Below are 113,378 nucleotides of genomic sequence, written 5' to 3' on the forward strand. Positions count from 1 at the left end.
CAAGGGCGTCATTGGAGTCGGACGGGAGGGACTGCGATGGTGAAAGTGATTACGGCCATACGAAACAAGGAATTAGATCAGGCGTTTGCCGACTGGACCAAGGGGTTTACCGCTCCAGTCAGCCGCACTTTCCGTGGGACGATGAGACGAGTCATGCGGAAGATTCCCTTTCAAACGCATGTAGGGATTCATCACGGACGCATTTGCAATAATGGCCCGTCCAGCAGTGCCATAGGGAAGTTAGCTAACAGTTTCTCAACGCCTGCATTTTTATAAAAAAACGATGTCGATGAGGCTAGCTATTATCTAGGTCAATACATTCACCGAGAACTTCTTGACACATACAAAATAAAGAAAACACTTGACATGACGCAGAATTTATGGGTACTTGACTGTGTTTGTATAAACTGATAAGATATGAAAGTAAATACAACATATGGTATATGTGTAACTATATAATTACAATATAAGGAGGAAATGCGTCATGGATGAGAAAGAATGGCTGGGACAAAGTAACCAAATTGGTATTGATATTTGGCAGAATAAATATCGTAATGATAGTGAGAGTTTTGACCAGTGGGTAGAGCGTGTCAGTGCGAAAAATCAAGAAGTAGCAGCGTTGATAAAAAATCAAAAGTTTTTATTCGGTGGTCGTATTTTGGCTAATCGCGGATTGGAATATGCGGGCAAGAAAATAACTCTTTCCAATTGCTACGTTATGACTCCACCGGAAGATAATATTGAAAGTATATTCGATCGAGCAGGTAAATTAGCTAGGACTTATAGTTACGGTGGGGGATGCGGCATTGATATTTCGCAGTTAAGTCCCAAAGGGGCACGTATTAATAATGCGGCTAAGGAAACCAGCGGCTCTATTTCTTTTATGACACTGTATTCCCTTGTTACAGAATTGATTGGGCAGAATGGACGCCGCGGAGCGTTGATGATTTCCATTGATTGTCATCATCCTGATATTTTGGAATTTATTAAATTGAAAACCGACTTACATAAAGTTACAAAGGCTAATATTTCTATTCGTTTGAGCAATGAATTTATGGAGGCTGTCAAAGAGCGAAAACAATTCCGTCTTCACTATACGCGTGAAGAAACAGGACAGACTATTGAGAGTTTGGTAGATGCCGCCGACGTATTCCGCCTTATTGCTGAAACTAATTGGGATTATGCCGAACCGGGGGCATTATTTTGGGACCGCATATGTAGCTGGAACTTATTAGCGCATACGCAGGAGTTTTCTTATGCAGGTGTCAATCCTTGTGCGGAGGAACCGTTGCCCGCAGGAGGAAGTTGTCTTCTTGGTAGTATCAATTTAGCGAACTTTGTAAATGATCCATTTACGGAAGAGGCAGCTTTTGATTTTGAAGATTTTAAACATTGTGTTGCCGTTTCCGTACGAGCTTTAAATGATGTCTTAGATGAAGGACTGCCATTGCATCCATTGCAAGAACAACGAGATAGTGTTCAACAATGGCGCCAAATCGGTCTTGGCATTATGGGGTTAGGCGATATGCTTATTAAAATGGGTTTGACTTATGGCAGTGAAGAGGCAGTTTCTTTCTGTCATGACATAGGGTTCACCATGGCGGATACGGCAATTGCAGCTTCCGCGGTGTTGGCGGAAGAAAAAGGACCATTCCCCAAATGCAATACGGCTGAAATTATGGGTACACCCTATTTTCAGGCGAATACAACCGAGAAGACAGCAGAATTAGTACGTTGCAGCGGACTGCGTAATTCACAGTTGTTGACAATAGCACCTACGGGAACATTATCTACCATGCTGGGAATTTCTGGCGGAATTGAACCGATTTATGCCAATTATTATGAACGTAAGACAGAGTCACTGCATGCTGCTGATGTATATTATAAGATTTATACACCTATAGTTGCGCGTTATATGAAACAATATGGTATTTCAGATGATGCAGAACTGCCGGAATATTTTGTAACTGCCATGACGCTGCAATATCAGGAACGTGTTGCTATGCAAGCTGCATGGCAGACTCATATTGATGCGTCTATCAGTTCCACCGTCAATGTACCTAACAACTTTACTGTAGAAGATACAGAAAAACTCTATATGTTGGCCTATGAGAGCGGATGCAAGGGGCTTACTATTTTTCGGGATGGGTGTAAACGTGCCGGCATACTTAGTACGCATTCAGAAGAAAATGCAGTTCCGATTGCCGGAGCGGGGCTCGAACGTGGTGAGATTGTCTGCATCGATGATAATGTGATTGGCAAAAAACGTAAGTTGGTAACAGGGTGCGGCAATCTTCACTGTATGGCATTTTTTGATCCGGAGACAGGCGCATTGTTAGAAACCTATTTAAGCAAAGGATCTACGGGCGGATGCAATAATTTTATGATTGGACTATCGCGGATGATCTCTATTAGTGCCCGTGCCGGAATCGATATTTATACTATTGTAGACCAGCTTAATTCTACGGGGAATTGTCCGTCTTACTCCGTTCGGCGTGCCACGCGGGGCGATACGAGCCGCGGCTCTTGCTGTCCCATGGCGGTAGGTAATGCGCTCATCGATATGTATAATGAAGTGCAAAAGGAATTGAATCCCAGTGAAAAGACGGCTGCACAGGAAATAAAAAGATTACCTGTCAGGCCTAAAGCTGAAACAAAAAAAACGGCTGAAAGTATTTTTTGTCCACAATGTGGAGAACCGCTTGTTTTTGAAGGAGGGTGTAACACCTGTAAAAATTGCGGCTGGAGCAAATGTTATTGACAAATTAGAAAAAGATGCTTATAATATATCTAATTTCAAAAAAACGTGATGATGGAGAAGCAATTTATAAACCTTGTCAGAGAGTCGGCGGTTGGTGCGAGTCGATATGGTTATAAAAAGTTCCGCTCCGGAACGGCAAATGAAGAATTTGACAGGGTTCGCCTGATATAGCGACTAAAGATGGCCGTATGGCAATTTGGGTGGCAACGCGGGAATATAACTCTCGTCCCTATAGGGGGACGGGAGTTTTTTTTATTTTGATGCCCGCGGATGTACAAAAACTACGGCAATTTGGGTGGTACCGCGAGGATAGAGAAGCTCGTCCCAATGGACAAGACTTCTCTATTTTATTTCAGAAAAGAGTGTGAAGGGAATGAAGAGGGTATATAATTTTAATGCCGGTCCTTCGGCAATGCCTCTGGAGGTATTGAAACAGGTTCAACAAGAATTTCTTGATTTCGCGGGTACCGGTATGAGTATTGTGGAAATTAGTCATCGCAGTGCTGTGTATCAAGACATGCAGGATGATACGGTGGCGATGCTTCGCAGATTGTTGGAAGTCCCCGCGGGATATCACGTAGTGTTTATGCAAGGGGGAGGGAGCATGCAGTTTCTTATGCATGGGGCAAACTTTTTGAAACAGCGCGGAGGATATATTAATACGGGAGTTTGGTCAACAAAAGCTATGCAGGCAGCTGCTTTTGTTGGTGAAGTCTATGAAATAGCAACAAGCGGTGATAAAAATTTTTCTTATATTCCTCGATCCGATACGTTCGTTATACGACCTGATACAGATTATGTGTATATTACTTCGAATAATACCATACACGGTACAGAATGGAAGAAATTCCCAAAATTCAATATACCCGTTATATGTGACATGTCCAGCGATTTTCTGGCACGGCCCATTGATGTTTCCCGTTTTGATTTAATTTATGCCGGTGTACAAAAAAATCTAGGGCCGGCAGGGGTAGTAGCGGCTATTATAAAAGATTCTTTTCTTGAAACAGCGAGAACGGATATTCCCGTCATGCTGCAATACAAGACTTTTACAGAACATGATTCGACATATAATACGCCTCCTGTGTTTTGCATTTATTTCGTCAATAAAGTCCTTCACTGGCTGGAAAATCAAGGTGGGCTTGAAAAAATGCAAGAGAGAAATGCTCATAAAGCGCAAATCGTATATAAAACGATTGATGATAGTGCAGGATTCTACATAGGGCATGCCGCAATGGATTCCCGCAGCAACATGAATGTAACATTTAATCTCAGAACACCGGAATTAGAAAAAAAATTTTTAATTGAGGCAGATGCGGCAGGTTTTGTCGGCATAAAAGGACATCGCTCTATCGGTGGTTGTCGTGCTTCTCTCTATAATGCGGTTACAGAAGAGGCTTGTGCGGCGCTTTCTGAATTCATGCAAAACTTTCAGAAAAATAATTAATCATAATATATATTATTTCCTTTAGGAGGCTATGAAATGAAAATCTTGGTCAGTGATGATGTATCTGAAAAAGGGGTTGAGCTGCTGCGGCAGCATTATGATGTAGATGTGAAAATTAACTTGGATGAAGATGCACTTGTAGCATGTATTGGTGAATATGATGGTCTTGTAACCCGATCCATGACCCATGTAACGAAGCGTGTGATTGATGCGGCAGTAAAGTTAAAAGTCATAGGCCGGGCAGGAGTAGGCGTTGATAGTATTGACTTAAAGGCGGCGACAGAGCGCGGTATTATTGTTGTCAATGCACCTACGAGCAATACTATTGCTGCAACAGAACACACTGTTGCCATGATTATGGCGATAACCCGGCATGTTCCACAAGCTCATAATTCTCTTATGTCGGGAGAATGGGATCGCAGTTCTTTTACAGGCATCCAATTACAAAATAAGACAATGGGGATTATTGGCGTTGGGCGTATTGGGTCTCGCATTGCCAAACGGATGCAGGCTATGGAAATGAAAGTTATCGGATATGATCCGTATATTCCGGAAGAACGTTTTAAGCAACTCGGTATGGAATCAGTGGATTTAGATACCTTGCTGCAAAATTCGGATTATATTACGATGCATACTCCGCTTACTAAAGAAACACGTGGCATGATCAGTGCAGATGAAATAGCTAAGATGAAAGAAGGCGTCCGTGTTATCAATGTATCCCGCGGTAAAGTACTGGATATTTTTGCTTTGGCAGAAGCACTGAAGAGTGGTCATGTTGCGGGAGCAGCAGTTGATGTGTTTCCCGAAGAACCTCTTACTAAAGAAAAAAATCCGTTTTTAGGCATGACTAATGTTGTTATAACTCCTCATCTGGGAGCATCGACCATTGAAGCGCAAATTGGTGTTTCTGTTGATGTGGCAACTAGCGTTATTGCGGCGTTGAATGGGGAACCCGTTACCTCGGCAGTTAATATGGCACCTATTCCTGCTAATATTTACACAACGATTCATCCATATTTTGATCTTATGGAAAAGATGGGGATTATTGGTGTGTATTTGGCAGATGGACCGATGAAGGAAATCAGTGTAGAATATACAGGTGAGTTAGCAGAAACAGAAACAGGCATTTTAACAACGGCGGTTCTTAAAGGTGCGTTAAACCCTATTTTGCAGGACACGGTCAATTTCGTCAATGCACCGGAGGTTGCTAAATCCCGTCATATTGCTGTAAAAGAAGTAAAATCACAGGATAGTGATACTTTTCTTGATGCAGTTACGGTAAAGGTAGCAACTGATAAAGGACAGCACCGTATTGTGGGAATGTTGTTCAACAAGACAGAAGCTAAAATTGTAGAGATCGATGAATATCGTGTTGACTTTACCCCGGAAGGCTATTTGCTTTTAGCACCTCATGTGGATCAGCCCAATATGATTGGTCAAATATCCACCATTCTTGGACAAGCCGGAATCAATATTACAGGAATGCAGGTTGGTAAAACGACTACTACCGGCACAAATATTATGGCTATTGCTGTGCGGGACGACATTCCAAATGATGTTATGCTTAAACTTAAAGCTATTGATGGTATTTTAGACATGAATCTTATTAATTGCAATTTGCATAACGATTAGCAGGGGGAAACTACATGATACGCATTATACTTGTACGCCATGGTGAAACAAAATGGAACATTGAAGGTCGCTATCAGGGACAGGAAGATACAGAGCTTAGTGAACGAGGATTGCAGCAGGGGCGTATGCTGGCTGAGGGGTTACGCAATATACCCATTGATTTTTGTGTTGCTAGTCCGTTGCAGCGATCTTATATGACTTGCCGGTTTTGTGCTGATTTACATGATCTTAATGTGGAAACAGATGAACGGCTGAAAGAAATCAATCATGGTGATTGGGAAGGACGATTGGCAGATGATATTGCATCCCAATATCCCCGACAGTTTGCTCAGTGGCATACTCATCCGGAATTAGTTATGATGCCCGGACCGGGGGGGGGAAGTTTAGAAGATGTACGTATCCGTGTTCGTTCTGCCTTTGATGACTATGCGCGCCGCTTCGATGGGAAAACAGTACTTGTGGCTGCACATGATGCGGTTAATAAAGCGGCTATTTGTGATATAATGGGACTTGATATGAGCCATTTCTGGCAAATTAAACAGGATAATACGTGTATTAATGTTATGGAATGTTGCGAAGGTATATGGCGTATGGTATTGCTTAATTCTACTAATCATATGGGATATTTGTTTAGCGGAATTGAACAAAAAGGCTTATAATTGTATTCAAGAATGTTTTCTCATGATTATTTAGAAGAGAAAGGAAGTATTTTATTATGTTGGATGTAAAATTTATACGCGAACACGCTGCGGAAGTAAAGGAAAATATTATAAACCGACATGCTAAGGCAGATGTAGACCGTTTTTTGAGTTTAGATGAACAGCGTCGGAATTTACTGCAGAAAGTAGAAGCGTTAAAAAGTCAGCGCAATATAGTGACTGCTGAAATCAGTCAGTTGAAAAGAAATAAAGAGAATGCAGATGTTCAGATTGCAGAAATGAAAAAAGTAGGTACCGAAATAACGGAACTTGACCGTAGTGTTCGTGAAGCGGAAGAGGAAATGAAGGATATTCAGTTGATGATACCTAATATGTGTCATCAGTCAGTGCCATTGGGGAATGATGATAATGATAATCCGGAACAACGTAAATGGGGTGAAATTCCTGCGTTTGATTTTGAACCAAAAAATCATTGGGATATTGGGGCAGCACTGGGTATTCTTGATGTAGAACGAGCATCTAAAGTTACAGGATCTCGGTTTACCTATTATATGGGACAGGGCGCACGGTTGGAACGAGCAGTGTATAATTTTATGCTTGATATGCATACGGAAAAAGATGGATATACAGAGGTCATTCCACCGTATATAGTTAATCGTGATTCCATGACAGGAACGGGTCAATTGCCGAAATTTTATGAAGATATGTTCCGGTTGGAATCTATGGAGTATTTTCTTATTCCGACAGCAGAAGTGCCGCTTACTAATTACCATCGAGGAGAAATTCTTGATGGTAATAGACTGCCGTTGTACTATACTGCCCTTACCCCTTGCTTTCGTGCTGAAGCCGGATCGGCAGGCCGTGATACACGGGGGCTTATTCGTCAGCATCAGTTCCATAAGGTTGAAATGGTTAAATTTACAACTCCGGAAACCAGCTATGATGAATTAGAAAAGTTGACAAACAATGCAGAAGCTATTTTACAGGCACTGAAATTGCCATATCATGTTGTTACTTTATGCACGGGCGATATTGGTTTCTCAGCAGCTAAAACATATGATATTGAAGTATGGCTTCCTGGACAGAATAAGTATAGGGAAATTTCTTCGTGTTCCAACACAGAAGATTTTCAAGCTCGTCGTGCTAATATCCGTTTTCGCCGTACACCGGCATCTAAACCGGAATATGTACATACTTTAAACGGATCGGGTCTTGCTGTAGGACGGACTGTGGCTGCTATATTGGAAAATTATCAGCAGAAAGATGGAACGGTTATTGTTCCGGAGGCTTTGCGTCCATACATGCATTGTGATATTATTACAGTACAGAAGTAAAAAATCAGTTTTTACATAGTATAAATGGAATACGGGCGGCAGGATTTTTTGTTCCTAATGTAGAACTATTAGGCAGAGGAGTGAGCGTTATGGTTATACATACGGAGGTTTCTGCCGCTTTATATTGTCCTGCCTGTGGAGGTATTTCTGTTCTTCAATTGAATCAATTTATACCTGTGGGGGCGTCTTGGAAATCTGTGTACTGCGGTTGTGGACAGTACATCGGTTCTGTGCGGCATATTCAAGAAAACTTGTGGCTGCTCAAGCATTCCTGTTCTTTTTGTAATCAAAAACATTATACGCTTATAAACAGTCGATTTTTGAGAACTTTACATCAAGTGAACCGGATTTATTGTACGAATTATTATGCGGAATTGGGATATTGCGGTACTTCTGCCGTTGTAGCTGCATATATAGGCCGGCAACGCTGCAACTATTCTCGTCTATTATTTGAATGGGGTATTAAGGACGATCCGGGAATTATGCTGGCAGGGTATAATCGTATTACTGATATGCTTGCAGCGGGAAATATTACATGTTCCTGCAGCAAGCAGCATATTATTTTATATTTTGATTCGGGGGCGATTGTTCTTCAATGCAAAAATTGCGGCCGCAGCCGTCGTATTGTTTTGCACGGTGGTAACGATGTTTTTTCGTTGCAAAAAAGTAGGGCCATCGTACTTACGAAGTTTGGATTACCAGGTTAATAAAAAAGGAGGCACATCCATGAAATTTTTTATTGATACGGCAAATGTAGAAGAAATCAAGGCAGCTTATGAAATGGGAGTTATTTGCGGGGTTACGACGAATCCGTCTCTTGTTGCTAAAGAAGGCCGTGATTTTCATGAAGTGATTAAAGAAATAACGGCAATTGTCAATGGACCTGTCAGTGCAGAGGTATTAGCCGATGACGCACAGGGAATGATAAAGGAAGCAAAAGTGTTGGCGGCGCTTGATGAACATGTAGTTGTAAAAATTCCTATGACAGCAGAAGGACTTAAAGCTGTAGCGGCATTACATATGTTAGGGATTCAAACGAATGTGACTCTTGTTTTTTCAGCGAATCAGGCGTTGATGGCAGCGCGGGCAGGTGCCAGTTATGTGAGCCCCTTTGTGGGCCGGCTCGAAGATATAGGACAGGATGGAATTGCTCTTATTGCGGAAATTGCTGATATTTTTGCTGTACATGGCATTGCTACAGAAATTATTGCTGCCAGTATCCGCAGGCCGACGCATATCACGGAATGTGCAAAAGCAGGTGCAAATATTGCGACGGTTCCATATAAGATTATCATGCAGGCTTTGCACCACCCTCTGACAGATGCAGGCATCAAACGATTTAAAGAAGACTGGGCAGAGGCAAATCAATAGGGAGGTACAAAAATGGATAGAGTATTAACATTAGAATTTGTGCGAGTAACAGAAGCCGCAGCAGTAAAAAGCGGACGTCTCATGGGAATGGGAAATAAAATAGGGGCGGATCAGCTGGCGGTTGATGGTATGCATTCAATTTTATCCAGCGTACCTGTAGATGGAACGGTTGTTATCGGGGAAGGCGAATTGGATGAAGCCCCGATGCTTTACATAGGTGAAAAAGTCGGAGCCGGCGGAATTCCCGTAGATATTGCAGTTGATCCGCTGGAAGGTACGAATTTGGTTGCCAAGGGACAGGATGGCGCTATTGCTGTGATAGCAATAGCTGGTAAAGGAAGCCTTCTTCATGCCCCAGACATGTACATGGAAAAACTTTGCGTTGGACCGCGGGCTAAAGGGTGTATCGATTTAAATATGCCGGTAAAGGAAAATTTACGTCGCATTGCTGAAGGATTGCAACGTGGTATTGATGATTTAACCGTTGTTATTCTCGGCAGGGAACGTCATGCTGATATTATTCATGAATGTCGGGAAGCGGGCGCACGTATTAAGCTTATCAGTGATGGAGATGTATCTCCGGCTGTGGATGTTGGGATAGAAGGATCTGGTGCACATGTTCTTATGGGTATCGGCGGAGCTCCAGAAGGAGTTCTTGGTGCAGCAGCCTTGAAATGTTTAGGCGGTGATATGCAGGCACGTCTAATTCCGTATACGGAAGAAGAAAGAAAACGTTGTGAAGCTATGGGAATTACGGATGTTAACAAGATCCTTACTATTGATGATCTGGTAAAAGGTGATGATTGTATTTTTTCAGCGACGGCTGTTACCAATACACCTATGATGAAAGGGATTCAATACTTTGGCAGTGGTGCGCGAACTTCTTCTGTTGTTATGCGCTATAAGAGCGGAACGATTCGTTTTGTTGATACAATTCATCGTTTTGATAATAAAGCAAAATGGAGTGTTCATATTTAGTGAAGTTATGAATAAAACACCTTTTGTAAGGAATATGTTTATTGTAAACACATCCCTTATGAAAGGTGTTTTTTAAAAATAAAAATTGTAATATAGTTTACATTGAAAAAGCGAATGTATACGGAGAAGATAGATAGATAGTGTCTGAAAATATTTTTTCTCCTCTCATGATCAATAAATTGACAGTGAATATGTTTTATCAAAATTGATGGGTTAATCATATGTTTTATTATAATATAAAATAAGCCGAGAAAAATTTTTAACATTTGAAATGATGCCTTTTCGTTTATGCGCTTTTATGGTACAATGACTTGATAGTAAAAATTAATGAAAATGGTAGATTATGACTATATATGAATAGCAATCTATCATTGTCTATATAAGAGATCTTTTGAATCTATTTAGGAGGCACCAGAATTGGAGAAACTGGTTATTCATGGTGGAAATCCCTTACAGGGGACTGTGCGGGTCAGTGGGGCTAAAAATGCCGTACTGCCGATTATTGTAGCGTCTATGCTGGCGACAACCGAAAGTACATTGCAGGAAATTCCTCAATTGGATGATGTACATACAGTATGTGAGGTTATTTCCTCACTTGGTGTGAAAATTGACTCTTCCCAGGAGGGAACATTAGTCATTGACGCGGCGAATCTTGATTCGTTCTCAGCACCGTATGATTTGGTGCGCCGTATGCGTGCGTCTTTTTTGGTTATGGGACCTTTGCTGGCCCGTAAACGGAGAGGGAAAATATCTCTTCCGGGCGGATGTTCAATAGGCGCTCGACCTATTGATTTGCATCTTAAGGCGTTTGAAGCAATGGGAGCAAAAGTAAATTTGGAAAATGGTTATATTGAGGCCAGTGTTCCGGAAGGATTAAAAGGAGCACAGATTTATCTTGATTTCCCTAGTGTGGGAGCAACGGAAAATATTTTGATGGCGGCGTCCATGGCTGAAGGCCGTACGGTACTGGAGAATGCAGCTGAGGAACCAGAAATCGTTGATTTGGCAACCTATTTGAACAGTATGGGAGCAAATATCCGCGGTGCCGGAACGAATATTATCCGCATTGAAGGAGTAAAAGAACTTCATGGTGCAGTCCACTCGGTTATTCCTGATCGTATTGAAGCGGGAACCTTTATGGTTGGCGCTGCAATGACTGGGGGAAATGTGTATGTGGAGAATGCTTTATCTGAACATTTAAAACCTCTTGTATCCAAGTTGAAAGAAGTAGGCGCCATAGTGGAAGAAGATATTGATGGAATCCGGGTTATTGGCAAATCTCCGCTTCGTCCTACTGATATTAAAACGCTTCCGTACCCAGGTTTTCCGACTGATATGCAGGCTCAATTTATGGCTCTCACGACAATTTGCCAAGGTACGAGTGTGATTACGGAAACTGTATTTGAAAATCGATTTATGCATGTAGATGAATTTAAGCGTATGGGTGCAAAAATACGGATTGAAGGACGCAGCGCTATCGTTGAAGGGGTACGGGCTCTGGAAGGCTGTCAGGTCAATGCTACAGATTTGCGGGCAGGAGCGGCATTGGTTTTGGCTGGATTGGTCGCTTTGGGAGAAACTGAAGTGGGCTATTTACATCATATTGATCGCGGATATGATCATTTGGTATTGAAATTACAAAGGCTAGGTGCGGATATTGTTCGGGTCAACAAAGAATAAAAACAAAAGGAATAAAGAGCGTCAGTCTAAGCGGTCCCATTCTTTTTTTCTTTCCCGGTGGTTTGGTAATGACTTGGCTATTGATCTAGGAACAGCCAACGTGGTCGTTTATGTAAAGGGCCGGGGAATTGTTGTCAATGAACCAGCTGTGATGGCTGTTGATGCAACTGTCCATCGTGTTGTGGCTATTGGGAAAAAAGCACAGGAAATGTTAGGTCGGACACCACGGAATATTTGTGCGTTCCATCCGCTGCATAACGGTGTTATTGCTGATTATGATGCAACGGAGTATATGCTGCGATATTTTATCCGCAAAGCGGTTGGCAAATCATATGTTTTTAAACCTCGTGTTATTATTTGTGTTCCTTCGGGAGTTACAAATGTGGAACGGCGGGCAGTTGTTGAAGCGGTACTGCAAGCTGGAGTCAGAAAGGTTGTTGTTATGGAAGAACCTCTGGCGGCAGCTATTGGAGCAGGACTGGATATTGCTAAATCCAATGGTTCTATGGTTATTGACATTGGCGGTGGGACCACAGATGTGGCTGTACTCAGTTTGAGCGGTATTGTTATCAGTGAATCGTTGAAAATTGGCAGCAATACTTTTGATGAAGCAATCATGCGTTATTTGGAAAAACAAAAACACATTATTATTGGACAACGAACAGCGGAAGAACTTAAAATACTTATTGGGACTGCTTTGCCTGATGGTCGTGATTTGACCGCAGATGTGAGAGGACGCAGTACGGAAACTGGTCTCCCAATCATGGTAGATGTTGATTCCAAGGAAATTTGCATGGCTTTGCAGGAAACAATACATCCAATTTTGCGTGCGGCTGTTTCTATTTTAGAAAAAACACCACCAGAACTAGCGGCGGATATTGCTGATCACGGCATCGTTTTAACAGGAGGCGGCTTTCTTCTTGACGGATTGGATCGTCTTGTTTCGGAAGCAACAGGGATGGCAGCCTATCTTTGTGATGAGCCGTTATTGTGTGTAACTCTTGGAGCAGGTAAAGCTCTTAATGAGATGGAACATCTAAAAGATAGTTTTGATGATTTATGATAAGGAGTGAATTATCATGAAGATGAAAAAGAAACTAGCAGTCATACTGGGAATAATAAGCTCTTTAACTATTACAGCTGCTGCCTTAGCGGCAGATGTGCAGCATGTAGCAACATTGGGTGGAACTGTTGCATCGGTTATGCCTGTAGGAGCAGCGGTAAAGGAAGGGGATGTGCTTATGACAGTGATGGCTTTAGCAGGCCCGATGCCTGCCACACGTGCATCAGCAGGTGGTATAGTAAAAGCAGTTATGGTACATCCGGGAAGTAAAGTGCAGCCTGGTGAGGTCGTTGTCATTGTGGAATCGAAGTAAGAGGAGAATTATGGTGAAAAAAATTAACTGGCGGCGGTTGGCTGTAAGAGCTACAATGGTAGCTCTGTGTTGTGCTTTTTCTATTATTTCATATGCAGAAGAATTTATGTCCGTCAGTGAGGTTCAACCTGGAATGACGGGATATGCTAAGACAGTGACACATGGTACCGATATAGAGAGCTTCCCTGTAGAAATATTGGGAGTTATGAAAAATAGTGGTCCTTCCGGCGATTTGATTTTAGCTAAATTTTCGGGTCCGCTTATTGATCAAACAGGTGGCATTGCGCAGGGAATGAGCGGCAGTCCTGTATATATTAACGGTAAATTGTTGGGCGCAATCGCTTATGGCTGGTCATTCACCAATTCAAAAATTGGGATGATTACACCGATTGGTGATATGTTGAAACTGTGGAATGTGCCATCTAAAGAAGAAATACAGCCATTTAATGCCCGAGAAACTTCTTTGGTACCTATTTCGACACCTTTGATGGCGTCTGGATTTGATGCAGCCTCTATGGCATGGATGCAGGAAAAATTGCCGCAATATAAATTTGTTCCTGTTGATACAGCTACTGCGGCAACCGATAATGCGGCATTTCCTTTGGAACCAGGCAGCTCTGTAGCCGCTGCATTGGTCAACGGTGATTTAAAACTAGGAGCTATTGGTACGGTAACTTATATTGATAATGATCATATTGTTGCGTTTGGGCATCCATTTTTAAAAAAAGGCAGCATTAATTATTTTATGCACAATGCCTATATTTTTACGATTGTCAATAGTATGTCTAGTTCTTTTAAGCTGGGTTCTGTTGGAGCTGAAATTGGCAAAATAGAACAGGATCGCGGTGCGGGGATTGCAGGAGAGTACGGTAGACTTGCTCCGGGAATTCCTGTAATTATTCACGTTCATGATGATGATACGGGTGCGCAAAGTCTAAAACGGGTAAAAATTATTGAAGACAATGAGTTAACACCGGTATTGACGGCGACCAGTGTGTATAACGTTGTGAACAAGACGATTGACCGTTCTGGCGGAGGTACGGTGGAATTTGCCTATACTATCCGTTCTTCTAAAGGTCGCGACAAGGATATTACACGTCATAATATGTATTATTCCGAAGATAATGTGAATGAAAAAAGTATTGATGAATTATATAATGTACTGGATATTTTAAAGCATAATGAATTTATTGATTATCCGATTCTTGATGTGGATATGTCAGTTGATATTACGCAGGCGAAAAAATCAGCCCGTATTATTGCAGCGACAGCAGCACCTGTTGTAGCTAGTCCGGGAGATACGATTTATTTTAAGGTAACATTGCATCCGTACCGGGGGGCTGATGAAGTAAAAACCATGACATATACCGTACCGGAGGATCAGCCGTTTGGTACTATGATGCTTGAAGTACGAGGCGGAGGCATTGTACCGCTGCCGTATCTGATTGAAAAACAGCGATATAATTTGACAGATGAGATTATCGAGCGGCTGCGGCATTTTAAAGATTTTGGGCAGCTCAAGAAGGAAATCGAAACGAATGATGCGAATAATGACTTGGTTATTGAACCATTAGATCCCGGTGTAAGCATGATCAATGATGGTCATCAAACCATGAAAAAAGAAAAAATAAAAGGCAAGGAACCGGCAGAACCTTCAAAAGATATTATTAAGCCGGCAAAGAAGGGCGTTGTAGAAGAAACAGATGGTGATAAAAAATCTACGTTATCTACCCCTTATATTGTAACGGGTGATGGGCAGATTGGTATCAAAATAGTGTCCAAGGAAAAAAGAGATGCGTTGCTAGCTAAAAGCCATCAACTTAATGAAGGAAAAGCTATTATCGGAGAAGAACCCGATAATACAGACGATACAGCAGCTGTTGAAAATAGCGGCTTGCTGGGAAAACAGTCAAGTGCAAACAAAAAGGGCAGTCACGATAATAAAGATAACAGCAGTAAAGATGACAGGAGTGTCATCTTTAGCGGCTATTAAAAAATAACGATTATGATAATGCGTAATAGCTGTCATGATCGTTATTTTTAATACTGCTTTTTATAACGTAGCATCCTGATCGATAATTTAAAAAATCTGTAAAATATAACTTTGAACAGGCGTCAACTTGATATTTACTTATATCCATGGTATCATCTATTTTATGGAAACTCAAAAAGGTTTAAAAGTTTTCTAACGTATAGGAGATAGTCTATTTAAGGGTTTTACATCTACTTCCAATGATGGTATAGTAAAATTGATAAGACATGATGGAGGAGGGGTGCTTGTGCAGGAAATATTAGAGAAAATAGGCCGTTTTACTTTACATGTATTTGAACATGTAGGAGTTATTGCGATCCTTTTTATACAGACATTGCGACAGCTTCCCAAAATCAATAGAAAGCTTACCATTGTTCAAATGGCACATCTTGGAGTTGATTCATTACCGATTGTTAGTTTAACACTGCTGTTTGCAGGGATGGTCATGACGTTGCAAATTGTGGATATATTACTGCGTTATGGAGCGCAATCCACGTTAGGCGGAATTATGTCGGTTGGGATGGGACGGGAATTAGGACCCATCTTAACAGGTGTTGTTGTTGCCGGGCGTTGTGGAGCTGCGATGACAGCCGAAATAGGTACAATGAAAGTGACTGAACAAATTGATGCACTTCGCTGTATGGCAACCGATCCGGTAGCATATCTTGTTGTTCCGCGTTTTGCGGCTTGTATTATTATGGTACCTATTCTTGCATTATATGGATATATTATCGGTACTGGCGGCGGATATGTCGTATCTACTTTTTTAGCTGGACTTACGACGTATACCTATATCAATTCTATCGAAATTTTTACTGCAGTCAGTGATGTGGTATATGGTATGATTAAGGCTATGTTTTTCGGGGGCATTATTTCTCTGATAGCCTGTCATGAAGGAATGCACTGCAAAAGCGGGGCCGAAGGAGTTGGACAGGCTACGACCCGATCCGTTGTGACATCCATTATCTTTATTTTTATTTGTAATTATTTGTTATCTATTATTTTATACTAGGAGACGTATATGATCAGATTGCAAGATGTAACCGTGGTGTATGGCAGCCGGGTTATCCTGGACCATATCAACCTAGATGTCCGAAAGGGTGAAACCCTAGCCATTCTAGGGGCCAGCGGATCTGGTAAGAGTACAATATTAAAACTTATTATTGGGTTGCAGAAACCTACCAGCGGACATATTTTTATTGATGATGTAGATGTGACAAATTATACAGAAGAACAAATGATTGCTGTTAGACAGCGCATGGGGATGGTTTTTCAGTATTCTGCACTTTTTGATTCTATGTCTGTTGAAGAAAATGTAGCATTTGGCCTTAGGCAGCATACTAAATATAACGATGAGAAAATTCAAGCCATTGTTAAAGAAAAATTGCATTTAGTAGGATTAGATACTATTGAACAGATGATGCCGAACGATTTGTCCGGGGGGATGAAAAAAAGAGTCAGTCTGGCACGGGCTATTGTTTTAGACCCATCACTTATTCTTTATGATGAACCGACAGCAGGACTGGATCCACTCCGCTGCATGGATATTAATAAACTTATTGTTGGCATGCAGCAGCATTTGAAAGCAACTTCTATTGTGGTTACACATGATATGGATTCGGCGTTTTACGTTGCCGACCGATTGGCTCTTTTACAGGATGGAAAATTTTTAATTGTTGCTCCTAAGGAAGAATTTCGTAGGTGCGAAAATAGGGATGTACAGTTGTTTATCCATGGCGGGGTACTTCCGGAAGAAGGAGGACGAGCTAAATGAAATGGACTGCAGAAGCAAAAGTTGGATTAGTAACGGTCATTGGTATCATAGTATTCACCTATGTGATTCTTGACCTTGCTCATGCGGAAATTTTTGGCAAGCCTGGTTTTGAAATACATGCCGTGTTTGCCGATGCCAATGGCTTGAAGTCTGGAAACGCTGTCCGATATGTAGGTGTCCATGTCGGGAAGGTGGAAAGCATATCAACCACTAAATATGGGGTCGATGCTAAAATTAAATTAGATAAGGGAACCGAAATTCCAAAAGATTCCAAAGTTATCGTAGCAACCGATGGATTGTTGGGTGAAAAGATTATTCAGATTACTCCGGGAGAAGATTCCAATCATTTATTAACAAACGGAGACTATATATATGGAACAGCTGGTCAAAGTATGGATGACATGATGAAGAGTGCCAACACATTAATGACGAGTGTGAATGATATGATGAAGAATGTTAACGCCGTGATCGGTGATGATAAAACACAGGAGGCCATGCGCGGGACGATTCGCAATTCAGAACTATTGACAGGAAATATGAATGCAATCGTACAGGGAAATGCCGGAAATATACAGGCTATTACGGCGAACATGGCAGCCATTACGACATCTATGAATAATGTGGCCTCACAGCTACAGCAATCAGCGCAGACAATAGATGGGGATGGCGTGACTTCACAGAACATCAGGGCAACGGCTGTCAATGTGAAAGACATTACAGAACGAGTTGAAAAAATAGCGGCTTCTATGGAGAAAATCACTAATGATCCGGCGAGTCAGGCGGATTTAAAAACGACACTGCACAATACCGCGCAGATTTCTACAAAAGTAAATAACATTCTAGGAAATGGTAAAATTACGGTACAAGGTGAAGCCGGAATGTTGTATAATGATACTAAGGGTGAAAGTGGTGCCAATGTAAATTTTAAGGTGTACCGTGACAAGTCTTTTGCTCTTATTGGAGCGGAAAGTATTGGAAACGGTACGGCACTGAATTTACAGTATGGTTATCATGAAAATTTATTTGAACGGCGAATAGGAATCATTAATGGCAATTTAGGTGCCGGTATTGATTTTGGAGTCAATGGTCCGTTTCGTATATCGTTGGAAGGATATGATCCTAACGATTGGCGCTATCGCATTAAAGCGCAGTATAAAATTTTACCGAATATCTATCTTTTTGGTCAATTTACACGGCCAATGGGACGTAACGATGGCGGTAATTATTATGGTGTCAACTATACTTTTTAAAAAGCATAGTCATAATATTAAGATATAAATGATGGGGGTACCCAAGATGAACCAGAAATTGTATAAACAGTTATTTATTGCGATGATGATTACAGCAGCAGGGGCTGTTAGTGCCAGCGCGGCAGATACGACTGCTGGTGTAGAACCGGTTATTTTACCTACCGACAGTCAACTTGCTGCGGCAAAGAAACAGGCAGAGACTAAAACAGTCAAATCTCTTAGTGCGGTATCCGCCAGAGATGATGTATCTCCGGCACTGCGGGAATCAATAGCGCAAAAGATGTATGAAGAAAGACAGGCAGCTCTGGCAAAAGCTAAGAAAAACGGAGAAGAACCGGTTATAACAGTAGGTCGTGTTTCCCCGAATCAAACAGTAGAACTGACATTGCCAAAAACAATTGCTATGGCACTCAATTATAATCGTGATATCAAGATTGCACATTATGATTTAAAGCAGTCAGAATATTCTATTGATCAGGCGCGAGCCGGCTTAATGCCCAATGTCGATTACACGTGGTCGGGTGCTCGGGCAGAGACACATACAAAAGTGTTAGGTCTTACTCCGACCGGTATAATAACACGGAATATTGACTCTATCGGAAATAGTTTTACAAATACGCTTTCTGTTAGTATTCCCTTATATACGGGGGGGTTAGTGGAAGGTAATATTGCGGTAGCCAAGCTGAGTAAGGTTTCTTCTCAAGAAGATATTTTACGTGTGGAACAGGCGACGAAATTATCAGCGGTAGAAGGATATTTCGGGTTATTGGCGTATCAAGAATTAAAAGATGTTTATGATGAATCCGTAACAAATTTACAGGGACATGTTGATAATGTTACTGCTCAGTATAATGTAGGAACCGTAGCTAAATTAGATGTTTTGAGTTCTGATGTATCTTTGGCAAATGCCAAGACTAATGCTGTCACGGCGGCAAATAATGTTGCCAATGCGGAAGCCAATTTAAATAATATTTTAGGGTTACCACTGCAAACTAAACTTGTGGTTTCCGACCATCGCCTTCCTTTTGATGCATATAATATTTCTTTGGATGAAGCAATTGATTATGCCATGAAATATCGCCCGGAAGTTATTCAAGCTGATTTGGCGGTACGTGAAGCGAATGAGAATATTGGCATTGCTGAAGCAGGACATAAACCTACCGTATCTGTGGGAGCTTCCAATGATTGGTCCAATAGTGATTTTCCAGGCAGTGGGAACGGTGCGTGGACGATTAGCGGCGGTATTACATACAGCCTTTTTGATGGTGGGGCTACTAATGCAAAGATAAAAATCGCTAAGGAGAAGTATTTAGCGGCATTGGAAACTGAACAGAAGACACGAGAATCAGTACAATTACAGGTAAAAGAAGCGTATTTAGCTATTCGCAGTGCGGCACAGCGTGTCGAAGCTACAAAGACCTCTGTAAATCAAGCGGAAGAAAGCTTTAAAATTGCTCGGGTACGGTATCAGGCAGGTGTTGGCATTAACTTGGATGTTTTGGATGCACAATTAAATTTAAATCAAGCTAAAACTAATAATATACAGGCACTATATGATTATAATGTCGGAATCGCAACCTTGGAACAAGTTATGGGGGTAGATGTCCGATCCGGTGTAGTCCATCCGGCAGCGGATGTAGCTGGTAATTCGTAAATTAAGATATAATTGTAGAAAAATTGCATATATGGCGGTTTTCCTTGATTTTAGTAAGGAGCATGTCGTAAAATGGAGAGAGAATTGTATGAAAGCAGTTCTCTCTTTCTTATATCTGATGGAGGCCGGCGGATGAAACGGAAATGGATTGCCTTAGCTGTCATTGCATCTTTTTTGATGGTGCTTTTTTCCTTGTGGCGGGAAAAACCGGTTTTGATACAATACGTATCTACGACCATTACAACAACATTAAATGAACATATTAACGGGACTGTTTCTTTTTCTGCTATGGATGTGTCGTTAACTGGGAAAATATTTCTGTATGATCCGTTAATTAAGGATACGCAGGGAAAGACTGTTATTACAGGAGACAACGTGGAAATACAGGTTAACCCTTGGCAGATGGCAAAGTTGGCAGCATCCGGTGATAATGTGGTTTCTTCTATTCAGACTGTTACTGTCGTTGCTCCAGTGGTTCATATTTGGGAAAAAACGCCGGGAGAATGGAACCTCGCTTCTCTTATTAAAAAAGATACAAATGCGGGTGATCCGGGCTTTCGGGCGGTAGTTTATGCCAGAAAGGGTACTATTAAGGCATCCGCGATCGAGGGGGTGTCTCTCCAAGCAGATTCTTGTGAGGGAATGGTTGATTTTTCTTCGTATCCGGAACTGTATGGACAAATAACAATGCATATTGATGGAAAACCAATAGTTGCTTCAGGCTATTATACTTCCATGCGCAAGTATGATATAAAACTTCATGGGGATTCTGTAAAAGCTACTTATGTAATGCCTTTTATGTCTACTACGTCAGATGTCAAAGTTGAAGATGGTACGATTGAAAATATCAGCGCCCATATTGTGCAAAACCACCGGGGAATAATGATTTCCGGCAATGGAGATATTCAAAATGGTACTGCGAATGTGCATGGGTATAAATTAGACGCCTTGACCGGCAAGGTTGGGGTCAGTACTGATGAAATCAGCTTAAAAAATATCAGTGGAAATATTAATGGACAAGCAGTGCACCTTGATGGTATTGTTAAGACCAATGCAGAAACACCGGTTTTTCAGTTAGATGTACAAGCTCCGTCAGTAGATATAGCTGCGGTGATTCCCGATAGGAGTGTCCCTGTCAGCGGTTCTGTTGGTATACGCGCTCGCTTGTGGGGAACTCTGGATGCACCGAATGCATCTGGTACGATTGCGCTGGAATCTGGCGATATACAAGGTGTTGCAGTGCAAAATAGTCATGCAGATTTTTCTTATGAAAATGAGACTTTCTTTGTTAGACAGGCAGAGGCTCATATTGCGGGAGGGCTTGTTCAAGGCAGCGGATCGTATTCTTGGAAAAGCAGCAATTACAATGTGAACGTTCAATTGGAAAATGTACGTCTCGAGGATATTCCACAGATTCCTGTTTCAATAACGGGTACCGTTTCCGGTACGATTGAGGCGGCAGGGAATATTGCCCGCCACGCTATATCTGGACAAGGACAGGTAAGTGCTGCTGTCCTTTCTTATGATGGAGTGGAAGCACAACAGGCACAAATTGGCTTTTCCTATACGGATGGTCTGTTGCATATTTTGAATGCAAAAGCGGATGTGCAAGGGGGAACAATACAGGCAGATGGGACGTATGATTGGAATAAAGGCATAGCTGATATTCGCTTCAGTGCTGTCAATGTACCGCTTTCTTTATTCAGTGCGTATGTATCGATACCTTTGACGGGAAATATTTCTGCTATGGGACGTGTATATGGGGCAGAACCTAAATGGGATATGAATTTTCATGCTGTATCCGGTTCAATTAAAAATGTCCCATTTGATAATATGAACGGAGTTCTTAACGGGGAGGGGCAGCATATTGACATACCGCGTATACAATGGCAGTATAAGGATGGATATCAAAAGGCTATGGGTACGATCGACCTTGATACAAGAGAAATTGAACTTTCTCTTGATACCTATCATATGCGATTGGAAAGATTGCTATCTTTGGCGGAAGTGGATATGCCTCTTACAGGATGGGTGCAAAATCATGTGGAAGTGAAGGGAACTTTAGATGATCCGTCTGCTGTAGGCGAAGTTCAATTGACGGATGGATCTGCTTATGGATATTTGTATAAAAGCATAGCCGCTAATTATACCCTTTCTAAAGGAACAGTTACTCTTTCTAATGGTGATGTTGCTGCTTATGATTCACATGTTAGATTTTATGGTACAGCGGGTGATCGACTGGCTATTCATGTCGAATCTCCTGATCTTGACGTTTCTCGCATTATGCCGAGCATACAAACTCAAAAATCAGGTATTGTCAATATATCTGCATATATTGGAGGAACGTTTGATAATCCGACGGCAGCCGGTGTTGTCAGGTCGCAGCTTCTGGTCATCAACCATATTCCGGTAACAGAATTGAAAAGTGATTTTGGCTATTATGATGGTATTGTACGTCTGCAAGACCTGCAGTTTAAACAAAATGGTGGTTTTTATCAAGCCAATGCTAGTTATAAACCCTCGACAGACTGGATTAAAGCGAGAGCTTCCGTCATGTCAGGAGATATAGAAAGTTGGCTGAAACTGTTGAATCTGCCAATAAAAGATGTCAGTGGAAAAATAGATGGCAATATTTCTATTGATGGAACAGTACATGATCCGCAGGGTAAAATACAAGGCAAGATAACACAGGCTGTCATGGCGGGTTTTCCGGTGCAGCCTACAGATATTGATATACAACTTGATAAAGGTGTTGTTGAAGTAAATAAACTGACTGTTTTGGTTGATAACGGAATGTTGATAGCGCAAGGAACCTATGCTTTGCATGGTCCCGTGAATTTACAGGTAGGGAGCCGTAATTTTTCTTCAAAAATTTTGACAGATATTTTTGGGAGAAATAATATTGATATAGATACACGGATTGATTGTGCAGCGGATGTCAGCGGTACAAGTGATCATCCACAGGTTGATATGTCTGTACAGTTGAATGGGGGTACAATCAATGGAATTTCATTTACAAATGTATTTGGACTGATAAATGTCCGTGATGGCATTATTCATATCAATCAGGCTTTTATCTCCCGCGATCCTTATAAGGCGAGTGCGTATGGTACTATTCCCGTTGGAGCATTGATGGGGAATCAAAATTCTGATGAATCCATGGATGTAACTTTTAAGCTGGAAAATGCAGGCTTAGATATTCTGGCATTTATAACACCACTTGTAACACAAGGAAGCGGGGGACTTAATGGATCTGTAAAATTAACGGGAACGTTGGCTGAACCGCAATTAACAGGAAATTTGTCTGTCCATCATGGAACAATTCAATTTCGCGACCTCAAGAATCCAATGGAAAATATTGAGGCAGCTATTGTATTAGATGGGACAAAGGCAACCATTACAAGCAGTGGAACGATGGATAAAAAAGGGAAGAAAAACAAAGGATCCTATTTATTAAACGGGATGGTGTATTGGAAAGGATGGAAGATACATTCATATCAAGGCAGTTTAGAGTTAAATAAACTAGGTATAGATTGTGATTATTTTAAAGGTCCTTTGAGCGGACAGCTAGCAATCGAGGAAGGACATAATTTTCCACTTCTCAAAGGAAATATTGAAATAGCTGATGCTATGCTTAATATACCGCTTATAGCAATAAATACAGGAAACAGCCCTGATCTGGAAATGGATATGACCATATCTTTGGGAAAAAATGTAAGATTGTATAATCCTGTATTATATGATTTAATAGTAACGGGTGCCGCAACTTTTCATGGCACTGTTTCTCACCCTATACCATCAGGACAGTTTGAAGCATTGCGGGGGTCTGTGCGTTATCTGGATACGAAATTTAATGTTACTAAAGGGCAAGCTGATTTTTCACAGGCAGATTCTTTTATACCTTATATGATGGTAGAAGGGAATGGACGTGTGGGACAATATACCATTATGTTAACGTTGCGCGGTCCTGCTGATAATATGAATATGCTTCTTCGCTCACAGCCGCCACTGACGAGACAACAGATTGTGTCACTCATTACCTTACGTAATGGCGGACGCAACAGCAGTTCACTAAAAAGTGATGATGTGTCTGGACTGATAGGGACAGGTGTACGTATGACTTTGGATAGTTTGGGTGTTACGAGCACGCTGGAACGTGCGTTTTCGTTAGATATGCTTAATGTTACATCAGGATCTTTAAATATGAATGAAAGGCTTTCTAATGAAAATAAAAATTATTATAATATAGAGATGGGCAAATATTTGTTCAATGATTTTATGCTTACGGCGGCTTTTGGTTTAAATCATAGAGATAATCGTGCCGGTCTTCGGTATGATGTTAGCAATCATATGAGTATCAATGCGTGGAAAGCCAGTGATGATTCATATATCGGCGGTCAATATCGATACAGCTTTTACTAGGGGGAATGACGTTGCTTGATGCATATTTGAAGGAATTACAAAAAATCACATTATTAGAACCCGCAGAAGAGCGAGCTTTGTGGATTGCTTATAAAGAAAAAGGAGATTTAGAAAGCAGAGGCAGATTGATTGAACAGTATCAACCCCTGGTTTTTAAAGAAGTTATGCATTGGCATGTAAAAGAAGATTTTTTACAGGACGCATTGCAAGAAGGAACACTGGGGCTCATTGAAGCGGTAGAACATTATGAATATAGTCGTAATGTTGCGTTCCCTTTGTACGCCATTCACAGGATACGTGGTGAAATTATCGATTATTTGAATCGAGAAGGGAAAAGTAAATCTGTTTCTCTTGATGAACCAGATGAAAACGGTGTGGCTTTGCGAGATATGTTACCTGATGAGCGTATTGATATTGCGGATCAGGCAGGACGTAAATTTTTATTTGATTATGTGGCACAAATGCTGCAGCGTCTTCCGGAAAAGGAACAGATTGTGTTGGAGAGTGTTTATTTACATGATAAACAGCAGAAAATTATTGCTCAGGATATGGATTTGAGCTTGACCTATGTGTATCGTTTGCAGAAGCGGGGAATACGGCGTGTACGGGGGATGTTAAGCCGCTTTATTCATGAAAATAAATGAGAAAAGAAAAATAGGCGAAATATCAACAAAAAACGTGATAATTAAAGAAATAAATAGATGAATGTGCAAATTTGCTGAAATATTCTCGTTGGAAAAAGATAAACCTTTTAGGAGTTTATAAGTATGCTTAGAAGGGAGGTACTCTGCATGAGAATATCTGATAAAGATAGAGCTGATCATGTCAGATCAGCTAAAACATGGCTTGAAAAAGCAGAACAATCATTTGATCGGCAGGCCGGCATTAAAGGAGAGCTAAACCTTATGCTGGCAGAAGCAGAAATGAAAAATCTGCGCAAGAAACGTACTATTGGACAGAAATTTCTCAAAGTAGGGGCTATTCTAACAGCTTTTGTATTAGCCGCTGGATTTTGGTATATTTTTACACCGCGTAATCAATCGGAACCAATGACTCCGATAACAGCTACCAGTAATAAGGCTGAACGGATTAATTCACAATGGGTGTCAATGCCTAAGCTTAATTATAGTGAGGACACTTCGGCAGTAAAACATATGGAAGGTGCGGTAACGCATACAAGGATAAACACAACGAGTCAGGAGACGGGATCAGAAGAAAGCGATTCTCATATAAAGGAAACTATGCAAGAATCTCCACAGATAGTTGTGCAGCCTTCCGAATCGTCACATGGTACTACGGTCATGACAGATCGACAGGTACAAAAAGCTGTACAAGATGCGCAGCACAGCTTGCGCGGTAAATAAGAACAGATAACGGAGGATTTCCATGAACAACAACAGAAACAAAAAAATTCTTGTCATGATGATTACAAGTACTTTGATGACTTTCCCAGCATGGGTTAACGGGCAGGAGCCCGCTGCAACGGTAACAGCAGCTGCGGCAGATGAAACGGGATATGAACCTTCTTCGGGAGAAACTATACCAGATATTTCTTCTGAAAAAACACCAACGATAAAAAAAGCATCTGCAGTGACTGCTCCGGATACGACGAAACCAGTAGCAGAAGCACCCGCAGCAGATTCGGGATATACAGGTTATGAGTCTGCGGAAGAATTACATGCTGCCGCAGTAAGTGCTCCGACAACGGCACCGAAAACAACGACAGCGGTATCAGCCGCGAATGCAGATGATAATGCACCAGTGAATGCTAATGATCAAACCGGTTATGAACCGGATACGGGAACCGTGTCAAGCGGTGTGGAGGCAAAAACTGGGAACGTTGAAGGAACTGCAGCAGCACCTGCAGCAGAAACGGAAATGTCGGCTGATCAGAATAATGGCAGGAAAGTAGGATATCTATCCAGTACAAGTACGGCGGTTATAGATACGACGACATTTCCCAAGTATCCAATTGCTACGTTATCTCAGGCAGAACAGGCTGGATTACCGTATGGTGATGCAGTAAGCGATCAGGATATAGCACCCTATGTAGGAAAAACAGCAACGGCGGTTACTATTTCTCCCTTACCGGATCCGCAGTTGGGAACTGTACTGCAGCATAGTTTAGCTATGCGTGTTGGAGATGCGGTAAATCCCGATTATATCCGTCACGACGTAAATGTTATTGGTGCGACAGGTTTATTTTCGACAGTATCTCCGGCGTTTACTTCTGTTCCCGAGGGAGTTATGCTGGATTATCAGGTCAAAATTAATCCAGTTGTTGCTAAAATAGAAATTACTGGGAATGAGACATATCCTACGGATCAACTATTGAAATTGATTACGACAAAACCGGGAATGACATTAAATACCGTTATGGTTAGCAAAGATGTTTCAGCTATTAATGCTCAATTTGGCAATAACGGATATTTTTTAAGTCATGTGACTAGTGTTAATATGGATGATAAGGGAGTTCTCCATATTGATATTGCCGAAGGACGGCTACAGGATATCATCGTGAAGGGCAATACGAAAACTAAGACATATGTTATTATGCGGGAACTGAAAATAAAAAAAGGTCAGATTTTCAATAAAAATTTGGCGAGCCGCAGTATCGAACGTATTTACAATACAGGATATTTTGAAGATGTCAATGTGAGACTCCTGCCGGGAAGCAATAAAAATGATGTTATCATGGAAATTGATGTAGCAGAACAAAAGACGGGATCAATTACTATTGGCGGCGGATATTCCGATTCTGATGGTCTTGTCGGGATTTTGGGACTCAGCGAGACAAATCTCAAAGGAACTGGCGATAAAGTTAGTATTAATTGGGAATTTGGCGGTACGACGAATTCTATGAGAAATTATATTTTTTCCTATACCCGGCCTTGGATTAATGATCACGGCGATTCTATCGGATTCAGTATTTTTGATCGTGAATCTGATTATGATGATTATGATCAAAAGGGAAATTCTGTTGCAGAATATTATAAGCGGACCAAAGGTGGAAATATTACATATGGACGAGTTCGCAGTGAATATGTCAGTGACTATGTAACGTTGGAAACAAAAACAACCGATTATACTAATTATGTAAGTGGATATAATTACAATAATTATCCGGGATATTTACACAAGAACTTTGGACGTACGAACAGTTTAACTTGGTCGCATGTATTTGACAATCGTGATAATGTTTATGATCCTACACGTGGCAAACGGCTATCCTTTGCAGGTTCGATTGCGGGTCATGGATTAGGCGGTGATTTTGACTTTTATAAGTTTACAGCTGAAAGCCGTACCTATTATAAAGTAGGGCATGCACAAGTTATTGCGGTTCGTCTTATGGGCGGTGTTGGCTTTGGCGACATGCCGTACGATAATCTGTTCTCTTTGGGCGGTGCGGATACGCTGCGTGGATATGAAGATGATGAATTCCGCGGCAATCATTTTTATGAAGGAACCATTGAATACCGATTCCCGATGGCTAAAAAAGTTCAAGGTGTCCTCTTTACTGATGCCGGCAATGCCTGGGGGGGTACAGATCAAATGTTTTGGTATGAAGATAACAACAAACTTCATTATTCAGGCGGCGTAGGCGTTCGTATTACAACACCAATCGGTCCGATTCGGCTTGATTATGGGTATGGTGAAGAAGGCGGTAAATTCCACTTCAGCTTTGGAGGTAAATTCTAATGCAAGTTAGGGATAGGTGGGGAGGAGTATGATCCGCTCATATCTATTGGCAGGGTTGGTTTTTCTTATGGGTGCGGGTAATGCGTTAGCGGCACCGGTTACACATGTAACGGTTCAATTGACATCGGCGGAGGCACCGATTCCACTGTTAGTGCAAAAACGAATTGCAGCTAGCATACAGACGGTAGGTAATCATGTTTTTCTTGATAAAGATGATGCTGAAATAAATGCGTCTGCCGACTCTTATAAAAGAGTAGTTGATGATATCATTAACCGGGTGCTGATTGGATATACTGTTGATGATATAAATATTTCAGCGGGACCTGATACGATAATGGCAGTACGTGTCCGTCCTTGGGGAGATACAATTCATACGGTGAATGTCACTGTTGATTATGGCTCTTTGCCAAGTATGGGAGTACAGATGGCTGCAGGCGATCTCCATGATATTCAGCCTATGGTGGAAAATTTATTGATTGGGTTGCCTGTAGATTCACTGGATTGGGCTAATGGAGTAGTAAAATCGGTATTGGAAAATGAATTGATCGGTATGCTGCCTGAATTCTATCCGCATATTGTTATTACACCGGGAATACATACGGAGGTGCAAATTTATTTAATGCCGCAGCTTCCTGTTATTCGTAATGTCAATGTTATTCTTGATGCTGAAAATTTGCCAAAAGTGATTTTTCTGAATACGCGGAAAAATATAGAACAAAAATATGCGGGACTTGAAGGACTGCCAATTACCTTTGTGCGGCGTCATGAGCGTGACATTTTAACTGATTTGCAAAAAACGATTGCTAAGCAATGGGTTATTAAACAATATAAACTTCGTGTGATACCCACGGTTGCCATCGGTGAAAATCTGGAGATTCATTTAAAATCGGAAACAGATTTTTATGATATTCAGGCAGGCGCATATATCGATATGAACCGTAATGATAAATATCATAACAGGAATATATCAGATGAACATACCGTGATTATGGCTCATGTAGGACGGAAAGTGGGCCAGCATCATGAGTTTTTCACTGAAGTGGAATTTAAGCCTTCTTCTGTAAAGTGGGATTTTATCCCCGGGTATTTTTATCGATGGGGCAAAACAACCACGTTAGGGTATCAATTTGAAACGGAAGATACAAGCAACCATCTTTGGCTGAAACAGAATTTAGGCAGCCGGTGGGGAATCCGTTATGATCGCGATCTTACCAATCGGGATAATGAATTTGGTCTTTCTTATAAACTTCATGAATATGTCAGCCTTGAATATATTGTATCCGACCATGATAGGTGGCTTCGGGTAATAGGCTATTTATAAAAGAAAAGGGGAAATGTAATAATGATGTCAGAAATGGGTAAGAAAAAGAATGTTAAAATTTTTTCGGCGGCGGTAGCACTGATTTTTGTTTTGAGTATCGCAGCCATTGCTGTAATGCAGATGGGGAATCCTGTAAATGCGGCACCTTCCAGCAATATTGGAATAGTAGATATGAGCAAGGTATTTGCTCCGGATAATGCGGATTTGCAGAATGCGCAAAAAGAAATGCAGCAGGCATCTCAGGATATGCAGAAAAAGTTTGAAGAACAATCGGCTAGCATGAATGATGAACAAAAAGGACAGCTGTATCAAACTATGCAAGGTGAAATGGCTAAAAAACAGGAAGAAATTCAAAAAGGGCTGAAGGATAAAGTAGATAACGCGGTTAACAGTGTAGCAAGTACCAAAGGCCTCAGCCTTGTTGTAGATAAACGCGTAGTATTGTATGGTGGTACGGATATTACGGATCAAGTTGCGAAAAAATTGAGTGAATCGAAATAAGGATGATTTTATGAAGCGGATATATGTGGCAGTCGTCGGTGCAGTCCTTGTTGTGGGATTTCTTTTTGCGGGGTATATGGGTTTGCACAATCGGGGAGGCAGCATACAGGATGCTGAAACTGCCGGCCCTGTTTATGCATATGCAGATGTAGAGCATATTATGATGAGTCATCCTGAATATAGCAAATATCACCATCTGGAATTGCAATATAATGCGATGATTGCCCAGTATCAGTTTGAACAGTGGAATTATTCACAAAAAGCGGCAGCGCAGAATCAAGTTTTTCAGACTCTCGGCGGTAATGCGGTGTTGATGTCTGCGGCTCTTGATCAAGAGCTGCATGCCCGCGTTGCTTTAAAAGAAAATGAATTAAATATGGGATTGCAGAAAAAATATCAGGAATTGCTAAAAACAAAAAAAGAACTGCAACCCCAGAGATTCAAGGGAAATGAGTTGAAAATTATCAATTTGAAGTTAAAATTAGGGACACTTTCCCTTAGTGCGGAAGAACGAGCTGCAGCAAACGCGCAATTAACGTCACTGCTCAAAGGAAATGATGCAGAAACGGAAACATCGCTGACAGAAGCTGAAATAACTTCAGCTATGGCTCCTTATAAAGCGCAGGCACAGCAAGAAATGGCTGCATATACAGAACAAGTTAAACAAGAATTGAAAGGGCGGCAGCAGGAAAGTTATAACCTTTTTCAACAACATATGAATAGTATGGATAATAGACCGGAACCGGCAATATGGAATAAGGAATGGCAGGATAAACTTGCTGCAAAAGAAAAAGAAATAAATGAAGTAAAAGATAATATTATGGCAGATGTCAGAGAAAAAGCCGCTGCTGTTGCTCAGGAACAAGGAATTACTATGATTTTTAGTGATTATTTAGGAACAGGGTCGGCGCAAGATGTAACAGATGATATTATTGCCAAGCTGGCATAACAGGAGGCATTAAAGAATGAAAAAAATGTGGAAGCGCTTTGCGGCGCTGATGATGATTACCCTTATCGCAGGGATGCTTGCCGGCTGCGGCGGAGCAGATAAAGTAGGTGTGGTGGACATGACACGGGTAAGTAAGGAAGCACCACAGGCGCAGCAGTTACAGCAAAAGTTAAAAGATAAACAAGATGCCGTGGAAAAAGAATTAAATGAAGCAAAGAAAACTATGTCGGCAGAAGATTATCAAAAAAAGCAACAGCAATCACAGCAGGAACTGCAAATTTTCGGTTCCAGCATGCAGCAGCAATTTGTTCGTGATGTACAGGGCAAATTAGGTGAAATTGCTAAGGAAAAAAATATTGGGACTATTGTATATACAGAAGCGGTTCAAAAGGGCGGAATTGACGTGACTGATGATTTGATTAAAAAAATGCAGTAAAGGACGTGGAACTATTGAAGAAAACGGTACAGGAATTGGCTGAATTTTTAGGAGGCACTGTTATCGGAAACGGTGAGACCGTTGTTGAAGATATTCGAAGTTTGGCAGAAGCGGGAAAAAATGATATTACTTTTGCGGTGGACCCATATATAGAATATCTCCCACAAGTGCATGCGGGAGCAGTAATAGTAGAAAAGGAAGTTCCTTGCGGGGACAATACGCTGGTTATTGTAGAAAATCCAAGGCTGGCTTTCTCAAAACTTCTTGTTTTATTTCATCCTCGTCAATCTGTGACGGTGGGAATTCATTCTGCGGCTATTGTAGATGAAAGCGCAATTATTGGTGCTGAAACAACTATTATGGCGTATGCTGTTATTGGTAAAAATGTACGTGTGGGAAAGCATTGCATTATATATCCCTCAGTTTTCATTGGAGACAATGTTATTATTGGAGATGAGACGGTACTATATCCAGGTGCAGTTATTCATGAGAATTGTGTTCTTGGCAGCCGTAACGTTATACGGGCACATGCGGTTATTGGCGGCGAAGGATTTGGGTTTGCCACAAAAGATGGAAAACATACGCGAATACCTCAAATTGGTAATGTGGAAATTGGTGATGATGTAGAAATCGGAGCTTGTACCACTATTGATAATGCAACGCTGGGTAGTACGAAAGTAAAACGGGGAACCAAAATAGATAATTTAGTCCATTTGGGACATAATTGTGAAATTGGTGAAGATTGTTTTATTATTGCACAAGATGGACTTGCGGGAAGTACCATTGTTGGTGATCATGTTATTTTTGCCGGTCAAGTAGCTACAAAAGGGCATATTTCGATTTGCTCGGATACAGTTTTTGCTGGCAGGAGCGGCATTACCAGAGATATCACAAAGCCAGGAATTTATGGTGGATTTCCTGCCCGGCCGCACATGGAGTGGAGTCGGCAAGAAGCTTATATTAAACATTTGCCGCAAATGGCAAAACGCTTAAAGGCTTTAGAAAAAAAGCTGTCTGAATTGGAAAATAAATAAAGAGGCTATACCATGTATATCTTTATGAAGTGTTTAAGTTATTTTATTTGCCATGTGCCAGAAACTATTCGCCGCGGTATTGGTTCTTTTTTAGGGATATTTTTTTGGACGTTTGTACCTAAACGGCGTAAGTTATTAGCACAGCGTCAGATAATAGAATGTGGAATTACAGATGATCCACAGACAGCAATGGCTATTGCACGAGCCAGCAGTGTGCGATTTGGTCCTATGATAGTAGAAGTTTTATCGTATCCTATTTATACTAAGGAAAAACTTGATGAAAAAATTACTTTTCATGGGAAAGAATATCTGGATGCATTGAAAGAAAGCGGTGAAGGTAGTATCTTTATGGCATCTCATGCCGGGAATTGGGAACTTCTCGGTGCCGTGCTTGCTATGAATGGATATCCACTTATTTCTGTTGCACAAGAACAGAATAATCATAGTGCCGATAAATTTATCAATGAATATCGTTGTATGATGAAACAACACGTTACATATAAAACGGGTGTTCGGGACATGATACGATTTTTATCAGAAGGCTGTTATATAGGACTGCTGATGGATCAAGATCCATCGACATCGGGTATTATGGTTAAATTATTTGGACGGGATACCTTAACGGCGGATGGGCCGGCTAAATTGGCTGGTATTCATAATTATCCTATTCTTACTACGTTTATTCATGAAGATAGACCATATCATCATATTATCGAGGTTTTACCGCCGATTCGACCATATAATAGCGGGGAAAAACTATCTAAAGCAGAAAAAAAGAAAATTATGTATGAAACGACACAAAAGTTGAATGATCGGCTGGAGTCATATATACGGCGATATCCGGAGGATTGGTTTTGGCTTCATGACCGTTGGAAATGGACAAAGCGGTTGCAGGAAAAAGAACAGCTTAATTAACAAAATTTTGTTTGGAGAATGTAAAGAAGGCTCTCGGCAGATCAATCTGCCGAAAGCCTTCTTTACATATAAAAATTATAGCCAGCCGTATTTTTGACAGGCATGCAAGATTCCTCCCGTATCGCAGGTATCTGTAATATAGTTTGCTTTTTCTTTAAGTTCTGGACAAGCATTTCCCATGGCAATGGAGAACCATGCAGGAGTGAACATGTTGATATCGTTTAATCCATCACCGAATACGACGACATCATGCAGAGGAGCATTGATTTTTTTCATCATGCGGCGAATGCCTGCCGCTTTATCTGTTGGTTCAACGAGAAGGGAGTTTTCTGTATAAGGAATATGAGAAAGACCGTGCTTCTGTGGTTGAGGAACAGCGTGAGACGGGTTTATATAGAAAATTTTGTAAATTGTATGTAATTTCAGGGGATCTAATGGACAAACAATTGTTTTAAAATAACTTTTTTTTTCGTTATTGGCAAAAGCTGTAGAACGAGTATATCGTATGGTTTTATTTTCCAATGTAACAGCCCAGGAAATATGACAAGAATCAAGATCTTGGAGTAAGGAAATAGCTTGCTGCCGAGGAAGTCCGGACATCTCCAGCAGTTTGCCGTTATACGTCAAACTGCTGCCGCCGTCGGCGACGAAAGAGTTGATGTGCAGCGGCAATGAAAATTGCAAAGTGTCACATTGCAGCCGACCTGTGGCAATTGCTACAAAATGACCGGCTTGTTTTAATTGATTTAAACAAAATATCGTATCTTTTGGGATTAGTTTAGTTGTTCCCACAGCCAAAGTCCCGTCAATATCAAAAAAAAAATATTTTTTCATAAAAGTGGAATTCCTTTCTAGTATTTCATATAAATTATTATAACTAAAATTTAAAGGTTGTCAAAACAAGAAAAATAAAAAAAGAAATACAATTCTGTGTATTTGTCAAGGCTTGATTTTTTTTATGTATTTGATTATACTGTAGTCAAGAAGCAACCCTGCTGTGTGCGTAAAATGGTCTCGATGTTTTGAACCAACATCTTTTACATTGGGAGTCTGGGCTTCGTGAGCGTAAAACAACGCCTGGCACAGGACTGTTGGAACTCATGAGAGGACACCCACCTGCTTAGGCAGGCTCAAAACTCGGTTTATAAACGGCATGGTGGGGCTTCTTTTCTTGTATATAGTTGATTGAAATGCCGCTGAGTATTCTTGGCGGCATTCTATTTACCATGGGGAGCAAACAAATGAACGGAGACGATTTATTTTCTATGGCTAATGCGAAGGACAGTGGACATTTTGAACCACTGGCTGTACGTATGCGTCCTAAAACGTTAGATGAAATATATGGACAAAATGAAATAATTGGTAAAGATAGTTTTTTACGGGCAATGATTGAACGCGATACAATTCCATCGTTGTTATTATATGGACCATCTGGAGTGGGGAAAACAACATTAGCCCATGTTATTGCGATGGAAACACAAAGCCGATTTGTTAAAGTAAATGCCGTTACCGCAGGAACTGCAGACTTGCGTAAGTTGATCGGCGAGGCGAAGGACGCTGTTTGTATGTATCAAAAACGGACGATTCTCTTTATTGATGAAATACACCGTTTTAATAAAGCACAACAAGATGTACTGCTTCCTTATGTTGAAGATGGCACAATCATTTTGATTGGAGCCACTACTGAAAATCCGTATTTCGAGGTAAATCGGCCGCTGTTGTCGCGCTTACGGGTCATGCAGCTTAACGCTCTTACTAAAGAGGCGGTGGCATCTGTTTTGCGAAGAGCATTGCAGGATGAAATCAATGGCTTGGGAAAAATGGAAATCACGGCGACATCCGATATACTTATGACAATTGCCTCTTATGCAGATCGAGATGCCCGAATGGGACTTAACCTTTTGGAACAAATTTGTATGCTGGTGCCTCGACGTGGTACAATTACACAGGAGATTGTAGAAAAAGTAGTAGGGCATAGAATTTATACATACGACAAAAAAGGTGATGCTCATTATGATACTATTTCTGCGTTTATTAAGAGTATGCGAGGTTCAGATCCTGATGCAGCACTGCATTACTTGGCCAGAATGATTGAGGCGGGAGAACAGCCTTCGTTTATTGCCCGGCGTCTTGTAATATGCGCGGCCGAAGATGTAGGGCTTGCAGATCCACAAGCTTTGCTTGTTGCTAATGCTGCAGCCCAGGCAGTACAATTTGTGGGATGGCCGGAAGGAAGAATTATTCTTTCGGAAGCAGTTATTTATATCGCCTGTGCTCCTAAGAGTAATAGTGCATATGTTGCTGTTGACAGCGCTATCGCTGATGTTCGAAAAGGTGATTGCGGAGATATTCCTGACTATTTGCGCGATAGCCACTATCAGGGGGCCGCAGCTTTGGGACACGGTATTCATTATAAATATCCCCATAATTATCCTGAAGGGTGGATCGAACAGCAATATTTGCCGGATCCTTTAAAAAATAAAGTATATTATCATCCTTTAGATCATGGACAGGAAAAAAATATGACGGAACATTGGAAATATCGTCGTGGGAAGTAAGTTTTGGAAGGTGAAAAAATGGCACAGCGTAAAATATCCAGCCGTACACAAAAATTGACCGGCAAAAAGCGAGGGCGTCGGACGACAAAAAAAACACAAGGGCCATCACTCTTAAAATATGAAATTATGGGTCTTGTTTTTATTTTTATGGGTCTTTTTGCGGCTATAGGCATCATTGGTATAGATACGGGCAGCATCGGAACGGTTATAGATGACGTGCTTGCGTATATATTTGGCGTTGGGCGTATTTTGGCAGCATTGCTGCTGGTTGTGTTAGGATTAAAGTATATTATGCTTCGTAAGGCTATTCCGGTAACGGGAAATTGGGCGTTGGGAACACTCTTGTTTATTATGTTTCTGGGGATGATACATTTGTTTTTTGTTCCCGAAGGGGCTGAATTTATGCCGGCTGTTATGTCTATCAGCGGAGGTGCAATCGGTGGATTGGTAGCTGTTTTGCTGCGACAGTTTTTTGGACAGGCCGGGGGTTTTTTAGTTTTGGCAATAGGCATGATAGTGACAGTAATGGCTTGGAAAAAATGGTCTATTTCTAACAGTGTTACGACTGTTTCTGTTAAAGCAACAGAAGAAATCCAAGTTGCGTCTCAATCTATTCATAGCCAATGGCAGGAACACAAAACACAATGGCAGGAAAATAGAAAAAAGCATAAAATATTTGATTTGGAAAAGGTTGGTAATTGTGATGAAGTACCGAAAATGAATGCGGCATTGGCAGAAAATTCGGAATCCTCAGAAATACCTGTACATATAATAAATTCTGATCAAGAAGACAGCAACAAGGAAAAACAAGTGTTCTTGCAGGAAGCAATTCAGGAAATAGATGCAGAAGACAAAACAATAGCAATGGAACGTAACACAGTGGAAGAACCTGAAAAATCTGTATCGAAAAAGGTGGCAGAAGGTATCGCAGATATTGCTGAAAAAGACCTTGAAGACTTAAAGCCTGTAGAAGTTGAAAGACAGCCGACAGCTGTGGATTTGGCTCCAGAAGGAAAATTGCCTATACCCAAGGAAAAAATGGAAAAAGCATATATTTTGCCGTCTATATCTATCTTAAAACCAGGACGGCTTATATCTACCGCTGCTAATGATGAGGTTCGCACCAATGCCCGCATTTTACAAGAAACACTTTCTAGTTTTAATATTGATGCTAAAATTATCAATGCCAGTAAAGGCCCTGCTGTTACGAGATATGAACTGGAACCGGCAGCAGGTGTCAAAGTTAGTAAAATTGTACATTTATCTGACGATATTGCCTTAAAATTGGCGGCAACGGACATTCGCATTGAAGCTCCGATTCCTGGAAAAGCAGCCATTGGTATTGAAGTTCCGAATAAGCAGGTCGCCGGGGTTAATCTACGAGATGTACTGGACTCGGAAGAATTTAAGCGAGCAGCAGGGGGCGTGCCGGTTGGATTGGGAAAAGATATTGCCGGTAATTCGGTAATTGCTGATTTAACAAAGATGCCGCATTTACTAGTAGCAGGTTCTACGGGATCAGGAAAAAGCGTATGTATTAATACCTTGATTGCCAGTATTTTGTTTAAACAACGGCCCTGTGATGTAAAATTAATTTTAATTGATCCTAAAGTGGTCGAACTTTCTAATTATAACGGCATTCCTCATCTCATGACACCTGTTGTCACGGATGCTAAAAAGGCGGCTCGTGTATTGCGTTGGGCTGTGCGGGAAATGGACAATCGTTATCATCGGTTTGCAGAGACAAGCACTCGGGATATTGCACGGTATAATCATCTTCATCCGGAGGAAGCATTCCCATTTGTCGTTATTATTATTGATGAATTAGCTGATTTAATGATGGTTGCATCTACGGATGTAGAAGATTCTATTTGCCGACTGGCACAAAAGGCAAGAGCTTGTGGAATGCACCTTGTTCTGGCAACACAGCGGCCTTCTGTTGATGTTTTGACTGGTATTATTAAAGCCAATGTACCAAGCCGCATTTCATTTGCTGTATCGAGTCAGGTAGATTCCAGAACAATTCTCGACATGTCCGGGGCAGAAAAACTTTTGGGTAAGGGTGATATGCTGTTCTATCCTATGGGAGCTTCCAAACCTTTACGAGTACAGGGCGCATTTATTTCTGATTCGGAAATTGATCAAATGGTAAATTTCATAAAAAAACAAAGTGAACCAGAATATGATGCGGATGTGCAGCAAGCACAATCAGAAGAACAAACGGAACAACATACTTTTTTCGAAGATGAATTAATGGAACAGGCAATTAATATGGTTTTAGAAACAGGACAGGCTTCGGCGTCTATGCTGCAGCGACGCTTCCGGATTGGGTATACACGCGCGGCACGCTTGGTGGATACGATGGAAGCTATGCAGATAGTGGGACCCAGTAATGGAAGCAAGGCGCGGGATATTTTGATGCCTGCTGAAGAGGTACAACGGAAATTTTTTAGCGGACAGACATGAGATACCTTTTTAGTCTCAAATAGTATATAATAAATCTGTATATGTATAAGGAGGGATACATATTGGTATCTGTCGGGAAAATTTTGCAATCTGAAAGAGAAGCGCAAAGAAGGACATTAAAAGAAGTTTCCGATACACTTAATATCAGAGAGGTATATTTATCTGCAGTGGAAAACGAGGAATTTAATAGGATACCGGGAGAGGTATTCGTTAAAGGATTTATTCGTAATTATGCAAATTTTCTAGGATTAGATGGAGATGCGTTGGTAAAAGAATATAAATCCGGCGTTTTTTCTGCTGAATGTAAGCCTTCCACACGTGCAATAGATAAAAAACAAATAAAAAAACCGCGTGTAATAGTGCGGGAGAAGCAGAAACATAAGCTGCTGCAGAAACTTACAATTATTGCCGGAGTGATACTGTTTTTGCTGCTTTGTATATGGTTGATTTTTTAGAGGAAAATTATGGCAAATGAATTTTTGGTTACCAGTCGTTCTGATATGGAACGGCGTGGTTGGGATATTTTGGATTTTGTGTTTATTAACGGGGATGCCTATGTAGATCATCCCGGCTTTGCGGCAGCAGTTATTGGCCGTGTATTGGAGAGTCGGGGGTATCGCGTAGGCATTATTTCCCAACCGGATTGGCATAGTGCGGAACCTTTTAAGCAGCTTGGGAGACCACGTTTAGCGGCATTGATTACGGCAGGAAATCTTGATTCTATGCTGAATGAAAAAACGGCAGCTAAAAAATTTCGAAACCGCGATAATTATTCTCCTGGTGGAATTACCGGACATCGTCCAGAGCGAGCAACCATTGTATATGCAAATCGCTGGCGGGAAGCGTACAAAGATGTGCCAGTAATTATTGGCGGAATCGAAGCTAGTTTAAGAAGGTTTGCCCATTATGATTATTGGTCCAATAAAGTCCGGCATTCGATTTTACTGGATAGTAAAGCGGACATACTGATATACGGCATGGGAGAACACCAAATTGTTGATATTGCGGATGCATTGGCAGAAGGGAAAAATGTTGCTGAAATGTATAATATTCGTGGTATTTGTTATGTTGCTAATAAGTATCCGGTTACAGAAAAGACAATTCTTTGTCCTTCTTATGAGGAAGTAGCTGCTGATAAAAAATGTTTTGCTGCAGCTTTTAAAATCCAATATGAAGAACAGGATGCTTTTTATGGAAAAACGATAGTTCAACCTTCAGGCAGTCGGTTTCTTGTACAGACTCCGCCTGCACTTCCGCTTACGACGGAGGAAATGGATGCTGTTTATGAACTGCCGTTTACTCGCCGCTGGCATCCTGAGTATGACACACTTGGCGGGGTGCCGGCACTGCAGGAAGTACAGTTTAGCTTGACTAGCCAGCGTGGATGTTTTGGTCATTGCAATTTTTGTGCGATTACGAGCCATCAGGGGAAGATTATTCAACACCGGAGTCATTCTTCACTTGTCCGTGAAGCTGAAAAAATGACCACTCTGCCGGATTTCAAGGGATATATACATGATGTAGGCGGACCTACCGCTAATTTTCGTCATATGGCATGTGCTAAACAGCAAATAGCAGGAGCCTGTCGCAAAAAACAGTGCATTGGCAGCGATATTTGTTCTAATTTGGATACATCTCATGCTGATTATTTAAAACTATTGCGGGAAATACGGCAAATAAAGGGTGTAAAAAAAGTTTTTGTACGTTCGGGATTGCGATACGATTATGTATTAGCAGACCATAATAAAAAATTTGTAGAAGAATTATGTAAATATCATGTCAGCGGACAGCTTAAAGTAGCTCCCGAACATGTTGTTAAGCATGTCACGGATATAATGGGAAAAGCAGGAATTGAAACTTTTCTCGAATTTAAAAAATGGTTTGAGGCAGCGAATGTCAAGGTAGGGAAGAAGCAGTATCTTGTCCCTTATTTTATGTCTAGTCATCCAGGATGCACGTTAGAGGATGCCGTGGCGTTGGCAGAATTTTTACGGGATATGCATATGCAGCCGGAACAAGTTCAGGATTTTATTCCTACGCCGGGGAGTTTATCTACAGCAATGTATTATACAGGAATAAATCCCTTAACAGGTAAGACGATATATGTTGCCAGACAACAGCAGGAAAAACAGATGCAGCGTGCGTTAATGCAATATAAAAACCCGGACAATTATGATGTGGTATATAAAGCATTATGTCTAACGGGTAGGCAAGATTTGATTGGATATGGACCTAAATGCCTGATTCCACCGCGACGCAGCCGAGCTCGTTTTTCACGTGATCAGCGAGACGTTGATACTGGACGGTCACCGCGGAAATTTATGAAGAATAGAAATAGATAAGGTGAAAGTATGAGAAAATATTTACCAGTCATGGCTGTCGTGGTATTTGTCGTGGCATTGCTGGGACTAAGCAATTATATATGGATAGGACAGGAACAAGTGCGTGCTGAACGAATTCGAGAAGCTGAACGTCATCTTGTGGTGTACTCTGATATGCCAATTGATGTTAACAATGATTTGGCGAAAAAGTTTTATGAACAGACTCATTTGCGCGTACAAATTATAACTAAAAATGACGGAGATATACAGTCTTATCTAAAGTCAAATAGCAAAGATACGGCTGATCCTGATATTCTTATCGCTGTGCAGCCATTGCTGCAGACGGCTGCAAAGCAGGGACGATTGAAGCCATATGCTTCAGAGGCTACGGATCAAGTTGCTTATGCGCATAAGGATGCAGACGGATATTGGGTGGGATTATGGTATGATCCTATGGTTTTAGTTATTAGTAGAGAATATTACGCTCATCATGGATTGCAATTACAGAATTGGAATGATTTATTGGCTGATCCAGATGTGCGGATTGCTTTTCCAGATTTGGCAGCAACGGATATTGCCGGAGATTTTCTTTGTACTTTTGTGGAAATTTATGGGCAGGAAAATGCTATGCGCTACTTTAAAAATATACAGCGGCATGTTGCTGTATATTCTAAATCAATGACACCAGCAGTATGGCGTGTCGCTTCGGGAGAAGCCGATGTAGGTGTGGTGGATGCGGTAACAGCGCGGCAGCTTGTTAAAGATGCAGCCCCGATTTACATTTTATATCCACAAGATGGAACCTCCTGCTGGCTTGTTGGAGCAGGTGTTACTGTGACTTGTCAAGATGAAGAGTTATCAGGGAAGTTTATGGATTGGCTTTTATCAAAAGATACTATAGATATTCTGCGTAAAAGTCATTTATATTTGGACTATACAGCAAATCGTCAGGGAAATGAATTAGATGCCAAGGGACAGCAGCTTGTGCTGTTTCAAGCACAGAAAAATTATACAGAACAAGGCCGGAAAGAAATGCAGGATTGGTGGATTAAGATGGTCCGTTTTGGAAAGGAATCATAAATGGAAAAAGTGGGTTTTGTTAGTTTAGGTTGTTCAAAAAATCTTATCGATACAGAAGTAATGCTAGGTATTTTAAAAGATCGGCATATGGAAATCACGGAGGAACTTTCTGCTGCCGATATTATTATTGTCAATACGTGTACCTTTATTGAGAAAGCCAAAGAAGAATCTATCCAGACAATTCTTCAAGCTGCCCGTTATAAGGAAGAGGGAAATTGCAAGACGCTTATTGTTACGGGGTGTTTAAGCCAGCAATACAAGAAACAATTAATGGAAGAAATGCCGGAAATTGATGCGTTGCTGGGAACTGGATCCTGGGACCGGATTTGGGATGCCGTTGATATGGCCCGTCATGGAAAAAAAGGCTTGTTATATGGATGATGTTAGTCATCTGTATGATGATAAAACGAAACGATTGCGAACAACGCCATCCTATAGCGCATATGTGAAAATTGCTGAAGGATGTAATAATGGATGTACTTTTTGTATTATTCCACATGTACGTGGTACCTTATGCAGCCGCCCCATAGCTTCTGTGGTAGATGAAGTAAAGCAGCTTGTATCAGAGGGTGTCTTAGAAATTAACTTGATTGCTCAAGATACAACTAGTTATGGTGTGGATATAGCCGGTAAGCCATTATTGCCGGAATTGCTGCGTCAGCTGGTAAAAATTGATAATCTTCGCTGGATTCGTTTATTTTATCTCTATCCTCATTATTTTACGGACGAGTTAATGGAACTTATTATTAAAGAAGAAAAAATTTGTCCGTATGTTGATTTGCCATTGCAGCATATCTCCCCGACTGTTTTAAGAAGAATGAAGCGTCGTGATACAAAGGAAGATATTTTGACACTGATGCAGAAACTTTGTGAGCATGGGAGAAAACTAACTCTCCGTTCCACTTTCATTGTGGGGTTTCCTGGGGAAACGGAAGCGGAATTCCAAGAACTTTGTGATTTTGTGGAAAAATTTGAATTTGATGATGTAGGCGTTTTTACATATTCTCGCGAAGACGGTACACCAGCGGCATTGATGCAGGATCAAATTTCAGAAGAAACTAAAGAAGAGCGGTATCATAAACTCATGTCCCTTCAGGCGAAAGTATCGGAAAAACGAAATCAGGAAATGGAAAATACGATTCATACTATGTTGATAGAAAAGATAACAGAGCAAGATGACTGCCGCCAAGCAGTTGGCCGCATCGAGACACAAGCTCCTGATGTAGATGGGTTAACTTATTTGGAAAATCCAGGCGCGTTGCAGCCGGGAGATATGGTTAAAGTGCAAATTGCACAAGGATTTGCGTATGATTTGGTAGCGGATTTAGTAGAAGACTAAAGGTGTGATATTATGTTTGTTGAAATTGTTACAACTGGCTCAGAGTTGCTATTAGGTGAAATAATAAATGATAATTCTCGCTTTTTATCAGAAGAATTGAATAAATTGGGATATTTTGTTATTTATCATACTACAGTAGGTGATAATCCGCAGCGGATGGAAGAAGTATTACAAACGGCGATTTCTCGCGCTGATATAATCATCACAACAGGTGGATTGGGACCTACGCAAGGCGATATGACAAAGGAAATCGCAGCAAAGGTGTTGCACTTGCCTATGGAATATCATCCTGAATTAGAAGAACAGATTCGAAGATGGTTCTGTCATCGTCATAGATCTATGTCGCCGAATAATGAAAGACAAGCAATGGCAGCCAAGGGAGCCTATATTTTTACGAATGAAGCTGGTACAGCACCTGGAATGGCAATCCATCAAAATGGCAAGCTGATCGTTCATCTTCCGGGTCCACCGCGAGAAATGCGCTGGATGTATGAACATCGATTAAAACTCTATTTATTGGAAAACTTTGGTTCGCAAGGATGCATTAAGTCTCTGATTCTCAAAGTATATGATATGGGTGAAAGTGATATGGAACAGGCTGTTATGGATTTGGTGAAGGGGCAGTCTAATCCAACGCTGGCGTTATATGCTAAACCGGGATATGTAGAACTTCGTATTACAGCTAGAGCGGCTACAGAGGAAGCGGCGGCTGCTTTATTAAGACCGATGGAATATCAATTGCAGCAGCGACTGCATAGATCTGTTATAGCATATAATAAAGAAACGATGGCGGAAGTATTGGGCCGGACGTTGCTATCAGCAAGGCGGACGGTTAGTTGTGCAGAATCTTGTACGGGTGGACTTTTGGGTTCTTATATTACAGATGTTCCCGGGAGTTCAGCTTATTTTCTTGGCTCGGCAGTCACATATTGTGATACAGTAAAGCATCATATATTAGGTGTTTCTACCGATACGCTGGAACAATTCAGTGCTGTTAGTGAACAAACTGCCGGAGAAATGGCACGAGGAAGCCGAAGTTTGTACCATGCAGATATTGCTATTAGCACGACCGGAATTGCCGGACCAGAAGGCGGTACAGAAGAAAAACCTGTTGGGTTGGTGTATACAGGTATTGATGGACCTTGGGGAATGAAAGTATATAAGGACATTTATGTTGGCGATCGGCCGGAAGTTAAGCGGCGTGCTGCTATACGTGCGATGTATTATGCAGTAGTGTATTTATTAGAAAATAAAGAATAGGAGACGAATATGGAAGAGAAAAAAACAGCACTGGAAAATGCAATGCGAAAGATTGAAAAAGATTTTGGCAAAGGGGCTATTATGCGCCTTGGTGATGCAGCTGATAAAATGAATATGGAGGTCATTTCTTCCGGATCGCTGGCGGTTGACCTGGCAGTTGGCATTGGGGGATATCCAAGAGGGAGAGTCATTGAGATATATGGTCCGGAATCATCTGGGAAAACAACCTTGGCTCTTCATGCTATTGCGTCAGCACAGCGGAATGGAGGTATTGCTGCCTTTATTGATGCGGAACATGCGCTTGATCCTGTATATGCCCGGCATTTGGGTGTTGATACCGCGAATCTGCTTATTTCTCAGCCGGATAATGGAGAGCAGGCGCTGGAAATTACAGAAGAACTTGTTCGAAGCGGCGCTGTTGATATCATTGTAGTGGATTCTGTTGCCGCATTGGTTCCAAAAGCTGAAATAGAAGGAGAAATGGGTGATTCTCATGTAGGGTTGCAGGCAAGACTTATGAGTCAGGCCTTACGTAAACTTACTGGCATTATTTCAAAATCTAAGGCTATTGTTATTTTCATTAATCAATTACGTGAAAAAGTTGGAATTATGTTTGGTAATCCAGAAACGACAACAGGTGGCCGTGCATTGAAATTTTATGCCTCTATCCGCATTGAAATTCGAAAAGGGGAGGCAATTAAATCTGGAAATGATGTTATAGGAAACCGGGCCCGTATAAAAATTGTAAAAAATAAGGTAGCCCCGCCTTTTAAAAACTGTGAAGTTGATATTATGTATGGGAAAGGAATCTCTCGGGAAGGTACAATTCTAGATTTGGCAGCCTCTATGGATATTATTGAAAAAAGCGGTACATGGTATTCGTATAAAGGTGAACGTATGGGGCAAGGCAAGGAAAATGTAAAAAAATTCCTACAGGAACATAAGGATATTTCTGATGAAATTGAAAGTATTATTCGAGATACATTAGCAGCGGAACCGGAAAAGTTTGAAGAGGTTTTGGAAATTCCTCCGGAAATGGAATAAGCTATGGATTATAATGAGGCCTATGGACAAGCCCTGCGTTTTTTGAATGTGCGGTTTCTCAGTGAAGGAGAGCTACGTAAAAAATTAAAAAATAAAGATATCGATACGCCGATCATTGAAGAAGTTATCGTTCAGCTAAAAGAGGAACGGTTTATCGATGATATGCGTTTGGCTTATGATGTATATCATTATTTTGCCAAGAAAGAGCAGTATGGACATGTATATATCTGCCAGCGTTTAAAGCACCGAATGCTGCCGATTCCTGAAAATTTGGAAAAGATAGATGAATATGCCGTTGCAAAAAAAATTTTAACTAAAAAATTTTCTCAACTGCCGGAAGATCCACGTAAAATTGCACGTTTCCTGCAATATAGAGGATTTTCGCTAAATATTATTTCTGATATATTGGGAAATAGGTCTTAAATATAGTTTATCAATCATATTGTATGGTAAATTTCTTGACAGTATCTCCAAAAAAAATTACAATTAAAATAGCCGGTTTGCATACTGGCATTTATTTTGCATAGTGTAGGTTTTTGAAGATGAAGTGAATGAAATAATTACTCATATAAAAAAGCCGAACAGGTAAGTTCGGCTTTTTGTTGTGAAAAAGGAGGTGAAATAAAAAATATGATGACTATCATTGCGGCAGCAGTAGTTTGTGGTATTATTGGAATTGGCGCCGGTTATTTTTATCGAATGAAAATTGCTGAGGGGAAACTGGGACAGGCTGAGGTGGAAGCACAGCGCATCATTTCTTCGGCACAGCAGAATGCGGAATCAAAGAAAAAGGAACTTGTTTTGGAAGGTAAAGAAGAAGTTCATAAATTGCGTGTGGATGCTGAAAAGGAAAATAAGGAACGGCGGACAGAATTACAGCGTTTGGAACGACGCTTACTGCAGAAGGAAGAGCATCTCGATAAAAAGTCTGATTCTATAGAAAAAAAAGAAGAATCTTTGCAGCATAAGGAAGAAGAGATTACAAAGGTTCAAGATAAAATTTCTATGTTACATGAACAGCAAATGGCAGAATTGGAACGAATTTCTGGCCTTACATACGATGATGCGAAGGAATTATTACTGAATAATGTTAAAACTGAAGTTAAGCATGAAACAGCCATGATGATTAAAGATCTGGAACAGGAAGCAAAGGAAGAAGCGGACGGAAAAGCTCGGGAAATTATTTCTACAGCAATTCAGCGTTGTGCAGCGGATCATGTAGCTGAAACAACGGTTTCCGTTGTGGCCTTGCCGAATGATGAAATGAAAGGCCGGATTATTGGCCGGGAAGGTCGTAACATCAGAGCGATTGAAACATTAACAGGTGTAGATTTAATCATTGATGATACACCGGAAGCAGTTATTTTATCTTGTTTTGATCCAATTCGTCGGGAAGTTGCACGAATTGCGCTGGAAAAATTAATTGCTGATGGTCGTATTCATCCGGCAAGAATTGAAGAAATGGTTGAAAAAGCTCGTAAAGAAGTAAATCAAAAAATCCGTGAAGCCGGTGAACAGGCCACTTATGAAACAGGTGTTCATGGTCTGCATCCAGAATTAATGAAAATTTTGGGACGGCTGCGGTATCGTACCAGCTATGGACAGAATGTACTTCGTCATTCAATTGAAGTATCACAGTTGGCAGGGGTTATGGCAGCTGAATTAGGTGTAGATGAAAATCTTGCCAAACGGGCTGGATTAATTCATGATATTGGTAAAGCATTGGATCATGAAATGGAAGGCACGCATGTTTCTATTGGTGCAGAATTTGCCAAAAAATATGGTGAATCCAAGGTAATAGTGAATTGTATCGCGTCTCATCACGGTGATGAAGAACCACGCAGCATTGAAGCAGTTCTTGTTGCGGCGGCAGATGCTGTTTCGGCAGCACGTCCGGGTGCAAGAAGAGAAACATTGGAAAATTATTTAAAACGATTAACGAAACTGGAAGAGATTGCAGAATCTTTCGATGGTGTCGAAGATTGTTTTGCTATACAGGCAGGACGCGAAATTCGCGTTATGGTAAAGCCTGAAAAGATTGATGAAGCCGATTGTGTCATGCTCGTTAGAGATATTGTGAAACGAATCGAAGCGGAGCTTGAATATCCTGGCCAAATCAAAGTTGTTGTCATTCGTGAAACACGAATGATTGATTATGCAAAATAATGATGAATACATGCCCCTTGATTTTTTCAAGGGGTTTTTTATTTCTTTAAATTAAGTCTTGCCAAAAAGGTTATACCATGATACAATATTATTCGTTCGAGACACTAGTTTTGGAACAGAAAATACGGCCTCGTGGTGTAGCGGTTTAACATGTCGCCCTGTCACGGCGAAGATCGTCGGTTCAAATCCGATCGAGGTCGCCATACTTGCTTAGGTAGCTCAGTCGGTAGAGCAGGGGACTGAAAATCCCCGTGTCGGCGGTTCAATTCCGTCCCTAAGCACCAATTTGCGGAAGTAGCTCAGTGGTAGAGCACCACCTTGCCAAGGTGGGGGTCGCGAGTTCGAGCCTCGTTTTCCGCTCCATATGATGGCGGCATAGCCAAGCGGTAAGGCAGAGGTCTGCAAAACCTTTATCCCCAGTTCGATTCTGGGTGCCGCCTCCATATTTTTTTTCGTCATGCCGAGGTGGCGGAACTGGCAGACGCAACGGACTTAAAATCCGTCGGATAGAAATATCCGTACCGGTTCGATTCCGGTCCCCGGCACCATTTCCTAACAGTACATTGTGATGAAGCCTGCATTTTATTAAAAATGTTGGGCTTTATTACGGGTGACCAAGAGGTTTGGATTATATATCCAAACCTTTTTTGTAATTTTTTGTTTTTTATTTTATAATAAAAAAGACAACTATGGATGAGTATAAATATAAAGTATCAGATTTTGAAGGACCATTGGATCTGCTGCTGTATTTAATTGAAAAAAACAAAGTGGATATTTACAATATTCCTATTGTAAAAATAACAGATCAATTCAACGAATATGTGGAACAAATTGATATATTTGATGTTGATTATGCCAGTAAATTTTTTGTTATGGCAGCTACTTTGCTGCAAATCAAATCACGCCTTCTGCTGCCAAAACAGATACACCCAGTTGAGGAAGCGGAGGAAGATCCACAAGATGTCTTGGTAAGACAATTAGTGGAGTATAAACGGGTAAAGCAGATTTCTGCAGTGATGGCGTCGATGTGGGAAAAAAGAAGTTATATGCTTGATCGGCCGCATACACCGATGACGTATACTCCGCAATTTAAAGGCGACATTGATAAAAAGGCATTATTTGATGCATTTCGTATGGTATATCAAACGCTGCCTGAAAAAGAGAAAGCAGAAATCCACATTCAACAGGAAGAATACAGTGTGGATGAATGTATGTCACGAGTCGTTTCTATATTACGCCATGCATCGGGAGCGGTGGAAGTACTGTCCGTATTCCAAACATGTCATTCTCGGGTGGAGCTGGTTGTTACTTTTCTTGCTGTTTTAGAATTATTGAAATGTGGTCAATGTTGTACCATATCAGAAGGAGAGGATGGGAATACCATTGCCTTACGATTTATTTCAAAAAGAGAAACATGAACCGACTGCCGTTATGGAGGCCTTGTTGTTTTTAAGCGGACAACCTATGAGTATTGCTGATTTATGTGAACATACGGGATGGACAGAAACTGAAGTTACAAGTATTGCAGAGACGCTGCGGCAACTTTTATCTGATCAGAATCGAGGTATTATGCTTATTCGTGTATCTGGCGGATATCAGCTGGTAACTAAACCTGAGCTTCATGACATGATAAAATGGGTGCGTACCGGACATTCCCAGTTGTCTCCCATGGCACTGGAAGTGTTGGCTATTATTGCATTTAAACAACCTGTAACGAGAGCTGAAGTTGAGAAAATAAGAGGTGTGTCTTCAGAACGAATTATGTATTCTTTGATGCAGCAAGGCTTAATCGTTGACTTAGGGCGCAAAGATAGTCCGGGACGCCCGATTATTTATGGAACATCTCCTTATTTTTTGGAATGCCTGGGAATGAATTCTTTGGCTGAACTGGCTGGACAAGTTCCCGCTAAAGAGAAAATCACTGTAGTAGAGATGAATCAGAATCAAGAAAATAAAGAAGGAGAAATTCCTGTGGACGGAGAATTACATAAATAGGAGAAATATTAGCGGAGGGTATAAATGGAACGATTACAAAAAGCAATCAGCAATTGTGGAGTTGCTTCAAGACGAACAGCCGAAAAAATGATACTTGATGGGCGCGTGCGCGTAAATGGTGTACTTGTACGTCAATTAGGAACGAAGGTAGATCTTGCTAAGGACGTGGTTCTTGTCGATGGCAAACGCTTAGAAAGCGTTGTAAAGAAATATTTTTTGTTTAATAAACCGAAAGGAATTATTACAACTTCCAGTGACGATCAAAATAGACCGACTGTTCTTGATTATTTTAAAAATATAGAAGAACGAATTTATGCTGTTGGCCGGTTAGACCAGAATACAGAAGGTCTTTTGCTTATGACAAATGATGGAGAACTGGCTAATATATTAATGCATCCCAGCATGATGGTAGATAAAACTTATGAAGTAAAAATAAAAGGGCATGTGCCAGACACCGTATTGGAAAAATTGGCTGCAGGAGTTCCGCTGATAGATGGAATGACGTCACCCGCTATAATTTCTTATAATGGATTTGATAATAAAACCGGTATTACTTCACTGGATATTACGATACATGAAGGCCGTAATCGGCAGGTACGCCGCATGGTTGAATATTTTGGCTTTCAGATTCATAATCTGCGGCGCATACAGTATGCATTTTTAACGCTCAGCGGGGTTAAGCGGGGGGCTTATCGTTCGTTAACGAAGGATGAAGTCGCAGAGTTATATAAATATAAGTAATCAGGAGTGTCTATGAATAAAGTGTTAGTCGTAGGTGCTGGTGCAGCCGGTATCTTAGTGGCTTTGACAGCGGCAGAAAATGGTGCGGCTGTGAGCCTTTTTGAAAAAAATGATATTGTAGGCAAAAAGATGGGAATTACCGGAAAAGGACGATGTAATTTAACCAATATTTGTTCTATGTCTGATTTTATTGTGCATACCCCAGGGCATGGTAAGTTTTTATTTAGTGCTTACGAACGGTTTACAAATAAAGATTTATTGGATAAGCTTCACAAATGGGGATTGGAAACGAAGGAAGAGAGAGGCGGGCGTGTATTTCCGCAATCGGATAGTGCTGTTGAGGTGCGCAAGCTTTTTTATTATAGATTGCGTCATATGGGTGTGGAAATACACTTGAATGAATCGGTAGAATCTGTTCGGACATTAAATGAAAAAATGATTGTAACCACTAGCAAGGGAAGTTATGAAGGAACTGCCTGTGTTGTTACGACAGGTGGAATGTCCTATCCTGTAACAGGTTCAACGGGTGATGGATATAGATTTGCACAGTCTCTAGGACATACTATAATGGATCTTAAACCTGCATTAATTCCATTTACTGCCCAAGAAAACTGGGTTCACGAACTTTCCGGATTATCTTTGCGCAATGTGGAAATTTCTATCTGGAAGCAGGGGAAAAAAGAAGCGATTCAGTTCGGTGAAATGCTTTTTACACATTTTGGCGTATCCGGACCTGCAGTTTTGATGTTGAGCAGTGCTATTTTACGTAAAAAAAGATGTACATATCCGCTGCAAATGCAAATTAATCTAAAGCCGGCATTGACGAAGGACGTTCTTGATGGACGGATACAACGTGATTTTCAAAAATATATTCGCAAGCAAGTTGAAAACGGCATGAAAGATTTATTGCCGCAGCGATTAATTCCGGTGGTGCTTGATCAAGCCGGTGTTGATGGACATCTTCCGGTTAATCAGATATCAAAAGTGCAGCGTCAGAATATTGTAGATACGATGCAGGCACTGAAATTAACGCTTACAGGAACAAGACCTTTGGCAGAAGCTATCGTTACAGCCGGTGGAATCAGTATCAAGGAAATTAATCCTAAAACAATGGAGTCAAAGTTAGTTCCGCATCTTTATTTTGCCGGAGAAGTTATTGATATCGACGCGTATACGGGCGGATATAATCTTCAGGCAGCTTTTTCAACCGGATATGTAGCCGGCATAAGCGCTGCCGGAGGGGAGCAGTCAAGATGAAAGAAAAGTTAAAAAAGATATCAATTGCTATAGATGGTCCTGCAGGTGCTGGAAAAAGCAGTGTTGCTAAGTTAGTGGCAAATAGGTTAAACTATTTATATATTGATACGGGAGCTATGTATCGTGCTTTTACATGGGCGGTGATGCACCGGAATATTGATATTGCAGATGAGAAGGCAGTACAAGCTCTTGCAGAAACGCTAGAAATACGGTTGGAAGCAGACGTGGAGTTGTGCCGTGTATATGTTGACGGACAAGAAGTGACTAATGATATTCGTATGCCCGAAGTATCTGCTCAGGTTTCTTCTGTTGCTGCACTTGCAGTAGTACGGGAAAAACTGGTACAATTGCAGAAGGAGATGTCTATGGCAGGTGGTGTCATTCTGGATGGCCGCGATATAGGAACGGTCGTACTGCCAAAGGCAGATTTAAAGATATTTTTGACGGCTTCGGCAGACGCACGGGCAAAAAGGCGCTGGCTGGAATTAAAAAATCGTGGTACGGTAGAATCATTACAGCAAATAGCTGATAATATTCAGGCACGGGATAAAATGGATTCACATCGGGCCGTGTCTCCTTTACGTCAGGCGGAAGATGCTGTCTTAGTAGATAACAGCGAAATAAGTCTACAGGAAACAGCAGAAATGATTGTAAAAATGGCAGAGGAAAAAATGCGATGAGAAATTTCTGGTATAATGTTATCCGTTCTATTTTTAATATTTTTACATATGGATTACTGGGAATGAGAGTTTACGGAGAAGAAAATATTCCGAAACGCGGTCCATTTATTTTAGCCAGCAATCATGCCAGTAATTTTGATCCACCTCTCATTGGGACTGCCATGAAACATCATCTTATTCATTTTATGGCAAAAGAAGAGTTGTTTCATAATCCGGTTATGCGGTGGTTTCTTCGTTACATACAAACATTCCCTGTCCACCGTGGTCATATTGATCGGATGGCAATCAAGGAATCCTTCCATATTTTACAGATGGGTGGTGTTCTGGGAATTTTTCCGCAAGGAACGCGCGTCCGTCCGGGGAATCTCGGCAGGTTTCACGAAGGAATGGCGGCGATTGCTTTGAAATCAAGGACAGTGGTTTTGCCGACAGCTATTATTGGATCTTGGGATTTGCCAAAAAAAACGGGGCCGCTATTGGTAGTATTTGGAAAGCCTATTATTCCGGATACGGCAGGAACGGATAAACAGGCGATACAGGTTTTTAATGATAAAGTAAAACGTGCAATTGCCGATTTAATCGATCAATATGGAGGCAGCCGCTATGAAGGTAATTAAAGCTGAAGCTTGCGGGTTTTGCTATGGTGTGCGGCGAGCCGTGGAAATGGCTGAAAATGCCGAGGCAGGGACTCATACGCTGGGACCTATTATACATAATCCGCAGGTTGTCAACCGTTTGGCGGCACAAGGAGTTATTCCCATTGAAACATTGGATGAGGTAATGGATGGATCTATCGTACTCATTCGTTCCCATGGAGTAGGGCCGGATTCATATGAACAAGCAAAGCAAAAAAACATAGTAATTTTAGATGCGACTTGTCCACATGTTAAAAAAGCACAGCTGGATGCAAAACGAATTATTGATCAAGATGAAAAATTAGTTATTATTGGAGAAAAATTTCATCCTGAAGTAATTAGTATTTCACAATGGGGTGCAAATCGTGCTATTATTATAGAGACAGAAAAAGAAGCTGAAAAAGTTTCTTTTTCAGCAAATTTGGGAGTTGTTGCACAGACGACATTTTCTCAGGAATTATTCAAACGGATAGTCGCTATATTGGAAACGAAAACCAATCATTTGGATTTAAATATGACGATCTGTACAGCAACGCAGCAGCGGCAAAATGCGGCTATTGCTTTATCTAAGCAAGTCGATGCAATGATTGTTGTAGGAGGCAGAAACAGTGCTAACACGCGACGTCTTGCTCAGGTGTGTGAGGAACAGCAATGCCCGACGTATCACATTGAGACAGCAGAAGAACTCCAGCCGCTGAGGTTTAAGGGAATGAAAAAAATAGGCATTACAGCCGGTGCTTCAACGCCGGATTGGATAATACAGGAGGTTGTTAAGATTATGGAAAATTTGCAAGCAGATGGCACAGAAGTAATGAGTGAAGAATTGTTGGACCAGTATGATTATGAAGAAAATCCAAAGAAAGGCGACGTAGTGGAAGGCACGGTTATTTCTGTGAATGATGATGCTGCCTATGTTTCCATCGGTACGAAAGCAGAAGCGATTTTACCGAAACGAGAAATGGCTGTTCCTGAACCCGCTTCGGCGAAAGATTTTGTGAAAGTAGGAGACACATTAACTGTAGAAATTGCCAATAATATTAAAGAAGAAGGTTCTATAGTTGTTTCTGTAGTAAAAATGAAAAAGATTGAAGATTGGAATGAAGTTCGGGATGCATTTGAAAAAGGGGAACTTATCGAATGTACCGGTAAAGAAACTAATAAAGCAGGCCTTGTTGTTTCTATCAAATCTTTACGTGGATTTATTCCTCTTTCCCAAGGGGATATCAAGTTCGTGAAATCATTGGATTATCTTGTAGGGCAGACATTCTCTGTCAAAGTTATTGATATTGACGAACACAAGAATCGCTTGGTATTATCCCGCAAGGCTGTTCTTGAAGTGGAACGGGAACAGAAACGGACTGAAGCTTTTGAACATATTCAGGAAGGTGCTGTAATAGAAGGTACTGTTGTAAAGATTATGCCTTATGGTGCATTTATTGATCTTGGCGGAGTGGAAGGGCTGCTTCATATTTCGGATATATCCTGGAAACGGATTAGTTCTGTTGATGCAGTACTTAAGACCGGGGATACCTTACAGGTTTTAGTTCAGAAATTTGATGAAGAACGCAATCGCATTTCTTTATCATTAAAGGCGTTGCAGAAGAATCCTTGGATTGCGGCTATTGAAAAATTTGAAATCGGCGATGTTGTTAAAGCAGAAGTAAAAAAATTGCTTCCGTTCGGCGCAATTCTTGCTATTGATCCTGAATTGCAGGGACTGCTCCATGTTTCCGAAATTACGGACAAACGTGGTGCTGCTGTTAAGGATTTAGTCAATGTTGGCGATGTCATGGATGTTAAGATTATCGGTATAGATACAGATAAAAAGAAAATATCTTTGAGTGTCTTGGCTTTGGAAAAAGATAAAGAAGAAAAAGAAATCCAAAATTATTTGGAACAAAACAACCAAAGCGAAGAATCGGCAACAATCGGGGACGCTATTGACGAAAATAAATAATTTTCTAAGAGGATAACCGGTAGTTTCCGGTTATCCTTTTTTGTTATGAGAAAGTATGGTAAATGAGGAGTAATTATGTATAAACCGTTAGTGGCTGTTGTTGGCAGACCCAATGTGGGTAAATCGACATTATTTAATGCAATTGTAAAAAAGCGGATTTCAATTGTAGAAGATATTCCGGGAGTTACCCGCGACCGCATTTATTTTGACGCAGAATGGCTGGGGCATGAATTTACGATGATCGATACCGGCGGTATTGAATTTATTGACTCTGACAGCAACATTTTTACAAGTATGCGTTATCAGGCAGAATTGGCTATTCATGAAGCAGATGTCATTTTATATGTAGTGGATGGAAAAATGGGAATTCAACCACAAGATCAAGAAATTGCCAATATTTTGCGATCTTCTGGAAAACCAATAATTCTTGTAGTTAATAAAATTGATAGTATAGAACAAGAAGTAAATATTTATGAATTTTATAGTTTAGGTTTGGGAGACCCTATTGGGGTATCAGCTGTCAATTTAATGAATTTAGGAGATTTATTGGATCAAGTGCTGGAATATATTGGTAAAACTCCTGTTGAAGAGGATGCAGAGGATGCAATACATATTGCTCTTATAGGGCGGCCTAACGTAGGTAAATCTTCTTTAACCAATGCTCTGTTGGGACAAGAACGTGTTATTGTCAGTAATATTCCTGGTACAACCAGGGATTCTATTGATACACACTGGCAACATGAGGGAACTGAATTTGTTCTCATTGATACAGCGGGGATGCGCCGCAAAGGGAAAATTGATATACCTGTAGAGCGTTATAGCGTTATCCGTGCGCTGCGGGCTGTAGATCGCTGTGATGTGGCCGTATTAGTGCTTGATGCAACAGAAGGCGTGACAGAACAAGATAAAAAAATCGCGGGGTATGCGCATGAGGCGGGCAAGGGAAGCATTATAGTTGTCAATAAGTGGGATCTTATTGACAAGGATAGTAAAACTTCAGATAAATTCTCGGAGGACATTCGGCGAGAACTCGTGTTTATGCAGTATGCGCCAATTTTGTATGCTTCTGCTTTAACGAAACAGAGAATTCATCGCTTGGCTGATTTAGTGAAGTTTGTTTCGGAACAGCAGAATATGCGAGTATCAACCAGCGTCCTTAATGAACTTATCAGTGACGCACAGCTGATCAATCCGCCGCCGGCTAAAAATGGACATCCTCTGCGAATTTATTATATGACGCAGGCGTCTGTTAAACCGCCTACTTTTGTACTCTTTGTCAATGATCCACAGCTCATGCATTTTTCTTATCTGCGATTTTTGGAAAATAAACTGCGGGAAACCTTTGGCTTTGAGGGTACTCCTATTCATTTAATTTTGCGTGGCAAGAAAGATGGTGACCCGGAATGATAACAGGAATACTGTTATTGCTGTTGGCTTATGTTGCAGGATCATTTCCCAGCGGACTTATTATCGGAAAAACTTTCTATCATGTAGATTTGCGTGATTACGGCAGTCATAATATCGGAGCGACGAATGCCTATCGCGTATTGGGTAAAGCTGCAGGAGCAGCGGTCTTGCTGTTAGATACCAGCAAGGGTGTATTGGGCGTATATTTAGGACAATGGAGTGGTGTTTGTTTTCCTGAATATATGACATATACCATGATTGCCGGAGGTTTATTAGCAATTGCAGGTCATTCCTGCTCATTGTTTTTGAAATTCAAGGGAGGAAAAGGAGTAGCGACCGGATTGGGTGTTATTTTATATTTGGCACCGCAGGAAACGCTGATTGTGTTTCTTATATGGGCGGTTATTGTCATGATTACTCGATTCGTATCCTTGGGATCAATTGTTGCGGCTCTTTTTGTACCTATTACAATGTATCTATTTGGTGAACCGGCAGCAATTGTTGTTTTTGGAGTAATAGCAGCACTGTTTGTTATTATACGGCATAAAGATAATATTATTCGGTTGTTGCAGGGTAAAGAATTAAAGGTTAAACGGATTAATAAAAATTAATTGTTACATTAGTATTTGATATGTAATAAAAAACGTGTATAATTATTGTGTACGAGCAGGAGGCTTTGTGAGAATAATAGCCGGAAGTGCTAAGGGCCGAATTTTAAAATCACCTAAAGGCATGCTGACACGACCCACATTGGATCGTACAAGAGAAAGCTTATTTAATATATTAGAAAATGATGGCTTTAATGGGGCTCAAGTTCTGGATATTTTTGCCGGAACAGGAGCACTTGGATTAGAGGCACTTAGCAGAGGTGCAGTACATTGCGTGTTTATCGATCACCGTACACATCGGCTTATTGCAGAAAATGCGAAAATATGCGGCTTTTCTGATATGTATGAAGTATTGCCGCTGGAAATGAGCCGCGCTGTATCTCGTTTGCAAGGGCAAAAATTTCAGTATATTTTTTCTGATCCTCCGTATGACAAGAATTTAGTGAATACAACTATCTTCAACCTTGGAATTTACAATCTGCTGGCACCAGGCGGCTGTATTTTGATGGAACATAGCAGGCGGGAAGATATAATGTACAATCCACGATTTGAAGTAGTCAGAGAGAAAACCTATGGAAGCGACACGCGTATAAGTTTTATCCGTGCCACTCAGGAAGGGGTATAATTGTGCGAATTGGTATCTGTCCGGGCAGCTTTGATCCTGTTACGAATGGACATATTGATATATTTGAAAGAGGAAGTAAACTCGTAGACAAATTAATTGTTGCCGTGTTTGAAAATCCAACAAAAAAACCTTTGTTTACGATGGATGAACGAGAGGAGATGCTGCGGGAAACAACGCGGCATATATCCAACATTGAGGTAGTGAGCTTTGATGGCTTGTTAAACCAATATGCAAAGGAGCGTGGCGCTACTGTTATAATTCGCGGATTGCGGGCACTCAGTGATTTTGAATATGAATTTCAACGTGCATTACTTATGAAAAAAGTGGAACCGGATATTGAAACGGTATTTATTATGACAAATAATAAATATTCCTATGTAAGTTCGACGGGTATTCGAGAATTAGCTTGTTTTGGCGGTAAACTTGATGATTTAGTGCCGGCATACGTCGAAAATCGACTTCAAACAAAATTTGCAGACAAATATTAAGGCATAGGGGTGGATTATATGAATTCTGATAAGTTGTTGGAAGATTTGGAAAGCTTGGTTATGAATGCTTCGAAGATGCCGTTTACGAATAAAAAAATGGTAGAAGAAGAAGAAATTTTGCAGATAATCGATGATTTGAAGGCATCGATGCCAGCGGAATTGGAACAAGCGAAAAAAGTTTTGGCAGAAAAAGAAAAAATTGTTGCTGATGCGCAGCGTCACGCGGATAGCATGGTGGCTCAAGCAAAGGATTATATTGCAAAATTAACGGAGGAAAGCGAACTGGTTCGTCAAGCTCAAGAACATGCCAATCAAATTATTTTGAATGCAAATACATCTTCAGAAGAATTGAAAAGTAGTTCAGTCACATATGCCGGAGACGTGTTGAAATATGTAGAATCAACGTTGGAAAAGACTTTGACCAGTATTAAGTCAAATAGGGAAAGTCTGCTCCAGTCTAATAAGAAGAGTTCCAACAAGTAGTAAAGAACAACATATTCGCATGGAACATGAGTGCAATATCCAGGAGCGGGTATTGCACTTTTTTATACAGGTGGAGAATATGGGGAAGGGTACAAGATGAAGGAAATTTCTTCAAAAGATAACCAGTGGGTAAAATTAGCCTGCTCATTAAAAACTAAAAAAGGGCGTCAGGAACAGCGGCGGGTATTGGTAGAAGGAATTCGCATTATTTCAGATGCAGCGGTACATGGCATTCAGGATGTTACTTGCTTTATATCATCTAAAGGGCTGCAGCGTAAAGGGGCATCCCTATTGCAGGAAAAAGGAAAACAGTTGGGGTGGCGTTTTTTTTTCGTGACAGATGGCGTGTATGATAAATTGAAAGATACACAAAATTCGCAGGGGATAGCAGCGATACTTCCTTTTTTTGAATATGCGGCAGCCGATGTGGTGAAACTTTCCGATATGCGGCTGATTTTATATTTGCAAGCTATTCAAGATCCTGGTAATTTAGGCACTATCATCAGAACGGCGGCGGCGGGAAATGTGGCAGCTATTTTCCTTAGTCCGGATAGTGTTGATTTATATAATGATAAAACTATGCGCAGTGCTATGGGAGCTTTGTTTAAAATTCCCGTGGTACAGCATGTAGAGCTGTCAGCGGTTTTGCATTTTTGCAAAGTCAGCGGACGACGTTTGTTAGGAACCAGTCCGCATGGGAAGAAATCTTATGCGGATATGGAATATTCTCAGCCCATAGTACTGGCGTTTGGCAATGAAGGGAATGGGTTGACTGAGAATTTTTTGCAAGCGTGTGATGAACTGATTACCATTCCTATGTGTCATGATACGGAATCGCTGAATTTGTCAATGTCTGTAGGCATTGTGATATATAAAGCGTGGGAAATGCAGGAGTTCAGGGAGGATAGCGATGATTGATATTGAAAGTGTTTTAAAGCAGTACAAGGAGGGAACAGTATCCCTTAAGGAAGCAGAGGCATTTCTGCGTTCAACAACGACTGCTGATTTAGGATTTGCAACGATTGATTTAGACAGGGAAAATCGCTGTGGATTTCCTGAAGTAGTATATTGTGCAGGAAAAACCGTTGATCAATCCGTACAGATTTTACATCTTCTTATGAGCCAATATGATAATATCATTGGCACGCGGGCATCTAAGGAGATATATGATAAACTCGTGAAGGATTTTCCCGATGTACGTTATAATGAAGACGCTCATATGGTCTATCAGCATAAAGGAATCGAAATAGTTAATGGAGACCGGGTTATTGCCGTTATTACAGCGGGAACGAGTGATATTCCTATTGCGGAAGAAGCTGCTTTGACGGCGGAAATTATGGGGAATTCGGTACAGCGTATATATGATGTTGGAGTGGCGGGATTGCATCGATTGCTATTTCGCAGAGAAGAAATTTGCAAGGCGAATGTTTGTATTGTTGTAGCCGGTATGGAGGGCGCACTGGCCAGTGTAGTTGGAGGGTTAGTGAGTAAACCGGTTATTGCAGTGCCGACCAGTGTCGGCTATGGCGCTAATTTTCACGGATTGTCAGCGTTGCTGGCGATGCTTAATAGTTGTGCTTCCGGAATTGCTGTTGTTAATATTGATAATGGATTCGGTGCTGGGCGTATGGCACATAGTATTAATTCAATGAGGTAATAGGCAATGGAAGAATTATGGCAGATAGAAGCAAATATTGATGATATGAATCCACAGGATATGGAATATGTTTTTCATCGTTTGTTTGCACTGGGAGTTAATGATGTTTGGGCCATGCCCATGATGATGAAAAAGTGCCGGATGGCAATGATGCTTTGTGTCTTATGCCGTCAGTCGCTGATAGAGACTGTGCTGGATAGTATATTTAAGGAAACGTCAACCATTGGAGTCCGATATTTTCCTGTGCAGCGGGTTGCCTGCGAACGAAGTATACGCACCGTTTGTATAGATAATATAATTATTCACGTGAAGATTTCATCATATCAGGGTGAAATAGTCAATATTTCGGCAGAATATGATGATTGCCGGGAAGCTGCAGTACATACAGGAAAATCAATCGAAGAATGGCGCAGACGGGCTAGGGAAGAAGCATATAAACAATATGGATAATACATTGATAGAATATATAGCAGTATGTAAAATAAAATTGGCAGAAAAAAGTGTGCAGGTAAAGCGGGAGAAAAAAATTAATTACGGACAGCAAGTTGTCTTTTGCAGAGGAGATATGGAGACTGCTGTTAATTTTTATTGCGGGAAAAAAGGTGTGTCAGCTGTTGTACAGGGAAAAGAGTCTCCTTTAAAATTACAAATTGAAGAGACGATAACCGCTAAATCTATTTTTGCTGAAAAGGTCCATATTTCTAAGAATGAAGAGGAAATCGTGCCTGCCGGTACAGATAACTGGATGGGATGTGATGAATCCGGCAAAGGGGATGTATTTGGTCCTTTAGTATGTGCAGCCTGCATCGTGACGAAAGAAGAAGCTGCGGTGTTAAAAAAATCGGGAGTTTGTGACAGCAAGATGCTTACCGATAAAGTTATTGCGAACTTGGCCAAAGATATAGAAAAAATACTGCAGGGACGATGTATAACCAGAGTTGTTATGCCTGAAGAATATAATTCCTTGTATGATGATTATAAAAAAGAGCATAAAAATCTAAATAACTTATTGGGTGATTTACATGCTAAAAATATACGTGTACTATTGTCAAAATACAATTGTCCATGTATAATAGTCGATAAGTTTGGAAAAGATCAGTATGTTTTGTCTGGTCTGGAAGGACTGGAAAAAAGTCATCAGATAATTCAAATTACAAAGGGAGAACGGGATACTGCCGTTGCGGCAGCCTCTATTTTGGCCCGGAATGGCTTTGTAAGGGCGATGACCGAATTAAGCAGGCGCTTTTGCATGGAACTTCCCAAAGGTGCCTATCTGGGCATTTCAGAAACGATTCAAGCAATTATACAAAAGCAAGGCATTCATGATTTACAATATGTGGGTAAGTTAAATTTTAAAAATTTTGATTTTTTGCGGTGATGGATAGAATGAATAGACTTATTATTAATGCTGATGATTTTGGTATTCATACAGAAGTGAACCATGCGGTTATCAATGCTCACAAGAAGGGAATTTTGACAAGTACCTCCTTACTGGCTTCCGGACCGGCTTTTGAAGAAGCAGTAGAACTAGCAAAAGGGTGTCCTAAATTAGGAATCGGAATACATTTATGTCTCGTGGGTGGATTGCCTGTCGTTTCAGACATACAGGAGGTATCAACCTTGGTGGACAAAAATGGACTTTTGCCGGAAAGCTATGTGGAATTTATAAAAAAAACCTACGAAGGCAAAATCGATTATGGACAAGTATACCAGGAATTGGATGCACAAATAGCAAAAATTTTGTCAGCCAATCTTCCAATTACGCATGTAGACAGCCATCAGCATCTGCATGTATTACCCCCGGTTTGGAAAATTGTACAGTCTTTAATGAAAAAATATAGATTGCATCGGTTGCGCATACCTGGAGAAGCCTATACATTTAAATTGTTCAATGCATCTCCTATGCGGATTATGGGACGCAATGGCTTGACATGGCTGTCGCGTAAAGCCTTGCGGGATGTACATCGTTCGGCCTATACTACGACAGACTATTTTTGGGGAATGGTCGATGGTGGAAATATGAATGAAAACAACTTAGCGTATATTATAAAGCAGCTGCCCTTTGGAATTCATGAAATAATGATGCATCCTGGAGCTAATACAAGCACGCTGGCAAAAACATTTAGCTGGGGATATCATTGGGAGGATGAGTATCAGGCCCTGGTATCTGAAAAAATTTTCAATTTATTGAAGGACCGGCAGATTAAATTGATTAATTACGGAGATTTGTCTTAAGGATAGCCATTACGAAGGAGTGAGTGTATTGAATATATTAGTAACCGGCGGGGCCGGTTTTATTGGATCTCATTTAACGGACGAACTGATATTGACCGGACATCATGTTACTATTGTTGATAATTTGAGTACAGGCACCATGAAAAATGTGAATGATCAGGCGGAATTTCACAATATTGATATCCTTGACAAGGAAAAACTGGCAGCTGTATTTGACCAAGGACACTTTGATATTGTTTTTCATGAAGCAGCACAGACAATGGTTCCATATTCGATGGATCATCCTGTTGAAGATGCCGAATTGAATATTATGGGACTTTTAAATGTATTAGAAAATTGTCGTCGATATCATATCAAGAAAGTGATTTTTTCTTCTTCAGCAGCTGTGTATGGCGATAACCAAAAAGTGCCTATTAAGGAAAGTGAACCACTTAAACCGATGTCTTTTTACGGATTGACGAAAATCACAGCCGAACGATATTTACAACTGTATTATGAAAATTTTAACCTTCCTTACGTTGTATTACGATATTCAAATGTGTATGGGGAACGGCAAGGCAGTCATGGTGAAGGCGGGGTTGTTTTTGTTTTTTCCAAGGCACTGGCCCAGGGGAAAGATTTGACTATTTATGGTGATGGTGAACAATCGCGTGATTTTATTTATGTAAAGGATATTTCCCAGGCTAATATTGCGGCTATGTCCGAGAATGTACCTTGCGGCATTTATAATATCAGCACAAAGATTGAAACGACAATTAATGCATTAAAAGAAATTCTTGTATATTTCGCCGGAACCGCAGTTCAAACAACGTATGAAGATGCACGGACGGGAGATATTTTTCGTTCGGCTTTAGATAACAGCAACGCTATTGAAGTACTAAAATGGCATCCTAAAACTAAATTGATGCCGGGATTAATGGCAACCTATGCATATTTTCAAGAGGAGGAATCGCATTGAAGAAAGATACAAATCATAAATTTTATTTGGTGCAGGAAGATATTCTGCCGGAAGCCATTAAAAAAACTATAAAAGTTAAAGAGATTTTAAAGCATCATCAAACAAAAACTATTAATGAAGCTGTTAAGAAAATGGATTTGAGCCGTAGCGCGTATTATAAATATAAAGATTTTGTGTTTCCTTTTTATGATGTGACACAAGGGAAAATTGTTACGTTATCTATTATGATTTTTGATAAGCCCGGTTCATTATCTCAAGTTTTGAATGCGATCGCTTCTCATAATGGCAGTGTGCTAACCATTAATCAAGGGATTCCCCTGCAGGGAATAGCGAATGTGGCAATATCTGTGGAAACAAAAGATATGAAATGTACGATTGAAAATCTGATTAAGAAATTGGAAAAATTATCTGGAGTGAGCAAAGTAAACGTAATTGGACAAGCCTAGAGGGGAGAGATGATGATGAAAAATGTTTCAATTGCACTGTTGGGGTGCGGTACTGTTGGAAAAGGAGTCATTGACTTGTTGGCTATGAATAAGTCGTTAATCGAAGAACAGCTGGATACGGCAATTAGTATTAAAAAGGTACTTGTTCGTGACCTGAAAAAATATAAGCAAATGAAGTTGCCAAAAAACATTGCGATTACCACTGATTTTGAAGATATTATTAATGATGATGAAATTAAAATTGTTGTTGAAGTCATGGGCAGTGCAGATTTTGCGAAAAATTGCATTGAAAGTTGTTTTTTAAAAGGGAAAAGTGTTGTCAGTGCAAATAAAGATTTGATTGCTGATTATGGAATTCCTTTATTGAAATTATCACAAAAACATAACGTTGATTTTCAATTTGAGGCGAGTGTAGCGGGAGGCATTCCTATTGTCCGCCCTATGTATTCGTCTTTAAACAGCAATGCGATTGAAGAAATGACAGGAATTTTGAACGGGACGACGAATTTTATCCTAACCAATATGGCACAGCAGGGCATATCTTATGAAGCGGCATTGACGGAAGCGCAGAAGTTAGGATTTGCGGAAGCAGATCCGACAAGTGATGTAGGGGGATTTGATGCTGCCCGTAAAATTGCTATTTTGGCAACGTTAGGATTTCATTCGGAACTTACGTTTAAGGAAGTATCTGTAGAGGGAATTGAAAAAGTTACGCAGGCAGATATTCAACATGCCACAGAAATGGGGTATGTTATCAAACTGCTGGCAGTCGCTAAACAAACCAATAAAGGAATTTCCATGAGCGTGTATCCTGCATTTTTGCAGAAAAATCATCCATTGGCTAGTGTGGGGGGAGCTAATAATGCTATTTTTGTGCATGGAAATTGTGTTGGCGATGTTATGTTTTACGGCCAAGGAGCAGGTTCTCTTCCGACGGCGAGTGCGGTAGTGAGTGATGTTATGAATGTGATTACCCACTTTAATAACCAGATAACGGGAAAACGGCGGTATCTGTGGCGGGAAGATAAAAAGTTGTATAGTACATCCCGGATCATGTCTCCTTATTATCTGCGCATGATTGTAGATAATGCACCTGGTGTTTTATCCAGTATTTCGGGTATTTTTGCGGAAAGTAATATAAGCATCCGGTCGTTGATTCAAAAAGATGAAACGAAAGAAATTGCTGAAATTGTTATTTTGATAGATAGTTCACCCAACGGACTTGTAAAAAAGGCGTTGAAAAAAGTAGAATCGCTGGACTGTGTCCGTAAAGTGGCCAGTGCCATTCGCGTAGTAGAGGTATGATAGAGATGGTTGAACAATTTCATGTACAAATTCCAGCTACATCAGCGAATGTGGGATCAGGTTTTGATGCGTTGGGAATAGCACTTACATTATTTAATGATATATATTTTTCCGTTCAGCCGGAATACGACGGGATGAAAATTGTGGTGGAGGGACTGGGAAAAGAGTCTATTTCTACAGTATTTTCTGAGAATATGGTTTGTCAAGCGATGCAGATTGTTGCAGATACAGTGGGAAAACCTCTGCCTGGCGGTACATTGACATTAGTGAACCGCATTCCGCCGGCACGTGGATTGGGAAGCAGTTCAGCAGCCATTGTGGGGGGCATTGTATTGGCAGATGCCATGCTTGAAGCAAAATTGTCCAAGGCGGACATGCTGGTTATTGCGGCGAAGATGGAGGGACATCCGGATAATGTTGCACCTGCTTTGTATGGAGGGTTATGTGCTTCAGTTATGAATGAAGTGTATACAATTACTAATTCGTTACCTATTGGAGACGATTTATCCTTTGTTGTTGTTAGTCCGGAGGTGGAAGTATCTACTCATGATGCCCGGCAAGTTCTGCCTCATGTCGTTGATTACGGTCAGGCTGTGTTCAATGTCAGTCGTGTCAGTTTTTTGGTTACTTCTATATTGACTAAGCAATACGATCATTTGGCATTAGGGTTGGAGGATAAACTTCACGTACCGTATCGGATTCAGCTTATACCGCATGGTGAAGCCGTTTTGCAGGCAGCTATGGATGCTGGTGCAAAAGGTGCTACTATCAGTGGTTCTGGATCTACCTTGATCGCGTTTGTGACAGAGGATGGCAACCGAGTATTGGAAGCAATGGTACAGGCGTTTGAACGCAATGGATTAGTTTCAACGGGATATGTGTTGAACTGTTGCAATAAAGGGGCTGTAATTTTATAAATATATAATACAAAACACGCGATACTCTCGAAACTTCAGCAGATTCGAGAGCATTGCATGAAGGGAAGACTATGATACAGCAGATTGGTTCTCATATTTATTCTAATACATATCACCCCGGACCGGCGAAAGACGACAGTGTTATTTTGTCTTATTCTAATCGGGATATTCTTTTACGGGAACAAGGAGATGTTTTTTCGTATCCTTTATTTTCTCAATTACCCCCGGAAATGAAAAAGGAAAAACATCTTATCTGGCTTTTTACGATTGACGGCATTGAGTATTTTTTAACACGTGAGGCGATAACACTGCCTGGATATGCATATGTGCCCGTCAATTATTTACGAGTTGCCCATCCTCGTTATTTATCTTTTGCCGGAGTTACGGGATTATCTTTGCATAACTGGTATCAAAATCATATTTTCTGCGGCGGCTGCGGTAAACCGATGCAGTATAGCAAGGCAGAACGAATGGTATATTGTGATAACTGTCAGACCATGTCCTATCCGACGATTTGCCCTGCTGTTATTGTAGGCGTGCGCAACGGTGACAAACTTCTGGTTTCAAAATATGCTGGTCGTGATTATAAACGATTTGCTTTATTGGCGGGATTTGCTGAGATTGGTGAAACAATTGAAGAGACCGTACATCGTGAAGTTATGGAAGAAGTTGGCATTAAGGTTAAAAATCTGACGTTTTATAAAAGCCAGCCATGGTCTTTTACGGATACGCTTTTGTTTGGATTTTTCTGTGATGTTGCCGGCAGTGATGAACTTCATATTGATTATCAAGAGCTGTCTACTGCACAATGGCTGGATCGTAAAAATTTGCCTGATGATGAAGAAAAGTCTAGTCTTACTATGGAAATGATGACGTTATTTAAAGAAGGAAAAGCATAAATTAGTGAATTTGTGTTTTGAAAATGTATTTGACAATATAAGTGAAACTTGTTATGATAGGCTACAATGAAAGGCAATGAATGGAAGAATCTGTTTTTTTCTCCCGCTGCAGAGAGAGGCTCGATTGGTGCAAGAGCTTTGTAGGAGCAGAACAGAGGGTCACCCATGAGCCGGTGGAGGGAAAGATCTGCCCGGGACAACCGTTATCTGTATGATGAAGAGGCTATGATTTTTATTGTAGCAAATTAGGTGGTACCGCGGAAGATACGATGTTCTTTCGTCCTAACGGTTAGTTTAGGATGAGGGAACATTTTTTATTTAGTTGCGATGTGGCAGCCAATTAGTCGTTCTCTGACGGGTAAGTCAAAATAAATCGATAAAATTTTATACTAGCAAAAAAACAATGAATAGTTGATGTAGTATTGAGGAGGAGAAACGAATATGCAATGGAATAAAGAAGAACTGGGTTCTTATGCACCTAATGATATTGAAATGAAGTGGTATGCGTATTGGGAAAATAATGGTTTTTTTCACCAAGAGCCGGAGGCAGGTAAACCACCGTTTAGTATTGTAATGCCGCCGCCTAATGTGACAGGACAACTTCATATGGGACATGCATTAGATAATACGCTTCAAGATATACTTATCCGCTTTAAGCGTATGGAAGGATTTAATGTGATGTGGCTGCCTGGGACGGATCATGCTGGAATTGCAACCCAAGTCAAAGTAGAGCAGCAATTAGCTGAAGAAGGAAAAACACGGTATGATATTGGACGTGAAGAATTTTTAAAACGGGTTTGGCAATGGAAAGAGCAATATGGGAACCGCATTGAAAAACAAGTGCGCCGATTGGGATCTTCCTGTGACTGGAGCCGTAAACGGTTTACGATGGATGATACGTGTGCTAAGGCGGTTCGGGAGGTTTTTGTGTCTCTTTATGAAAAGGGATTGATTTATCAAGGACAGCGTATTACAAACTGGTGTCCGCATTGCCAAACAGCCTTAAGTGATATTGAAGTGGATCACTCGGATGTCCAGGGACATTTATGGTATGTAAAATATCCCATTGTTGGAGAGACAGAATATGTCATGATCGCGACGACTCGGCCTGAAACGATTATGGGGGATACAGCGGTTGCCGTAAATCCGAATGATCCGCGTTTTAAAAAATATATAGGGAAAAAAGTTATTGTTCCGCTGGTAAACCGTGAAGTAGATATTATTGCTGACGATTATGTTGATCTTGAATTTGGGACCGGTGCTGTTAAAATTACACCGGCACATGATCCGAATGATTTTGATATGGGACAGCGCCATCATTTGGAATCTATTATGATTATGAATTTAGACGGCACAATGAATGAACTGGCAGGAGATAAATACAATGGCATGACTCGTGAAGAATGCCGAAATGCAGTAGTAGCTGATTTACAATCTTTGGGTCTGCTGGATCATATCGAAGAGTTAACGCATGCAGTAGGACATTGTTCCAGATGCAAGACGATAATTGAACCGTTTTCCACTAAACAATGGTTTGTTAAAATGGGACCTCTTACAGAAGCGGCTCTTACAGCGGTAAAAGAAGGTAAGACCGAATTTGTACCAGACCGCTTTGCTAAGACCTATAATCACTGGCTGGAAGACGTTCATGATTGGTGTGTTTCCCGGCAGCTTTGGTGGGGGCATCAAATTCCGGCATGGTACTGTGATGATTGTGGCAAAACTTCGGTCAGTCGTACGGATATTACAGAATGTCCGCATTGCCATAGTACACATATTCATCAAGATCCAGATGTGTTGGATACTTGGTTCAGCTCAGCACTGTGGCCTTTCTCAACTATGGGATGGCCAAATCAGACGGCCGATTTAAAACAGTTTTTTCCGACAAGTGTACTGGTGACAGGATATGACATTATTTTCTTCTGGGTTGCACGTATGATGTTTATGACATGTGAATTTATGAAGGATATTCCGTTTAAGCATGTGTTTATACATGGTCTTGTCCGTGACAGTCAAGGTCGTAAGATGAGTAAATCTTTGGGAAATGGGATTGATCCATTAGGTGTTTGTGAAGAATATGGGGCCGATGCACTGCGATTTACTCTTGTTACGGGAAACACTCCGGGCAACGATATGCGTTTTTATATGGAAAAAGTAGAAGCAAACCGTAATTTTGCCAATAAAATTTGGAATGCGACAAAATTTGTTATTATGAATCTAAAAGATTATGATGTCGATTTTATTCCTGCAACGGCAGACTTGACATTGGCAGATCGCTGGATACTTACTTCTTTCAATGATACGGTTCGGCGCGTAACGACTAATTTAGATACGTTTGAATTAGGTGATGCGGCTGATGCTGTATATAATTTCATCTGGAATTCTTATTGTGATTGGTATATTGAATTAGCTAAACAGCGTTTGTATAAGTCGGATGATGAACAGAGCAAGCGTACCGTACAATATGTTTTGGTCTATGTTCTTGCACATACGCTGGAATTACTCCATCCATTCATGCCGTTTGTGACAGAACACTTATGGCAGCATATACCCCACGAAGGAGACAGCATCATTGTAGCTCCGTGGCCGCATATGCAGGAAAAATGGAATTTTGCTTCTGATGCAGCGACAATGAATACACTTATGGAGGCAATTAAAGGTATTCGCAATATGCGTGCCGAATCCAATGTCCCCATGGGTAAAAAAGCACCGATCATTATGATTCCTGCAGATAAAGCGATGGCGGCTACATTGAAAGAATATGAGGCGTATTTCCATACATTGGCGTTTGCCGATAAGGTTACTTTGCTTGATCCGATGGATGCTAAACCGGAAAATGCAGTTGTCTCTGTAGTTCCGGGTATTGAAGTGTATCTTCAGTTGAAAGACCTGATTGATGTTGAAAAAGAAACGGCACGTGTTCGCAAGGAACAAGATAAGATAGCAAAGGATATTGACCGGTTGGAAAAGAAATTATCTAATCAAGGCTTTTTATCAAAAGCTCCTGCGGCAGTTATTGAAAAGGAAAAGGCTAAACTGACGGACTATTCTGAAAAAGCGGCAGCGTTGGCTAAGCGCATGGAAGACTTAGATGCGTTGTAAGATCGAGGCATATCACTATGACATACAATGAAGCAGTATATTATTTAGAGCATGCCAGCGTGTTTGGGGTACAACTTGGGCTGGAACGTATCCGTAAATTGCTGGAACGACTGGGAAATCCTCAAAACACCTATAAAACCATCCATGTAACGGGAACCAATGGGAAAGGTTCCGTTACGGCAATGATTGCCAGTGTGTTAACAGAAGCAGGAATTCATACGGGGCGGTATACGTCTCCCCATTTGGAAGAATATACGGAACGTATACATCTTGATGACAATGATATCAGTAGAGAAGCCTTTGCCGAAGCGGTAGAAAAAGTATCGCACGTTGTGGAATGTATGGCGGCTGAAGGGTTAGAGCGGCCAACAGAATTTGAAATGATTACAGCTTCTGCTTTTTGGTATTTTGCTAAAGAAAAAGTAGAATATGCTGTTATTGAAGTAGGTCTTGGCGGTCTGCTCGACTCTACAAACGTGATTGTCCCGGTTGTTTCTGTCATTACCAATGTATCTATGGATCACATGAAATATTGCGGGAATACTATTGAGGAAATTGCGGTACAGAAAGCCGGAATAATTAAAGAGGGAGTACCTGTTGTAACAACTGCGCAGCAACCGGCATTATCGATTATTGCAAAAACAGCATATGAAAAACATAGTCGGGTATATGCTGCTGGTTATAGTTTTGACGTTGTTCAGGAGGTCAGCAAAGAAAAGAAATGGGGAGAACAAGTCGTTACGGTTCGGGAAAGATACGGATATTCCATTACTGCCGCTATTCCCCTAATGGGGCAGCATCAACGGATGAATAGTGCAGCTTCTATTATGACATTGCTTCTTATCGCGCGCCATGACAAACGCCTGACGTGTACTGCTTTACAGCGAGGCATAGCAAACGTTCGATGGCCTGGGCGTTTCCAAATTCTTAAAGCGGGTGAGATCGATATTGTTATTGATGGTGCACATAACCCGGCTGGTATTGATACTTTCTGCAAAACGTATGAAGAAGTTTTTGCAAATCGCAAACGAGTATTTTTGTTTTCCGTTTTAGCAGATAAAGATTATACGCAGATGGTACAAAAACTATTTCATCGGGATGATTATGTTATTTGTGCTCCGGCTCCCACTCCGCGCACTGCCGATCCAAGAGAAGTTGCTGCCATTCTTCCTTGCAGGGCAGATTGGTCAGAATCTATTGAAGATGGATTGACTAACGTGTTTTCTTCCGTAAAGGATAATCAAGTAGTGTGTATTATCGGATCACTATACATTCAAGGGGCCGTTCGCCGATATCTGCGTACTCGATACGGCCTTTGCCGGATATAAAAACACATGGACAATGTAATCATTTTTACGCTATAATAAAGTTAAAGGAGGATTGCTATGAATCCTAAGACTTTTATAGCGGGCAGTCCCAGCGAAGCATTACGGATGCGTATCGTATATGCTCTTTTTGGGACTGCCTTTTTTTTACCGCTTAACATTTTTGCACTGGAAGCTTGTTTCATTGCAGCTGTCTTTATGTCGGCGTATTATACGTGGAAATATGATGTGCATATTTGGCGGTATATGCCATTATTTTGGCCGGCGGCAGCCTTTTCGGTGACTGCGTTCCTATCGTTGGCAGGCTCACCTAAATCTTTATATGGTATTGCTTTTTATTTTTTTACAGTTGTGCAATATTTTTTATTATATAATATGGTTGTCTCTTTTATTCGAGGAGAAAAAGAACGCCGTATTTTATTATATTGCTTTTTGGCAGGAGCGGTATGTGTAGCTGTCTATGGATTATATCAATATACTACTATGCTGGGTCTTCATAATGCAGAGTGGGTGGATACGGATGCTTTTCCCTTGCTGCAGCGGCGTATGTATTCAACCTTATATAACCCCAATCTTTTATCGGCATACCTGCTTATGGTTATGGGAATTGCGGCTTCCTTGACAGTGTGGACGCGACACAATGTGCATCGTATTATATATGGTGCTTTGTTTGTTTTATTTACGCTTTGTCTTATTTTGACTTACTCCCGCGGCGGCTGGGTCAGTGTATTTGCTTTGGTCTTTTTCTTTGGCCTGGTATGGGACAAAAGAATTTGGCTGTTGTTTCTTATCGTTCCTTTGGTGTTGGCCTTTTATCATGGAGGAGTGGTCAATCGTCTTTTGTCGATTTTTTCTAATAGTGAAGATACCTCGGTTATTATGCGTCTTGATATGTGGGAAAGTACTTTTTACATGATTTGTGATCATCCTATTTTAGGTGTTGGCTGGGGAGCCTATAAATATGTCTATCCGTTGTATAACGAATTGATTCAAGAAGCAGGTATCACGATTTATCATGCACATAACATGTATTTTAATATTATGGCAGAAACGGGTGTTGTTGGATTTTTCTTTTATATGTGGTTCTTTTTTGGGACGGCTTGGTATGGATTGCGCGTCTTAAAAGAAAATTGTAATACCTTTGATTGCTGTATCGCCATGGGGACCGCATCCGTGATTGCAGCGCTTGCTGTCAGTGGAATCAGTGATTACGACTTGTTTAGTACTCAAATATCACTAACTTTATGGTTTTTATGCGGATTATTTTCCAATACTTATATAGAAATGCAAAAAAAATGAAAAAAAGTTTGATAAAGAATTCACAATGATATATAATAATATTAATTGTGAATGGTTGAACAATATAATATTTTTTTGACATTGTCTACAGGATAGATATGGAAAGGAGTTTTCCATGAAACAGAAGAAAGTGATATCTGATGCAGTTATAGAAAGACTACCCTTATATTATAGGGATTTACTATTACTGCAGGATGCTGGAATTGACATTATATCTTCAGAAAAATTAGGAGAACGCCTTGGTATTACGCCGGAACAAATTCGCAAAGATTTGACCTGTTTTGGAGCTTTTGGTAAAAAAGGTGTAGGATATTATGTTGGTGAATTATGTCAGCAGATTGTTGAAATTATTGGGTTACAGCAGCATTGGAAAGTGGGTATTGCAGGAATTGGGCATTTAGGATGGGCGTTAGCCAATTATAAAACATTTGGCCGTTTAGGATTCCGTACGACCGGCTTGTTTGATGTAGATCATCGTATTATTGGACAGAATGTAGGGGGAGTCATTGTTACACCTATTTCTGAGATGGATAAAGTAATTCGTAAAGAAGGCATTCAAATTGGAATTATTACTACGCCAGCTTCCGTCGCCCAGCAAGTTGCTGACCAAATGGTAAATGCAGGCATCAAAGGTATATTATCGTTTGCACCGCTGCGGCTTAACGTGCCAGATCATATTTTTGTATTTCGTGAAGACCTATCCATTGGATTGAGTCGTATTTCATACTATTTAACAAATAAACCGGAAGAACAGTAATACTGTTTTTTTATTAATAAAAATGAGGATAAGACATCTATATGTGGATGTCCTGCCCTCATTTATTTTTTTTCAGATGTAGATTTTCCCGGTAGGCTGCAGTTGCTTCCGCAGGGGTAATGAATCCTTGGTCAGACATCAGCGCCAGTACGGTTTTTTGTCGTTCTTTTGCCGCGTTGTAATTTTCTAATGGATTATAGTACGTGGGAGCTTGCAATAACCCGGCTAACATTGTTGCTTGACCTAAAGATAATTTGTCTGGTTTGATGCCAAAATATCGCAGGCAGGCTTCATTGATGCCATAAGAGTTGGAGCCAAAATAAGCGGTATTTAAATATAATTCCAAAATTTCGTCTTTTGTGTAGTTTTTTTCAAGGAGAATTGATAAAATCAATTCTTGAGATTTTCGGGTCAATGTTCGTGCGGGTGTTAGAAAATTATTTTTTACAACTTGCTGACTAATTGTACTGCCGCCTTCTACGGTTTCCCCAGAAGTAAAATTGACCAGCATAGCGCGGATAATGCCGATTGGATCGATGGGACCGTGTTCATAAAAACGGCGATCTTCCGTTGCAATGACTGCCTGCTGCAGTGATTTTGGTATTATTGCAAGAGAGGTGTATACAGGAATCTTTTTAATTTTATCATCTAAAGCGGCACGAAAATGCATATACGAGTACAGGTTTTCCTGCAGCGTACTTATGGGTTCCGGTACAGTGCTTTTTTGTATATGTGAAGAAACGGCAGGCATGTGTGTACTGACTTTCGGTGCGTCATATAACATATTCCAACCGGCACAGGCGAAGAAAGCAATTAAAAATATAAAAATATATTTCTTTTTCATAAAACCTCCTATCATGATTTATTGTATCATATTTCGTTATGTATGAAAACAAAGGCTTTCCAGCAGGAATATATAAGATAGAAATAAAAATTGTTTTATACAAAATACTTGCATAATATTTCATCAACGTGTATACTAAATTACAAATATAAAATTAATTATGAGTATGTTGAGGAGGAATTAGCAATGAATGATATTAAAAAGATAGTCTTAGCTTATTCTGGTGGGTTGGATACATCTGTCATTATTCCTTGGTTAAAGGAAAACTATAAAGGCTGTGAAGTAATTGCCGCTTGTGCTGACTTGGGACAGCCGGATGATTTTAAAGCTATTGAAGAAAAAGCATATAAATCCGGAGCATCTAAGGTATATGTTATGGATGTTAAAAAGGAATTTTTGGAAGATTATGTTTGGCCTGTTGTAAAAGCAGGCTGTGTATATGAAGGAAAATATCTTCTGGGAACATCTTTTGCACGTCCTCTTATTTCTAAAAAACTTGTTGAAATAGCTAAAAAAGAAAATGCCGATGCAATTGCACACGGCGCTACAGGAAAAGGGAACGACCAGGTCCGGTTTGAATTGACTGTAAAAGCACTGGCTCCCGAAATTAAATTGATTGCACCGTGGCGCATGTGGTCTATTAAATCGCGTGAAGATGCATTGGAATTTGCGGCAGCACACAATGTGCCTATTGCTCATAAAACCGAAGGAGAACCATATCCGTACAGCATGGATTGGAATATTTGGCATTTGAGTCATGAAGGTGCCGACTTGGAAAATCCTGCAAATGCACCCAAAGATATGGTATATATGGTGACAACTCCGCCAGAAAAAGCTCCGGATATGCCGGTTAAAATTGAACTTACTTTTGAACAAGGAATTCCGGTTGCGCTGAATGGACAAAAGATGGAAACTGTGGCACTGATGGAAACGTTGAATAAGATTGGTGCTGAAAATGGTATTGGAATTGTCGATCTCGTTGAAAATCGACTGGTTGGAATGAAGAGCCGTGGCATTTATGAAAATCCAGGCGGAGCAATTATTATGTATGCTCATAGAGAATTGGAATATCTTTGCCTTGATAGAGCTACGCTGCATTATAAAGAACTTGTTGCTAATAAATATGCTGAACTTGTATATGATGGCATGTGGTTTTCTCCTTTGCGTGAAGCATTGGCTGCCTTTGTTGATGAAACACAAAAAACAGTTACAGGGACAGTGAATTTGAAATTGTATAAAGGAAATATTATAAGTGCCGGTTCTCAATCGCCGTATTCTTTATATAGTGAAGAATTTGTAACGTTTGGTGAAGATGAAGTATATAATCAGAAAGATGCAGAAGGATTTATCAATCTATTTGGCTTACCGCTCAAAATGCGTGCCATGATGAAACAGCATGTGGAAAAAGCAGAAAAATAAGGAGCGAACACAATGAAATTATGGGGCGGTCGTTTTACAAAAGCTACTGATAGAAACGTAGAAGAATTTAATTCTTCGATTCAATTTGATTGCCGTATGTATGCAGAAGATATCTGTGGCAGTATTGCGCATGCAACAATGCTTGCAAAACAGGGTATTATATCTGATTTTGATAAAGAGCAGATTGTTGCAGGCCTGAAAAATATATATGAACAGATAGAAAAAGGCGAATTTGAGTTTTCTATTGAATTAGAAGATATCCATATGAATGTAGAAAAACGTTTAACAGATGCTATCGGTGAAGCCGGCGGAAGACTTCATACTGGACGCAGCCGTAATGATCAGGTGGCGTTGGATACGCATATGTACGTTCGTAAGGAAATTGCCTCGGTGGCGGTGCTTCTTGCAAATTTGCAAGAAGCGATTGTCAAAGCTGCAGAAAAATATAGCGATACCATTATGCCGGGATATACGCATATGCAGCGTGCACAACCAGTTCTTTTTAGTCACCATCTGATGGCCTATTTTTCTATGTTTTCCCGTGATTTCAAACACCTATCTTATGTTTGGGATATAACGGATATCATGCCACTGGGAGCAGGTGCTTTAGCAGGGACAACGTATCCTCTTGATCAGCCTTATGTAGCAGAATTGCTTAACTTCTCAACATTATATGATAACAGCATGGATGCTGTAAGCGATAGAGATTATATTATATCATTTCTTGAATTTGCAGCTAATTTGATGATGCACCTAAGTCGTTTATCAGAAGAATTTATTCTTTGGTCTTCTTCGGAATTCAAATTTATTGAATTGGATGATGCACATTGTACGGGTTCTTCTATTATGCCGCAGAAAAAAAATCCGGATATTTGTGAACTCGTTCGCGGAAAAACAGGGCGTGTTTATGGACATTTGATGGGAATTCTTACGATGATGAAAGGAATTCCCATGGCGTATGATAAAGACATGCAAGAGGATAAGGAAGGGTTGTTCGATGTTATTGATACGTTGAAATTTGCTCTTGCGATTTATACAGCGATGATTGGTGGTATGAAAGTGAATGATCGGCATATGCGGGAGGTTTTGGAAAACGATTTTTCCAATGCAACGGATATGGCGGATTATCTGGCTAAAAAAGGATTGCCCTTCAGAGAGGCCCACGCTGTCGTTGGTAAAGCGGTACAGTATTGCTTGCAGCAGGGAAAAGTACTGCAGCAATTGACATTGCAGGAATTGCAGGAGATGTCTGCTTTATTTTCTGAAGACATACATCACTATCTTGATATTGAAACTTGCGTGTCGCAGCGGCAGACGTATAATGGGACGGCTCCGGCTTCTGTTGCGAGACAGTGTACTGCAGGGTATAACGTGATCGATAATGAAAAGAAACATATTAGTCAGTGGAATGGGATTATTGCCTCTGTGTATGAACTGGTCAAATAATTAGCAGAAATGAAGTTAAATGACACTACTGTATTTTTGCAGTAGTGTCATTTGTGTTATTGTATATGCCGATACGGCGGCAATAGAAATTCATTTAGGCAGAGAACTGAGAATACCGTATATTTTAAATATGGGAAAGTAGTGAATTAATCATTTCGTTTTGCGGATAACAGATTTTTTATAAATAATGAGTATTCAGCGTAGTTAACAGGCAATTTGAACTTAGTGTAAAATAATTCTCGGTAAGATATTGCAAAAAAAAGAAAAGACCTAGATAATAGATATATTGCCTAGCCAGCAAAATATATCACAACCGAAGGTCTTCTCATGGAATATATTATAGCAGAAATTATCAAAACAATAAAGGAATCCGATACCGCAATTTGAAGTTATATTTGTCAATTACCGCATTAATAATGTATAATAAAATCATATAGATAAAAGTTAATTTATAAATATGAAGGAAAGGAGTGGCGTAATTAATGTTAAATGTGGCTCAAACTACATTAGCTGATTCGATTTCGTATAATGGAATCGGCTTGCATGCTGCAAATGAAGTCCACATGGTACTGCGCCCAGCGCCGGCTGATACGGGAATTATTTTTGTCCGTACAGATTTACCGGGGAATCCCTCGGTACCGGCACATCTATCCAATGTAACCAATACAATGAGGGCAACAACACTTGAAGACGGTGAAGCGAAGGTTTTTACTGTTGAACATTTGTTGTCTGCTTTGCAAGGATTGCAGATAGATAATTGTATCGTGGAAATGAATTCGGTGGAACCACCGGTTGCCGATGGCAGCAGTCTGACTTTTGTTCATTTAATAGAACAGGTTGGCACAGTATCATTAGATGCGCCTCGTTGCGTTCTTGCTGTTAAAAAACAGCATATTGTTCAAGATCAGGATAAGTTTATAGCTATCATTCCCTATGATGGTTTTCGTATTACCTTTACCTCTATTAATCCCCACCCTTTATTAGGGGTTCAATTTATGGACACCGAAATTGCGGATAAGCAGCAATATATACAAGATGTTGCCCCCGCTCGAACGATTGCTTTTACACAAGAGTTTGAAATGTTAAAAAAATTAGGGTTAGGCAAAGGCGGGACGATTGAAAATGTTGTTGTTTATGATGAGCATACCTGCTTGTCAAAATTGCGTTTTGATGACGAGCTAGTCCGTCATAAAGTGTTGGATATCGTGGGAGATATGGCGTTGATTGGAAAACCGATCAAGGGACATATTATTGCTGTTAAATCCAGCCATAAATTAAATAATCGCTTAGCTAATGAGATTTTTAAAGAAGTTGATTAGGGAGGAATTATTATGATTTTGAATGTAACCGATATTATGGAAATTTTGCCGCATCGCTATCCGATGCTGCTTGTGGATCGTATTATCGAATTAGAACCGATGAAATATGCCGTAGGTATTAAGAATGCAACGTTTAACGAACAGTTTTTCCAAGGTCATTTTCCGGGGCAGCCGGTTATGCCGGGAGTATTGCTGGCAGAAGCAATGGCACAAGTAGGCGGAGTAGCACTTCTCTATCCGGAAGAAAATCGTGGGCTCGTTCCATTCTTTACAGGAATCGATAAGCTGCGGTTTCGCCATCCTGTCCGTCCGGGAGATACCGTTGTTATGCGTGCGGATATTGAAAAAATTAAAGGACGTATGGGTAAAGTCAAAGCACAATCCCATGTAGGTGATATATTGTGTGCAGAAGGTGAATATCTGTTTGCACTCATGCCGCAGGAAGATAAAAAAAGAAAATAAGTTATAATGCAAGTAATTAGTATAAAAAAGAAGAAAAATAACGAAAAAATAAGATAGACTAATATAACACTGCTAAAACATTTGTTTTTAGCAGTTATATTCTGCCCTCATGAAAAAGAGTATATTATATATTGTTAAATTATTAAAAATTTTTAAGCTCCTTTCAGATTGGGAAATTTTGAAAGGATAGCGAGGAGTGACTTTAATGACCGAGGAAAAAGGAGACATGCAGAAAAGCATGATACATCCAACGGCTATTATAGATCCACATGCGAAAATTGGGCCAGGTGTTAAAATAGGGCCTTACGCCGTTATCGGCCCTAATGTGGAGATTGGAGAAGGAACGGAAGTTATGGCACATGTTGTCATTGACGGATGGACTACAATAGGAAAATATTGTCGGTTTTTCCCCAGTGCGTCTATTGGTTCCGAACCACAGGATTTGAAATTTAATGGCGAAAAAAGCTATGTAACGATTGGTGATTATTCTGTTTTTCGGGAATTTGTGACAGTAAGCAGGGCGACAGGTGAAGAAGATGTGACAAGTATTGGTTCCCATTGCTTGTTTCAAGCTTGTACGCATATTGCCCATAATTGTGATGTCGGCAATTATGTTATTATGAGTAATTGCGCGGGGCTTGCCGGACATGTGACGATTGAAGATCGTGTTGTAATCGGCGGAATTGCCGGAGTACATCAATTTGTCAAAGTAGGACGCAACAGCATGATCGGCGGGTTGGCAAAGGTCGTGCAGGATATTCCGCCTTTTGTTATTGCTGATGGACAGCCAGCACGTTGTGTAGGGTTGAATAGTGTTGGATTATCCAGAGCCGGAATACCAGAGAATATTCGCAGCGAACTGAAAAAAGCATTTCGTATTTTATACCGCTCTGGTTTGAATTTAGGACAAGCAATTGCTGAAATGGAACAGGAATTGGACAGCTCTGAAGAAGTAGAACATTTTCTTCGCTTTCTTCGCAATGCAGAACGAGGTATTTGTCGCGGCACAAAAGCGTAATGAATTATAGAAAGGGCAGGTGAGCAGTGTCTTGCCACCCTTTTTTTGTTTGTCGGAGTTTTTGTAGAAAAAGACTTTCCTTTTGCTGACAGAGTATATATTTTTTTGATATAATAGATGAGATACATTACTAGATTTCACAAGGGTGGTATATATGGAAAAAGTAGGATTGCTTGCGGGTGTTGGCAATTTGCCTGTAGAATTTGTGCGTGCTGCTAAACAGACAGGACATAAAGTGATTGTTATTGCTGTTGTGGATGAACCAGCACCGGAATTAGCATCGGAAGCAGACGTGTACTATACTATTAATGTGGCTAAATTGGATAAAGTAATCCGTACCATGAAGAAAGAAGGAGTTACTAAAATCACCATGATTGGCAAGGTAACTAAGGAAATCCTTTTTAAAGGTCTTAAATTTCCGGACTTGCGGGCAATTAAGCTGTTGGCACGATTGCGCAATCGTAAAGATGATACGATTATGCTGGCTATTGTAGAAGAACTGGCAAAGGATGGATTGGAGGTAGTTGATCAAACTATATACCTAAAACCCCTGATGCCTTCTGTAGGAGTGCTGACACAGCGGACACCTACAGAAAAAGAAAATGATGATATTCGTTTTGGCTTTGCAGCAGCAAAGGCTGTTGGTGGATTGGATATTGGTCAAACTGTCGTTGTAAAGAATAAAGCAGTCATGGCCGTTGAAGCGATTGAAGGGACAGATTCCTGTATTCGCAGGGGCGGTACGCTGGGAAGAGGAAATGCTGTTGTTGTCAAGGTGGCAAAACCAAATCAAGATGTTCGTTTTGATGTTCCGGCCATTGGTATGGATACCTTGCAGAATATGATTGAAAGCAATTGTACAGTACTGGCTATTGAAGCTGGACATACGCTTTTTGTGGAACAGCAGGCGGTGATATCTTTAGCAGATAAGAAGGGTATTTGTATTTGTGCTGTAGATGAAACGTATTGATAAGGAGTTTTTATGAAAATCATGTTTTCTGCCGGAGAAGCCTCTGGTGATATGCATGGCGCAAATTTAGCCAAAGCTATGAAAAAAATTGATCCTGAAGTGGAACTGATCGGTATGGGTGGTTCTCAGATGGATGCTGCCGGTGTGCGGATTATATATGATATAAAAAATCTGGGATTTATAGGGGTAGGGGAAATTCTAAAGAAAATTCCATTCTTTTTTCGACTCCGCGATTTTTTATTTCAAAAAATGCTGGAGGAAAAACCAGATTTATTAGTCTGTATTGATTATCCTGGTTTTAATATGCGTCTTATCAAGAAGGCAAAGGCAGCGGGTATTCCTGTCGTTTATTATATTTTGCCGACTATTTGGGCTTGGCATAAAAGCCGAGGAAAGGTAATAGCACAATATGCTGATTTGGCAGTATCTATGTTTCCTTTTGAAGAAACGTTGTATCGCAATATAGGAACAAACGTTATTTATGCCGGACATCCGCTGATGGATGTGGTTCATGCTGACATGACAAAAGAGGAGGCTTACCGGTATTTTGGTTTGGACCCCCAGAAACGAACGATTTTGTTTATGCCGGGAAGTCGGCTGCAGGAGGTCAAGGGATTGCTTCCTGATATGCTTAGTGCTGCAAAAATTATTAAGCAATATGCAGGAAATGTTCAATTTATCATACCGCGAGCTTCGACAATTGATCGCAGTTTGCTTGAACGCGCTGTACAAGCTGCAGATGTTTCTGCTGTTATTGCGGATGATCATATATATGATATGATGAATATCAGTACGGTAGCGGTGGCGGCATCGGGAACGGCAACCTTGGAGACCGCATTGATGGGGCTGCCGACGATATTGATTTATCGAGTGTCTTCCTTGACCTATACATTGTCGAAATTTCTAGTCCATATAAAGCACATTGGATTACCTAACATTATTTCCGGAAGGGAAATAATGCCGGAATTGTGGCAGGATGAAGTTACTCCGCTTCATATAGCGGAACAATTGTTAAAAGTGTTACAGGATAAAAAGCAGGAACAACAACTGCGCAGTGATATGTTATCCGTGCGCAGTTCTATGGGGAAACCCGGTGCGGTTGAGCGCATCGCTGGAACTATTATACAGTTTGCTAAGGAGAAAGGCAGTTTATGAGAGAATATAGTAGCTATGAAAGCTACAAAAGATTGTTGAACTTTATCAGACCATATGTATCACGGTTGATTATATCTGTAGTGTGCATGGCTTTTTCCGGTCTGAGCAATGTTGTTGTACCGTGGCTGATTAAAGATGTTATTGATAAAGTGTTAGCCAATAAAGATGTCTATACGTTGAACCTTATTGTTATCGGTATTTTGGTTCTTTTTGTTTTGCGGGGCATTTTCTTTTTTGGGCAAAGCTATCTCATGAGTTATGTGGGACAAAAAATTGTTATTGATATTCGAGAAAAACTGTATCGCCATTTGCAGCGCTTGTCTTTGTCGTATTATGACCGTAATAAGACGGGTATTATTATGAGTAACTTGACAAATGATGTTACGGCGCTGCAAACTGCAATTGCCGGAAACTTGGTTTCCTTTGTTCAAGAAGTCGTTATATTAGTTGGGTCATTGGCTTCTATGGTGTATTTGAATTGGCGGTTGACATTGCTGACCTTGATTATTGTGCCGTTAGTGCTTTTGACGATTCACTTTTTTGGAGCACGGCTGCGTGAAGCGGGTCATGAGGTACAGGGAAAGATCGCTGATATTACCGCCCTGCTTCAGGAAGCTATTTCTGGAATTCGAATTATTCGCTCTTTTAATCGTGAAGAATATGAAATAAAAAAATTTATTACACAAAACGACTACAATTTTCAGGCCGTTATGAAGACGACAAAACTTACAAGTATGCTGACTCCGTTTGTGGAATTTTTTGCAGCGGTGGCTGTGACCGGGATTATTTGGTATGGCGGCATAAGTGTTATTAACGGAGATATGACGGCAGGGGCTCTTATTGCCTTCTTGATTTATGCAATTAATCTGGCTAATCCAGTGCGTCGAATTAGTGATATTTATGGCAATGTTCAAAAATCTCTTGGTGCTGCAGATCGTGTATTTGAAACACTTGATACAAAACCTGACGTAGAAGAAAATATGAATGCCGTTGAATTGCCACAGGTGCAAGGCCGTGTTCAATTTGACAATGTGTATTTCTCTTATGACAGCGAGCATGCCGCATTGCAGAATTTTAATTTGATTATAGATCCCGGGCAGGTTGTAGCGCTTGTAGGCCCCAGTGGAGCCGGAAAATCTACAGTTGCTAATCTTTTGCCTCGCTTTTATGATGTGGAACGAGGAAGTTTGACTATTGACGGCATTGATATCCGGGATGTTACGTTTTCGTCGTTACGTCGGCAAATTGGACTTGTTCCGCAGGAAACCATGCTTTTTAATGCGTCTGTCATGGAAAATATTTTGTATGGCCGTTTAGATGCGACAGAAGAAGAAGTCATATTAGCAGCTAAAGCGGCAAATGCGGATGAGTTTATCCGGCAGCTGTCCGATGGATACAGCACGGTAGTCGGAGATCGGGGCAATTCTTTATCCGGCGGACAGCGGCAGCGTATTGCTATTGCTCGGGCTATTTTGAAAAATCCGCGTATTCTTATTCTTGATGAAGCAACCTCTGCTCTGGATACGGAAAGCGAGAAAATTGTACAGGCCGCTTTGGATCGTCTCATGAAGGGACGTACTGCCGTGGTTATTGCACATCGGCTTAGCACGGTCCGCAATGCGGACAAGATCGTTGTGATTGATAAAGGAAGAATCGCTGAAGTGGGAACGCATGAACAACTTCTTGCGAAAAAAGGACTATACGCAAATTTATATGCAGTGCAATTTAATGAAAAATTGAAAGGCTAAACTATGAGAATTAATCCTATTTATTGGCTATATAATATTTTGCTGGTTATGTATTGGGCGACGTTATTTCCCATACTGATATACCGCCTTATCAAAGAGGAAGGATTTTATCAGCGCATCAAGCAAAGTATCGGATATCTGCCGGATGATCTAAAAGAAAAAATATCTAACCGTCATGCTATCTGGCTTCATGCGGCTTCTGTAGGAGAAATTGTAGCTGCCAGCCCTATTATACGAGAAATGCGTAAAAAGTATCCGGATGAGGTACTTATTGTTTCCGTAGTAACTGCGACAGGATTCCGCATGGCACATCAAATTATTGAAGGTGCTGATGGGATTCTGTTCTTTCCTCTGGATTTACCGTATTTTACAAATCGTATTTTGAATATAGTAAAACCAAAAATTATTTTATTGGTAGAAACAGAAATATGGCCTAATTTTTTGCGGATCGCTGAAAGAAAACATATCCCGGTGATGATGATGAATGGTCGTATCAGTCAGCGCAGTGCCATTCGTTACCGGATGATCAGTTTTTTTACGAAACGGGTATTGTCTTCTATTCGCATATTTTGCATGCAGAGTCATATTGACGCAGGATACATTATCAGTATTGGGGCAGATCCTACAAAGGTTATCATTACGGGAAATACAAAATATGATCAGACGTATGGAATTGTAACGAAAGCAGAAAAAAAAGAATTTCTTCATGAATTAGGATTTGAAGAGGGAACGTATCCGATTATTATTGCCGGCAGTACGCATAAAGGAGAAAATGGGACGGTATATAATGCGTTCGGTGAGATTAAAAGACGCTTTCCTTATGCCCGGTTAATTATTGCACCTCGGTATATTTATCAAGCAGATTTAATTTGCGAAGAAGGAGCCAATCATCAAATTGGTATGGTTAAACGCAGCGATATGCAAGCTAAAAAACCGATACCTGTAAAGTATGACGGCGTTATTCTTGATACAATTGGTGAGTTGGGCCGCGTATACAGCGTAGGCGATTTGATATTTGTCGGTGGCAGCTTAGCCAAAATAGGAGGACATAATATTTTGGAACCGGCAGCACATGGCAAACCGATAATAGTAGGTCCTTATATGTTCAATTTTGAAGAAATATTTGAATTGCTTAGTAAACGCGGAGCTTGTGTCATGGTTAAAAGTGAAAAAGAGTTTATCGACACTTGTATGGATATATTGACCAATACATCTCGGGCAGAAGCGATGAAACGCAGCTGCATAGAAGTTGTAATGGAAAATCAAGGGGCTACGGAAAAAAATCTCACGGAATTACAAAAGCTATTGGATGAAATACAGATGCGGAGATGAAGAATTATGTCGTTTCGCAGTAAAACTGCGGCATATTTTTCCTTTTTGATGCAGAATGTTCCGCACACACGGATGGATCGTGCGGTTCTTGCCGTATTAGGAGGAATATCTAAATTATATGAAAAAGGTGTTGAAATTAAATACAGTGCTTTTGCGGCCGGAAAACGCCAACAGGAAAAACTGCCTGCCGTCGTTATTGGACTAGGTAATATTACTATTGGCGGAACCGGTAAGACACCGACAGCTTGTATGCTGGCCCGTATTATTCAAGAACAGGGATACCGGGTGGCGCTGCTGAATCGGGGGTATCGCTCGCAAGCGGAAGATCAGACGGCAATTATGTCTGATGGGACACAACTGCTGCTATCAGCAGCCGAAGGCGGCGATGAAGCGTGTCTTATGGCCCGCAGTTTGCCGGGAATTCCGGTTCTCGTCGGCAAGGAGCGTGCGGTATCTGGCCGCATAGCCATTGACCGGTATGGAGCAGAAGTTCTTATATTAGATGATGCTTTTCAGCATTGGCCGTTGATCCGCGACCTGGATATTGTTCTAATTGACGCGACGAATCCGTTTGGCAATGGATATCTGCTGCCGCGGGGAATTTTACGAGAACCGCTGGAACATTTGGATCGAGCAGGATTATTTATAATAACGAAGACGGATCAACGCGATTCCGACACTATCGAGCATATTTATCAAACACTGCGCCGTTATAATCATCAGGCACCTATTATTGAGGCAGTCCATCAGGCACGCTGGTGTGTTCCTTTCATGAGCTGGAGTTGTGCCAGACGAGAAGATTACAAGCATTATGCACATGGCGGGGGACGTAAAGGAATTGCTGTATCGGCATTAGGCAATCCAGCTTCCTTTGAACGTACAGTCAAAGAATTTGGGTATGAATTGGTTGATACACTCCGATTTGATGATCATCATCAATATACGGCTTCAGATATTGAACAGATGACTCTAAAAGCTAAGAGTCTGGGTGCTATTTTGATTACTACCGAAAAAGATGCAGTAAAAATATCGGAAGACTATTTGAACCAGTATCAATCCCCTTTATATGTGTTGGGAATAGAAATTGAAATTACAAAAGGACAGGATTTGTTATATACTATTTTACATAATGTATTGGGAGGATAAAAATGAAATTTGTATGTATTATTCCGTCGCGGTATGCTTCTACACGACTTCCTGGAAAACCATTGGCAGATATAGCTGGAAAACCTATGATTCAGCGTGTATATGAACAGGCGGTTCAGGCACAGAAATTGGCCGCTGTTGTTGTAGCTACGGATAATCCTAAAGTATATGATACGGTGGTTACATTTGGCGGCAAAGCAGTTATGACGCGGGAAGACCACATTAATGGTACAGATCGTTTAGCAGAAGCGGTGGAACAGTTTGGAGATGTTGATGTTGTTATTAATGTGCAGGGCGATGAACCTCTGATTAGTCCTACTGTGATCGATGCATTGTGCCATGTCTTTGAAGAAAATCCTAATCTGGATATGGCCACAGTAGCTACTCCCCTTTTGGAATCAGAATATAATGAACCCAGTGCGGTGAAAGTTGTTATGAACCGCAACGGGGAAGCTATGTATTTTTCACGTTCCTTGATACCGTATCCACGAAATCCCTTTCACGACGCGGTTAAGCCATATAAACATATTGGTATATATGCGTACCGGCGTGATTTTCTTTTACAATATGCTAAGATGGAATCTACGCCGATGGAAACCGTGGAATCTTTGGAACAATTGCGTGTTTTGGAAAATGGTTATACAATCAAGGTAATCGTGACAAATCATCAATTTATCGGGATCGATACGCCGGAGGACTTAGCACGTATTCGGAAATATTTTGCAAAGGAGAATACTAAATGAAAAGTGTAGTTATTGGAAATAAAAGTGTTGGCGGAGACGGAAAACTTTTTGTTATGGCCGGTCCGTGTGTAATAGAAAATCCAGACCGTTGTCTGCTTATCGGCAGAGAAATGAAAAGGATTTGTAATAAACTGGGACTTACGTATATTTTTAAAGCTTCTTTTGACAAGGCAAACCGTTCTTCTTATAATTCTTTTCGCGGCCCGGGATTAAAAGAAGGAATGCGTATTTTGGGAGACATAAAAAAAGAACTTCAAATTCCGGTGGTGAGTGATATCCATTCTATTGAACAAATAGAACCGGCAGCAGAAGTATTGGATGTACTGCAGATTCCCGCATTTTTATGCCGTCAAACTGATTTGATATATGCAGCAGCCCAGACTGGCAAAGCTGTAAACGTAAAAAAAGGTCAATTTATGGCACCGGGTGATATGAAAAATGTTGTAGGCAAAATAGAAGAGGCTGGCAATACTAATATTATTTTAACAGAGCGGGGTTTTTCTCTGGGGTATAATAATCTTGTCGTAGATATGCGGAGTTTTCCCATTATGCGCAGCTATGGGTACCCCGTTGTATTTGATGCCACGCATAGTGTACAATTGCCTGGCGGCAGTGGGACCAAATCCTCAGGACAGCGGCAGTTTATTGGAAACTTGGCCAGAGCAGCAACCGGAAGCGGGATAGATGGGGTATTTATGGAGGTTCATGACAATCCGAAGGAAGCGTTATGCGATGGACCGAATATGCTGTATTTGACACAAGTGGAAGCAGTGCTTCAGGATATGATCGCTATCAATGAAATCGTAAAAAAAAGTGTAGAAACAGATAAAGAATAACGCAGAGGTGAGCATGATGGATATATTGGAAGAGGCAAAAGAAGTATTGCAGGAAGAAGCGGCAGGCATTGAAAAACTTATTCCGAAACTGGATCAGAGTTTTGTAAATGCTGTCAATATAATTATGGAATCCAGCGGCCGAGTTGTTGTAACTGGTATGGGAAAATCCGGGCATATAGCGCGTAAAGTATCGGCGACATTATCCAGTACGGGAACCCCTTCGATTTGGCTTCATCCGGCAGAAGGCATTCATGGTGATTTGGGAATGGTAACCGCTGATGATATTATTCTCGCTTTTTCCAAGAGCGGCGAAACAACAGAGATTATCAATTTATTGCCGTCCTTGCGCCGTATCGGTGCAAAAATAATTTCCATTGTAGGTAATCATAATTCGACGTTGGCAAAAAACTCTGATGTTATTTTGGATGCTTCGGTGGAAAAGGAAGCTTGCCCCTTAGGATTGGCACCGACGACAAGTACGACAGTGTCCTTGGCTTTAGGCGATGCATTAGCTGTAGTATTGCTGTCGAGACATCATTTTACCCCTGATCAATTTGCCGTATTTCATCCAGGTGGAGCTCTGGGACGAAAACTTTTACTGACTGTAGAAAATGTGATGCATAAAGGCAATGATAATCCTGTTATTAGTGAAGATAGTACCGTGCAGGATGCCTTGTTCATGATGACAGAAAAGGGACTGGGAGCGGTTTCGGTTGTTGATGGAGAGGGTGTTCTTATTGGATTAGTTACGGATGGTGATGTACGCCGGGGGTTGGAAACGGGATCTAATTTTTTAAAATGGCCCGTTGAAGCGATGATGACAAAAAATCCGAGAGTTATTACTGATGATCAATTAGCAGCAGCGGCCTTGCATATTATGGAAAAGAACCAGCCGCGTCCCATTACGGTACTTCCGGTCGTGGATAAGGATAAAAAAGCAGTCGGCATGATTCATTTAACTGACTTGCTGCGCCGGGGAGTGGTGTAAAATGAAATATTTGACTCAAATAAAACTTTTAGCTTTAGATGTGGATGGAGTTTTGACTGATGGAATTATTTATTATGGACTGATGGGTGATTCCATGAAAGGATTTTCCGCGCATGATGGCATGGGAATTTCTTTAGCTCGCGCGGGGGGATTAAAAACAGCACTTATTACGGGAAGACGATCACCCATGGTAGAACAGCGGGCTAGAGATTTGCATATCGACTATGTAATACAAGATGCAGCGGATAAACTTGCAGAAATGCAGAAGCTTTGCAGTGCGCAGGGACTTACGTTAAAAGAGGTCGCGTACATGGGAGACGATTTGAACGACGTGGAACTTATTTCTCACGTTGGATTTGGCGCCGCACCTAATGATGCCTGTGAAGAAGCAAAAAGAAATGCAGCTTTCGTTTCGGCATATAATGGCGGACATGGCGCTTTAAGAGAACTTGTAGAATACATTCTCAAAGGACAAGATAAATGGGCACATATACTGCGGCAGTATAAATCAGGCCGGGTTGATATAAAACAATAGAGGAAAGGAGTACTGGCAGTGTCTAAAGAGTGGCAGTACGTTACTGCGCGAAAAATAAGCAGAATAGTTTGTCATCTTTCATATCCTACCATAGTATCTCTGGGAAGAAAGATGGGACCTGTTGTGAAAATAATTTTAAAAAAACAACGGGAACGAGGTGTATTTCATATTATCCGCGGTTTAGGATGTGGAGAAGCGGAAGCACGTCGTATTATAACGGAACTATTCCGGAATTTGGGACAATCGCTGTTGGAAATTCTGTATACTCCCAAATTGACAAAGGAAAATATTTCTCAGTATGTTTCTATTGACCATCCTGAACGAATAGAGCAAGCCTTGCAGGAAAATAAAGGGGTTATTGTATTGACTGGGCATGTTGGCAACTGGGAATGGATGGGGGCGGCATTAGCTTTATATGGATATCCGGCTACGACAATCGTAAAGCGCCAGCCGAACGACCAAGTTACGCGATTTCTAAATGAAAACCGGGAAATGATGGGATTAGAAGTTTTTGCCCGTGGCGGCAATGAAATGATTGGGGCAGCCAGAGCGTTAAAACGTAAAAAAATATTAGGGTTTCTGGCAGATCAAGATGGTGGATTTCGTGGTGTTCCTCAGGTGTTTTTGGGGAAGATGTCATCAACCCCGGTGGGACCGGCTATGTTTGCCCGGAAATTTCGTTCACCTATTATACCTGTTTTTGCTGTTCACGATGATAACCATCACAATCAGCTCATAGTGGGGGAAATTATTCATTATGAAGATACGGGAAATCCGGATGCAGATATAACCCGCTTAACGCGAGAATTAGCAGTATTGACAGAGAATTTCATTAAAGATCATCCAACCGAATGGTTATGGTTCCAACATCGCTGGAGCACAGCACCGGAGGAAATCATTGCGTTGCAGAAAAAAAACGGAGGAATATGGCAATGATGATGCACAAACTTAAACATAATAAAATAACGATAGGTGTTTGCATTATTATTGTTTTGTTTGCTGGAGTATTATATTGGATTTTAAGCAGTCAGGACCAGGAAGATAGTGAACAAAAAAAGAATGATAATTTAGTTGAATTCGAAGGCTCTACGCTGGAGGAAAAAAAGGATGGCAAGCTTATTTGGAGTTTAACTGCCGATAAAATTCAAGTTGATCCAGATACTAAAATAATATATGTAACACACCCACATATCATTATTGCAGATGTAGATGGAGAAGAAATGAAAATCGAAGCTCCTATGGGAATAGTTGACAGAAACAAGCAGACGTTGCAAGTAAAACCTCCTATTAAGGCAACGACGGATAATGGCAGTACGTTGCAGACTGAGGGCAGTGTGTATTATAATATGGATACACGGTTAATCAAGGGGGGGAAAGTGTATATGCAGAAAGCAGATGGTACCGCATTAAGCGGGGATGCTTTTGAAACAGATGCCTCCTTGAACAAAGTAACATTGACAGGGCACGCAAAGGTAACTAAGGGAGAATAGCAATATGAGCAGACGACCAATAACATGTAAAATCATAACAGTTTTACTGCTGGGAGCGATGATGATACCAGCTGCAGGGACTATGGCTGCCGATAATGAAAACCCAGCGGTTTCCGTTACAGCAGATAAGCTTTCGTATGATGGAAAAAACTATGTGGCAACGGCGACGGGAAATGTTGTAATTGTTCGAGACCAGGCTACCATGACCGGGGATCAGGCGGTTTACAACTTAAAGTCGGCAGAAGCAGATATGGAAGGACATGTTGCGGTGGAGCAGCCTAATATGCATATGACTTCTGATACATTGCATTCAGCCAATAAAAATTACGTTGTTGCTACGGGGAATGTGAATGGTGTGTATGAAGATAAAAAACTGCGCGGCGATAAAGTCGAATATCATTTGGATCAGGATTATGGTATTATAACAGGTAACGGTTATTTACAGGCACAAGGAGCGGAATTGTGGGCAGATACCATTCAGGGCTGGTTTAAACAAATTAAGGCAGTTGGAACCGGCAATGTTCATATTGAATCCCCCGCAGATAACTTGATTGCATATGGGAATCGAGCAATATATACACAAACACCGAATCAAAATGATGGTGTTATTCATATGCTTGGAAATGTGCGGGCAAATCAAAATGGAAATTCTTTGACAGGGGACAATATTGAAATCCGCTTGGCGGATAATTCCGTGCAGACGATGAGTCGTTCTACGGTAGTGCTTGTTCCGGGGAATGAATGAGAATAAGGGGGAATTATGTTCATTCAAACGAAGCAACTTGTAAAAACATATAAAGAACGTAATGTAGTAGATGGAGTTAGCCTTCATGTTGATAAAGGGGAAATTGTAGGACTGCTGGGGCCGAATGGGGCCGGAAAAACAACGACTTTTTACATGATAGTTGGAATAGAACGGCCTACTTCGGGAAATATTTATATAGATGGCAATGATATTACCCAGTTGCCTGTTCATCGCAGAGCCCATTATGGGATAGGATATTTACCTCAGGAAGCCTCTATTTTTCGTAAATTGACAGTAGAAGATAACCTGTTGGCTATGCTGGAAACAACAAAATTAAGTAAAAAAGAACAAAAAAACAAAGCAGAAGCTTTGATGGAAGAATTTACCATTACAAAATTACGTAATCGTTTGGGTATTCAATTATCAGGCGGCGAACGGCGGCGTGTGGAAATTGCCCGCTGTCTTGTCATGGATCCGGCATTTATTTTGTTAGATGAACCGTTTGCCGGAATCGACCCATTGGCAGTAAATGATATTCAGAGTATAATTCAGCACTTGAAAAATCGTGGTATGGGTGTTCTTATTACGGATCACAATGTTCGAGAAACCTTGAGTATTGTTGATAAAGCGTATATTTTGAATGAAGGGAAAATCCTTCTTGAAGGAGATCCGGATACTGTTGCTAACGATCCTGTAGCCAAAAAATTCTATTTGGGCGAAGAATTTACAATGTAATCGATATGGAGAAATGAATGCGAATATTAGATAAATATATTTTAAAAGAATTTATTGGCCCTTTTTTATTTGGTGTATGCGCGTTTACAAGTGTTTTTGTAGGCACGGGTACATTATATCGTATTGCGAATTTGATCAATGAATTTGGAGCCTCGGCTTGGACTGCATTTCGCGTGCTGGTATTAGCGATGCCTTCTATTATAGTCTTAACATTTCCGATGTCTGTATTGTTAGGGGCATTATTAGCATTTGGACGTCTCTCTGGTTCCAGTGAAATGATTGTCATGCGCTCAGGCGGACAGAATTTTCTGCGATTGGCTATGCCTGTTTTTATTGCGGCTTTTGTTATTTCTTTAGGTACGACAGCTTTTAATGAATTTGTTGTACCGCAAGCTAATAATGCTTATAACAGAATAATAAATGAAGAAGTAAAACATAGTGCGGCACCAAAAACACAAGACCACATTGTTATTAAAGATGTACACGGCGCAGATATTGCCAGCTTGATGTATGCTCGTCAGTTCGATGGGGATACAAAAGAACTTAAAAATATTACGTTGCAGGAATTTGAAAACGATGTTCTTACAAGAGTGGAAAATGCCGACTATGCTGTCTGGGATGGCTCTAAGTGGGTTATGAAAGATGGGATTATTTATGACTTATCGCTTAAAGGGGAAATCGAACGGACGATGCACTTTAAGAGTCAGGCAATGCCGATTAATCAGACACCAAAAAAAATTGGAGAATCCCAGCGTAAGCCTGAAGAAATGACAATTCGAGAATTACGGGAACAAATCCGTATATTGGATGAAAATTCGGTAGATACAAATAAAATGAAGGTAGAAATGTATAATCGATTTGCTCTGCCTCTGGCCAGTTTGGTGTGCGCTGTTATAGGAGCACCATTAGGCTTGCAAAAGCAGCGCGGTAGTTCTTCTATTGGCTTTGGAGTCAGCGTCATCGTTATTTTTATTTACTATTCGATCATGACATTGAGTAATGCCTTAGGCAACAGCGGAAAGCTTACCCCATTTTTAGGAGCGTTTCTGCCCAATATCCTTTGTGGTATTACCGGCATTATTTTGGTATATCGAGCATCCAAATAAATGGTTAGTGGTTAGTTTTCAGTGTTTTGGCTGAAATACTGATTGCTAACCATTTATAGTATATAAATAATAGAAATTAGTAAAAAAATATGAATAATGATGACAGATGCAGGCATAATGGTATATTATAATAGTTATATTAGATACATGACTATGTTGAAAGGAGGGGCGCATATGGAATATGGCTGGATAATGTTGCTTATACTGGCGATTATGGGTGGAATTATTGCATATATAGGCGATAAAATAGGCTCACGCGTAGGTAAACGAAAAATTGTTTTATTTGGTTTGCGCCCTAAATATACATCTATATTAGTTACTATTTTAACTGGCATCAGTATTGCGGCAGTTACCTTGGGAGTGATGTCCGTATTATCTGAAAATGTACGAATTGCGCTGTTTGGGATGCATCAGCTGCAACTGCAAAAAGCAGAATTGGAAGTACAGCGGGATAAATTGCTGAAACAAGCAGCCGATTTGGGCAATGAAATGCGTGATAAAAATGAATTGCTGGCTTCTAATGAAGAGTTGCTGCGAAAACAAGAAGCACAACTCGACGAATCAAATAAGAAACTGCGGATAACTATGTTGGATTTACAACAAGTACAAGCGGCAAGAAATGATATCAGTAATCAATTGGCTCTTGCCCAAGTGGCGTATGATCAAGCTATTTCTCAAAAACAGGGCGAAATTGATAATTTAGAGTCCGTGAAGAGTGATTTGAATCAAACAAATTCAGCTTTGAAAAAAGCGAATACGGCATTAGAAAACCGCAATCAAATGTTGAATGCGATTATGCAGAATGTTCGTGAAGGACAAGTGTTGTTCCGGGTGGGAGAAGTATTATCTACATCTATATTGGAATCGGGTCTGGATCAAGCGAAAACTCGTGAAGAGTTGAGTGATTTTATGAGTCAAACTAATACGTATATACGTCAGCATTTAGGTATAAAAGATGAAAATGCTATTGTTTTATATATTTCACAGGAGGAATTTGATGCTACTGTGAAGCAACTTTCCCAGGCATCACCGGGTAAGAAATTGATTCGCCTTACAGCGGCAGGAAATATTATCTTAGGTGAACCTGCCTTGGTTCATGTTGAAGTCTATGATAATAATCTGATATATCACAAAGGATATGTTGTATATTCTGAAACTATCAGACATAGTGAAATGGCCGGAAATATTGAACTTCAAGTTGTCCGTTTCCTTCATAATGTCAATATGCAGGCACAGGCAAATGGGGTACTTCCGGATCCCTTGACGGGAAAAGTCGGAGCATTGACAGGAATAGAAATGTTTGATACTATTTCAAAGATTAAGTCCTACGGAGATGCAGATATTGTGCTGGAAGCTGTGACGACGCATGATATTTACCCTGCTGGTCCATTGAGTATCAATATAGTAGCTAGTCCGGCATTGTAAATGAAGGAAGGTAAAAAATGATAGTTGCTATTGATCCGGGTTCTGATAAGACAGGTGTTGCCATTTTGCAGGAAAATGGCAAATTGGTTGAAAAAAAAATAGTTATGACAGGAGATTTTTCTGCCTGTTTAGAGGAGATATATGCTCATTTTCCTATTACCCATATTGTGATGGGTAATGGCACATATCATAAAGTATTGCAACCCGTTGTAGAAAATTGGATACGGCAGCAGCAAAATCCTATTTTGTTTGTTCTGGTGAATGAAGCCTATACGACGGTGGAAGGAAGAAAATTATATTGGCAATATACACCGCGGCATGGCTGGCGGCGTTTTGTGCCTTTGTCTTTTCAATATCCGCCGGAACCCGTAGATGATTTTGTAGCATGGATTATAGGAATGCGATATATTGAAACATTAGGAGGGAAATAATGATTAAACGGTTACCGCGGCTTGTAGGCCTTGTTTTTGGTTCATTAATATATACCATCGGATTAGATGTTTTTCTAGTGCCAAATCAAGTTATTGATGGAGGAGTTGTCGGTTTGTCGCTTATGGCAGCTCATGTTACCGGTATCAGTTTCAGTGTTTTTATTGTACTTTTGAATATACCGTTTTTTGTTATTGGATATAAGCACATAGGTGCCTATTTTACAGGCTTTTCTTTATTTTCTGTATTATGGCTGGCTGTGTGGAATCAAGTCATTCATTTTCATCCGCTGACCTATGATCCTTTTTTGTCAACTGTATTCGGCGGCATTATTATTGGCCTTGGGGTGGGACTTATTATCCGCTGGGGTGGGTCCTTGGACGGGACAGAAATATTGGCTATTATTGCAGACCGAAAGTCACCTTTTTCTGTAGGCGAGATTATTATGTTCTTTAATTTTTTCATTTTAGGTTGTTCGGGATTTGTTTTTTCTTGGGACAGTGCGATGTATTCTTTAGTGGCATATTTTATTGCTTATAAAATGATTGATATTGTAACGAATGGTCTTGACGAATCGAAAGGATTGCTCATTGTTACGGGAAAGCACGATGAAGTAGCTCATTGTATTACCCATGAATTAGGAAGAGCCGTTACGCTGCTTAACGGGGAAGGCGCATATAAACGAGAAAAAACAAAAATCTTATATGCGGTGGTTTCTCGTTTGGAAATCATGAAATTGCGCAATGCTGTCAGTGATGTTGATCCCGATGCTTTTATTTCTATTTTTGATATTCGGGAAGCTCACGGCGGATTGTTTAAACACAGAAAAACACATTGATGTTTCAGATGTTGACATTATTGGTAGATTTGCTATCATATATACTAAGTTTTATTTATATATAAATAAAATATGGTAGGGCACATTATTGAGATATGCTTTACTACAAATTTGGGATAATTCCCTTGCAGGAGGAAATAATAATGGCACAGTTGAATTTTAATATTGAAGATGTATGTGGTACCTTATCAGAAAATAAAGATGGCTGGCGTAAAGAACTAACCTTTATTAGTTGGAATAATCGTGCGCCTAAATTTGATCTTAGATCGTGGGATCCCGATTATCAGGCGATGACGAAAGGAATTACTATGACCAAAGAAGAGGTCATGAAATTGCGGGATGTTTTAAACGAAATGGATTTTGATAAATATTAAAGGCGTATTGCATATGCTTTCGGGAGTTTGAATAGGAAATATCTTCGAAAGCATATTTTTTTATGAAAGGATATTCTTGTCATCTTTTGATTATATTTTTTCCTATACTTGCCAAACATCTTAAAACATTATATAATTTGTTGTACGTACTATTAGTACTTGGTCATAATTCAAAGGATGATATAATATGGTTCGTATAGCAAGGGAAAAACGGCATACGCTGTTAAAAAAACGAATAGAAGAAAATCCTTTCATCAACGATGAAGAACTGGCTGAGGAATTTTCTGTCAGTATAGCTACGATACGTTTGGATCGGATGGCCTTGGGTATACCGGAATTACGTATACGCATCAAGCAGCGTGCACAGGCATCTTTGCCGCAGCACCATTTAGTGCAGGTTGTGGGAGAATTGGTGGATTGTATTGTGGGTAAAAGCGCACTTTCCATTTTAACTGCAACAGAAGATATGGTTGACTCGGCACATATTGTCCAATCTCAATTTTTATATGCGCAAGCCAATTCATTGACCAGAGCCGTACTTAATTTACCCGTGTGTATAACAACTGTTGGAAATATTAAATATAAACAACCTGTGACCGTAGGTGATAAATTGGTTGCAAAAGCGGAAGTCATAAGGCAGCGGGATCAGAAATATTATGTATGGGTAACGATTCGAAAAAAAGCGAAGGAAGTATTCCGAGCAAAATTCATCATGGAATCATTGGAATAATGGAGTGGTAATAATGAAAATAGCGGTAGATGCTATGGGCGGCGATTATGCACCGGAGGAGATCGTTCTGGGTGCTATTGATGCCGTTAAGACATATAAGTATGATGTAGTTCTTGTAGGCGATCAAGATAGAATCAGAGAAGTCATGGCCCAATACGGAGCGACGGAGAGCAATCGGCTGACCATTGTTCAAGCCAGTCAGGTTATCGAAATGGGAGAACATCCGGCACAAGCTATTCGCAAGAAAAAAGATGCATCCATTGTGGTGGCGACTAAACTGGTTAAGCAAGGCGAGTGTGATGCTGTAGTAGCCCCGGGCAGTACAGGGGCAGCTGTTACGGCGGCTCTTTTAGGTTTGGGACGCATTCCGGGAATAGAACGCCCCAGCATTGCGACACCGATTCCTTCCAAAGAGGGAATTACCGTGTTGCTTGATTCCGGAGCGAATGCGAATAGTAAACCGAAGCATTTGGTAGAAGGGGCTATTATGGGATACCACTACGCAAAATATATTTTAGGTATTTCTAATCCTACCGTAGGCCTTCTTAATATCGGGGAGGAAGATTCCAAAGGGAATGAAGTGGCACAAGCTACATATCCGTTGCTGGAGAAATTGAAAACAATTTCTTTCTATGGCAATGTGGAAGGCCGCGACATACCGGAAGGAACAGTTGATGTCGTTGTTTGCGATGGTTTTGTTGGGAATGTAATCTTGAAATTTGGCGAAGGAATGGCGCTATTTATTATTCGCTTAGTCAAGGATACGATAAAAGAAAGTGGGTTTATTGCTAAATTGGGTGCTTTGGCGGTACTACCGGTTTTAAAGGCACTGAAGAAAAGATTAGATTACACGGAATACGGCGGTGCACCGCTTTTAGGCGTCAACGGTAGTTTTATTATTTGTCATGGCAGCTCCAAGGCCAAAGCTATTAAGAATGCAATCCGCGTGGCTGGAGAATTAGTAGAACAGGATGTTGTCGGGCATATTCGCAGCAGCATGGAGGAAGAAAGGGTTGAAGAATATGGGAATGAAAGTTAGTCAAGCAGGCTTTCTGGGAACAGGACATTGTGTTCCGGATCAAGTATGGACTAATAAAGATTTAGAAAAAATGATGGATACATCTGATGAGTGGATACGTACTCGTACGGGCATTGCACAGCGATATGTCGCACCTAAGGGCGTTAATACCTCTGATTTGGCGACGGGAGCAGCTAAAAAAGCATTAGAAATGGCTCGTATCAGTGCTAAGGACTTAGATTTGATTATTGTTTGTACATTGACACCAGATAGATCTCTTCCGGCTACTGCTTGCAAAGTGCAGGCGAATTTAGGGGCGGTAAATGTACCGGCGTTTGATCTAAATGCGGCCTGCTCAGGATTTGTGTATGCGTCTATTATTGCTAAGCAATTTATTGAAACAGGATTATATAAGAATATTTTAGTTATTGGTGCAGAAGTTTTAACCCGTGTTATTAATTGGAATGATCGCGGTTCCTGTGTTTTGTTTGGAGACGGTGCCGGTGCAGCAGTTATTGGCCGGGTTGATGATGGGTATGGCATGTTTGGTACTGATATGGGAGCGCAGGGAGAAGGCGGAAAATATTTAACGATTCCTTCCAGCGGAGTAGAAATGCCGCGGACTGATGAAACCATTAAAAATGAATTGGCGTTTGCTCAAATGGATGGCAAGGAAGTATATAAATTTGCTGTTCATGCTATGCCGGGTGCTGCTGAAAAAGTAATGAAACTATCTGGTTGGACGAGTGATGAAGTGGCAATGTTGATTCCGCATCAAGCGAATCTCCGCATTATAGAATCAGCGTCAAAACGTCTTCATATTCCTATGAATAAAATTTTTGTCAATATTCAAAATTATGCAAATACGTCAGGCGCATCTATTCCGATTGCAATGGATGAAGCGAACCGGGCAGGACTTCTTCATCGCGGTGATAAAGTCGTTTTGGCTGGTTTTGGTGCTGGTCTTACCTGGGCGGGTTTGGCTATGAAGTGGTTTTGATAATGAGGTGATATAATGAAGAACGCATTTATTTTTCCGGGCCAGGGTTCGCAAAAAGTAGGTATGATAAAAGATCTTTATGAAGCATACCCTGTAGTAAAGCATCTTTTTGAAGAAGCAGATGATGCACTTGGCTTTTCACTTACGAAGTTATGTTTTGATGGTCCAGATGAAGATCTTATGATGACCTGCAACACCCAGCCGGCGATTTTGACAGCGAGTACGGCGTGTGCCCGCGTATTAAAACAAGAAGGATGGGAACCTGATATTGTAGCTGGGCATAGTTTGGGAGAATATTCGGCTCTTGTTGCATCAGGTGCGTTGCGTTTTGCTGATGCGGTTCGTACGGTACGCCAGCGTGGACAGTTCATGCAGGAAGCAGTTCCTCTGGGAGAGGGAAGCATGGCCGCTATATTAGGACTTGAAGATAGTAAGATTAAGGAAATTTGTCAAACTGTATCAAATAAAATTGGGCCGGTACAAGCTGTGAATTTTAATTGTCCGGGTCAAATCGTTATTGCGGGAGCAGCAAAGGCTGTTGAAACAGCAGCGGATGAATTGAAAGCGGCCGGTGCGAAACGTGCGATCCTGCTCCATGTCAGTGCGCCATTCCATAGTACGTTAATGGAACCTGCTGCTAAACGACTGGTAGCCGTTCTTGATACGATCCATATTGCCGATGCACAAATTCCTGTTGTTGCCAATGTGAACGGAGCCGTAGAAACGGCGGCAGATGAAATAAAAGAAGCATTGGTTAAGCAGGCGGCTAGTCCGGTATTGTGGATCGATTGTGTCAATACCATGATCCAATCTGGGGCTGATGTATTTGTGGAGGTGGGACCAGGCAAGGTTTTGAGCGGGTTTAACCGAAAAATTAATAAAGCAATTCAAAGCGAAAATGTAGAAGATATATCATCCTTAAAGAAAACACTTGAATTTTTTCAGGGGGTTCGGTAAAATGCTTTTAACAGGGAAAACAGCGATAGTGACAGGCGGTTCTCGTGGTATTGGACGGGCGGTTTCATTAGCGTTCGCTCATGAGGGAGCTAATGTGGTTGTCGTTTATGCTGGAAATACAGCAGCTGCAGCAGAAACACTGCAAATGATCGAAACTGAACCAGGCAAGGCTGTGAGTATACAATGTGATGTTTCCGATGGTGCTGCTGTGGATGCCATGGTAAAACAAGCAAAGGATATGTTTGGATCTATTGATATTCTAGTCAATAATGCGGGTATTACGCGTGATAATCTTATCATGCGTATGAAAGAAGAAGACTGGAAGCAAGTTTTAGATACCAATCTTACCGGAGTGTATCATTGTACAAAAGCTGTATCTAAAATTATGATGAAGCAAAGACAGGGGTCTATCGTAAATTTGACGTCCGTTGTTGGGATTACCGGCAATGCAGGACAGGCTAATTACGCGGCAGCTAAGGCTGGAGTAATCGGTTTTACAAAATCGATAGCCAAGGAACTGGCGTCGAGAAATATTCGGGCTAATGCAGTTGCTCCTGGATGTATAGATACTGATATGACTGCGGTTCTGAATGATTCTGTGAAAGAAGATATGATAAAAACAATTCCGCTGGGACGTGTAGCTGAGCCTGAAGAAGTGGCAAAAGCTGTATTGTTTCTGGCGTCAGATTGTGCCAGTTATATTACCGGTCAGGTGTTACAAGTTGATGGCGGCATGGTAATGTAAGTATATATGGATCATTGAAAGGGGGTGAATGGAAATGAGTGAAGAAGCTACTTTTGAAAAGGTTAAAGGCATCGTTGTCGAACAGCTGGGTGTTGACGAAAAAGAAGTCAAGATGGAAGCTGCTTACATTGATGATTTGGGCGCTGATTCCTTAGATATTGTTGAACTTATCATGGCTTTCGAAGAAGAATTCAATATCGAAATCCCTGATGATGTCGCAGAAAAGATCAAAACCGTTAAGGATACGGTTGATTATATCGAAAAGGAAAAGAAAGCCTAAGCATGCAATAATGGCCGAAAAGGGGAAGGTAACACTTCCCCTTTGATGGCATCTTGAATGGAGGAAAACATATTGAAGCTGCCAGAATTAAAGATAGGTAAGCTTGTGGCAAGGATACCAATTATACAAGGCGGAATGGCTATTCGTTTATCTACCGCTAGACTAGCCGCTGCTGTAGCTAATGAAGGCGGTATAGGTCTCATAGCGGCATCAGGTATGCCTTTTGATGAATTACGATATGAAATACGTCTGGCTAAAAAGCTAGCTCCCAATGGAATCATTGGAATAAATGCAATGGTAGCAGCTCGAGAGTTCAAAGGGCTTGTTACTACCTCAATTGAAGAAGGAATCGATCTAGTGGTAGCAGGAGCAGGCTTTTCCCGCGACATGTTTAGTTGGGGCAAAGAATCAGGTACGCCTATTGTTCCGATTGTGTCTTCTGCAAAACTAGCTAAAATATCTCAATCCCTGGGTGCTGCCGCTGTTGTAGTTGAAGGAGCGGAAGCAGGCGGGCATTTGGGAACAAACCGTTCGAGCCGGCTCATTGTACCGGAAGTGCGGGCGGCTGTTGATATTCCCGTCATTGGTGCGGGAGGAGTGCTTCATGGTGAAGATATCGCAGAAATGTTTAGACTAGGGGCTAACGGTGTTCAAATGGGAAGCCGTTTTGCTGCTAGTGTGGAATCTAATGGTTCAGAAGAATTGAAAAAAGTGTATCTTCGTGCTAATAATCCAGAGGATTTTGTTTTGATACACAGTCCTGTAGGACTTCCTGGACAGGCAATTCGTACTCCTTTTTCGGAACGTATCCTGTTAGGAACCGCGCAGAAGCCAATAAAATGTGACGGCTGCTTAAAAAAATGCAGCCATAAATATTGTATTATTCGGGCACTTACGCGGGCACAGCAGGGGGATATAGAAACAGGTCTTGTCTTTTCCGGCCGGCGTATGCAGGAAATACACGATATTTTATCGGTCAAAGAAATATTTGCATACCTTAAGCGAGAATTGGATGAAATTCCCGATTAAATTTTAATTAATGAGGTGAATACTTTGGAAAAACGTGCAGTAATTACAGGCTTGGGCGTTATTTCTCCAGTCGGTAATGGCAAAGATACATTTTGGAATGCTTTGATTACCGGACAGAACGGAATCGCGCCCATCACTCACTTTGATACAACGGAATATTCCGCGCGAATTGCCGGCGAGGTAAAGAACTTTGACCCGGCAGATTATGGTATTGACAGAAAAGAAGCCCGGCATATGGATATATCTACACAATATGCGGTTGCGGCGGCTAAATTGGCTCTGGATGATTCCGGTATTAATTTAGAACAAGAAAACCGGGACCGCATTGGCACTATGGTAGGCACGGGAATCGGTGGAATGGAAACTCTGCACAATCTTTATAAAGGATTGTTTGAAAAGGGCCCATCTCGTGTCAATCCTTTTGTGGTTCCTAAAATGATTGCTAACATGGCTGCTGGGCAGGTATCTATTGTTTTTGGACTTCATGGTCATTGTGCCAGTATAGCGACCGCTTGTGCTACTGGTACCAACTCTATTGGAGATGCGTACCGCATGATTCAGCGCGGTGAACTTGACGCAGTGGTAGCGGGTGGTACGGAAGCTACAGTTTCCCCAGGTGCTGTCGCTGGGTTTGCGGCAATGAAGGCTCTTAGTACACGAAATGATGATCCTGAACATGCATCTCGGCCATTTGATAAAGAACGTGATGGATTTGTAATGGGTGAAGGTGCCGGTATTGTTATTTTGGAAGAATTAGAACATGCTATTAAACGCGGTGCGCATATCTATTGCGAAATTGGTGGTTACGGCAGTAATGCGGACGCATATCATATTACGGCGCCTGCTCCCGAAGGTGTTTATCAGGCTAAATGTATGCAGTTAGCAGTTGATGATGCGGGTATCAAGCCGGAAGAAGTAAATTATGTCAACGCCCATGGCACGTCTACTCATTTGAATGATCTTAATGAATCCTTGGCGATAGCTAAAGTGTTTGGCGAACATGCCAAAGATATGTTTGTTAGTTCGACAAAATCCATGACCGGTCATTTGCTGGGAGCTGCCGGTGCCATTGAAGCAATTGCTTGTGCAATGACGATTGAACAGGGAAAGGTCCATCCTACCATTAATTGTGATGAACCGGAAGATGAGCTTAAGGTATTAGGATTGAATTACGTACAAGGAAATAAAGCAATAGATGCCAATATCGACGTAGCGATATCTAACTCTTTTGGTTTTGGCGGCCATAATGCAACGCTGTTATTTAAAAAATATTCGGAAAATTAATTGAGAAGACTGATGGCTGATGAAAAAAGATCGAAAAGAACAATTAAAAAAATTTACTCAAGTCATGGAAATATCTTTCCATGACTTGAATCTTCTAGATAAAGCGTTAACACATTCTTCCTATGCTAATGAAAATAAAAACAAACATGTTCAGCATAATGAACGTTTGGAATTTTTGGGTGATGCTATTTTAGACTTGGTAGTAGGAGAATATTTATTTAAAACATATCCGGAAATGCCAGAGGGAGAATTATCCAAAGCACGGGCCAGTGTAGTTAGTGAATCACCGTTGGCTGCTTGTTGTGCCGGGTTTCATATGGGTGATTATATACTTTTGGGAAACGGAGAACTTGCTTCCGGCGGCAGATTGCGCGCCAGCATTTTAGCGGATGCTTTCGAAGCTGTAGTCGGGGCTATTTATATTGATTCATCGTATGAAGCTGCTAGAAGTTTTATTTTATATCAACTGCGTGATTTTCTGGCACTTGTTGAAAGTGGTCACTATGGCAAAGATTATAAAACGGTGTTTCAGGAATTTATTCAGCGAGATGGCGAACAAAAAATTGATTATGAATTATGCCGGGAAGAAGGACCGGATCATGATAAAACTTTTTATATGGAAGTGATTGTCAATGGAAAAGTCCTTGGTGAAGGTTCCGGCAAAACAAAAAAAGATGCAGAGCAGCAGGCTGCTCATGAAGCACTGGAAAAGTTACATGCATTATAATAAGGGACTGATGCCATGGCATCAGTCTTTTTTTGGAGGCAATCATGAAGACATCAATTATTCCCATTTTTATTCCGCATATTGGCTGTTTGCATCGATGCGTATTTTGCAATCAATGGCGCATTACCGGACATCATGGTATTCCAAGCGCAGAGGATGTTACTTCTCTTATCCAAGACTACACTAAACATGTACAGGAAAAGCGTCATTGGGAAGTTGCCTTTTATGGAGGAAGTTTTACGGCTATACCTGAAGAGATGCAGGAAAGGTTGCTTAAACCAGCCCATCAGGCTCTCTTAAATGGGACTATTCATGGTATTCGATGTTCTACACGACCTGATTGCATTACTTCACCTATTTTGGATAGACTACGGTTTTATGGCATGTCTATTGTAGAGTTAGGTGTACAATCTATGGATGATACGGTACTTCAATTTTCAAAAAGAGGCCATACGGCTGAACAGGTTTTAGAAGCGACACAGTTGTTGAAGAAATGTGGGTTCACTGTTGGGCATCAGCTTATGCCGGGATTGCCCGGTGAAGACTGGCATAGCTTAAGAGAAACAACATTAAAAATTTGTGAATTGAAACCAGATATAGCACGTATTTATCCCGTGGCAGTCATCGAAAATACAGAACTTGCTGCCATGTATCGGCAAGGGGCATATATACCTCTGTCCATTCATGAGGGAGTATGCCGTGCCGCATATATGAAGCAGGCTTTTATAGAACATGGTATTTCTTGTATCCGTACGGGGCTGCAGGCGACCAAAGATCTTGATGACGATACACAAGTATTGGCAGGAGCCTATGCGCCTGCTATGGGGGAAATGGTGGATACAAAACGATATCAGATGCAGTTATTTAAACTATTGGATAAACTTTCCGGAGAATCTGTTGTAATATCATATCATAGAAGTGATACTTCGCGGGTTATCGGGTATCACAATGTAACTCGGAAGCGGGCGGCCTGTAAATATAAACAGCATATAAGATGGTGTGAAAAAAAGAATATACAGCCAGGAAATGTTATTGTTCAAACAATCTTACGTACCTATAGACTGGATATGAATGCGAATCAAGTGTATGAAGTGTAAAAATCAGTAAAAAACTCTTCGTATGGCGACTGTATGCTGCCAATAATACGAAGAGTTTTTTTATTTATACTTTATTCTGTTGCATCGTCATGAAAATCTACAAGGTGGTGTTTTTGAATCATTTTTTCCAATTCTCCCGATTCTTTAAGTTGTTTAATTACTTTGTTTATTTCGGTTAAAAGTTCATTGTTATCTTTACGGACAGCAATACCGTAATCTTGTGGTGCAAATTTTTCCGGCAGAAGCATTAAATCCGGCTTACCTTCCATGTGACTGTTTAAAATGGAGGAATCGGTACTGTAAGCGGCAGCTCGTCCGGATGTCATAGCGGATAGTGCTTCCGGATCTGTTGGAAATTCGGTATATTTAAGTTTGATACCGTATTTTTTGGCCCATTCTTCACAGCCTTGACGACTGGTAGTTCCCTGTTGTACCGCGATAGTTTTACCATCTAATTCTTTAGCAGAAGTAATACCGCTGTCTTTTTTAACTAAGAAACCAACGGGATCTCGATAGTAAATATCTGAAAAATCCCAGGATTTTTTGCGCTCTTCATTAACGGTGTAGGTAGCAATGACAAAATCGACTTGATCACTATCCAAAACCGGACCACGGGCTTTTGCCGTTACCGTTGTAAATTCTATTTTATTTTCATCACCTAGAATATCTTTGGCAATAGCTTTTGCGACATCTGCATCAATACCGGTAATCGTACCATCTGATTCTTTATAACCAAAGCCTTTAATGGTATCTCCTATACCGACTTTGACGACACCCCGCTCTTTGATACGCTGTACACCGGCAATTTGTTTTTTTCCAGCATCCTCCTTTTTTGATGCATCGCTGCTGTTCGCATCACCGCAACCTGCGGCCAATAATCCGAATAGTGTCAAGCCAATTGCTCCCATTGCGAAACCTTTGTTCCATGTTGACATAAGTAATCCCCCCTCTTATTTTTGCTATATAATCCCCTCTATATATAGCAGTATGTAAAGTAAGATATAAAAAGACGCTTATGTTTTTTGACATAAGCGTCTTTGCTTTACCGAATATATTGTTAATGAATATATGCTCGCATTTGTTTATATTTCCAACGGGCTAGTGAAGATAACGTATAGTTTAGTACAAAATAAATCAAAGCAACGCAGGCAAAAATTGTAAATAGCTGTCCTGTTGCACTGTATTTGCCAATAAGTATCATTCCTCGACCTGTAAGTTCTTCTGTACCGACAGCCCATACATAAGAAGAATCTTTGATAATGGTAGTAAATTCAGACATCATAGGTGGGATAATATTTCGGAAGGATTGAGGCAATACAATAAAACGTAATACTTGAAAACGTGTCATTCCTTGTGAATAGGCAGCCTCAAATTGACCGTTGGGAATTGCATTTAACCCACCTCGTACCACTTCGGACATTGTTGCGGCAGTAAATATAGACATGGCGGCAATACCGGACATAACAGGCGGCAGCGGTGTCATAAAACGTACCACAAGGACAAGAAGCAAAAAAGGAAGATTGCGCATGATGTCTATATAAATTCCTGCCAGTGTAGAGATAACAGGGAGTTTTAGGTAACGGCAAACGCCAAGAAAGGTACCGCCGATAACACTGAAAATAATGGAAAAAAAACCGATTTCTAAAGTTACTTTAAACCCTTGAAGTAAAAACATAATGTTTGCTGGTTGGAATACGTCTGATATCATAATTACCCCACCTCAGCTTTCTTTTCTAACTGCTGTACCCATTTAGTCAAAGGAAAGCAGAGCATCCAATAAATAAAACCGGTAACTAAATAAGCTGGACCGTAATACATGTTAGCGCCAGCCCACGAATCGGCGGTGTACATTAAGTCACCGCCGGCGATCATAGCAAGAACGGAGGTATTTTTTATGATTCCGATGCTTTGATTGCCCAAGGCGGGAAGAATTGTTCTTTTGGCTTGTGGCAATATAATATACCACATGATTTTCCAATATCCAAAGCCTTGAGACATACCGGATTCCATTTGTCCTTTTGGTACAGCGTTAATTCCGGAACGGAAAATTTCAGACATATATGCTCCAGAGTAGATACCGACACCGAGAATGCCGATTGCTATGACAGGCAGCATAATATGTAAATGCGGCAACGCATGGTACAGGAAAATAGCTTGTATGACCAAAGGTGTGTTTTGGAAAAATTCGACATATACTCGATCAACGCAGCGTACCCATTTTTTGGGGAATACTCCGGCAATCCCAAAAATGATACCTAATATGAGCGAGAGAAGCATCGCAAATACAGCAACCTCTAATGTCGTTATTAAGCCTTCGATGAACAATTCACGATCATCGAGTAAGGCTATCCATTTAAAACCGGCAAAAATTTCTGCCATTAGTTCTTAAGCTTCCATTTCGTTAAAAGTTGGTCCATTTCGCCGGATTTTTTCATTTCTTTGAGGACCTGATCAATGTAGTCGCAAAGTTCTTTATTATCTTTTTTGGTGGCTATGCCGTATTCTTGTGGAGCAAAACTATCGGGTAAGATGACAGTCTGATCATCGACATACCCGTGAAGATTAGATTGATCCATGGCATAAGCGGCAGCACGGCCGGACATAAGAGCTGCTTTGCATTCCGTGTATGTTGGAAATTCAGCAAATTTAACATCAATGCCATCTTTCTTCGCGGCTTCGCTGACTGCTTTGCGTGTAGTAGCACCCTGCGGTACCGCAATCGTTTTACCATCTAAATCTTTTAAAGACTGGATATTATCTGATTTTTTTACTAAGAGACCAACCGGATCAGTATAATAAGGTTCCGTAAAGTTGTATTGCTTTTTACGTTCTTCGTTAATTGTATAAGTTGCACAAATCATGTCCAGTTCGCCGCTGTCAAGAAGGGGCCCGCGGGTTTTTGCGGTAACTGGTGTAAATTCTATTTTATTTTCATCTCCGAATATCTTTTTAGAAACAGCTTTTGCTAAATCAATTTCGAATCCTTCAATTTTTCCTGTTTCCGGATTTTTGAATCCAAATAAGGGGACATCAATTTTGCAGCCGACTTTTAATACGCCGCGATCTTTTATTTTTTGGATAGCTTGACCGCTATCTGATTTTGCGGCACTTTCTTTTTTGTCTGTTTCCCCGCACCCGGCAGCTAATGCACCGAAGGCAATCAAGGCGGATATGACTAATAATGTAAGTTTCTTTTCTGATGATTTCATGAATGATTCCTCCTCTTAATAATCATAAGCAAATATTGAATATTAATGAATGATTTTACTCAAAAATTGTTTGGCTCTGTCATTTTCCGGATGAGTAAAGAAATGTTCGGGAGTACCTGTTTCCAGTACTTGACCATCAGCCATAAAAATGACCCGATCGGCAACTTGACGGGCAAATCCCATTTCATGGGTGACACAAACCATGGTAATGCCTGTATGAGCTAACTCTACCATAACATCGAGTACTTCTTGAATCATCTCTGGATCCAGCGCGGATGTGGGTTCATCAAAAAGCATGATTTTAGGATGCATGTTTAATGCCCGCGCTATGGCAACACGCTGCTGCTGCCCACCGGATAATTGACCGGGATAGGCAGTCGCTTTGTCGGCAAGACCGACACGATCTAAAAACTCCATGCCGGATTTTTCTGCAATATCTCTTTTTATGCCTTGAACCATAACTGGAGCAATAGAAAGGTTTTCTAATACAGTCATATGGGGATACAGGTTGAATTGCTGAAACACCATGGCAGCTTCCTGTCTTATCTTTTTTAATTTGGCATGCGGTTCCATCAAATCCTCCCCGTCGACAATTACCCTGCCGCTGTCAGGACGTCCCAGCATATTGATGCAGCGGATCATTGTACTTTTTCCAGAACCGCTGGGACCGAGAACGACGACTTTTTCACCGGTTTTAACATGAATATTGACATCTTTGAGAACATGATTTGTGCCAAAAAATTTATTAACTTCAGTCAAGGTAATCATAAAACCTTCCCCTTCCTATGGACAGATATAAAAATAGCGCTTTACATAATATCAACTCGCTAAGTCGATACGCTATAAAGCGTCATTGCTTCTGTCGTTCATCTTTATTAATGTTAACATTGATATTAAACCAAAAAGTTAAATATGTCAATATTTTTTCATAAACATTTTTATATAGCGTGATTATTGTCTTTATATATTTAAGAATAAAAATAATTGATCTCTATAAAATAGAGAGAGTATATTTTATGCCTGTCAACCTCGAAATAGAGAATTGTTATTTTCAATTTAGATTCATTTGATATATAATAGAACTACATAAATGAAGTTAGAAAGGAAGGATATCATGGGGTATAAGGATAAGAAATGTCTCATCGCTTATTTCTCGCATGCCGGTGAAAATTATGTCAGTGGAAAAATCGTGGAACTGCGGATCGGAAATACAGAAAAGGCGGCACAAATGATTAAATTCTACACGGGTGGAGATATGTTTCGCATTAATACGGTAGAACCATATCCGTATACATATGCAGATACGGTTGCCGTAGCTAAAGAAGAAAAAGAGACCGGAGTTCGTCCCTTGTTAAAGAATACATTGGACAATCTTGGAGAGTATACTATTGTGTTTTTAGGTTACCCCAATTGGTGCAGCACAATGCCGATGGCTGTGTGGACATTTTTGGAATCCTATGATTTTTCCGGAAAGACCCTTCTTCCTTTTTGTACACATGAAGGAAGCGGATTCGGGCATAGTTTACAGGATATTACATCCCTTTGTCCGACAGCCATCTTGGGGAAGGGACTGTCTATTTTCGGAACAACGATTGCCGATGCCGAAGATGATGTTAAACGCTGGCTCAATAACGGTTGATTTCTAATGTAAAGGAGAATATTATGGAGCTGACGATTTTAGTAGACAATAATACAATTAGTGGTTCTTGCTATGGAGGAGAATCGGGACTGTCCTGCTATTTGCAGTGTGACGGAAAAAAAATATTGCTGGATACAGGACGTACGGATATGTTTATGAAAAATGCCAGACGATTGGGAATTGATTTATTAGATGTGGATAGTCTTGTTATTTCACATGGACATTATGATCATACTTGGGGATTGCAGCCTTTAGTTCAGGAGTACATTGAAGCCAGTTATGAAAAGCGGCCTTGGAAAAAGGCGAAACTTATTACACATCCTGATTCATTTCTGCCTAAAGAGGCCGGTGGGAAAAATATTGGAATGATTTTGGGTGAATCCCAATTACAGCAAACTTTTGATATAAAAAAAACCAAGGAGCCTGTATGGCTGACGAAGCATCTTGTTTTTTTTAGGTGAAATAGAGAGAACGAATGATTTTGAAGCAAAAAAACCGTTAGGACACACCTTGCGGAATGGGAACTGGGAAGACGATTACTTGTTGGATGATTCCGGAGTCGTTTATATATCAGATAAGGGACTTGTCGTTATTACTGCTTGTGCTCATGCGGGGGTTTGCAATACTGTTGAATATGCTAAAAAAGTTTGTAAAGAAAACCGGATTCATGCTGTTATCGGTGGATTTCATCTGCTGCGGGACCAGCCTAATGTGTTTGATGCTACAGCAGCCTATCTCAAGGATTGCGCTCCGGAGTTTGTATATCCTTGTCATTGTGTCAGTTTGAATGGTAAATTATGGTTGGCCCACTCTTTGCCGGTCAAGGAAATCGGGGTAGGTCAAAAGTTGGTTTTTAAGTAAGAGAATATAAGCGAAATACAAAGGCGTATCATCAAACAGATGCGCCTTTTATTGTAAGGTATAGGTTATAGATACAAAAACGGAACAAGGATATGGAGACAATCAGAGGAGGGGGAAAATTTGTATGTTATGGCGAGGATTTAGGTTTGGTATGATGCTGCAGCTGGCGGTGGGACCTATTTGTCTGCTGACTTTCATGGCATCGGCATCTTTTGGCTGGGCTTCAGGAGAGGCGGTTGCTATAGCGGCAACGATTGTGGATGCATTATACATTATTGTATCTGCTAGCAGTGTTGTCGTTGTTATAAAGAAACCAGAAGTGCAGCGAAAAGTTAAAATTTTTGGCGCTGTAATTCTTGTTTTGTTTGGAGGGTATATGGTCTGGCAGACAACAGGGGGAAATATACCACACGTAGCTGTTGCTGGAACCGGGGCTGTTGATTTTTTTGTTGAAGGAATCATTTTAACCTTGTCTAATCCGTTGACAATTCTTTTTTGGGGGGGTGTATTTGCTGCACAAGCTGCAGAATACAACATGGATCAGCAGGCAATGAAATGGTTTGCAGGAGGCTGTTTGTTATCGACTATTGTATTTTTATCTCTTATTGCGGCAGCCGGTGTTTGTGTGGGACAATTTTTGCCATCTTTTGTTTTGCTTCTTTTAAATGGAGCAGTGGGGGTTGCACTGATTTATTTTGGCATGCGGCTTTGGCGATAGAGTATTTTGATATACTTCGTAAAGTTGAAAGGTGTACTGGGCAAGTAATCTTGAAAATTATTTGACAGGTTGTAGGGAGCTTGTTATACTTATATGCGACATAGGGGAGCTCGATTTGGCTGAGAGGAGGACACCTGTCTTCGACCCTGAAACCTGATGTGGATAATCCCACCGGAGGAAACAACAATGGTTTTAAAAGAGAGCATCTATGTGGATGTTCTCTTTTTTTATGTGGAAAGGAAGAACGATATATGAATGAAGACAAGACATCAGTTTTTGCAAATGGTCTTTTATGGTTTGGAGCCGGTATTTCTATTGCGGAAATATTGACAGGAATGCTGCTGGCTCCGCTAGGGATGGTGAAGGGTGCTGCGGCTATTATTATCGGGCATTGTATTGGCGGGATCGTTATGTATTATGCCGGTCTTATTGGCGGAAGAACGGGACGTAACGCCATGGAAACAGTAGAACTTTCTTTTGGAAACAAAGGGGCGTTATTATTTGCCGGATTAAATGTCATACAACTTATTGGCTGGACTGCGGTAATGATTGCCAGCGCTGCAGCGGCGGCTAATACGATTATTGATATTGGCACGGCAGGATGGACTATAGTTATTGGGCTGCTTATTGCAGGATGGGTTGTATTAGGATTGAAAAATTTGGGAAAAGTCAATATTGTGGTTATTGCTGCACTTTTGATTTTGACTTTTATTTTAAGCACGATTGTATTCCATGGAAATGGCACTCCCTTGCTGGGGGATTCACTGAGTTTTGGCAGCGCGGTAGAACTGGCGGCAGCCATGCCGTTATCTTGGCTGCCTCTTATTTCTGATTATACAAGAACCGCAGAAAGACCCCAAAAGGCAACGGCAATGAGCTGTGGAGCTTATTTTGTTGCCAGCTGCTGGATGTTTTTTATTGGAATGGGAGCCGCTTTGTTTACCGGACAAGATGATATTGCTGCAATTATGCTGCAGGCAGGTTTGGGGTTTGCCGGCATTGTTGTTGTGCTTCTTTCTACGGTTACAACTACGTTTCTGGATGTTTTTTCCGCTGGTGTCAGCAGTCGCAATATAATTGGCGGTGTATCAGAGAAAACGCTGGCTTTGCTAGCGTGTGTGTGCGGAGTTATTTTAGCAATCTTTGCACAAGCAGAACAATTCCAGGATTTTCTTTATTTTATTGGTTCGGTTTTTGCTCCGATGACAGCCATTTTATTAGCGGATTATTTTATTTTGAAGAAAGACAATTCCTCACAGTCTTGTAATTGGGAAAATGTCATCTTGTGGGGAATGGGGGTTGTTTTGTACCGTTTCTTTTTACATGTTGATACACCGCTGGGAAATACATTTCCTGTTGTGATTATTATGATGATGGTTAGTATATTTGTGCAAAAAATATTCCATTCATTTTCATGATAGTATAAAATTTTATGTGTAAACTCTAAGAGGCCCATAGGAAAAGGAACCTCATTCCTGTATAGTGTTAAGTGCTAACAAAGACACTAAAGAAATGAGGTTCCCTAATGTCAAATCTTAACACAAAACTCATGCAAGCGCTAGTAGAAAAACAATCTGTTGAAGATGTCTTTCGTCAAGAACTTGAAGATGCCATCAACCAGTTGCTTAAGGTTGAACTTTCTAGTTTTCTAGGATATGAGAAACATAGTTCCAACGGCTGGTCTTCTGGTAATAGCCGCAACGGTTTTTATTCTCGCGAACTTCGCACGGAATATGGTACTTTACA

The 113,378-nt window shown here is 40.7% G+C and carries 108 protein-coding genes, 5 tRNA genes, 1 other RNA gene, 2 pseudogenes and 1 other annotated feature; of the genes and pseudogenes, 109 read left to right on the plus strand and 7 right to left on the minus strand.

What is annotated here, in order from left to right; translation table 11 throughout:
• The 28 genes and pseudogenes from BLR11_RS04305 to BLR11_RS04435 form a co-directional block, all read left to right on the plus strand.
• Nucleotides 1-276, plus strand: a pseudogene (locus BLR11_RS04305) (UPF0236 family transposase-like protein); the annotation flags it as partial.
• A gap of 208 nt (nucleotides 277-484) precedes the next feature.
• Nucleotides 485-2,761 (plus strand): adenosylcobalamin-dependent ribonucleoside-diphosphate reductase, encoded by a 2,277-nt coding sequence (locus tag BLR11_RS04310; protein WP_091648532.1) that lies wholly within the window; start codon nucleotides 485-487, stop codon nucleotides 2,759-2,761.
• 188 nt (nucleotides 2,762-2,949) lie between these two features.
• Nucleotides 2,950-3,129: a hypothetical protein gene (locus tag BLR11_RS13940; RefSeq protein ID WP_143006399.1), complete on the plus strand. Its 180-nt coding sequence runs from the start codon at nucleotides 2,950-2,952 to the stop codon at nucleotides 3,127-3,129.
• A gap of 5 nt (nucleotides 3,130-3,134) precedes the next feature.
• Nucleotides 3,135-4,208: a 3-phosphoserine/phosphohydroxythreonine transaminase gene (serC, locus tag BLR11_RS04315; protein ID WP_091648535.1), complete on the plus strand. Its 1,074-nt coding sequence runs from the start codon at nucleotides 3,135-3,137 to the stop codon at nucleotides 4,206-4,208.
• A 36-nt stretch (nucleotides 4,209-4,244) separates the two neighbouring features.
• Nucleotides 4,245-5,840, plus strand: coding sequence for a phosphoglycerate dehydrogenase (gene serA / locus BLR11_RS04320; protein ID WP_091648537.1), 1,596 nt, complete (start codon nucleotides 4,245-4,247; stop codon nucleotides 5,838-5,840).
• Between the two features lie 14 nt (nucleotides 5,841-5,854).
• Nucleotides 5,855-6,499, plus strand: coding sequence for a histidine phosphatase family protein (locus tag BLR11_RS04325; protein WP_091648540.1), 645 nt, complete (start codon nucleotides 5,855-5,857; stop codon nucleotides 6,497-6,499).
• Nucleotides 6,500-6,555: 56 nt separating this feature from the next.
• Nucleotides 6,556-7,833, plus strand: a complete 1,278-nt coding sequence (serS, locus tag BLR11_RS04330; protein ID WP_091648542.1) for a serine--tRNA ligase — start codon at nucleotides 6,556-6,558, stop codon at nucleotides 7,831-7,833.
• Nucleotides 7,834-7,922: 89 nt separating this feature from the next.
• Nucleotides 7,923-8,540: a hypothetical protein gene (locus tag BLR11_RS04335; protein ID WP_091648545.1), complete on the plus strand. Its 618-nt coding sequence runs from the start codon at nucleotides 7,923-7,925 to the stop codon at nucleotides 8,538-8,540.
• Nucleotides 8,541-8,559: 19 nt separating this feature from the next.
• Nucleotides 8,560-9,204, plus strand: coding sequence for a fructose-6-phosphate aldolase (fsa, locus tag BLR11_RS04340; protein ID WP_091648548.1), 645 nt, complete (start codon nucleotides 8,560-8,562; stop codon nucleotides 9,202-9,204).
• A 12-nt stretch (nucleotides 9,205-9,216) separates the two neighbouring features.
• A complete protein-coding gene (glpX, locus tag BLR11_RS04345; protein WP_091648550.1) occupies nucleotides 9,217-10,182 on the plus strand; it encodes a class II fructose-bisphosphatase in 966 nt (321 codons plus the stop codon).
• A 417-nt stretch (nucleotides 10,183-10,599) separates the two neighbouring features.
• Nucleotides 10,600-11,862, plus strand: coding sequence for a UDP-N-acetylglucosamine 1-carboxyvinyltransferase (gene murA, locus BLR11_RS04350; RefSeq protein ID WP_091648553.1), 1,263 nt, complete (start codon nucleotides 10,600-10,602; stop codon nucleotides 11,860-11,862).
• Nucleotides 11,840-12,925, plus strand: a complete 1,086-nt coding sequence (gene mreB, locus BLR11_RS04355) for a rod shape-determining protein (protein ID WP_281240841.1) — start codon at nucleotides 11,840-11,842, stop codon at nucleotides 12,923-12,925. Before murA ends, mreB begins: the two co-directional genes overlap by 23 nt.
• Nucleotides 12,926-12,941: 16 nt before the next feature.
• Nucleotides 12,942-13,238 (plus strand): hypothetical protein, encoded by a 297-nt coding sequence (locus BLR11_RS04360; RefSeq protein WP_091648557.1) that lies wholly within the window; start codon nucleotides 12,942-12,944, stop codon nucleotides 13,236-13,238.
• A gap of 10 nt (nucleotides 13,239-13,248) precedes the next feature.
• Nucleotides 13,249-15,231, plus strand: a complete 1,983-nt coding sequence (locus BLR11_RS04365) for a SpoIVB peptidase S55 domain-containing protein (protein ID WP_245675080.1) — start codon at nucleotides 13,249-13,251, stop codon at nucleotides 15,229-15,231.
• 286 nt (nucleotides 15,232-15,517) lie between these two features.
• Nucleotides 15,518-16,282 (plus strand): MlaE family ABC transporter permease, encoded by a 765-nt coding sequence (locus BLR11_RS04370; RefSeq protein WP_091648560.1) that lies wholly within the window; start codon nucleotides 15,518-15,520, stop codon nucleotides 16,280-16,282.
• 9 nt (nucleotides 16,283-16,291) lie between these two features.
• Nucleotides 16,292-17,044 (plus strand): ABC transporter ATP-binding protein, encoded by a 753-nt coding sequence (locus BLR11_RS04375; protein ID WP_091648562.1) that lies wholly within the window; start codon nucleotides 16,292-16,294, stop codon nucleotides 17,042-17,044.
• On the plus strand, nucleotides 17,041-18,294 hold the full coding sequence (locus BLR11_RS04380; RefSeq protein WP_091648565.1) for an MlaD family protein: 1,254 nt from the start codon (nucleotides 17,041-17,043) through the stop codon (nucleotides 18,292-18,294). The genes BLR11_RS04375 and BLR11_RS04380 overlap by 4 nt, the downstream gene beginning before the upstream one ends.
• A gap of 46 nt (nucleotides 18,295-18,340) precedes the next feature.
• A complete protein-coding gene (locus tag BLR11_RS04385; RefSeq protein WP_091648568.1) occupies nucleotides 18,341-19,948 on the plus strand; it encodes a TolC family protein in 1,608 nt (535 codons plus the stop codon).
• Between the two features lie 72 nt (nucleotides 19,949-20,020).
• Nucleotides 20,021-24,370 carry a translocation/assembly module TamB domain-containing protein gene (locus tag BLR11_RS04390; protein WP_091648570.1) on the plus strand — a complete coding sequence of 1,450 codons (4,350 nt, stop codon included), beginning with the start codon at nucleotides 20,021-20,023 and terminating at the stop codon, nucleotides 24,368-24,370.
• An 11-nt stretch (nucleotides 24,371-24,381) separates the two neighbouring features.
• Nucleotides 24,382-25,014 carry a sigma-70 family RNA polymerase sigma factor gene (locus tag BLR11_RS04395; protein ID WP_091648573.1) on the plus strand — a complete coding sequence of 211 codons (633 nt, stop codon included), beginning with the start codon at nucleotides 24,382-24,384 and terminating at the stop codon, nucleotides 25,012-25,014.
• 147 nt (nucleotides 25,015-25,161) lie between these two features.
• The gene (locus BLR11_RS04400) at nucleotides 25,162-25,734 is read left to right on the plus strand and encodes a hypothetical protein (RefSeq protein WP_091648576.1); all 573 of its coding nucleotides are present in this window, start codon (nucleotides 25,162-25,164) and stop codon (nucleotides 25,732-25,734) included.
• A 22-nt stretch (nucleotides 25,735-25,756) separates the two neighbouring features.
• Entirely contained in the window at nucleotides 25,757-28,069 is a 2,313-nt protein-coding gene (locus tag BLR11_RS04405; protein ID WP_245675081.1) for a BamA/OMP85 family outer membrane protein, read from the plus strand.
• Nucleotides 28,070-28,097: 28 nt separating this feature from the next.
• On the plus strand, nucleotides 28,098-29,390 hold the full coding sequence (locus tag BLR11_RS04410) for a hypothetical protein (RefSeq protein ID WP_245675082.1): 1,293 nt from the start codon (nucleotides 28,098-28,100) through the stop codon (nucleotides 29,388-29,390).
• Between the two features lie 21 nt (nucleotides 29,391-29,411).
• Nucleotides 29,412-29,891 carry an OmpH/Skp family outer membrane protein gene (locus BLR11_RS04415; protein WP_091648578.1) on the plus strand — a complete coding sequence of 160 codons (480 nt, stop codon included), beginning with the start codon at nucleotides 29,412-29,414 and terminating at the stop codon, nucleotides 29,889-29,891.
• Between the two features lie 10 nt (nucleotides 29,892-29,901).
• The gene (locus tag BLR11_RS04420) at nucleotides 29,902-30,840 is read left to right on the plus strand and encodes an OmpH family outer membrane protein (protein ID WP_091648581.1); all 939 of its coding nucleotides are present in this window, start codon (nucleotides 29,902-29,904) and stop codon (nucleotides 30,838-30,840) included.
• Nucleotides 30,841-30,856: 16 nt separating this feature from the next.
• Nucleotides 30,857-31,276 carry an OmpH/Skp family outer membrane protein gene (locus BLR11_RS04425; RefSeq protein WP_091648584.1) on the plus strand — a complete coding sequence of 140 codons (420 nt, stop codon included), beginning with the start codon at nucleotides 30,857-30,859 and terminating at the stop codon, nucleotides 31,274-31,276.
• 14 nt (nucleotides 31,277-31,290) lie between these two features.
• Nucleotides 31,291-32,310 (plus strand): UDP-3-O-(3-hydroxymyristoyl)glucosamine N-acyltransferase, encoded by a 1,020-nt coding sequence (lpxD, locus tag BLR11_RS04430; RefSeq protein WP_091648587.1) that lies wholly within the window; start codon nucleotides 31,291-31,293, stop codon nucleotides 32,308-32,310.
• Nucleotides 32,311-32,322: 12 nt separating this feature from the next.
• Nucleotides 32,323-33,225, plus strand: a complete 903-nt coding sequence (locus BLR11_RS04435; RefSeq protein WP_091648590.1) for a lysophospholipid acyltransferase family protein — start codon at nucleotides 32,323-32,325, stop codon at nucleotides 33,223-33,225.
• A 75-nt stretch (nucleotides 33,226-33,300) separates the two neighbouring features.
• Here the strand turns inward: BLR11_RS04435 and BLR11_RS04440 are convergent, their stop codons facing one another.
• A complete protein-coding gene (locus BLR11_RS04440) occupies nucleotides 33,301-34,059 on the minus strand; it encodes an HAD family hydrolase (protein WP_091648593.1) in 759 nt (252 codons plus the stop codon).
• Between the two features lie 152 nt (nucleotides 34,060-34,211).
• Between BLR11_RS04440 and ssrS the strand changes: the two genes are divergently transcribed.
• The 42 genes and pseudogenes from ssrS to BLR11_RS04650 all read left to right on the plus strand — a co-directional run bounded on the left by ssrS (nucleotide 34,212) and on the right by BLR11_RS04650 (nucleotide 73,235).
• Nucleotides 34,212-34,392: non-coding RNA, 6S RNA (ssrS, locus tag BLR11_RS04445), on the plus strand.
• A gap of 74 nt (nucleotides 34,393-34,466) precedes the next feature.
• Nucleotides 34,467-35,783: a replication-associated recombination protein A gene (locus BLR11_RS04450; protein ID WP_091648596.1), complete on the plus strand. Its 1,317-nt coding sequence runs from the start codon at nucleotides 34,467-34,469 to the stop codon at nucleotides 35,781-35,783.
• Between the two features lie 18 nt (nucleotides 35,784-35,801).
• Nucleotides 35,802-38,249, plus strand: a complete 2,448-nt coding sequence (locus BLR11_RS04455) for an FtsK/SpoIIIE family DNA translocase (RefSeq protein WP_091648805.1) — start codon at nucleotides 35,802-35,804, stop codon at nucleotides 38,247-38,249.
• 62 nt (nucleotides 38,250-38,311) lie between these two features.
• Nucleotides 38,312-38,704, plus strand: a complete 393-nt coding sequence (locus BLR11_RS04460) for a helix-turn-helix domain-containing protein (RefSeq protein WP_176762874.1) — start codon at nucleotides 38,312-38,314, stop codon at nucleotides 38,702-38,704.
• A 9-nt stretch (nucleotides 38,705-38,713) separates the two neighbouring features.
• On the plus strand, nucleotides 38,714-40,591 hold the full coding sequence (locus tag BLR11_RS04465; protein ID WP_091648601.1) for a YgiQ family radical SAM protein: 1,878 nt from the start codon (nucleotides 38,714-38,716) through the stop codon (nucleotides 40,589-40,591).
• Between the two features lie 9 nt (nucleotides 40,592-40,600).
• On the plus strand, nucleotides 40,601-41,650 hold the full coding sequence (locus tag BLR11_RS04470) for an ABC transporter substrate-binding protein (protein WP_091648603.1): 1,050 nt from the start codon (nucleotides 40,601-40,603) through the stop codon (nucleotides 41,648-41,650).
• Nucleotides 41,651-42,989: pseudogene (gene rimO / locus BLR11_RS04475) on the plus strand (30S ribosomal protein S12 methylthiotransferase RimO).
• A 12-nt stretch (nucleotides 42,990-43,001) separates the two neighbouring features.
• The gene (locus BLR11_RS04480) at nucleotides 43,002-44,249 is read left to right on the plus strand and encodes a competence/damage-inducible protein A (protein ID WP_091648606.1); all 1,248 of its coding nucleotides are present in this window, start codon (nucleotides 43,002-43,004) and stop codon (nucleotides 44,247-44,249) included.
• 9 nt (nucleotides 44,250-44,258) lie between these two features.
• A complete protein-coding gene (gene recA, locus BLR11_RS04485) occupies nucleotides 44,259-45,293 on the plus strand; it encodes a recombinase RecA (protein WP_091648609.1) in 1,035 nt (344 codons plus the stop codon).
• 3 nt (nucleotides 45,294-45,296) lie between these two features.
• Nucleotides 45,297-45,716 (plus strand): regulatory protein RecX, encoded by a 420-nt coding sequence (locus BLR11_RS04490; protein ID WP_091648611.1) that lies wholly within the window; start codon nucleotides 45,297-45,299, stop codon nucleotides 45,714-45,716.
• A gap of 207 nt (nucleotides 45,717-45,923) precedes the next feature.
• Nucleotides 45,924-47,459 (plus strand): ribonuclease Y, encoded by a 1,536-nt coding sequence (gene rny / locus BLR11_RS04495; protein ID WP_091648614.1) that lies wholly within the window; start codon nucleotides 45,924-45,926, stop codon nucleotides 47,457-47,459.
• A gap of 126 nt (nucleotides 47,460-47,585) precedes the next feature.
• Nucleotides 47,586-47,662 (plus strand) — tRNA-Asp (locus BLR11_RS04500).
• 5 nt (nucleotides 47,663-47,667) lie between these two features.
• A tRNA-Phe gene (locus BLR11_RS04505) sits at nucleotides 47,668-47,743 on the plus strand.
• 4 nt (nucleotides 47,744-47,747) lie between these two features.
• Nucleotides 47,748-47,822, plus strand: a tRNA-Gly gene (locus BLR11_RS04510).
• Between the two features lie 6 nt (nucleotides 47,823-47,828).
• Nucleotides 47,829-47,902: transfer RNA gene (locus BLR11_RS04515), tRNA-Cys, on the plus strand.
• Between the two features lie 16 nt (nucleotides 47,903-47,918).
• A tRNA-Leu gene (locus BLR11_RS04520) sits at nucleotides 47,919-48,007 on the plus strand.
• Between the two features lie 141 nt (nucleotides 48,008-48,148).
• Complete coding sequence (locus BLR11_RS04525; protein ID WP_091648616.1) at nucleotides 48,149-48,877, plus strand: segregation and condensation protein A; 729 nt, start codon at nucleotides 48,149-48,151, stop codon at nucleotides 48,875-48,877.
• Nucleotides 48,831-49,454: an SMC-Scp complex subunit ScpB gene (gene scpB, locus BLR11_RS04530; protein WP_176762875.1), complete on the plus strand. Its 624-nt coding sequence runs from the start codon at nucleotides 48,831-48,833 to the stop codon at nucleotides 49,452-49,454. Before BLR11_RS04525 ends, scpB begins: the two co-directional genes overlap by 47 nt.
• Nucleotides 49,455-49,478: 24 nt before the next feature.
• Nucleotides 49,479-50,195, plus strand: a complete 717-nt coding sequence (locus tag BLR11_RS04535) for a pseudouridine synthase (protein WP_091648618.1) — start codon at nucleotides 49,479-49,481, stop codon at nucleotides 50,193-50,195.
• Between the two features lie 12 nt (nucleotides 50,196-50,207).
• Nucleotides 50,208-51,452 carry a BaiN/RdsA family NAD(P)/FAD-dependent oxidoreductase gene (locus BLR11_RS04540; RefSeq protein WP_091648621.1) on the plus strand — a complete coding sequence of 415 codons (1,245 nt, stop codon included), beginning with the start codon at nucleotides 50,208-50,210 and terminating at the stop codon, nucleotides 51,450-51,452.
• Complete coding sequence (cmk, locus tag BLR11_RS04545; protein WP_091648624.1) at nucleotides 51,449-52,132, plus strand: (d)CMP kinase; 684 nt, start codon at nucleotides 51,449-51,451, stop codon at nucleotides 52,130-52,132. Before BLR11_RS04540 ends, cmk begins: the two co-directional genes overlap by 4 nt.
• The gene (locus BLR11_RS04550) at nucleotides 52,129-52,749 is read left to right on the plus strand and encodes a lysophospholipid acyltransferase family protein (protein WP_091648626.1); all 621 of its coding nucleotides are present in this window, start codon (nucleotides 52,129-52,131) and stop codon (nucleotides 52,747-52,749) included. The genes cmk and BLR11_RS04550 overlap by 4 nt, the downstream gene beginning before the upstream one ends.
• Complete coding sequence (locus tag BLR11_RS04555; RefSeq protein WP_091648628.1) at nucleotides 52,736-54,724, plus strand: bifunctional 4-hydroxy-3-methylbut-2-enyl diphosphate reductase/30S ribosomal protein S1; 1,989 nt, start codon at nucleotides 52,736-52,738, stop codon at nucleotides 54,722-54,724. Before BLR11_RS04550 ends, BLR11_RS04555 begins: the two co-directional genes overlap by 14 nt.
• A 75-nt stretch (nucleotides 54,725-54,799) precedes the next feature.
• Entirely contained in the window at nucleotides 54,800-56,131 is a 1,332-nt protein-coding gene (gene der, locus BLR11_RS04560) for a ribosome biogenesis GTPase Der (protein WP_091648633.1), read from the plus strand.
• Nucleotides 56,128-56,742, plus strand: a complete 615-nt coding sequence (plsY, locus tag BLR11_RS04565; RefSeq protein WP_091648636.1) for a glycerol-3-phosphate 1-O-acyltransferase PlsY — start codon at nucleotides 56,128-56,130, stop codon at nucleotides 56,740-56,742. Before der ends, plsY begins: the two co-directional genes overlap by 4 nt.
• Before the next feature lie 67 nt (nucleotides 56,743-56,809).
• Nucleotides 56,810-57,364 carry a 16S rRNA (guanine(966)-N(2))-methyltransferase RsmD gene (gene rsmD / locus BLR11_RS04570; RefSeq protein WP_091648638.1) on the plus strand — a complete coding sequence of 185 codons (555 nt, stop codon included), beginning with the start codon at nucleotides 56,810-56,812 and terminating at the stop codon, nucleotides 57,362-57,364.
• A gap of 2 nt (nucleotides 57,365-57,366) precedes the next feature.
• On the plus strand, nucleotides 57,367-57,852 hold the full coding sequence (coaD, locus tag BLR11_RS04575; protein ID WP_091648643.1) for a pantetheine-phosphate adenylyltransferase: 486 nt from the start codon (nucleotides 57,367-57,369) through the stop codon (nucleotides 57,850-57,852).
• An 18-nt stretch (nucleotides 57,853-57,870) separates the two neighbouring features.
• Nucleotides 57,871-58,335 (plus strand): ATPase, encoded by a 465-nt coding sequence (locus BLR11_RS04580; RefSeq protein ID WP_091648645.1) that lies wholly within the window; start codon nucleotides 57,871-57,873, stop codon nucleotides 58,333-58,335.
• A gap of 96 nt (nucleotides 58,336-58,431) precedes the next feature.
• Nucleotides 58,432-59,253, plus strand: coding sequence for a TrmH family RNA methyltransferase (locus BLR11_RS04585; RefSeq protein ID WP_091648809.1), 822 nt, complete (start codon nucleotides 58,432-58,434; stop codon nucleotides 59,251-59,253).
• Nucleotides 59,246-59,992 (plus strand): nickel pincer cofactor biosynthesis protein LarB, encoded by a 747-nt coding sequence (gene larB / locus BLR11_RS04590; RefSeq protein WP_091648648.1) that lies wholly within the window; start codon nucleotides 59,246-59,248, stop codon nucleotides 59,990-59,992. The genes BLR11_RS04585 and larB overlap by 8 nt, the downstream gene beginning before the upstream one ends.
• A gap of 6 nt (nucleotides 59,993-59,998) precedes the next feature.
• Nucleotides 59,999-60,442, plus strand: coding sequence for a nickel pincer cofactor biosynthesis protein LarC2 (gene larC2, locus BLR11_RS04595; RefSeq protein WP_091648651.1), 444 nt, complete (start codon nucleotides 59,999-60,001; stop codon nucleotides 60,440-60,442).
• Complete coding sequence (gene rnhC / locus BLR11_RS04600) at nucleotides 60,435-61,370, plus strand: ribonuclease HIII (protein WP_176762876.1); 936 nt, start codon at nucleotides 60,435-60,437, stop codon at nucleotides 61,368-61,370. The genes larC2 and rnhC overlap by 8 nt, the downstream gene beginning before the upstream one ends.
• Before the next feature lie 8 nt (nucleotides 61,371-61,378).
• Nucleotides 61,379-62,227: a ChbG/HpnK family deacetylase gene (locus tag BLR11_RS04605; protein ID WP_091648656.1), complete on the plus strand. Its 849-nt coding sequence runs from the start codon at nucleotides 61,379-61,381 to the stop codon at nucleotides 62,225-62,227.
• A 28-nt stretch (nucleotides 62,228-62,255) separates the two neighbouring features.
• On the plus strand, nucleotides 62,256-63,185 hold the full coding sequence (locus BLR11_RS04610) for an NAD-dependent epimerase/dehydratase family protein (RefSeq protein WP_091648658.1): 930 nt from the start codon (nucleotides 62,256-62,258) through the stop codon (nucleotides 63,183-63,185).
• Complete coding sequence (locus tag BLR11_RS04615) at nucleotides 63,182-63,631, plus strand: ACT domain-containing protein (RefSeq protein WP_091648660.1); 450 nt, start codon at nucleotides 63,182-63,184, stop codon at nucleotides 63,629-63,631. Before BLR11_RS04610 ends, BLR11_RS04615 begins: the two co-directional genes overlap by 4 nt.
• Before the next feature lie 9 nt (nucleotides 63,632-63,640).
• Nucleotides 63,641-64,936, plus strand: coding sequence for a homoserine dehydrogenase (locus BLR11_RS04620; protein WP_245675083.1), 1,296 nt, complete (start codon nucleotides 63,641-63,643; stop codon nucleotides 64,934-64,936).
• Nucleotides 64,937-64,941: 5 nt separating this feature from the next.
• Nucleotides 64,942-65,853: a homoserine kinase gene (thrB, locus tag BLR11_RS04625; RefSeq protein ID WP_091648666.1), complete on the plus strand. Its 912-nt coding sequence runs from the start codon at nucleotides 64,942-64,944 to the stop codon at nucleotides 65,851-65,853.
• Nucleotides 65,854-65,924: 71 nt separating this feature from the next.
• A complete protein-coding gene (gene nudC, locus BLR11_RS04630; RefSeq protein ID WP_091648669.1) occupies nucleotides 65,925-66,752 on the plus strand; it encodes an NAD(+) diphosphatase in 828 nt (275 codons plus the stop codon).
• A gap of 67 nt (nucleotides 66,753-66,819) precedes the next feature.
• Nucleotides 66,820-67,040 (plus strand) — a binding site (T-box leader).
• Nucleotides 67,041-67,193: 153 nt separating this feature from the next.
• Nucleotides 67,194-69,854: a valine--tRNA ligase gene (locus BLR11_RS04635; RefSeq protein ID WP_091648672.1), complete on the plus strand. Its 2,661-nt coding sequence runs from the start codon at nucleotides 67,194-67,196 to the stop codon at nucleotides 69,852-69,854.
• Between the two features lie 17 nt (nucleotides 69,855-69,871).
• Complete coding sequence (locus BLR11_RS04640; protein ID WP_091648675.1) at nucleotides 69,872-71,182, plus strand: bifunctional folylpolyglutamate synthase/dihydrofolate synthase; 1,311 nt, start codon at nucleotides 69,872-69,874, stop codon at nucleotides 71,180-71,182.
• Nucleotides 71,183-71,239: 57 nt separating this feature from the next.
• Entirely contained in the window at nucleotides 71,240-72,478 is a 1,239-nt protein-coding gene (locus BLR11_RS04645) for an O-antigen ligase family protein (protein ID WP_091648677.1), read from the plus strand.
• A gap of 115 nt (nucleotides 72,479-72,593) precedes the next feature.
• A complete protein-coding gene (locus BLR11_RS04650; protein ID WP_091648681.1) occupies nucleotides 72,594-73,235 on the plus strand; it encodes a redox-sensing transcriptional repressor Rex in 642 nt (213 codons plus the stop codon).
• 58 nt (nucleotides 73,236-73,293) lie between these two features.
• Here BLR11_RS04650 and BLR11_RS04655 read toward each other — a convergent pair whose 3' ends face one another.
• Nucleotides 73,294-74,079, minus strand: coding sequence for a transglycosylase domain-containing protein (locus BLR11_RS04655; protein ID WP_091648684.1), 786 nt, complete (start codon nucleotides 74,077-74,079; stop codon nucleotides 73,294-73,296).
• 186 nt (nucleotides 74,080-74,265) lie between these two features.
• Between BLR11_RS04655 and BLR11_RS04660 the strand changes: the two genes are divergently transcribed.
• The 33 genes from BLR11_RS04660 to BLR11_RS04820 all read left to right on the plus strand — a co-directional run bounded on the left by BLR11_RS04660 (nucleotide 74,266) and on the right by BLR11_RS04820 (nucleotide 105,205).
• Entirely contained in the window at nucleotides 74,266-75,498 is a 1,233-nt protein-coding gene (locus tag BLR11_RS04660) for an argininosuccinate synthase (RefSeq protein WP_091648687.1), read from the plus strand.
• Between the two features lie 12 nt (nucleotides 75,499-75,510).
• Nucleotides 75,511-76,944, plus strand: a complete 1,434-nt coding sequence (argH, locus tag BLR11_RS04665) for an argininosuccinate lyase (RefSeq protein WP_091648690.1) — start codon at nucleotides 75,511-75,513, stop codon at nucleotides 76,942-76,944.
• 482 nt (nucleotides 76,945-77,426) lie between these two features.
• Nucleotides 77,427-78,263, plus strand: coding sequence for a UDP-3-O-acyl-N-acetylglucosamine deacetylase (gene lpxC / locus BLR11_RS04670; RefSeq protein ID WP_091648693.1), 837 nt, complete (start codon nucleotides 77,427-77,429; stop codon nucleotides 78,261-78,263).
• A 12-nt stretch (nucleotides 78,264-78,275) separates the two neighbouring features.
• Entirely contained in the window at nucleotides 78,276-78,725 is a 450-nt protein-coding gene (gene fabZ / locus BLR11_RS04675) for a 3-hydroxyacyl-ACP dehydratase FabZ (RefSeq protein WP_091648697.1), read from the plus strand.
• Between the two features lie 205 nt (nucleotides 78,726-78,930).
• Complete coding sequence (gene lpxA / locus BLR11_RS04680; RefSeq protein WP_091648700.1) at nucleotides 78,931-79,743, plus strand: acyl-ACP--UDP-N-acetylglucosamine O-acyltransferase; 813 nt, start codon at nucleotides 78,931-78,933, stop codon at nucleotides 79,741-79,743.
• 154 nt (nucleotides 79,744-79,897) lie between these two features.
• On the plus strand, nucleotides 79,898-80,713 hold the full coding sequence (locus tag BLR11_RS04685; RefSeq protein ID WP_091648703.1) for an LpxI family protein: 816 nt from the start codon (nucleotides 79,898-79,900) through the stop codon (nucleotides 80,711-80,713).
• Nucleotides 80,714-80,725: 12 nt separating this feature from the next.
• The gene (gene lpxB / locus BLR11_RS04690) at nucleotides 80,726-81,868 is read left to right on the plus strand and encodes a lipid-A-disaccharide synthase (RefSeq protein WP_091648705.1); all 1,143 of its coding nucleotides are present in this window, start codon (nucleotides 80,726-80,728) and stop codon (nucleotides 81,866-81,868) included.
• On the plus strand, nucleotides 81,865-83,616 hold the full coding sequence (locus BLR11_RS04695; RefSeq protein ID WP_091648707.1) for an ABC transporter ATP-binding protein: 1,752 nt from the start codon (nucleotides 81,865-81,867) through the stop codon (nucleotides 83,614-83,616). Before lpxB ends, BLR11_RS04695 begins: the two co-directional genes overlap by 4 nt.
• 3 nt (nucleotides 83,617-83,619) lie before the next feature.
• Nucleotides 83,620-84,948, plus strand: a complete 1,329-nt coding sequence (locus tag BLR11_RS04700) for a 3-deoxy-D-manno-octulosonic acid transferase (protein ID WP_091648710.1) — start codon at nucleotides 83,620-83,622, stop codon at nucleotides 84,946-84,948.
• 6 nt (nucleotides 84,949-84,954) lie between these two features.
• The gene (gene lpxK / locus BLR11_RS04705; RefSeq protein WP_091648713.1) at nucleotides 84,955-86,094 is read left to right on the plus strand and encodes a tetraacyldisaccharide 4'-kinase; all 1,140 of its coding nucleotides are present in this window, start codon (nucleotides 84,955-84,957) and stop codon (nucleotides 86,092-86,094) included.
• Nucleotides 86,095-86,096: 2 nt separating this feature from the next.
• Nucleotides 86,097-86,837: a 3-deoxy-manno-octulosonate cytidylyltransferase gene (gene kdsB / locus BLR11_RS04710; protein WP_091648717.1), complete on the plus strand. Its 741-nt coding sequence runs from the start codon at nucleotides 86,097-86,099 to the stop codon at nucleotides 86,835-86,837.
• Nucleotides 86,834-87,673, plus strand: a complete 840-nt coding sequence (gene kdsA / locus BLR11_RS04715) for a 3-deoxy-8-phosphooctulonate synthase (protein WP_091648720.1) — start codon at nucleotides 86,834-86,836, stop codon at nucleotides 87,671-87,673. Before kdsB ends, kdsA begins: the two co-directional genes overlap by 4 nt.
• A 16-nt stretch (nucleotides 87,674-87,689) precedes the next feature.
• Complete coding sequence (locus BLR11_RS04720; protein WP_091648723.1) at nucleotides 87,690-88,661, plus strand: KpsF/GutQ family sugar-phosphate isomerase; 972 nt, start codon at nucleotides 87,690-87,692, stop codon at nucleotides 88,659-88,661.
• A gap of 1 nt (nucleotide 88,662) precedes the next feature.
• Entirely contained in the window at nucleotides 88,663-89,196 is a 534-nt protein-coding gene (locus tag BLR11_RS04725; RefSeq protein ID WP_091648725.1) for a KdsC family phosphatase, read from the plus strand.
• A gap of 18 nt (nucleotides 89,197-89,214) precedes the next feature.
• The gene (locus BLR11_RS04730; protein WP_091648728.1) at nucleotides 89,215-90,132 is read left to right on the plus strand and encodes a lysophospholipid acyltransferase family protein; all 918 of its coding nucleotides are present in this window, start codon (nucleotides 89,215-89,217) and stop codon (nucleotides 90,130-90,132) included.
• Nucleotides 90,129-90,686: an LPS export ABC transporter periplasmic protein LptC gene (gene lptC, locus BLR11_RS04735; RefSeq protein WP_091648730.1), complete on the plus strand. Its 558-nt coding sequence runs from the start codon at nucleotides 90,129-90,131 to the stop codon at nucleotides 90,684-90,686. Before BLR11_RS04730 ends, lptC begins: the two co-directional genes overlap by 4 nt.
• 4 nt (nucleotides 90,687-90,690) lie before the next feature.
• Nucleotides 90,691-91,431 carry an LptA/OstA family protein gene (locus BLR11_RS04740; RefSeq protein WP_091648733.1) on the plus strand — a complete coding sequence of 247 codons (741 nt, stop codon included), beginning with the start codon at nucleotides 90,691-90,693 and terminating at the stop codon, nucleotides 91,429-91,431.
• Between the two features lie 15 nt (nucleotides 91,432-91,446).
• Nucleotides 91,447-92,166 (plus strand): LPS export ABC transporter ATP-binding protein, encoded by a 720-nt coding sequence (gene lptB / locus BLR11_RS04745; RefSeq protein ID WP_091648737.1) that lies wholly within the window; start codon nucleotides 91,447-91,449, stop codon nucleotides 92,164-92,166.
• A 17-nt stretch (nucleotides 92,167-92,183) separates the two neighbouring features.
• Nucleotides 92,184-93,272 (plus strand): LptF/LptG family permease, encoded by a 1,089-nt coding sequence (locus tag BLR11_RS04750; RefSeq protein WP_091648740.1) that lies wholly within the window; start codon nucleotides 92,184-92,186, stop codon nucleotides 93,270-93,272.
• 174 nt (nucleotides 93,273-93,446) lie between these two features.
• Entirely contained in the window at nucleotides 93,447-94,697 is a 1,251-nt protein-coding gene (locus tag BLR11_RS04755; RefSeq protein ID WP_091648742.1) for a DUF3084 domain-containing protein, read from the plus strand.
• A gap of 17 nt (nucleotides 94,698-94,714) precedes the next feature.
• A complete protein-coding gene (locus BLR11_RS04760) occupies nucleotides 94,715-95,128 on the plus strand; it encodes a RuvC family protein (RefSeq protein WP_091648746.1) in 414 nt (137 codons plus the stop codon).
• Complete coding sequence (locus tag BLR11_RS04765; protein ID WP_091648749.1) at nucleotides 95,128-95,964, plus strand: YitT family protein; 837 nt, start codon at nucleotides 95,128-95,130, stop codon at nucleotides 95,962-95,964. Before BLR11_RS04760 ends, BLR11_RS04765 begins: the two co-directional genes overlap by 1 nt.
• Before the next feature lie 143 nt (nucleotides 95,965-96,107).
• Nucleotides 96,108-96,338 carry a YdbC family protein gene (locus BLR11_RS04770; protein WP_091648751.1) on the plus strand — a complete coding sequence of 77 codons (231 nt, stop codon included), beginning with the start codon at nucleotides 96,108-96,110 and terminating at the stop codon, nucleotides 96,336-96,338.
• Between the two features lie 187 nt (nucleotides 96,339-96,525).
• Nucleotides 96,526-97,068, plus strand: coding sequence for a transcription factor FapR (fapR, locus tag BLR11_RS04775; RefSeq protein ID WP_091648754.1), 543 nt, complete (start codon nucleotides 96,526-96,528; stop codon nucleotides 97,066-97,068).
• Nucleotides 97,069-97,081: 13 nt separating this feature from the next.
• Nucleotides 97,082-98,107 carry a phosphate acyltransferase PlsX gene (gene plsX / locus BLR11_RS04780; protein ID WP_091648756.1) on the plus strand — a complete coding sequence of 342 codons (1,026 nt, stop codon included), beginning with the start codon at nucleotides 97,082-97,084 and terminating at the stop codon, nucleotides 98,105-98,107.
• Nucleotides 98,091-99,086: a beta-ketoacyl-ACP synthase III gene (locus tag BLR11_RS04785; protein WP_091648811.1), complete on the plus strand. Its 996-nt coding sequence runs from the start codon at nucleotides 98,091-98,093 to the stop codon at nucleotides 99,084-99,086. The genes plsX and BLR11_RS04785 overlap by 17 nt, the downstream gene beginning before the upstream one ends.
• 15 nt (nucleotides 99,087-99,101) lie before the next feature.
• Nucleotides 99,102-100,043, plus strand: a complete 942-nt coding sequence (gene fabD / locus BLR11_RS04790) for an ACP S-malonyltransferase (RefSeq protein ID WP_091648759.1) — start codon at nucleotides 99,102-99,104, stop codon at nucleotides 100,041-100,043.
• A 1-nt stretch (nucleotide 100,044) separates the two neighbouring features.
• A complete protein-coding gene (gene fabG, locus BLR11_RS04795) occupies nucleotides 100,045-100,788 on the plus strand; it encodes a 3-oxoacyl-[acyl-carrier-protein] reductase (protein ID WP_091648762.1) in 744 nt (247 codons plus the stop codon).
• A gap of 34 nt (nucleotides 100,789-100,822) precedes the next feature.
• Nucleotides 100,823-101,068: an acyl carrier protein gene (locus BLR11_RS04800; protein ID WP_091648765.1), complete on the plus strand. Its 246-nt coding sequence runs from the start codon at nucleotides 100,823-100,825 to the stop codon at nucleotides 101,066-101,068.
• A 72-nt stretch (nucleotides 101,069-101,140) separates the two neighbouring features.
• Nucleotides 101,141-102,097: an NAD(P)H-dependent flavin oxidoreductase gene (locus BLR11_RS04805; RefSeq protein WP_176762877.1), complete on the plus strand. Its 957-nt coding sequence runs from the start codon at nucleotides 101,141-101,143 to the stop codon at nucleotides 102,095-102,097.
• 24 nt (nucleotides 102,098-102,121) lie between these two features.
• A complete protein-coding gene (gene fabF, locus BLR11_RS04810; protein WP_091648770.1) occupies nucleotides 102,122-103,381 on the plus strand; it encodes a beta-ketoacyl-ACP synthase II in 1,260 nt (419 codons plus the stop codon).
• Nucleotides 103,382-103,400: 19 nt separating this feature from the next.
• Entirely contained in the window at nucleotides 103,401-104,108 is a 708-nt protein-coding gene (gene rnc, locus BLR11_RS04815) for a ribonuclease III (RefSeq protein ID WP_091648773.1), read from the plus strand.
• A 44-nt stretch (nucleotides 104,109-104,152) separates the two neighbouring features.
• On the plus strand, nucleotides 104,153-105,205 hold the full coding sequence (locus BLR11_RS04820; protein WP_091648776.1) for an elongator complex protein 3: 1,053 nt from the start codon (nucleotides 104,153-104,155) through the stop codon (nucleotides 105,203-105,205).
• Nucleotides 105,206-105,276: 71 nt separating this feature from the next.
• On the opposite strand, the gene BLR11_RS04825 is transcribed toward BLR11_RS04820, so the two are convergent.
• The 5 genes from BLR11_RS04825 to BLR11_RS04845 form a co-directional block, all read right to left on the minus strand.
• Entirely contained in the window at nucleotides 105,277-106,140 is an 864-nt protein-coding gene (locus BLR11_RS04825; RefSeq protein ID WP_218118727.1) for a transporter substrate-binding domain-containing protein, read from the minus strand.
• A gap of 122 nt (nucleotides 106,141-106,262) precedes the next feature.
• Complete coding sequence (locus BLR11_RS04830; protein ID WP_091648778.1) at nucleotides 106,263-106,913, minus strand: amino acid ABC transporter permease; 651 nt, start codon at nucleotides 106,911-106,913, stop codon at nucleotides 106,263-106,265.
• Nucleotides 106,914-106,915: 2 nt separating this feature from the next.
• On the minus strand, nucleotides 106,916-107,584 hold the full coding sequence (locus BLR11_RS04835) for an amino acid ABC transporter permease (protein WP_091648781.1): 669 nt from the start codon (nucleotides 107,582-107,584) through the stop codon (nucleotides 106,916-106,918).
• Entirely contained in the window at nucleotides 107,584-108,414 is an 831-nt protein-coding gene (locus BLR11_RS04840; RefSeq protein ID WP_091648783.1) for a transporter substrate-binding domain-containing protein, read from the minus strand. The genes BLR11_RS04835 and BLR11_RS04840 overlap by 1 nt, the downstream gene beginning before the upstream one ends.
• A 42-nt stretch (nucleotides 108,415-108,456) precedes the next feature.
• Complete coding sequence (locus tag BLR11_RS04845; RefSeq protein ID WP_091648785.1) at nucleotides 108,457-109,182, minus strand: amino acid ABC transporter ATP-binding protein; 726 nt, start codon at nucleotides 109,180-109,182, stop codon at nucleotides 108,457-108,459.
• A 346-nt stretch (nucleotides 109,183-109,528) separates the two neighbouring features.
• Here BLR11_RS04845 and BLR11_RS04850 point away from each other — a divergent pair, with 346 nt between their 5' ends.
• The 6 genes from BLR11_RS04850 to BLR11_RS04870 all read left to right on the plus strand — a co-directional run.
• Complete coding sequence (locus BLR11_RS04850; protein WP_091648788.1) at nucleotides 109,529-110,053, plus strand: flavodoxin; 525 nt, start codon at nucleotides 109,529-109,531, stop codon at nucleotides 110,051-110,053.
• A 23-nt stretch (nucleotides 110,054-110,076) separates the two neighbouring features.
• Entirely contained in the window at nucleotides 110,077-110,514 is a 438-nt protein-coding gene (locus BLR11_RS14300; protein ID WP_218118728.1) for an MBL fold metallo-hydrolase, read from the plus strand.
• Nucleotides 110,498-110,914, plus strand: a complete 417-nt coding sequence (locus tag BLR11_RS14305) for an MBL fold metallo-hydrolase (RefSeq protein WP_218118729.1) — start codon at nucleotides 110,498-110,500, stop codon at nucleotides 110,912-110,914. Before BLR11_RS14300 ends, BLR11_RS14305 begins: the two co-directional genes overlap by 17 nt.
• Nucleotides 110,915-111,038: 124 nt before the next feature.
• A complete protein-coding gene (locus tag BLR11_RS04860) occupies nucleotides 111,039-111,632 on the plus strand; it encodes a LysE family translocator (RefSeq protein WP_091648790.1) in 594 nt (197 codons plus the stop codon).
• Nucleotides 111,633-111,883: 251 nt separating this feature from the next.
• Nucleotides 111,884-113,050 carry a putative hydroxymethylpyrimidine transporter CytX gene (cytX, locus tag BLR11_RS04865; RefSeq protein ID WP_091648793.1) on the plus strand — a complete coding sequence of 389 codons (1,167 nt, stop codon included), beginning with the start codon at nucleotides 111,884-111,886 and terminating at the stop codon, nucleotides 113,048-113,050.
• A gap of 107 nt (nucleotides 113,051-113,157) precedes the next feature.
• Nucleotides 113,158-113,378, plus strand: a 221-nt coding sequence (locus BLR11_RS04870) for a transposase (RefSeq protein WP_176762878.1), incomplete at its 3' end; no start/stop codon positions are given.

The sequence above is a fragment of the Megasphaera paucivorans genome, from assembly GCF_900103535.1.
Lineage (GTDB): Bacteria > Bacillota > Negativicutes > Veillonellales > Megasphaeraceae > Megasphaera_A > Megasphaera_A paucivorans.

Coding starts and splice junctions, on each gene's coding strand:
- BLR11_RS04480 (WP_091648606.1), top strand. CDS start 43,002: ATGTTTGTTGAAATTGTTACAACTGGCTCAGAGTTGCTATTAGGTGAA.
- BLR11_RS04440 (WP_091648593.1), bottom strand. CDS start 34,059: ATGAAAAAATATTTTTTTTTTGATATTGACGGGACTTTGGCTGTGGGA.
- BLR11_RS04465 (WP_091648601.1), top strand. CDS start 38,714: ATGGCAAATGAATTTTTGGTTACCAGTCGTTCTGATATGGAACGGCGT.
- BLR11_RS04420 (WP_091648581.1), top strand. CDS start 29,902: ATGAAGCGGATATATGTGGCAGTCGTCGGTGCAGTCCTTGTTGTGGGA.
- der (WP_091648633.1), top strand. CDS start 54,800: ATGTATAAACCGTTAGTGGCTGTTGTTGGCAGACCCAATGTGGGTAAA.
- BLR11_RS04365 (WP_245675080.1), top strand. CDS start 13,249: ATGGTGAAAAAAATTAACTGGCGGCGGTTGGCTGTAAGAGCTACAATG.
- plsX (WP_091648756.1), top strand. CDS start 97,082: ATGAAAATAGCGGTAGATGCTATGGGCGGCGATTATGCACCGGAGGAG.
- BLR11_RS04830 (WP_091648778.1), bottom strand. CDS start 106,913: ATGATATCAGACGTATTCCAACCAGCAAACATTATGTTTTTACTTCAA.
- scpB (WP_176762875.1), top strand. CDS start 48,831: ATGGGAATACCATTGCCTTACGATTTATTTCAAAAAGAGAAACATGAA.
- BLR11_RS04540 (WP_091648621.1), top strand. CDS start 50,208: ATGAATAAAGTGTTAGTCGTAGGTGCTGGTGCAGCCGGTATCTTAGTG.
- kdsA (WP_091648720.1), top strand. CDS start 86,834: ATGAAAAGTGTAGTTATTGGAAATAAAAGTGTTGGCGGAGACGGAAAA.
- BLR11_RS04655 (WP_091648684.1), bottom strand. CDS start 74,079: ATGAAAAAGAAATATATTTTTATATTTTTAATTGCTTTCTTCGCCTGT.
- BLR11_RS04760 (WP_091648746.1), top strand. CDS start 94,715: ATGATAGTTGCTATTGATCCGGGTTCTGATAAGACAGGTGTTGCCATT.
- kdsB (WP_091648717.1), top strand. CDS start 86,097: ATGAAATTTGTATGTATTATTCCGTCGCGGTATGCTTCTACACGACTT.
- serC (WP_091648535.1), top strand. CDS start 3,135: ATGAAGAGGGTATATAATTTTAATGCCGGTCCTTCGGCAATGCCTCTG.
- fsa (WP_091648548.1), top strand. CDS start 8,560: ATGAAATTTTTTATTGATACGGCAAATGTAGAAGAAATCAAGGCAGCT.
- argH (WP_091648690.1), top strand. CDS start 75,511: ATGAAATTATGGGGCGGTCGTTTTACAAAAGCTACTGATAGAAACGTA.
- BLR11_RS04650 (WP_091648681.1), top strand. CDS start 72,594: ATGAAACAGAAGAAAGTGATATCTGATGCAGTTATAGAAAGACTACCC.
- fapR (WP_091648754.1), top strand. CDS start 96,526: ATGGTTCGTATAGCAAGGGAAAAACGGCATACGCTGTTAAAAAAACGA.
- BLR11_RS04555 (WP_091648628.1), top strand. CDS start 52,736: ATGAAGGTAATTAAAGCTGAAGCTTGCGGGTTTTGCTATGGTGTGCGG.
- BLR11_RS04620 (WP_245675083.1), top strand. CDS start 63,641: ATGATGATGAAAAATGTTTCAATTGCACTGTTGGGGTGCGGTACTGTT.
- larB (WP_091648648.1), top strand. CDS start 59,246: ATGATTGATATTGAAAGTGTTTTAAAGCAGTACAAGGAGGGAACAGTA.
- lpxC (WP_091648693.1), top strand. CDS start 77,427: ATGTTAAATGTGGCTCAAACTACATTAGCTGATTCGATTTCGTATAAT.
- lptB (WP_091648737.1), top strand. CDS start 91,447: ATGTTCATTCAAACGAAGCAACTTGTAAAAACATATAAAGAACGTAAT.
- cmk (WP_091648624.1), top strand. CDS start 51,449: ATGAAAGAAAAGTTAAAAAAGATATCAATTGCTATAGATGGTCCTGCA.
- BLR11_RS04375 (WP_091648562.1), top strand. CDS start 16,292: ATGATCAGATTGCAAGATGTAACCGTGGTGTATGGCAGCCGGGTTATC.
- BLR11_RS04390 (WP_091648570.1), top strand. CDS start 20,021: ATGGAGAGAGAATTGTATGAAAGCAGTTCTCTCTTTCTTATATCTGAT.
- BLR11_RS04645 (WP_091648677.1), top strand. CDS start 71,240: ATGAATCCTAAGACTTTTATAGCGGGCAGTCCCAGCGAAGCATTACGG.
- glpX (WP_091648550.1), top strand. CDS start 9,217: ATGGATAGAGTATTAACATTAGAATTTGTGCGAGTAACAGAAGCCGCA.
- BLR11_RS04750 (WP_091648740.1), top strand. CDS start 92,184: ATGCGAATATTAGATAAATATATTTTAAAAGAATTTATTGGCCCTTTT.
- rnhC (WP_176762876.1), top strand. CDS start 60,435: ATGGATAATACATTGATAGAATATATAGCAGTATGTAAAATAAAATTG.
- BLR11_RS04335 (WP_091648545.1), top strand. CDS start 7,923: ATGGTTATACATACGGAGGTTTCTGCCGCTTTATATTGTCCTGCCTGT.
- BLR11_RS04490 (WP_091648611.1), top strand. CDS start 45,297: ATGGATTATAATGAGGCCTATGGACAAGCCCTGCGTTTTTTGAATGTG.
- lpxA (WP_091648700.1), top strand. CDS start 78,931: ATGACCGAGGAAAAAGGAGACATGCAGAAAAGCATGATACATCCAACG.
- rnc (WP_091648773.1), top strand. CDS start 103,401: ATGAAAAAAGATCGAAAAGAACAATTAAAAAAATTTACTCAAGTCATG.
- nudC (WP_091648669.1), top strand. CDS start 65,925: ATGATACAGCAGATTGGTTCTCATATTTATTCTAATACATATCACCCC.
- BLR11_RS04415 (WP_091648578.1), top strand. CDS start 29,412: ATGATGTCAGAAATGGGTAAGAAAAAGAATGTTAAAATTTTTTCGGCG.
- serS (WP_091648542.1), top strand. CDS start 6,556: ATGTTGGATGTAAAATTTATACGCGAACACGCTGCGGAAGTAAAGGAA.
- lptC (WP_091648730.1), top strand. CDS start 90,129: ATGATGATGCACAAACTTAAACATAATAAAATAACGATAGGTGTTTGC.
- BLR11_RS04425 (WP_091648584.1), top strand. CDS start 30,857: ATGAAAAAAATGTGGAAGCGCTTTGCGGCGCTGATGATGATTACCCTT.
- BLR11_RS04840 (WP_091648783.1), bottom strand. CDS start 108,414: ATGAAATCATCAGAAAAGAAACTTACATTATTAGTCATATCCGCCTTG.
- BLR11_RS04525 (WP_091648616.1), top strand. CDS start 48,149: ATGGATGAGTATAAATATAAAGTATCAGATTTTGAAGGACCATTGGAT.
- BLR11_RS04850 (WP_091648788.1), top strand. CDS start 109,529: ATGGGGTATAAGGATAAGAAATGTCTCATCGCTTATTTCTCGCATGCC.
- BLR11_RS04835 (WP_091648781.1), bottom strand. CDS start 107,584: ATGGCAGAAATTTTTGCCGGTTTTAAATGGATAGCCTTACTCGATGAT.
- fabG (WP_091648762.1), top strand. CDS start 100,045: ATGCTTTTAACAGGGAAAACAGCGATAGTGACAGGCGGTTCTCGTGGT.
- BLR11_RS04385 (WP_091648568.1), top strand. CDS start 18,341: ATGAACCAGAAATTGTATAAACAGTTATTTATTGCGATGATGATTACA.
- BLR11_RS04755 (WP_091648742.1), top strand. CDS start 93,447: ATGGAATATGGCTGGATAATGTTGCTTATACTGGCGATTATGGGTGGA.
- thrB (WP_091648666.1), top strand. CDS start 64,942: ATGGTTGAACAATTTCATGTACAAATTCCAGCTACATCAGCGAATGTG.
- BLR11_RS04860 (WP_091648790.1), top strand. CDS start 111,039: ATGTTATGGCGAGGATTTAGGTTTGGTATGATGCTGCAGCTGGCGGTG.
- BLR11_RS04435 (WP_091648590.1), top strand. CDS start 32,323: ATGTATATCTTTATGAAGTGTTTAAGTTATTTTATTTGCCATGTGCCA.
- lpxB (WP_091648705.1), top strand. CDS start 80,726: ATGAAAATCATGTTTTCTGCCGGAGAAGCCTCTGGTGATATGCATGGC.
- cytX (WP_091648793.1), top strand. CDS start 111,884: ATGAATGAAGACAAGACATCAGTTTTTGCAAATGGTCTTTTATGGTTT.
- BLR11_RS04380 (WP_091648565.1), top strand. CDS start 17,041: ATGAAATGGACTGCAGAAGCAAAAGTTGGATTAGTAACGGTCATTGGT.
- rny (WP_091648614.1), top strand. CDS start 45,924: ATGATGACTATCATTGCGGCAGCAGTAGTTTGTGGTATTATTGGAATT.
- BLR11_RS04410 (WP_245675082.1), top strand. CDS start 28,098: ATGATCCGCTCATATCTATTGGCAGGGTTGGTTTTTCTTATGGGTGCG.
- recA (WP_091648609.1), top strand. CDS start 44,259: ATGGAAGAGAAAAAAACAGCACTGGAAAATGCAATGCGAAAGATTGAA.
- BLR11_RS04605 (WP_091648656.1), top strand. CDS start 61,379: ATGAATAGACTTATTATTAATGCTGATGATTTTGGTATTCATACAGAA.
- BLR11_RS04785 (WP_091648811.1), top strand. CDS start 98,091: ATGGGAATGAAAGTTAGTCAAGCAGGCTTTCTGGGAACAGGACATTGT.
- lpxK (WP_091648713.1), top strand. CDS start 84,955: ATGTCGTTTCGCAGTAAAACTGCGGCATATTTTTCCTTTTTGATGCAG.
- BLR11_RS04700 (WP_091648710.1), top strand. CDS start 83,620: ATGAGAATTAATCCTATTTATTGGCTATATAATATTTTGCTGGTTATG.
- BLR11_RS04825 (WP_218118727.1), bottom strand. CDS start 106,140: ATGTCAACATGGAACAAAGGTTTCGCAATGGGAGCAATTGGCTTGACA.
- fabD (WP_091648759.1), top strand. CDS start 99,102: ATGAAGAACGCATTTATTTTTCCGGGCCAGGGTTCGCAAAAAGTAGGT.
- BLR11_RS04740 (WP_091648733.1), top strand. CDS start 90,691: ATGAGCAGACGACCAATAACATGTAAAATCATAACAGTTTTACTGCTG.
- plsY (WP_091648636.1), top strand. CDS start 56,128: ATGATAACAGGAATACTGTTATTGCTGTTGGCTTATGTTGCAGGATCA.
- BLR11_RS04400 (WP_091648576.1), top strand. CDS start 25,162: ATGAGAATATCTGATAAAGATAGAGCTGATCATGTCAGATCAGCTAAA.
- BLR11_RS04455 (WP_091648805.1), top strand. CDS start 35,802: ATGGCACAGCGTAAAATATCCAGCCGTACACAAAAATTGACCGGCAAA.
- BLR11_RS04720 (WP_091648723.1), top strand. CDS start 87,690: ATGGATATATTGGAAGAGGCAAAAGAAGTATTGCAGGAAGAAGCGGCA.
- BLR11_RS04535 (WP_091648618.1), top strand. CDS start 49,479: ATGGAACGATTACAAAAAGCAATCAGCAATTGTGGAGTTGCTTCAAGA.
- BLR11_RS04725 (WP_091648725.1), top strand. CDS start 88,663: ATGAAATATTTGACTCAAATAAAACTTTTAGCTTTAGATGTGGATGGA.
- larC2 (WP_091648651.1), top strand. CDS start 59,999: ATGGAAGAATTATGGCAGATAGAAGCAAATATTGATGATATGAATCCA.
- BLR11_RS04765 (WP_091648749.1), top strand. CDS start 95,128: ATGATTAAACGGTTACCGCGGCTTGTAGGCCTTGTTTTTGGTTCATTA.
- BLR11_RS04585 (WP_091648809.1), top strand. CDS start 58,432: ATGAAGGAAATTTCTTCAAAAGATAACCAGTGGGTAAAATTAGCCTGC.
- BLR11_RS04325 (WP_091648540.1), top strand. CDS start 5,855: ATGATACGCATTATACTTGTACGCCATGGTGAAACAAAATGGAACATT.
- BLR11_RS04695 (WP_091648707.1), top strand. CDS start 81,865: ATGAGAGAATATAGTAGCTATGAAAGCTACAAAAGATTGTTGAACTTT.
- BLR11_RS04660 (WP_091648687.1), top strand. CDS start 74,266: ATGAATGATATTAAAAAGATAGTCTTAGCTTATTCTGGTGGGTTGGAT.
- BLR11_RS04360 (WP_091648557.1), top strand. CDS start 12,942: ATGAAGATGAAAAAGAAACTAGCAGTCATACTGGGAATAATAAGCTCT.
- BLR11_RS04635 (WP_091648672.1), top strand. CDS start 67,194: ATGCAATGGAATAAAGAAGAACTGGGTTCTTATGCACCTAATGATATT.
- BLR11_RS04450 (WP_091648596.1), top strand. CDS start 34,467: ATGAACGGAGACGATTTATTTTCTATGGCTAATGCGAAGGACAGTGGA.
- serA (WP_091648537.1), top strand. CDS start 4,245: ATGAAAATCTTGGTCAGTGATGATGTATCTGAAAAAGGGGTTGAGCTG.
- BLR11_RS04580 (WP_091648645.1), top strand. CDS start 57,871: ATGAATTCTGATAAGTTGTTGGAAGATTTGGAAAGCTTGGTTATGAAT.
- BLR11_RS04310 (WP_091648532.1), top strand. CDS start 485: ATGGATGAGAAAGAATGGCTGGGACAAAGTAACCAAATTGGTATTGAT.
- BLR11_RS04405 (WP_245675081.1), top strand. CDS start 25,757: ATGAACAACAACAGAAACAAAAAAATTCTTGTCATGATGATTACAAGT.
- BLR11_RS04685 (WP_091648703.1), top strand. CDS start 79,898: ATGGAAAAAGTAGGATTGCTTGCGGGTGTTGGCAATTTGCCTGTAGAA.
- BLR11_RS04550 (WP_091648626.1), top strand. CDS start 52,129: ATGAGAAATTTCTGGTATAATGTTATCCGTTCTATTTTTAATATTTTT.
- BLR11_RS04800 (WP_091648765.1), top strand. CDS start 100,823: ATGAGTGAAGAAGCTACTTTTGAAAAGGTTAAAGGCATCGTTGTCGAA.
- BLR11_RS04770 (WP_091648751.1), top strand. CDS start 96,108: ATGGCACAGTTGAATTTTAATATTGAAGATGTATGTGGTACCTTATCA.
- BLR11_RS04640 (WP_091648675.1), top strand. CDS start 69,872: ATGACATACAATGAAGCAGTATATTATTTAGAGCATGCCAGCGTGTTT.
- fabZ (WP_091648697.1), top strand. CDS start 78,276: ATGATTTTGAATGTAACCGATATTATGGAAATTTTGCCGCATCGCTAT.
- BLR11_RS04820 (WP_091648776.1), top strand. CDS start 104,153: ATGAAGACATCAATTATTCCCATTTTTATTCCGCATATTGGCTGTTTG.
- BLR11_RS14300 (WP_218118728.1), top strand. CDS start 110,077: ATGGAGCTGACGATTTTAGTAGACAATAATACAATTAGTGGTTCTTGC.
- BLR11_RS13940 (WP_143006399.1), top strand. CDS start 2,950: ATGGCAATTTGGGTGGCAACGCGGGAATATAACTCTCGTCCCTATAGG.
- BLR11_RS04845 (WP_091648785.1), bottom strand. CDS start 109,182: ATGATTACCTTGACTGAAGTTAATAAATTTTTTGGCACAAATCATGTT.
- BLR11_RS04470 (WP_091648603.1), top strand. CDS start 40,601: ATGAGAAAATATTTACCAGTCATGGCTGTCGTGGTATTTGTCGTGGCA.